Here is a 113,726-nt window from a genome sequence, read left to right on the forward strand (position 1 = left end):
ACTGGGACCGCCTCGCAGGCGTGGAACCCGATGCAAAGTTCTACGACACAGCCGTCGCCATGCACGGTTTCGTGATGACATTGCGCCAGACCCTCTCTGCCATCGCATCGTCGACAACGTGGGCGGATGCATCGACTGCAATCGAGGCCCTGATCAATGACCATTTCGCCGCGCCGACCACTGAGCAGGCGAGCGTCGACCATTCGCTGATCGGGAGGATCGTCCGTGACATGGCCCATCTCGACGGCATCGCGCCGAAGCCGTCGAGCAACCGCATCGCCGACGCGCTTGCCAGCCGCATCGACGCCATCAACCGCACCGTTGGCGACGCCGCCGCTGCGGTCACCGTCGGCCCGCTGTCGGCAGCAGCCGGCCGCGATTTGGAGGTGTCGATCATCGTCGGCGCCGCCGAAGGCATCATTCCTGCCCGTCGGCGCGCCGATCCGCTACTGCCGCCCGGACTCACAGGTCTTACCACCGCCGACGACATCGCGCACGACCGTCGGCTATGGAACCTGGCACTGGCCGCGGGCCGCTCCCATCGCATCGCCACGTTCCCGCGCGGCAGTCTCCGCGGCGGCGCCGAGAAGGTTCCGTCCCGCTGGCTCCTACCGACGATGGAGTATCTCGCTGGGAAACCAGTGGGTGTCGTTGATTGGCAGAAGGACACGGCTAGCGCACCCGGCATTGTCACCATCGAGTCGTTCGACTCGGCAATCCAGAAGGTGGACAGCCGCATCGGAGTAAGCTCCGTGTCGGCTACCGAATGGCGCCAACGAGCCCTAGCGGCTGTGGATGCTCGTGGCCGACAAAGCGTATTGATCGACCCCGTCATCACCAACGGCATGGCCCTACGCAGCGACCGACTCGAGGGCCGTTTCACGCGGTTCAACGGAAACGTCTCGAATGTGCGAGAGCTGCTGCGCTACTTCGATGGTTCAGTGGCGCCCACCGGCCTGGAAGCGTGGGTCGCGAGCCCGTACAAGTTCTTTCTTTCCCATGTGCTGAAAGTTCGGGCGCTGGTAGATCCGGATGCGTCCGCGCAGATCGATGCCCTCGCAAAGGGAACGCTGATCCACGCAATTCTCGAGCATTACGTCCGGAGGGTGATCGACGGTGAGGAGCCGTCTCTCGACCGTCTCCTCACCATAGCCGACCGGGAGCTGGTCACAGCGCAGGAAAGCGCCCCGGGATGGTTGCCACAGCTGTGGGACAAGGACCGCGCTCTGATCCGCGACGATCTCACGGTGTGGTTCGCGCACGATGCTGCCGATCACGCCAATGGATGGTCGCCCTTGATGGTCGAGAAGACGTTCGCGGACAGCGACGCGGTCATCGCTGTTGACGGGGGAGTGGTAAGGTTCAACGGATCGATCGACCGCGTAGATATCCACAGTGACGGCCGTATTCGCGTCACCGATTACAAGTCGGGACAGGCCAAGTACTTCAGCAAACTCACCAGTAGTTCGCCGACCGATAGCGGCGTCAAGTTCCAGCTGCCCGTCTACGGACTGTTCGCGCGGACTCTCGGCACCGACGTCGTTACCCGCTACTGGTTCATCACCAGCAAAGGTGAGTTCGATGACGTCGGATACCCGCTGACCGACGAGGTGCTCGACGTCCTCATCGACGATGTCTCCCTGATTTACACCGCGATAACCTCCGGCTACTTTCCGCCCCGCACAACCGAGTCGTATTTCACCGACGATCTGATTGCTCTTGTCGGCAAACGCGGTCTCGAACGCGCTTGGGCGAGCCTCGAAGACGTGCCCGAAATCGACAGCTACCGGCGGAAATACGAGCGTTCATGACATCCCGAGAACTGGTCGACTCGACGGAACGCGACCGTATCGAAAGCGATACTGCAGCAACGCTGTTCGTTGAAGCGGGCGCTGGTAGCGGCAAGACGCACTCACTGGTCCGACGCATCTGTCACCTCGTGCTCAAGGACGGCATCGAACTCGATCGGATTGCCGCCATCACCTTCACCGAGAAAGCCGCTGCCGAATTGAGGGAGCGGGTTCGCGTCGAGCTGGCGAAGCACGCAGGTGGTCTGGCCGAACGCGCGTTGCTGCAGGTCGACACCGCCGCTATAGGTACGTTGCACGCCTTCGCGGCCCGCATCGTCAGTGAACATCCCCTTGAAGCGGGGGTACCGCCGCGACTACAAGTGGTCGACGCAATGGGCTCGCAACTGTCGTTCGAGCGTCGCTGGCGCCGGATTCAGTCGCACCTGTTCGGTGACTCCTCGACCACGCCCGCGGAACTGGCCGATGCGATGAAGGTGATCGTCGCGTCCGGTGCTTCGCTCGACCAGGTTCGCACGTTCGCCGATGCTCTGGACCGAAGCTGGGATCGGCTGGTCGTCGCAGAGGTCGCTCCTGTCATGGCCATTCCCGATATCGATGATCTGCTGCGTCAGGCTGATCTGGTGGTCGACAACAAGTCGGCGTGCTCCGATCCCGACGACAAACTCTTTCTCCACCTCGACAAGGTCGCGGCGTGGCGTAAAGACCTGGCCGACAGCAGGGGGAGTGCCGCGTGGCTCGCCGTCGCGTTGTTGTGTCCCAGCTCAGGACGTGGAGGCAGAGCCGGCAGTTGGGGCGGAGGGATGCAGGAGGTCAAAGATCTGATCAACGACCTGAAGGCGTCCGCTTCGGAGGTGAGGACTCGCTACGTGTCCAGCGCCATCGAGGTGTTGCTGCACCACCTCGCGGTCGTCATCGTCGATGAGGCTGCTCACCGCCGCCGCGAAGGCCGTCTCGAGTTCCACGACCTTCTGGTGTACGCCCGTGACGTGCTCGAGAACTCGGATGTGCAAGCAGCCGTCCATGCCGCGTATCAACGTGTCATGCTCGACGAGTTCCAGGACACCGACCCGTTGCAGCTCGAGCTGGCCCGCCTGATCGTCGACGGCCAACCCGGCCGACTGTTCACCGTCGGTGACCCCAAGCAGTCGATCTACCGTTTCCGTCGCGCCGATATCGCGGCCTACATGGCCGCACGCGACCTCGCCGGCGACGGCATCGCCACGTTGTCGACCAACTTTCGCTCGACGAAAGCTGTGCTCGACTGGATCAACGGGGTGTTCGGTCGCGCCATCGTCGCCGACGGCCATGTGCAGCCGAATTACACTGCGCTCGACCCCGCGCCCGGGCGCCCGGCATGGAATTCCGATACCGGCCCGAAGCCGTTCGTGTTCATGGACCCGACCACGCCGGTCGACGGCGAAGAATTGATGACGAAGTCCAACGCACTGCGGGCACGGGAAGCGCGCGACGTAGCCAAGATCATCTACACCGCGACGACGGAAGGTTGGCAGAAGGAAGTTGGCGGCTACGGCGCGTACACCCACGAGCCGATCATGTTGCGCGACATCTGCATTCTGATCCCGTCCCGTGGGGTGCTGCCGTACCTAGAAAAGTCCTTGGACAACGCGGGTATCGAATTTCGCTCCGAAGCATCGTCACTGGTGTACTCGACGCAGGAAGTGCACGATTTGCTGCTGGCGTGTCGAGCTCTTGCGAACACCGCGGACGAAGCAGCACTGGTTGCGGCCTTGCGGACTCCGCTGTTCGGTTGCGGTGACGACGATCTGCTGCGGTGGAAAAGCGCCGACGGCAGGTGGAACTGGTTCAGTGGTGCGCCCGCGGGTCTGGAGGAATCGCCGGTTGCCCACGCTCTCGCGTATTTCAAAGCAGTGTGGTTCGACCTCGGCACCATGAACCCCGGTGCGCTGCTGAGCCGTTTGGCGACTGACCGCCGGGTGTTCGAAGTGTCGATGGATTCACCTCGGCACCGCGACGTGTGGCGTCGCCTGCGGTTCGTGATCGACCAGGCGCACGCGTGGTACGACGACGACCGCGGCGATCTGCGGGACTATCTCGATTGGGCGGCGACGCAGAGTGAAGAGGACGCACGTGTCGCCGAGGCGGTGCTGCCGGAGATCGGTGTCAACGCGGTGCGGATCATGACCATCCACGCAGCCAAGGGGCTGCAGTTTCCGTTCGTGATCGTCGCCGGAATGAGCGGTGGCTTCCGCCAAGGGGCAGAGGCGGCGATCTGGGACGACGATGGCGAGCTGCACGCCAATATCGGCGCGGCCACCCAGACAGTGGGCTTCTCGGCAGCCAACGTCGTCGAGAAGAAGCACACCGAGGCTGAGCGAATCCGTCTGCTGTATGTGGCGTGCACTCGCGCCGAGAGCCTCCTCGCGTTCTCGGGTTACGCACCGACAGGTCGGGCCTGGGGCAAGGTGCTCGACATCGCCGATTCCGGAGCACCTGCGCTGCTCGATGTGGTTCGAGTCGAAGATCGAGGTAGTTCTGAGACGGGTGAGTCGGAGGCGTGGGATCAGTGGCAGGCCATCAGCGCTCGTGTCAAAGAGACGTCGTCGATAGTGGCGTCGATGTCGCCGACCACAATCGCGCACGCCGCCACCGACGTCGCGCGCGAAGTGCTAGCCGGTTATCGCGATCACAGTTTCACCGTTCGTACTTCTGCAGAGATGGTGCCGCCGTCGGTGGGGGCTGTCGATCACGGCCCGGAACTCGGCGTTGCTTTGCACGCACTGATGGAAGCCGTCGAGTTGACAGACCCCGATTACGAAGTGAAGGCGCGGGCGGCGGCGTCGCTGGCCGGTCTCGAGGACCCGGATCGCTTTGTGCTGCTGGCGCAGTCGGCCCTGGAGTCGGCACCGGTACGCCGGGCCGCGGAGTCGGAGCACTGGCGGGAGGTGCCGCTGATCGGTCTGGCACCGGATGGCCGCACAGTGGTCGACGGTGTCGCGGACCTGGTCTATCGCGATACTTCGGGGGGTCTGGTGATCGCGGACTACAAGACGGATGTGGGTGTCACTGACCTGACGATTGCGGAGTATTGGGTGCAGCTCGCAATCTATGCGTCGTTGTTGGGCTCAGCTGTTGGTGACGTGGTGTGCCGGCTCGAGTTGATCTTCTGCCGGCCAGGCGGAGCGACGGTGATCAGAAGGGAGCGTGCGACGGCTCGATAGCAGAGTGTTCTCACTTTTCGGGTCTGCGTGCGCGTTCCACCATGTATCCGGTCCTGAGGAATTATTCGTCCAGCCACACCTTCAGCCGGTCTGAGAAATGCGGGTCGATCTCTGTCGCCATGACAGGGTTCGGCTGAGCTCGGGTTCTGTGGAATGCCTCCGCTGGTGCGCGCACCGCGACAGCAACACCGAAGCGCCACCTGCCGGCGGTACTCCCGACCGGGTGCTGATACGCGGCTGGCCGGGACCCGAGGATGTCACAGATACGCGCCGGAATGCTCCGGAGGTGGTGCCTGGGTGCTGATGGTGGTGTAACCACCTGAGAGTTCGAACAGTTCGGCGAGAGTCACCGGTCCCGACGGCGCGGCGGTACCTCGTGGCAGCCAATGTGACGCTTCGTCGATTCCGAATGCGGTGAACTCGACGTTCGCCATACACCGGCCCGGTCGGGTGAGAGCGGGGTGGAGGCGGTCGATCCGCTCGTTGGTCGTGAGCAACAGCAGCGTCTTCGACCCGTGGCCGAGGATGCCGTCGGTTACGTTCAGGAGTCGACCCAGCGCAGCCCCCGCGACGCGACGCGCCGAGGACCGAAGGTACTCGTCCGTGTCCTCGGCGATGATGATCTGCCATCGATCATCGTGGAAAGGACCGTTCACTCGAGGTGACTTGGTAATGACATCCGCCAGGTATGCGGAGTCGGCGAAGAGCCTTTCGGGGTCTGCAATGTAGACCGAGCGGCACCAATTCGACCACTTTCGAGCAAGCGTCCTGATGGCGGTGGTCTTACCCGTGCCGGGCGCGCCGTGCCAGAGAATCAGGCGACCACCCGCTGTCGGTCCCGTCAGATCGGCTAAGCGGGTCAATGCGTTCCGTACCGACGACGGATAGTTGCGCGAGATCTCAGCCCACGGTGCCGCGTCGATCCGGACATTGCGATTCACGGGGCTCGTGCCGTCCATGTGCCACATCGCAAACTCTGTCCGGTCGTCGGGAGCCGGTTTCGGAACCCTTGCCATCGCGACATTCGCGACGTCACGGGCGTAGTCCAACGAGGAAGCTGCTACCGCAACAGACACCTTGCTCCAGCCACCCTCCTTGATCAGCATCGAACACCTCTCGTCGCCCGCGAGAATGGTGGAACGCACACCGACCGTCTCCACATGCCGCGATATCTGGAGGCCCCCAGGTATCAGCTGCAGTACGTCGCCGGCGAAATCGGCGCTCCGCTCGACGACGAAAGGAAACAAGCCGTTCATCTGATTGGACGTGAACTCGGCCTGGACGACGGCCGCTGCTCCGCTCTCGTACCTGCCGTTGACGTCGAAGGTTGCTGTCAGGTCGGATCCGACTGCCGGACCGTTTTCCTCGTTCATCATGCCCTGTTCTCCGACCGCCATGAATCTCTTGGCCCCGTCACTACGTCGTCTGCTCGAGAATCGATCGCAGGTGCTTGTCCAGTTCCGCTGTGCCCGCCGGCGTCAGACGTAGCGCATCACCGTGGGAAGCCGCGGCCTGTTGGAAGATCGGCACCAGCGGTGCGTATTTCCCGAGGAGCTTGGTCCGCCTGGTCTCGTCGGCGAGGTACTTGAGGCTGCCGGCATTGTCGACGAAGTCGGACACCTTGACCAGGAACACCCGCGGATCCTGGATGATCTCGGTGACGTGCTCCGCGTACTGCTCGGCCTTATCGCGGGTCAGATCCTTGGGCGGATTGGTGACGGCTTGCACGAGGGATTGCACGTCGTCACCGAAATGACTGCGGATCGCGTCGCTCGCGTCGGTGCCGCCGAGGATCCGGACGATTCGCTCGGGTTGATCCTCGACGGTGTCGTGCAGGACCGTGGCCACCAGCACGGCGTCGTCGACTACGCCGTATCTGATCAACCGCAACGTATTCCGCGACGGGTGGGTGATGTACGGGTCGGCGGTCTGGTCACCGCGGGCGGTGCGGCGTTGCTCGAGATGTGCGAACGAGGCGACAGCGAGGGCCTCATCGATCTTCGCTGTCTCGATGCCGCTTCCGCGTGCCTCGTAGTGGATCGCGTGCGCGAGCAACGACGGGTCCATGTCCTTCAGAGCGGTGCTGCGAAGTGCTGATGTGATGGCGTCTGTGGTGGTCATGTGTCCTTCCGGTCAGCGAGTATGGGGCAAGGTGTCGGGCATCGAGTAGGAGCAGCCCAGGTGATCGAGGCTGTCCACTCCACCGTGGTCGCGGAACCACGCCGTACAGGCCTGCGCGGCCAATCGCAGATGCGCGGTGAACAGGTACCCGTCGGTGCAGTCGTCGAACAGGTCGTCGTGGTGCCAGGTGTCGAGTGTGAGGCCGTCGACCGAATGGTCGAGCAGGCGCCGCTGCTCCAGCACCGTGCGGGAGCGGCGCACCATCACAACCCCGTCGTCGAGTTTGTGGAGTTGGGCGTTGATCACCTCGTCGTCAACATCCGGGTCGTAGTTGCTGGGGCCCAGATCGACGATCAGACCCACCGGGTTGCCGATCAGCGATTCGACGAGCCAGTTCGCAGTGGCATCCCACGCGTCCACCGGGAAAGTGGTTCCGCGAGTCGTGATGACGCAGTCGAGATGGTGGCCGTGTTCGATCGTCGCGGTCCAGGCCGGGCAGCGCCGACCCACGCCCCGCAGATTCACGATGCCGTCGTCGTCCTGCCACACCCGGCCGAGGACGAACGGTGCAGGATGCGCATGCCCGTCCTGCGACAACGCCTCGATCGACCACCCGGTGAGATCCGTCTGCAGATCCGGCACCGCGACGACACGATTACCGTCGTCCGTGGCGGCGTACTGCCACTCCGGCAACGTCTCGGACACTCGGGTCAGACGATCGCTGCATTCGAGGCGATAGACATCGTCAGCGACCACACGCAGGCGAGTGATGGACCAGCTGCCACTCAAGCACCACAACGCTTTCAGGCATCGTTGGGCGGCGCCGTCGAGGTGGGCTGAGCGCGGGTCCACCACGAGATGCTGTCTGCCCGCCGGTGAGGGAGTTCTGCGGACCGAGAGGTATTCGTCGAAGCACGAGAAGATGGTCTCGCCCAGCCCCCGGTCGGTGTTCGGCGCGGTCGTCTCGATCTCGACGGTCACCGTGAAGGCGGGCGTCTCGGGCTCCTCGTACCGGAACTCGGCGTTGTCGGGCTGCGTCGGAAACCACGGTTCGCGGGCCCACAGATCGGTTCGACAGGTTTCCGCTCCCACGACGACGAACTCCCGAGCGACGCGTTCCGCGGTGTCGAGTGCCTCCTGTGCGGAGACGATCCAGCCGGTGTGAGGGAGTTCGAACACCACGCGCGCCTGCAGCAGCGCGGACTCGTCGATGCGGGCTCGGGGGACGCCGGCGCTCGCCAGCAGTCGTGCGCAGTCGTCCTCGGTGAGATCGTCCAGCATGGTGTCGATCTCGACCGACACAGTGAAGCCGGGATCACCGTCGGGGATGCCGTACGGACCGAAAGGGGATGTGCTCATGTGATTCTCCTACGGCCCGCGTGCTGGGGCCACGACGAGCGAGACCACGTCATCGCTCACTCTCTGTCTACCCGAGGGGTACGACAGGTATCCCGCTCGACCGGAAGGCTCTGCATACTCATCCACCGGCCGGTGACGACGGTTCCGCCCCCACGGATCACATCCTCAGTAGAAGCAGCCTGGTCACTCGAAACGTGATCCGCCCCGGTCGCCCGCGATGCCTTACCGCTATCCGGACCGGGTGAGGCTGTCGTTGTCGTCGAGGTCGGTTGCACCGTCGGCATCGACCGATCGGGCGGTCGAATGTCGGATCCAGGTGACCGAACGTCAATGCAGTCGTCGATACGCGGGTGGCTGGTGTCGGCTGTCGAGAACAAGTCTGTACGCGGAATGCTGTGCAGCGGGGGCACGGTCTTCCCGCGCGGGAACCCCGTCAGGTCGCCAGTCGCAATGCCCGAGCCCTTGCAGCAAGGAAGAAGGGGATCGCGGTGCCGATCCCCACGGTAAAGGTCATGAATTACGTTGCCCACCAACATCGGCGGATCCCGAGTCGACCCGACTCCGGCAGCGCCCACGCGTGGAACGCGACGACGACGAGAATCAGATCGACCATCGCGAACTTGCCGGGCACTGTCGACCAGATCTTGCCGACGAAGAAGTCTGCCACCGAGCGCGTGCCGTGCTCTCGGACGTAGGGGATCGCGATGGCGTTTTGAGCGACGCCGGCCACTGCGGCAATAGCTATCAGGCGGCGTATATCGGTCGCGGTCATGGGGCTCTGACGATCGGGTGATCATCGTTCTACCCGCGGCTCCGCCAATCTCCTGACCGCCTCGCCGACGACGAGACGATGCCGCGCGATCTCGTCGTCTTCCCACCGCCGATGGGCTCGCTGGTCGAGGTCCGGTGTGGTGAACCAGCTGAACAGCACACCGAAAATCAACGTCATCAGATCGGCTGCACTCCAATGGGAGTCGACGTATCCGTCGCGCTGAGCCTGCTCGACCTCGCGAACACGTTCACTCATCACCTCGGAGTGTTCGCTCGCGGGGAGATGTCCCTGCAACTGCGCCCAGAGCAGCATCCGGTGCTCGTCCTTCTCACTCGCGAGGCGGGTGAAGGCATCCATGGAGTACCCGGGTAGATCGCGTGGGGTGAAGTGCACGGACTCGACGAACCGCCGGAAACCGTGGTCCAGTACCGCGCCGAACAGCCGCTCCTTGTCGCCGTAGTACGCGTACAGGCGCTCTTTGCTGGAGCGAGACGCCAGTGCAATCCGGTCGACGCGAGCGCCGGCGAGGCCGTACTCGGCGAACTCGCGGCGTGCGGCATCGAGGATTCGTTCACGCGTGTCAGAGGCGGCGGGGGAGATGGGGGTGTCCGACTTCACAGGCCGAATCCTACGCCAACCAACTAGTTCGTTTGACCGTGTCGGACCGCAACGGTACATTTTCGAATCGTCGAACAGACATTCCACCGCATACCTTTCCCAGGACCGAGGCACGCCCGTGACCAGCACGCCCGACATCGTGTCGTCAGAGAACGACGCCAATCCGAACTACGAGCGTCGTTGGCTCGTGCTGTGCATCGTCGCCATCACTCAGCTGACGATCGTGCTGGACGCGACCATCGTCAACATCGCTCTGCCGCAGGCGCAGGAAGACCTGGGCATCAGCGACAGCAGCCGCGCGTGGGTCATCACCGCCTACGCGCTCGCGTTCGGTGCGTTGCTGCTGCTCGGTGGCCGCATCGCCGACTACTGGGGCCGCAAGCGGTCCTTCCTCGTCGGCATGGCGGGATTCGCGATCGCCTCGGCCATCGGCGGACTGGCACAGGAGGGCTACCAGCTCTTCATCGCCCGCGCCGGACAGGGCGTCTTCGCCGCCCTGCTCGCCCCCGCTGCGCTGGCCATCCTGACCACCACGTTCACCGACGAGAAGGAACGAGCCAAGGCGTTCGGTGTCTTCGGTGCCATCGCCGGTGGCGGCGCTGCCGTAGGCCTGCTGCTCGGCGGCGTGCTCACCGAGTACGCCAACTGGCGCTGGTGCCTGCTGGTCAATGTTCCCGTCGCGATCTTCGCGGCCGCCGCCGCCATCCCGTTGGTCAAGGAGAGCAAGGCTGAGGGCGACACGCGGTACGACGTTCCCGGCGCGATCCTGGTCGCCCTCGGGCTCGGCTCACTCGTCTACGGGTTCACCGAGGCTGAAGACGGCTGGTCCAACGTCTCAACCCTCAGTTTCATCGCGCTGGGCATCGTTCTACTGGCCGCGTTCGTCGTCGTCGAGTCCCGCTCGGCCAATCCGCTTCTGCCGCTGGGCGTCCTGCTGGATCGAGACCGTGGGTCCGCCTACCTCGGTTCGGCCATCATCGGCGCCGCCCTTCTCGGCGGCACCTTGTACCTGACCTTCTACTTCCAGATCGTGCTCGGATTCAGCCCCGTCGTGGCCGGAGTCGCCTCCCTCCCCATGACCGGCGGCATCATGATCACCGCTGCCGCAGCGTCCGCATTGATGCCTCGCGTGGGACCGAAGCCGTTGATGGCTGCCGGCCCCGTCATCTCGGCCATCGGTCTGGTCCTGCTCACGCAGATCGGCGTCGACACCTCGTACTGGACGCACGTGCTGCCCGGAGTGATGCTTCTCGGGCTCGGGTTGGGTCTGCTCATGGTGCCGATGCAGAACGTGGCACTCATCGGGGTCGCCGATCACGACGCGGGCGCCGCCAGCGCACTCGTCAACGCGGCCCTGCAGATCGGTGGCGCCTTGGGAACCGCCGTCTTCACCACGATCTACACGTCCGCCAAATCGTCGTACCTGTCGTCGAACATCGCGCCCGTGCCTCCCGCCGGAATGCCCCCGGAGGCCCTGGCGTCGCAGACCCTGCCGTCCGATTCCGAGCTCGCTGCCCTGCCGGAACCGATCCGCAATTTCATCAACTCCACGATCGACTACATGTTCTCCGCGGAGGTCTCCGGATACGCGCACGCGTTCGCGGCAGCGGCGATCATGGTCATCCTGATCACGCCGATCGTGCTGGTGCTGGTTCGTGCCCGCAAGACCGACCTGCCGGCCGGCGACACCCCGGTTCACATGGGCTGACTCGAGCCGTTCCTACTGTCGAGGTACGACCGCTGCGGCGTAGAAAAACCGCGCACGGCGTGACGCCGGTTAAGGTGCTGCGTGCGCATTCTCGTTCTGTGGGGCGCCCTTGCGGGCGTCGTGATCAGCTTGGTTTTCCTGGGTGTCGAGGGTTTCGCACTTTATCGTGATCAGAGCGAGGTGATCTACGACGGCGCCTACGCGCCGTTGCGTGGCGTCGAGATGACGAAGAGCTACTCGACCACCCTGACGCTCGATCACGCCGGCTCTGGATGGTGGAACGCGCTTCCGGTTCCCTGGTGGAGTTATCCGGTGATCGGGGGAACAGCCGGGGCCGTGGCGTCCGCTGCGGCTGGGTGGCGGGGACTGCGCATCACAGGACGTGGATGACGGTCGCCGTAGCGACAGGATCTCGCGACAACCACGTTTCCCCCTCTGAGAACTCCTCTTGCGGAGCCCGGCTCCGCGCACCTGTTCGAACCACATGACCCCGAGCGCGATGTGATTGCAGGACGTCATGCCTGCCCGGGTAGCTCGTCCGCGAAGTCGAACGAACACCCGAGCCGATCGGCGGCCTCGACACCACCCGCATCTCGCACCCAGGCGACACATGCCCCGGTCGCGAGCGCGAGATCGCGGCTGAACAGATAGCCATCGGTGCAGTCGTCGAAATGCGCGTCATGGTGCCATCTGTCGAGAACCAGTCCCTGCACGGAATGGTCCGCGAAGCGGAGCGTGTGCAGGATGCGGCGCGACCGGCGAACCATGACCACCCCGTCATCGAGGCGGTGCAGCTGCGCGGTGATGAGCTCGATGTCGTCGATCTCGTCGTCCGGGATGTCTGTGTTGGGTCCGAGATCGATGACGAGCCCGGCGGGTTCGTCCTGCATCGACTCGACGAGCCACGCGGTCATCGCGTCCCACTGGTCGACCTCGAGCAGGACGCCCGTCGGCGTTTCGAGACTGATCAGCAAAGCTGCGGCATCGATGACGGCGGCCCACACCTGCGTCGGCCCGTCGTCGTGGAAGAACACCCGACCAGTGTCGTCGACAAGCCCCGGCTGCTCGTTGAACAGAGACGTGTCAGTGGTGCCGTCGACATGGTGGGTGTGGATGGACCAGCCGCGCATGTCCTCATCGGTGACCACGACGTAGCGCGTGAGGAGATCATCCGATGCGAACTGCCAGCGTGGGAGCGTCATATCCGGCCCTCAGGCGTCGCTCAGTGCATCCGCAAGCATGTGCATCGCGACGGTGACCGAGAGTGCGCGGACACTCGCACGATCACCGGGTAGCCGCAGCGTCCGCGTGACGGTCGGTCGCCCCGTGACAGCGATGCCGAAACACACGGTGCCGACGGGCTTGCTTTCCGTACCGCCACCCGGTCCCGCTACACCACTGGTCGAGACGGCGACATCGGCACAGACGCGGTGCAGCGCTCCTTCGGCCATGCGAGCCGCCACGGGCTCACTGACGGCGCCGTGCTCCTCGATCATGGCGGCGGGAACGTCGAGTGAGCCAATCTTCACCTCGTTGGCGTACGACACCACACCGCCGACCACGTAGGCCGACGAGCCTGCCCGATCGGTGAGCCGTGCGGCGATCATGCCGCCGGTGCACGATTCCGCCGTCGCGATGCGGCGGCCACCGGATCGAGTCGCCACGATGTCGTCGATGGTGGATCCGTCGGTCGAGAAGATCTGCGCGCCATGGTGTTGCTCGATGAGTGCCAGTACGCCGGAGTAGGCGCCGGCCGCGGATTCCTCGTAGCGAGTGACCATCTCGAGTTCACCGCGCGACAGGCAGGTGGTGATCGCTAGATCGCCGAACCCGGCAATCGAGCTCTCTGCGGTGCGCAAGGTCGCGGCCAGGTCGGCCTCGGACAATTCGTAGGCCCGGATGGTGTCCTCGGTGACGGCTGTTCTCCGTGCGAGCATTGCGGCGACGGGTGCGCTCTCTATCGCTTCCGGCCACATCGACTGCAGTTCGGAGGGCGGGCCCGGAAGGATGAGGACCGTGGGGAGGGTGCCCGAGTCGTCGGCCATCGCCACGCCCGGTGCCGTGCCTGTCGGCGAGATCGACTGCGCTCCGGCGGGAACCATTGCCTGCTTGCGTACGCCGGCTCGCAGTGGTTCGGAGTCGGCGACGCTGCCGAGCCGACTGCGCCAGCGCTCGACGATCGCCGTGATGCGGCTTTCGAGGTCGACGTCGAGGTGCATCTCGCGGCCGTACAGCGCGGCGACGGTCTCGACGGTGAGGTCGTCCGCGGTCGGGCCGAGGCCGCCGGTCGTGATGATGAGGTCGACGTGCTGGTCGGCGAGGAATTGAACCTGGGCCTTCAGATCGGCCGGCCGGTCACCGCAGACAGTCAGGTGGGCGACGTCGACTCCCATCTGCAGGAGTTGCCGCGCCACCCAGGGGCCGTTGCGGTCGCTGACCCGCCCGGCCAGAACTTCGCTACCCGTGACCACCACACCCGCGCGCACTGCCATGGTTCGACACTACGGCGGCGGTGGTCACGGCCGATCGGGGGCCATGGCGCCCGACTCGCTCAATTGCACGGGTCCGATGCCCTTCTTCAGCGCCCAGAGCAGGAGCGCGCACCCCAGCCCGGACAGGACGAGGCCAGTCCCGAACATGGCGGCATAACCGAAGGCTTGGCCCACCACGCCTGCAGCGAGTCCGGCGATGCCTTGGGAGAAGACGACGGCGCAGGCGAGAAGGGTGTAATCGGTTCCGGCGTAGACGCGTTCGGAGGCGTCCATCATGAGGGCGAAGAGTACGACGGTCGCAGCGCCGCCGAAGACGTGCTCGCTGACGCTGGCGGTCACCACGAGGGCGAGCCCGCCGATGTCGAGTGCCGCGGCGACGTAGAAGCCGAGCGCGAGGGTTTGGGTGATACCGGCGACGAGCAGGGCACGTCGTCGGCCGAAGCGTGTTGCGTACCACGCGCCGAGGGCGGCACCGGCGAGCGCGGAGCCCGAGGCGACACCGCCTTCGAGGAGCGCGATCTGCCCCAGGGAGAGTCCGAGGTCGGAGAGGAACGGACCGACGAGGGCCGACCCCATCGAGTTGCCGAACTTGTAGGCGGCGATCAGGCCGATGAACGCCAGGACACCCGGTCGGCGCAGGCGAACCCACCATGTCCCGGCGAGGCGGACGGCGGTCGTCGACTCCGCGGGTCGCACATCCGCCCTGTCGAGTTGAGTCCGGAGCAGGAGGACCGGGATCGTGGACGCCACGATCAACGCGGCCATCGCGACGAACAGCGCGCGCCATCCCGCAAACGAGAACAGCCACAGCAGAACGCCGCCGCCGACGATCATGCCGATGCGGTACGCCCCGAGTTGGATCCCGTTGCCCACACCTCGGTCGCGTGCGTCGAGTAGCCGGACGGCGAGCCCGTCGGTGACGACGTCCTGCGTCGCGGACAGAACGTTCACGACGGCGATGCCGACGAACAGCCACTGCAGGCCGGACGTGAGGTCGAGGCAGGCCAGCACCAGCGCGACTGCCGCTGCGCCGAGTTGGAGCGAGAGCAGCCACCGTCGTCGACTCCCGTACCTGTCGACATAGGGTGCCCAGAGGAACTTCAATGCCCACGGCGCGAACAGCACTCCGCTCGCGCTGATCGCGACCAGGGAGTAGCCGGACCGCCGCAACACCACGGGCAGTGCCTGGGTGAAGAAGCCGAAGGGCAACCCCTGCGCGAAGTAGAGGGCGCCGAGCAACGCGAACGTGCCGCCGACGATGCCGGAACGGGGGACGCGTGCTCTGTCGGTAGTCGACACGGTGGAAGTCTGGCGCATTCACCGGCGTCCTGCTTCCTCACCCCACTGCGCCGGGGACACCGAGACCCGGAAATCAGACCTGTTTCCGCCGCCCGCCCTCGAAGTCGAGCGGGGCGGCCTGCAGATGCCGACCCCTCGGCGTCCCCTCTACCAGCTCCCCGTCCTGGACGACGACGGTTCCTCCGACGAGCACGGTGACGGGCTTCCCTCGAAGCGTCATGCCCTGATACGGCGTGTAGTCGGTGGCCATGTGGAGAGCATGGACGTCGACGGTCCACTCGACGTCCGGATCCCACAGTGCGATGTCCGCGTCGGCGCCGGGCATCAGCGTTCCCTTGCGAGGGAAGAGCCCGTTGGTCTTGGCGGGATTCGTCGACGTGAGCTCGACGAACCTGCTGGCGGTCAGGTTCGAGTCACGCACGTAGCGCGAGAAGATGACCGGCAGCCTGGTCTCCACTCCCGGTAGCCCGTTGGGCATGTGGCGGACATCGTGGCTGTGGACCTTCTTCTGCGCTGTGTCGTAGCAGCAGTGGTCGGATCCGATGGTCGTGATGTGACCGGTGAACAGGTGCTGCCCCAGTTCCTCGACTGCGACGGCCGACCTGAGCGGTGGACAGCACACGAACCGTTCGGGGTTCTCGCCGCTGTAGGCGCTGTCGTCCAGGATCAGGTGGTGCGCCACCGACTCCGTGAAGGCGACGAGTCCTCGGGTGCGCGCATCCGCCACCAGCTCGACTGCCGCCGCCGTGGACTGGTGCACGAAGTAGACGGGCGCGTCCTGAGACTCCGCGATCGCCAGAATGGCAGCAACGGCTGCCGTCTCGGCGATCTCGGGTCGCGTCATCGACATGTGGGCCGCGTCGATGCCCTCGGTGGCGGCCGCCGTCGTCTGCGAATCCGTGACGATGGCGTCCGACTCGCAGTGGATGATGACCATCCCACCCAGATCGCGAGTGGTCTGCATGGTCTTGAGAATGGTGTGCTCGTTCGCCATGGTCTCGCCGGCGTAGGTCGTGAACATCTTCACGGTGCGGATGCCGTCCTGCGCCATCGTGGCCAGCTGGTCCGCGGTCGTGTCGTCCCAGTCGACGACGCACGCGTGCAGGGCTGAGTCGCACAGGCCGTCGGTCGCCTTCTGCCGCTGTTGCTCCGCAGCATCGAGCGGGGACTGACCGGGCCGCGGGATCGCGAAATCGACGATCGTCGTGGTGCCGCCGAACACGGCAGCCGTCGTGCACTCGCGGTACGAGTCCAGCGACGTGAACTCGCCCGACGTGAAGCCGACGTGGCAATGCGGGTCGACGCCTCCGGGCATCACCAGCATCCCGCTGGCGTCGATGACCTCCGCTGCTGGGTCCACGTCGGCACCGGGAGCGAGAACGGCGACGACAGTGCCGTCGTCGATCAGGAGATCGGCCTGCCCGTGCCAGTTCGACTCGACGAGGGTTCCTCCTCTGATCACCTTCATCGCAGCGTCGCCCGGTATGCGAGCCACCCGCCGAGCTCACTGATGTCGGTGACATCCGAGCGGTCGAGCGCCTCACGGCGCATGCGCATCGAGAGGGAGCCACCCCCGTCGGCGAGTTCGATGACGCCGAGCTCGAGCTCCTCGGGTTCGCGGGGAAGAAGCTCTTCTCGGAGGACGTCGTACTCCACCTCGTACAGCTCACCGGGTACGGGATGCCCACCGGAGGACACGGGGTGCAATCCGGGGAATTCGTCTCGTACGGAGAAGAACTGGTACTTCGGTGCGGTGACCGCCGGGCCGAGCAAACGCGCCCGGTGAAGGGCGTCGTTGAGCGTTCCTCCGGACATCGCCTGTCCGTTGACGAACATCGTGACCAGTGCCATGGGTGCCTACCTTCCGTGTTCTGCGATCGAGGTGAGTCGAGCCGGTGAGAATTGGCTGACGTCAATGTCCGGCACTCGTCCGTGCACCATCGAGGTGAGCAGTTGCGCCCAGAGCGGCGCGAAGGTGAACGAGTAGGTGCCGCCGGCGACGTAGAACCCCGGTGCGCCGTCGACGGCGCCGATGACCGGCATCTCGTCGGGCGTCGTCAGTACCGGGCCGGTCCACGTGTCGACGAGGGGGAGCGCCGCGAGGGAGGGGAGCAGTCGCTCGACCTGTGCGAGATTTCCGGTGGTGCTCTCGGGCAGGGACGACGCAGCGTCGCTGTCGTGGAACGTGCCTGCCGGCCATCCACCGCCGAGCACGAGGCGACCCCGCCGATCCTGCTTGATCGACATGCCTTCCCCGACGTGCTGCACGAGGACGTCAAGGGTGTGCGGGGGTGCGGCGAGTGCGTGCATCTGCAAGGACGTCGGCCGAAGGTCCAACGAGATGCCGGCCATAGACGCGATGCCGGCCATCCACGGACCGGCGACGTCGATCACGGTAGGTGCGACCCACGTGGAGTCGGGAGTGGTCACCGTCCACAGGTCGCCGACTCGTTCCACACCCGTGACGGGAGAGTACGACCGCAGGACGGCACCCTCGGCCTCGGCCTGACGCAGTGTTGCGGGCCCCGCGAGGTCAGGTTCCGCGAATCCGTCGAGGGGACACCAGGTTGCGGCCTGGATGCTGGGTCCCAGTGCCGGCAACAGCCGGCGTGCCTCGGTCCCGGTCAGCACCTCGGTGGGGATTCCCGCAGTGCGTTCCCAGTCGTGTTTGGTCTCGAGTGCCTGTACCTGGTCGTCCGTCTCGGCGACCATGTATCCACCGCAGCGGTTGAGGCCGAGACCGGGAACGCTGTCGGCAAGGTCGTTCCACAGCGAGCTGGTGCGGTGCTGCAGCGGGAGGAGACGTCGGACGTCCACGGCTGCACCCTGGCCGGGACGTCGAGTGTGAATCGTCTGGATGTGAAGGTTGCCTGCGGTTGTCCCGGAGCCACCGGTGTTCGGTGCGGATCGGTCGAGCACGACGACGCGAGCGCCGGACCTCGTCAGTGCCAGGGCGGTCGCAGCGCCGACGATGCCGGCTCCGACGACGACCACGTCGAAGTCAGACTGCACTGCCCACTCCTGCTGTCCGGGATGCATCGGCGATTCCCGAGTCCTCGACGATCCGCGCCAGGTGGTCCAGCGTCGTCGGGTCTGTCACGGGCAACAGCGGTTCGCGGACGCTGCCGCCGGGTTGTCCGAGAAGGTTCATGACGGCTTTGAGCTGGGGAATGGGAGAGGCGTACACGCCGCTGTAGTCGGGATTGATCAGGCGTCCGGACAGCGCGCGGTACTTGTCGGCCCAGGACCGCGCGGCGGCCGCGTCGCGCGCAGCGACGGCACGGTAGAACGGCACGGCGAAGGGCGCGCCCACTCCGCCGCCGTCGATGTTGCCATCGCCACCCAGATCCAGCAGTGCGGCGAGTCCGCGGTGGTGAAGGAAACTGCCGAAGACTCGGACCGTGCCGGCCACCGCCTCGACGGTGTCGAGCATGGAGAGCCAGTTGCCGGTGCTGTCCTTGACGGCCACCACGTTGTCGAGCGCTGCGAGCTCGGTGAACAGCCCGGGCAGAGTGCCCATGTCGACAGCGACGCCACGTGGCCAGTTGTAGACCATGAACGGCAATGCCGTTGCGGCGCTCACGGATCGGTAGAAGGCGAGCAGTTCGTCCTTCGACGGATGAACGTAGGGCGGAGGTGTGGCCAGCACGCCGTCGGCGCCTGACGACTCGGCATGCCGCGCGAGTGCTGCGGAGTCGCGTGCGGTGTATGCGCTGACGCCGATGACGACGGGGAAGCGTCCGCGGACCGCGTCGATGGCGACCTCGGCGACGGTGCGCCGCTCGGCGTCACTCTGGCTGAACCACTCGCCGGTGCTGCCGTTGACGAGAACGCCGTCGACCTCGTGGTCGGCGTACAGGTTCATGAGAGAGGCCAGGGCATCCGTGTCGACTGCGCCGGCGGCGGTGAACGGGGTGGGTGCAGCAGGCCAGTAGCCGGACCAGGCGACGTCATCGCGGTTCATGAATACCTTTCGTGCGGCGTGGAAGCCGGACCGGGTCGATTCGATGGGATCGATTGCATAGACTGCCGTCGGTGAAGACACATCGTCAAGCCGGAAACGCACTTGTAACGAGCGAGGCTCGGCGTGGGAGAGTCTGTGCACGATCGGCGACGAGGGGAGAGGAGGGTCGATGACGGTCACTCTGGCTGACGTGGCTGCTGCCGCGGGTGTCTCGCGCAGCACGGCTTCTCGGGCGTTGAGCGGGTCGACGCTGATCTCGGCCGATACCCGACGGACCGTCGAGGAAGCGGCCCGAACACTGGGGTACCGACCCAACAGGGCCGCGAGTGCGCTGCGCTCCAACAAGTCGCATCTGGTCGGTCTCGTGATGAACAACCTCCTCAACGCGACGTTCCACACCGTCGCCGAGGTCGTGCACAAGAGATGCTTTGACAACGGCTTTCAAGTTCTTCTGTGCATCACCGATGCGGACCCGTCCCGCGAGCGAGACGTGCTCGCGATGCTGGGCGACCACGGAGTCGACGGGACCATCGTCATCGGGAGTGGGCGCAGCGCAGTCGAATCCAACGCGTTGCTGTCCCAGGGCCGGGCTGTTGTCAACGTGATCAGGTCTGTCCGGGGGAGCGCCGCACCCACCGTCCTCGCCGACGACCTGGACGGCGCGCGCGATGCGACCGCGCATCTCCTCGACCTCGGTCACCGACGCATCGGCTACATCGGCGGTCTCGAGGACGCCACCTCCGGCAGGGAGCGGTTCGAGGGCTACCGCTCGGCACTGGCGGACCACGGCATCGAGGTCGACCCGTCGCTGATCCGGAAAGGGCCGTTCACCACGGAATTCGGGGTCGCAGCAGTTGATTCGCTGCTCGACGAACCGTCCGGCATGACCGCGCTCTACGCGGCGAACCACGAGGCAGTGTTCGGGATTCTGCCCACACTCGTCGGACGAGGGGTGTCGGTGCCGAGCGACCTGTCGCTGATCTGCCACGAGGACATGCCGTGGCTCTCGTTGTGGCACCCGGCCGTGACCGTCGTCGACAACGGTGCCTCACAGCTTGCCAACGTCGCGATGGATCTCCTGTTCCAGCAGATGAGCGAGCCGTCGAAACCGGACGGCCGCACGTACCGGATCGGCGCCCGATTGGTCGAGCGCGCGTCGTGTGCGCCCGTCGTGAACTCGTGATTCACGAGGGCCGACGTTAACTTTCGTTGAAACACGTGTCGTCCGTGTTAACCACGTTGACGTGTTCGCGGAAACTCTGCGATGGTTCATGCAATCGATCCCATCGAGGTCGACCATCCCCGATCCAGACAGTCGCTGCGAACAGCAGTCGACACCGAAAGGTCTCCTATTCGCACGCTCATCGGAATTGCCGCCGCCGGCGTCCTGACCCTCGGCCTCGTCGGGTGCGGCTCCTCGTCGGAGCAGGATGCCGCGCCGACGGACTGCACGCCGACTCTCGGCGCAGCCGATCTCGCCGAGGAGGGCTCGCTGACCATGGCTACGAATGCCACCCTCCCGCCCATGCAGTACGTCGACGCCGACGGAGACGTGATCGGCATGCGGGTCGACCTGGGCAAAGAGATCGCCAAGCGGCTCTGCCTGACACCGAAGTTCGTCAACATCGAGTTCGAGGCCCAGATCCCCGGTGTACAGAGTGGTCGGTGGGACATGATCGACACCGGCATGTTCTACACACCCGAGCGCGCTGAGACCATCGATCTGGTGCCGTATGAGGTTCAGGCAGTGTCCATCTCGGTTCCGTCGGGCAATCCCGAGGGCATCAGCACGGTAGAAGACCTCGCCGGCAAGACGGTCGGTGTGGAAGCGCCCGGATACGAATTCGACACTCTCACCGCGCTGTCCGAACAGTTCGCGACGGAGGGCAAGGCGCCGCTGACCGTGCAGACGTTCAAGACGAATGCAGATGCCTATCAGGCGCTCTCGGCAGGACAGCTCGACGGAACATCGATCGTCGAGTCGGTCACCTCGTTCTACCAGGAGGACGGCCGCTTCGAGACCGCCATCGGCGGCATCAACGAGGCGCCCCTCGCCATGGGCTTCGCGAAGGGCAGCAAGTCCGCCGGTGAGGTCGCTCGCGTCCTGTCCGAGATGCGCGACGACGGTTACCTGCCGGACCTGTTCGAGCAGTACGACGTCAGCGGGTACGAGGGTGACATCGCCGTCAGCACCGGCCCGCTCGAGAGCTGAGAGGCTCCGACATGTGGTCGTGGGACGCGTTCTTCTCCATCCTTACCAGTACACAGTTGCTGGAGGGCGCCTGGGTGACCATCTGGCTCACCGTGGTCAGCATGATCCTGGGTCTCGTGCTGGCGGTAGTCGTCGCAGTCGCCCGGTCGTCGAAGTTCCTACCGTTCCGTGCGGTGTCGGGGTTCTATGTCTGGCTGATGCGAGGGACCCCGCTGCTCGTGCAGCTCGTCATCATCTACACCGGGTTGCCCCAGGTCGGCATCAAGCTCGGCGTCATCGAGGCGGCGCTGCTCGGACTGGTGCTGAACGAAGCTGCCTACCTGTCCGAGATCGTGCGATCCGGACTGCTGTCCGTCCCGACGGGGCAGACGGAAGCGGCACGTGCGCTGGGGATGTCGCCGACCAAGGTGTTCCGCGTCGTCGTGTTGCCCCAGGCGCTGCGCGTCATGATTCCTCCGCTCGGCAACAGCTTCAACGGCTTGTTGAAGACGACGACGCTGGTCTCGGTGATCTCAGTCCAGGAGTTGTTGCGCCGCACGCAGTTCCTGGTCCAGGTGAACTTCAGGGTGCTCGAGGGGCTGTGCGCAGCAGCGCTCTACTTCCTCCTGCTCACCACGCTCTGGGGTCTGATCCAGAAGCGCCTGGAAGTACGAGCCGGACGTGGATATGACAGGAATTACCGTCGCAAAGGGAGAACCGACATGGCAGCGCTCGACGACAGTGTCATCGACGCGGAGGCGGTGAACCGATGACCGATCAGGCGATCGCGAACCTGACGATGATCGACGTTCAGGACATGACCAAGGCGTTCAACGATCTCGTGGTGCTCGACGGCATCGACTTCCGAGTCGCGAAGGGCGAGGTGGTGCTTCTCCTCGGGCCGTCGGGAAGCGGGAAGAGCACGTTGCTCCGCACGCTCAACTGCCTCGAGACCATCGAGTCGGGGACGGTCCGGGTGTGCGGGGAACTGATGGGGTTCTCCGACGACGGCAAGCGGACACCACTGTCCGAGTCGAGCATCGCCCGGCAGCGCCACTACACGGGGATGGTGTTCCAGAACTTCAACCTGTTCCCGATGATGACGGCGCTCGACAACGTGGCCGCCGGCCCACGGCACGTGCTCGGAACCCCCAAGGACAAGGCGCGAGCGCAGGCTCAGGAGCTGCTCACACTCGTCGGACTTGGTGACAAGAGTGAGAACTACCCGTCTCAGCTCTCCGGCGGTCAACAGCAGCGGGTGGCCATCGCGCGAGCGCTCGCGATGAAGCCCGAGGTCATGCTGTTCGACGAGCCGACCTCAGCGCTGGATCCCGAGATGGTCAAGGAGGTCCTCGACGTCATGCTGCGACTGCGCGACGAGGGGATGACCATGGTCGTGGTGAGTCACGAGATGGGGTTCGCGCGAGCAGCTGCCGATCGCGTGGTGTTCATGAGCGACGGGCGCATCGTGGAGGATGCGGCGCCGAATGAATTCTTCGACAATCCGCGCAACGAACGCACGAAGCAGTTCCTCAGTCGAATGCTGTGAGTCACCGGCGCCCGACCTCCGCCGCCGGTCACGGCAGGTTACTCACCGGTAGCCTCCCGGACCGCCGGTGGAAGATCGTCGGCGCAGGTCAGGTTATGTCTCGAGACACATCGAGCCCGCTGGACCGGGGTCGCCACAACACAGCCCTGCACGACTAAAGTTGTCTCCGAGCCCACAAGGACAGACGACGTCGAGCAGACGGAAAACGAGGCAAGACCTGCAATGACTGAGAAAAAGCCGACCATCATCTACACCCTGACCGACGAGGCGCCCATGCTGGCGACTCACGCGTTCCTGCCGGTCATCCGCACTTTCGCCAGCGCAGCCGGGATCGAGGTGGAGTCGAGCGACATCTCCGTTGCCAGTCGCATCCTCGCCGAGTTCCCCGACTACCTGGACGAGGACCAGCGGGTGCCGGACAACTTGGCCGAGCTGGGCAAGCTGACGCAGCTGCCCGACACGAACATCATCAAGCTCCCCAACATCAGTGCCTCGGTACCGCAGCTGCACGCCGCGATCAAGGAACTGCAGGACAAGGGCTACAAGATCCCCGACTTCCCGGGCAACCCGAAGACGGACGAGGAGCGGGAGATCCGCGACCGCTACACCAAGTGTCTCGGTAGCGCCGTCAACCCCGTCCTCCGTGAGGGCAACTCCGACCGCCGCGCGCCGAAGGCCGTCAAGGAGTACGCGCGCAAGCACCCGCACAGCATGACCGAGTGGTCGCCGGCGTCGCGCACGCATGTCGCGCACATGCGCGAGGGCGATTTCTACCACGGTGAGAAGTCGATGACCGTCCAGGGCGACCGCGAGGTCAAGATGGAGCTCGAGACGAAGAGCGGCAAGACGGTCGTCCTCAAGCCGAAGGTCTCGCTGACCGACGGCGACGTCATCGACAGCATGTTCATGAGCGCCAAGGCGCTGGACAAGTTCTACGAAGAGCAGATGCAGGACGCCTACGAGACGGGCGTCATGTTCTCTCTGCACGTCAAGGCCACGATGATGCGGGTGTCGCACCCCATCGTCTTCGGTCACGCGGTGCGCGTCTTCTACAAAGACGCCTTCGCCAAGCACAACGAGCTGTTCGAAGAGCTCGGCGTCAACGTCAACAACGGCCTCTCCGATCTCTACAGCAAGATCGACACCCTCCCGGCGTCGAAGCGCGACGAGATCGTCGAGGATCTGCACAAGTGCCACGAGCATCGTCCCGAGTTGGCCATGGTCGACTCGGCACGCGGTATCTCGAACTTCCACTCGCCCAGCGACGTCATCGTCGACGCCTCCATGCCCGCGATGATTCGCGCCGGCGGCAAGATGTGGGGAGCCGACGGTCGTCCCAAGGACACCAAGGCGGTCAACCCGGAGTCGACCTTCTCCCGCATCTACCAGGAGATGGTGAACTTCTGTAAGACGAACGGCCAGTTCGACCCGACGACCATGGGCACCGTTCCCAACGTCGGCCTCATGGCGCAGAAGGCCGAGGAGTACGGCTCGCACGACAAGACCTTCGAGATCGAAGAGGACGCCGTCGCGAACATCGTCGACGTGGCGACCGGCGAGGTCATGCTCACGCAGAACGTGGAGAAGGGCGACATCTGGCGCCTCTGCATCGTCAAGGACGCGCCGATCCAGGACTGGGTCAAGCTCGCCGTGAACCGTGCGCGCGACTCGGGGATGCCGGTGCTCTTCTGGCTCGACCCGTACCGCCCCCACGAGAACGAGCTGATCAAAAAGGTGCGCACGTACCTGAAGGATCACGACACCGAGGGCCTCGACATCCAGATCATGTCGCAGGTCCGCGCGATGCGGTACACGCTCGAGCGCGTCGTCCGCGGTCTGGACACCATCTCCGCGACCGGCAACATCCTCCGCGACTACCTCACGGACCTGTTCCCGATTCTCGAACTCGGCACCAGCGCCAAGATGTTGTCCATCGTTCCTCTGATGGCCGGCGGCGGACTGTACGAGACGGGTGCTGGCGGTTCCGCGCCGAAGCACGTCAAGCAGCTCATCGAGGAGAACCACCTCCGCTGGGACTCGCTCGGAGAGTTCCTCGCGCTGGCCGTGAGCCTCGAGGACCTGGGCAAGAAGACCGGCGGCAAGGCGAACGTCTTGGGTAAGGCCCTCGACGCCGCGACCGGCAAGCTGCTCGAGGAGAACAAGGGCCCGTCGCGCACCACCGGCGAGCTCGACAACCGCGGCAGCCAGTTCTACCTCGCCAAGTTCTGGGCGCAGGAGCTGGCGAACCAGACCGAGGACGAAGAGCTGGCGAAGCACTTCGCGCCGCTCGCCAAGACGCTGGCCGATCAGGAAGAGGCCATCGTCAAGGAGCTCGGCGACGCGCAGGGTGAGCCCGTCGACATCGGCGGGTACTACTACCCGGATCCCGAGAAGGCAATCTCGATCATGCGTCCGAGCAAGACATTCAATCAGGCCCTGGAGTCTGCGACCAAGTAGTTCTCGACCATCTGGCCCATGCACGCGCGTCGTGCATGGGCCAGAGTCGTTTGTGGACTTTGGGCCCCGGAATCCGGGGTCTGAAGTCCACGATCAGGATCGACGCTCGAGATCCGCCGGCGTCGACGTGTCGAGACGACGACGATCGAGCGCCTCGATAAGTGCCGGCGCGTGAGAGTCCGGAACACAGAACTGTCCGTTCACCGGGACGATCAGTCCGAGGTCGACCATGGTTGCCAGTCGCACGAACACCCACGCGCTGACTTTCTCGATGTCGGTGTCGATGCCCGCGTCGAAAGCTTCGCCGTCATGGGCTGGGTCGTCGACCAGTGAGCGGACGAGGATGAACCACAGCGCCGCGCAGGCTGCGGCTATCTCCCGCTGCGGCGAGGCGTTCAGTGCGACAACGGGTTCCAAGCACGCGATGTAGGCCTCGACGAGACTTCTGCGTCGCCACTCCTCGCTCGGTGCCGAGAGCCAGTGATCGAATGCGTCTCCTGCTCGAAGTGTTCGATCCTCGTTGCGCAGGACGCCCACTCCCAACGCGGTCGCGATAACCACCTGGTACGTCACCGTCGACAGCAGTTCGCTGATGGTATCGCCTTCACCGGTCGGGCCGAGGGCGTCTCGAAGCTGCCTGCTCGAGCGCGGGTGTGCGAAGCAGGGGTCGGGAACGCTGCCGTTGTCTTCGCACCAGGCAGCAACCCGCCGGACGTGAGACGTCAGGGTGGTCGGACCGAGGGGTGCCGAGCGACGTCGCGGGACCGGTGCCATGCGTGGCGGGGAAACCCCGACCATCTCCGCGAGGTCGTTTGTCTGTGTCGGCGAAACACGTTCTTCGACAATGAATCGCGCGAAGAGATCGAGCGCATCGACAGTGTCGTCGGGTGACCACGGTGTGTGTCCGCAGTCGTCGGCGTACACGTCTGTGTCGAACAACTCCAGTGGTATGTCGGATCCCGCGACCAGGATGTCGTGTTCGCGCCTGGATCGGTCGACTGCAATCGCCGTCGAATATGCCGCCAAAGGGTCTGTGGTGCAGCCCGAGTTCACCAACCACTCGGCGAAACGTTTCAGCACGTCGTGCCAGCACAATGCCGGCCGTCTTTGCGCGGTGCGCTTTTCGGCCTTGGCCCTACGTTGGCTCTTACTCATCAGGTCCCCCCCATGATCGTGTGCTCGGAGAGTACGGCCGGCGTACGACAGGACCTGATAGTGGAAATCTGCCCCCGGAAACCGGGGTTCACAGTCCACGATCATGAGGTGGAAGACATGACGATGGAGCACGTGATCGGTCTGGAGAAGGCACTACTCGATCCGTCGACGCGCTCATCGCAGACTGAACTCGACCGACTGCTCGACCCGTCGTTCGAGGAGATCGGCGCGTCGGGTCGGCTGTGGACGCGGCGGGAGATAGTTGCAGCGCTAATCGACGCGCCCGAGTCCGAGCCCATCGAGAGCGCGAACTTCAACGGCCGGAGGATCGCCGACGACATGGTTCACGTGACCTACGAGACAAGGCACGAGGGTCGGCATGCGCGCCGGAGTTCGTTGTGGCGCCAGGTGGACGGTCGATGGACGCTGCTGTTTCACCAAGGAACTCCGATCCCGGATCCCGGCGGTCACCCACGAGCGGGCTACCGATATCAAGACTCGGTAACAGTCACAGAACGGTCGGTCTTTTTGTGCTTGGCGATGTCAGAGTGATGACCATGCGACAGACAACGCGTCGAGCGGCAATGGCCATAGCACTCGCGATCCCGGTGTTACTGGGGGTGGGCGCGGGAACGGCATCCGCTGCACCCCAGACGTCGATCTTGCAGGTGCCCGTCGTGACGGGTCTGGAGATCGGCCCGGTCAGCGTGCCCGGCGGGCTCATCCAGACCACGCCGATCAAGGCGACGGTGGGGGAGAGACCGGGCTCGGTCCGGTTCTCCGCCGCCGACATCAAGCCGTACTACTACCAGTACAACTACCGGTGGATGACGGTGCAGTGGCGCAATCTCTCGACGGGAGCGGCCGTCGCCGTCGACTTCCGCCACTGGGCCTCCGAGGATCTCTCGGCTGTCGATCCGAAGGCCGGCGCCCGAGGGCTCCCGCTCGACGTCGTTGCAGATACCGGACCCGGTCAGGTCGCCGTTGTGGTGACGCAGAGCCGCCAGTTCCCGGCGCCGTTCTCCGAGACGTTGTTTCCGGGACTGGGCCTTCTGACAGTCCCGTGAGGTTGACCGTCACTCGTTGTGAACCATCCCAAGCGCAGTGACCTGCTGGGTACTACTGTCACGCTGAGTCCGGTTCGTGGCAGAGCCGGCCCTGTCGAGGAGCGTGGTGGCGTGGCGTCGGTGTTCGCTCAGCGCGCCAGCTACCAACGGCAGGGAACCCGTTTCATTGGCGGACCGTTGCCGTTGTCGTCGGAACAGAAAGTGTCCGACGCGTTCGGCAAGAAACTCTCGCGCGACTACCTGTTCGTCGACGATCGAGAGTCCGACTTCATCGGTACCTGGCGTGGCAGTCGAGTGCAGCTGTACGCGGTGTCGCGCCGGGCCATCGAAGCGATCGTCAACCCGAAGATCGCCGGTGTGCATATCGATCGTGACACCGCCGCGCAGTATTCGTTCGGACAGCTGAGCCCCGAAGCGCTGACCTTCTCCTCTGCGCAACAGCCCCGTTTCCGCGACCGCAAACGCAACATGATCGTGGCGACGAGCGCCGGGTCCGCCCGTGCAGCGATGACGCGCGCACTGCCGACGCATGTTCGTGCGGACGACGACAGCATCGACCTGCGGCCGATCGTCACCGAGTGCGTCCGGACCGCTGTGGCGGAAGCAGTGTGGGGTGACGCGGCGACGACGGTGATCGACTACGTCGACGAGAGCGGCGCCCATGGGGCGCTGCCGTTTGCGGATGCGATGTACGACAACTTCTTACGGCTCCGACGCTGTGCGAACACCTAAGCCATGAGAGTCGAGCCACGGCTGCAACGGTGGACGTTCTCGCAGGAGCAACGGTGGATGCGGACCAACACTCGGACGCTTCTGCAGCACGCCTCGGCTCTGGCGGATACGCCGCTCGACGACACCATCGCCGGCCAGATCAGGCGGTTTCACGGCATCTCGGGGTTCCCGTCGACCATGGTCCGTGACGACACCACGACGTCCTTCATCGCCGGCGTCGACACGACGCGCACGGCCATTCTCGCCACGCTGAAGCATCTGCTCGATCCCGCCAACACGCAGTGGAATGACGCCTTCTCGGCTGTCCCCGTCGAGTCGTTGGGCGATTCTGCAGTGGTCCGCGCGTGCGTGATAGAAGCGTTGCGCATCGACACCCCGGGGTCCGTGTTCAACGGGCGGGTGATCGACGACTGCCGCATCGCGCTCGGTGACGGCAGTATCGATCTGCACCGTAATACGCTGGTGATGCCGAACATTCACGCCCTGCACGCGGTGTACGGCCCGACATTCGATCCGAACCGGATACTGAACGCCCACGCGACGGATCACGTCGCCCCGCTGGTGATCCCCTTCGGCAAGGGTCCGAGATCGTGCCCTGGCAAGTCGTTCGCGTCGTCGATGATCGCGGTGTTCGTGCACGACTTCCTTCAGGCGCACCCGGACGCCGCGGTGGACACGACGCACCCGGACAACGCCTATCCGATCCACACGGCATCCGCGCATGGTCTGCACGTGTCGTTGCGTGGCTGAGGTGTCAGGTCATCAGTGCGGCGGGAGCCCACGACGGCCATGACGGGTCCCCAACCAGTCGACCATGGTCGTAACGAGCGATAACGCGAAAGGGGTTGCTTGCGTTGGTATTGTCGTAGGCGCGGGCATTTTCGACGACATCGATCGCGGATCGGACCAAGGGCCACAGGCGCACGTATCGCTCACGCACCTTTGCCTCGGGCACGGAATGACCGCCGATCTCGACGCGGTTGACGACGCGGGCTACGGCCAGGTCGACCGGAATGGCGACGATATGAAGTGTGACGAGGTACCCGGCCTCGTTCGCCGTCTCGATCAGATCGAGCTTCGACGGATGCGAGAAGACTGTCTCGGTGACGAACGACGCGGCCTGTGCGAGTAAGGCCACCCGCTGTTCGGCGGCCAACCTCGATGCGTCGTACGCGTGCGCTTGTTCGTCACCGGGCCAGTTCTCGGTAGCGATCTCGTCGGCGTTAACGAAGGGAAGATGAGTGACGGGCGCCAGCACCCGAGCAAAGAAGGTGCTCTTGCCGGCGCCGTTCGGGCCGGCAAGCAGGTGCAGGACCGGGTCGCGGGTCATTCCGTTAGGGACGATGCTCGATCACAGCGCCGTCTTCGTCGCATTCGACGAAGGCCCGTCCTTCTGCCTCGAATTCGCTGCGCAGATCCAGGCCTTCTGACATCGCGTCGATTCGCTCGGACCATTCCGCGCGTACGACTGCCTGCTCTCGCGGGGTGAGCGCGTCGTAGTTCTGCCGACCTGCCAATACCCCGGCGATGTCGCGTGAGGCTATGTGATGTGAGGCCTCGATCTCACGCCCGACCAGTGCCCAGTGTGCAATTTGTTGGGCTGCGCTCCGGCTCGACGCACTGCCGACCAGCTTCGCCGATGCATACAGTTCATCGTCGACCCGTAGCGATGACGTCGTACCCATGAGCTGCTCCGTTCGTTGTCGTGCACCTAGTGTAGCAATCTGCCACAGCTATGTACTGCCGGATGATGACTAGCTGTCAGCAGTAACCCGAGCCGCCAGGAACGCTTCCGGATCGATCAGATCGGCCTGACCGACGATCGATCCCAGGTCGGCGATTCGCTCCACTCCGGTCAGCACCATCTCCTCCTCGACGGTCCCCTCGGCGTAGCCGTAGTAGCAGGTGGACGTCGTGTGGTTGTGGTCCTTGTCGATGCGGTTGGCGCGGCCCTCGATCTGGCGGATATCGATGGGTGTCCACCGAGGGTCGTGGATCAGCGTCACCCGCGGCGCGAGCGTGGACGTCGTGCCTTCGGGCAGCAGCATCTCGTTGGTGTGCAGGTTGATGGCGCTCGTTGTGGTCGACACGATGACGGTCGCGTCCCCGGTTTGGAAGCGCCGGATCTCGGCCTCCTGCTCCGGACTGCTCATGCTTCCGTCGACCACCGCAACGGCAAGCCCGCTCTCGCGCAAGTCGTCGGCGAGAGCGGCGACGGACTCGCGGTAGAACATCGACACGAACACCTGGTTGCCGGCCTTCACCCACGTGCGCACTTGGTCGGCGGACGCGGGAATGCGGAGGTACGAACACTTCTGGCGGAACCGCAGCGTTGCAGCGCGAACACTCGGATTCTTCTGCAGCACCCGTTTGCCGCCGGACACCTTCCACATCGGCAGACCGACCTCCTTGCGATAGTCGACCCATGCAGAGTTGTACAGCCGCTTCTGCGCGGCGGTCAGTTCTTGCCCGAGCGGTTCACGTGGTGTGGGCGGGGACGGTCGCGAGATCGACCACGGCACAGCACCTCCCGACAACCACCCGTGCACGGCGGCGATATCGCGCTCGCGACGGGCAGCATCCTCCGGCTCCCAGCGCCACGTGGCCAGCCCTGTCGACGCCTTGCCGGCCTTGATCGCGAAGCCGGACTCTTCGAGGAAGTTGGCCCACTTCACGGTGAGGGCGTAACCGAGCTGGTCGTCGTCGCCCACGATTTCGACGCCGCGTGACTGCTCGATCGCGCGCGCCATGTACGCGAAGTGCAGCGGCTGGTAACCGGGGGTCGCGGACATCCACACCACCGACCGCGCGGCTTCCTGATAGCGCCACACGATCTGCGACTGCTGCGATTCGATGTTCATCAACGCATGGCACTCGTCGGCGATAACCACGTCGATCTCGAATCGCAGTTCGCCGAGCGTGATGGTTCGCTTGTTCTGTGTCCGTTTGCGTTTGCCCAGATCGGTGTCGGGTGGGACGGACAGCAGCTTCTTCGTCGACTGGTAGGTGACCAGGAGCCAGCGCTTACGGTCGGAGGGCTCGATGTCGGCTTCACTGTCCGCGATCGTGCGACGCCATCCGGGCAGCGCACCCTTCGGTGCGACGACCAGGACGGTGCCGATCTCGGCGGCAGACATCTGCCGCACGGCCTCGCACACCGACAGGGTCTTGCCCAAGCCGGTGGAGTCCATCTGCGCGAAGTACGGGAAGCCCTCGTCGAGGGCAGTGAGGTGCCGACGGACCGATTCGAGCTGGGTGTCGCGAGGGAGCAGGGAACGGGCATGCACGGTCTCCGGGCGCCAGGTCTCGTTGGCATCATCCTCGAGCCACCGCTGCAGGCTGTACGGCATCGACTCGTACGGCTGCAGGTACTCGGGCAACTCGGTGCCGTAGTACGCGAACACTCGTGGGCCGGGGTACCAGCGCGCCCCCGCAGCGCTGGCTGCGGAGCGGTCCTCGAAGGGAACATCCAGCACCCACACACGCTCGCCGGCGTCGGGCACGCGCAGGTCGGGAGCTGCGGTCTTCTTCGCCGGTGCGCGGCGCTTGGTCGGCTTCTTCGCAGTTCCGGCGAACTTCCGGGCTGCGCTGCTCTGACCGGCCTTCACGGTGCGAGTCGTGGTGGAGCGTCTACGTGGTGGCATCGGGAACATCCTCTCCGATCGCAACTGATGGTCACGACAAGGGTCGTCGGCGGGAGTGGGGTCCTGTGCCGTGGGAACCAGGCACTGCCGAGAGTGGCATCGACGTCCGACACCGTCGACAAGGTTGGATACGACCGCGCCATATCCAACCTTGTGGCCATAAGGTTAGGTATGGCCCGATGCAGGGGCCGGTAACTCAGTCCCTGCGTTGCTCACCACGCCAGGGACGTGGTGGGCTCAGCGACTGGTTTCCCTGGTGTGACACAGCCAGTGCACAGAGTAATTAGTGAAATGTGTGAGTGAACAATCGAGGCCGCATCCGTGTCAGTGCGCACTGCTAGGTTGATGTTGCCTCCACTCGGACGGCAACCCCCTCATTGTTTCAACCGGGAGACGCATGCCTGAAAAGAAGATTCTGTACGTCGATCTAGACAACACGCTGGTCGACTTTCAATCCGGTATCAAGCGACTACACCCGTCCGAAATCGTCGGGCTCGAGGATGACCTGGACGAGGTTCCGCGCATCTTCTCGCTCATGGATCCGATCGACGGCGCTTTGGACGCCTACAGGCTGCTCGCGGAACATTTCGATACGTACATCTTGTCCACTGCCCCGTGGAAGAACGCCCAGGCGTGGCACGACAAGGTCAAGTGGGTGCAGTGGCACCTGGGCTACGAGTCGGGGTCGGTGGCCTACAAGCGCCTCATCCTCTCTCACCACAAGAATCTCAACCGGGGTGACTTTCTGGTGGACGATCGAGGTGCCAACGGTGCGAAGGAATTCGAGGGTGAGTTGATCCCCTTCGGTACCGAGAAATTTGCGACCTGGGACGATGTGACCAACTATCTTCTCCCGCTGGCGTGACCGGCGATAGAGGCCTGTTCGCCGAATTGTCCGCCACTGCGGAACTTCTCAGCAGGACGGGCGACCTCGACGAGCCGAGCGCACCGGCCCCCTGGCTGGTGAGGCAGGTCCTTGCATCGCAGCGCGATGACGAGCAGTTGGCCCACTGGACGTCGTCGACGGTGATCGACGACAACGTGCAGGCACCGGTGTTCGACGAGGCGACCTTCGCCTGGCTCCACAGAGGGCTGACCGATGTCTACGACTTCCCCATCGGCCATGCGGGACTGATGCACACGTACGGCTATCTGCTGTCGACAGTGGTCACTCCGTACGGACTGAAACGTCAGAGGTGGCTCACGAGCGACCTGGCCGTCGCCTTCGGCAAGGAGCCCACTCACCTTCAGCCGACGGCATCCGAGACCCCTCTGATGGAGCGCGTCGCATCCACGGTCCTGCCGGCGCTCAGCGATCCGGTCGGAACCACACGCGTCGTCCTCGCCTTCGACGAGGTGGTCGACACCGCCAACGCGATGCGCACCGTCTACGTCGCCGATGCTGGAAGCGGTTCCACCGCAGTCGTGTACGGACTGGTGACGAGCTCGAAGACCCAGATCGTCTCGACCTTCCCGGTCCAGCCCTTGACGCAGGAGTGGGCGCGGACTCGACTGAGTGAGCCGACCCGGTACCGCTTCAACTACGCCCCACCCACAGCTCCACCGGGAAGCGCCTTCGACGGGTCGACGGAAGTGCTCGTGTCCCGCGTCTGACGTTGTTGCGTCAGCCGACCTCGACGACCTCCAACGCACCGTCTGCATGCGACCCGCGCAGCCGCTTCTTGTCGAACTTGCCGACACTCGTCTTCGGCACCTCGTCGATGAAGGTCCAGCGTTCCGGCAACTGCCAGTGCGCAACTCGGCCGTCGAGGAAGTCGCGGAGCTCCTCCGCGGTCACGGTCTGACCCTCGCGCACGACGACGGCGACGAGTGGTCGCTCGTCCCACTTCTCATCGGGCACACCGATGACCGCGGCCTCGCGCACAGCGGAATGCTCCATGACGTGGTTCTCGAGCTCGACGGACGAGATCCATTCCCCACCGGACTTGATGATGTCCTTCGACCGGTCCGTCAGCGTCAGGTATCCGCCCTCGGAGATGGTGCCGACATCGCCGGTCCGCAGCCACCCGTCGTCGAACTTGTCGGACGCGTCGCTGCGGTAGTAGCTGCCCGTGATCCACGGCCCGCGCACCTCGAGTTCGCCGACGTGTGTGCCGTCCCAAGGCAAGACGGTGCCCGAATCGTCGACCAGGCGAGCACGGACAGCGGACACGAAACGTCCCTGAGTGCAACGCACGTCGAACTCGTCTTCCGGAGACAGTCCGACGTCGGGGCGCCCGGACGTGCCGAGCGGCGACGTCTCCGTCATGCCCCACGCCTGGGAGATGGGAACGCCGTACTTCTCGTGGAACGCCCGCATCAGGCTCGGCGGGCACGCGCTGCCGCCCACGGTGACGTCGCGCAGGCTCGACAGGTCCGCCGGGTGGTCCTCGAGGTGGGCGAGCAGTGCCTGCCAGATGGTGGGGACGGCGGCGGCCGCCGTGGGTCGCAGCGTCGTCATCATCTCTGCGAGCGGCGCCGGCTGCAGGAAGCGGTCCGGCATGATGAGCGACGCCCCCACCATCAGCGCGGCGTACGGCAGTCCCCAGGACATGGCGTGGAACATCGGCACGATGGCGAGCACGGTGTCCGACTGCGCGAGCGCCATGGCATCGGTCATGCAGACCTGCATCGAGTGCAGCCAAATCGATCGGTGCGAGTAGACGACGCCTTTCGGGTCACCGGTGGTGCCCGAGGTGTAACACATTGCTGCAGCGGATCGTTCGTCGAGCTCGGGCCAGTCGTACTCGTCGGGGTGGCCTGCGAGCACGTCCTCGTAGCCCAGCACCTCGATGTGGTCCGGTGCCTGCACCTGTGCGGGGTCGGCGCCCACGACGACGAGGTGCCGCACGGTCGTCATGGTCGGCAGGAGCGGCGTCAGCAGGGGGAGCAGGCTGGCGTCGGCGATGATGACGCTGTCCTCGGCGTGCTCGACGATGTACGTGAGCTGCTCGGGGAACAGACGGATGTTCAGCGTGTGCAGCACGGCACCCATGGCAGGCACGGCCATGTAGGCCTCCATGTGCTGCGAGTTGTTCCACATGAAGGTGGCGACGCGCTGGTCCCCGTCGATCCCGAGCGCTCGAAGACCGTGGGCGAGTCTGGCGGCGCGTCGACCGAGCTCGGCGAAGGTGATGTTCGACGGCCCCGCCTCGCTCCACGTGGTGATCGTCGCCGATGCGTGCATCGACGTGCCGTATCGAACGAGCTGGCCGATGGACAACGGGGTGTCCTGCATGGTGCTCTTCATGACTCTCCTGCCGGTCGATCCGCAAGGCGCACGACCTACGTGCCCTGTGTCACATTGTGCACACTGCGGCTCGGCAGGGACCCGATATCAGTCCTTGTAGTAGACGACCTGGTGTCCGGTGGCGAGGAGAGTGCCGCTGGTGCTCCACAGCTCGGCGGTCTGGTCGAAATAGCCCTGATGGAATCGTCGTGCGTGCGCGGTCCCGAGGACGTACCCGTCGGACTGCGCCGCCAGATCCTCCGCCGTCGCGAAGTAGTGCACGGTGAGCGAGATGGTTCCGGCGGCGACGTACTTCCCGCGCCGCTGGAAGACCCGCGGGTAGAAGATATCGCTCATCGACGTCAGGGACGCGAAGTCCATCGGGCGCGGGGGAGAGTCCCGGACCCACAGCCTCGCAACGGAATCGGCGGACTCCGTCTCGGTCAATGCGCCGGCGGTGAACCGCATCTCGTAGTTGTTCGCCCAGGCGATGAACTCGGGGAAGTCGATCGTGTCGACGTCCGCGGGGTCGGGCATCGCGGGCGGCGACGACTCGAGGGCGTCCCAGGTGGTGCGGCGCGTACCGAAGACCGCGGTCGCGGTGGTGGCGACCGTGCCGTCCTGGCTCAGCTCCAGGTACCAGTGCTGGTTGCTGCGATTCGTCCGCACGGCGCGAGTGGAGATCTCGAACTCGCCCTCGGCGATGGGCCCCGCGAAGTTCACGGTCAGCGTCACCGGGTCGCCCAGTCGATCGGGATGAAGCTCGACGGCCCGGACCAGCGTCGCGGCGGTGAGCCCGCCGAAGGGGCCGACCATGTTGTTGTACGGCGCGGAGGTCCGGCCGCGGTAGCGACCGTCGCCCAAAGGCTCGAGGGTGAGGCCGTCGTCGAAGGCGTGCGATCCGGGGTGAGTCATGAGTCGTCCTGATTCGGTAGTTGTATGCACCGAAGCATAACGGTGGTCTGAGCGGGGTGGCGACACCGCGGATCGACCGGCGCATTCTGTTAGCGCTAACACGTCGCAAAGTCCAGTTCGGAGGACCCGTTGACATCGTCGATGTTATCGCTCACACTCGCTGGGCGGTGTGATTCACACCACTCGACAGCAGCATGATCCGCAGCACGGCGAATCGAATGCCGTCCCTGCCGACCAGCCACCACCCGAGGAGACACGATGAAGTTCCGACACCTACCGGTGGCTGCGGCCGCGGTGGCGATAGCGATCACGGTGACCGCGTGCGGGTCCAGCACGAAGACTGCCGACGTCGCCCCCTCGGCGGGAGGCGACACGGCCGGCGCTCTGATCGGCGTCACGATGCCGACGAAGTCGTCCGCCCGGTGGATCGCCGACGGCGACAACCTGAAGAGCGCGCTGGAGTCGAAGGGCTACAAGGTCGATCTGCAGTACGCGGAGAACGACATCCCCACCCAGGTCAACCAGATCGAGAACCAGATCACCCAGGGCGCAAAGCTGCTGATCGTGGCGTCCGTCGACGGCACCGCCATCACCACGCAGCTGCAGGAAGCCAAGGACAACGGCATCGGCGTCATCGCGTACGACCGCCTGATCCGCAACTCGCCGAACGTCGACTACTACGCCACCTTCGACAACTACAAGGTCGGCGTCGACCAGGCCACCTCGCTGCTGGTCGGCCTGGGCCTGAAGAACGAGGACGGCACCGACAAGGCCGATGCCCCCGCCGGCCCGTTCAACATCGAGGTCTTCGCTGGGTCGCCCGACGACAACAACGCCACGTTCTTCTTCGACGGTGCCATGGAGACCCTGAAGCCGTACCTGGACAAGGGAACCCTGAAGATCGGCAGCGGTGAGTCCGACTTCGAGACGGCCGCAACCCTTCGGTGGGACCCGGCGACCGCCCAGAAGCGCATGGAAGACCTGCTGACCAAGACGTACTCGTCGGGCCAGAAGGTTCAGGGTGTGCTCTCGCCCTACGACGGCCTGTCCATCGGAATCCTGTCCGCGCTCAAGAGCAACGGATACGGAACCGCCGGTCAGCCTTACCCGATCGTCACCGGTCAGGACGCCGAGGTCCCGTCGGTCAAGTCGATCATCGCCGGTGAGCAGTACTCCACCATCTACAAGGACACGCGCGAGTTGGCAGCGGTCACGATCCAGATGGCGCAGGCGGTGCTCGACGGCCAGACGCCCGAGACTAATAACACCACCGACTACGACAACGGCGAGAAGGTCGTTCCCGCCTACCTGCTGCAGCCCGAGATCGTCTACAAGGACAACTACGAGAAGCTTCTCGTCGAGGGCGGCTACTACACCCAGGATCAATTGAAGTGAGTTCGGTGATGACGAGCCAGATCTTGGAGATGCGCGGGATCACCAAGACGTTCCCGGGTGTGAAAGCGCTGCAGGATGTCACGCTGACGGTGGAGCGTGGCGAGATCCACGCGATCTGCGGCGAGAACGGCGCAGGAAAGTCCACGCTCATGAAGGTCCTGTCGGGCGTGTATCCCCATGACACGTTCGACGGCGACATCGTGTTCGACGGCGAGTCCTGCGAGTTCTCCGACATCCGGAGCAGCGAGTCCAAGGGCATCGTCATCATCCACCAGGAACTCGCGCTCAGTCCGTATCTGTCCATCGCCGAGAACATCTTCCTCGGCAACGAGCGGTCCAAGCGTGGGTTCATCGACTGGAACCGCACCAACTCCGAGGCCGCAGCCCTACTGAACCGTGTAGGGCTGCGGGAGAACCCGGTCACCGTCGTCAACGACCTCGGTGTCGGAAAGCAGCAACTCGTGGAGATCGCCAAGGCGCTGTCCAAGGACGTGACGCTCCTGATTCTCGACGAACCGACTGCAGCACTGAACGACTCGGATTCCACCCATCTCCTCGACCTGCTGCGCGGTCTGCGGGACGAGGGCATCACGTGCGTGATCATCTCGCACAAGCTCAACGAGATCGCGGCCATCGCCGACCGGACCACGATCATCCGGGACGGTCGGACCATCGAGACGCTGGACATGCGCAACCCGGATGCCACCGAGGATCGCATCATCTCGCTCATGGTCGGCCGCGATCTCGAGCACCGCTTCCCGCCGCACGAATCCACGGTGGGAGAGGAGGTGCTGCGGATCGAGGACTGGACCGTGCACAGCCCCACCCAGCACGGTCGGACCGTCGTGGACAAGGCGAATCTGACGCTCCGTCGCGGGGAGATCGTCGGTCTCGCCGGTCTGATGGGTGCCGGCCGCACGGAACTGGCCATGAGCGTCTTCGGGCGCAGCTACGGCACGGACATTTCCGGACGGTTGTATAAGTACGGCAGAGAGATTCACGTCAAGTCCGTCAACGACGCGATCGAGCACGGTCTCGCGTACGCGACCGAGGATCGCAAGCGTTACGGCCTCAATCTGATCGACGACATCAAGCGCAACATCTCCACCGCGGCCCTGGACAAGTTGGTCGCACACGGATTCGTCGACGACAACCACGAGTACGAGGTTGCCGAGGGCTTCCGCAAGAGCATGAACATCAAGGCTCCCAACGTGGAGGCCGTCGTCGGCAAGCTGTCCGGCGGCAACCAGCAGAAGGTCGTGTTGAGCAAGTGGATCTTCAGTGATCCGGACGTGCTCATTCTCGACGAGCCGACGCGAGGAATCGACGTCGGCGCCAAGTTCGAAATCTATTCGATCATCAACAGCCTCGCCGATGCAGGCAAGGCCGTTCTCGTGATCTCGTCCGAGCTGCCCGAACTGTTGGGGCTGTGCGATCGGATCTACGCGCTGTCCGCAGGCCGCATCACCGGTGAGGTGACTCGGGAGGACGCGACGCAGGAATCTCTCATGCATCTCATGACCCGTGGAACAGGAGTACTTCGATGAATCAGCTGTCGACCGTCCGGGGGCTGCTCACGCGAAACCTCCGCCAGAGCGGAATTTTCATCGCCTTCGCGTTGATCATCCTGCTCTTCACCGCGCTCACCGGTGGACAACTTCTGGTGCCGCAGAACATCAGCAACATGGTGGTGCAGAACTCCTACATCCTGATCCTGGCCATCGGCATGGTCGTGATCATCATCGCCGGCCACATCGACCTGTCGGTGGGATCGGTGGTCGCGGCCACCGGCGCCATCGCGGGTGTCCTCATGGTTCAACAGAACGCGCCATGGCCGCTGGCAGTGCTGATCACGCTGGTCGTGGGCGGACTGATCGGAGCGTGGCAGGGCTACTGGGTCGCGTACTTCGGCATCCCCGCGTTCATCGTCACGCTGGCCGGCATGCTCGTCTTCCGCGCCGTCACCCTCATCGTGCTGGGCAACCAGGGCATCGGGCCGTTCCCCGGACCGGTGCGGACACTGTCCAACGGCTTCCTCCCCGGATTCCTCGGCAACGTCGGCCTCGGCCCCCTGGGCGGAGCCGACATCTTCACGCTGCTGGTCGCCATCGCTGCCATCGTCGGAATCGTGTTCAGCCAGTGGCGGACCCGCATGGGCCGGCAGAAGTACGGCCAGGTCGTCGATGCGTTGCCGCTGTTCGTCGCCAAGCTCACCTTCGCCGGACTTCTCGTGCTGGCGATCGCCGTGCAGCTGGCGCGCTTCAAGAACCTGCCGTACGTGTTGATCCTCCTCGCGGTACTGGTGATGGGGTACTCGACACTGGCGGGCAAGACCGTGTTCGGCCGGCACGTCTACGCCATCGGCGGCAACATCCACGCCGCATCGCTCTCCGGCATCAAGGTCAAGCCGGTCACGTTCTGGCTGTTCGTGAACATGGGTGTCCTGTCGGCCCTGGCGGGAATCATCTTCGCCGGCCGACTGAACCAGGCAGGCCCCACCGCAGGCAACGGATTCGAGCTCGACGCCATCGCGGCCGCGTTCATCGGTGGCGCAGCCGTGCAGGGTGGCGTCGGGCGTATCGTCGGTGCACTCACCGGCGGACTGATCATCGCCGTCATCAACAGCGGGATGTCCCTCATCGGATCGCCCAGTGAGCGAGTCCAGTTGGTCAAGGGCCTCGTCCTTCTCGCGGCCGTCGCCTTCGACATCTGGACGAAGCGTCGAGCCGCCAGCGGACGCGGGGGTGGACCGGACAAGGCCGAGAAACCGGCACCGTCCACTTACATGGGTCTCCCGGTTCCGGCCGAGATGTTGGGCGGTTCCACCGACACGAAAGCTGCCCCCACAGCCACCGCGTCGCCGCCCGTGTCGAGGTAGATCGGCGCGGCGGGGCCGAACCTGCGATCCTGGACGACGGACGAGTGAACTGGGGGGACTGTGACGCCGATTCGAGGGCCCGCCATGACGGACGTGGCCAAGCTTGCCGGGGTGTCCCACCAGACCGTCTCGCGGGTGATCAACGGTCACCCCCATGTCACCGACGCGACCAGGGCGCGGGTCACGCAGGCCATCACCCAGCTGGGCTATCGGCCCAACATCGCGGCTCGGGCTCTGGTCACGGGAAGCAACCGCACCATCGGCATCGTCGCGACGGGAGTTGCTCTGCACGGACCGGTCTCGACGCTGTACAGCGTCGAGCGGGCCGCCCGGCACGCCGGCTACTCGGTGCTGGTGGGGGTTCCGACCTCGCTGGAGGAGGACGCCATCAACGCGTGCGTTCGGAGTCTGCACAAGCAGGGTGTCGACGGGGTGGTCGTGGTCGCGCCACTGCGTACCGACAACGGCGACATCGCGGGGCTGGCCGGCGAACTGCCGCTCGTCGCGGTCGAGGGATCGCCCGCCGGAGATCTCGCGGTGGTGTCCGTCGACCAGGTCCTCGGAGCGAGGGACGCCACGTCGCATCTCCTGGAACTCGGGCACCGAGAGGTGTGGCACGTGGCCGGGCCTCTGGGGTGGTACGAGGCCGCGGACCGGGTGAGCGGGTGGCGGTCGGTGCACGAGGAGCGGGGGATCGATCCGCCGCCGATGATGAACGGGGACTGGACCGCCCGGTCGGGCTACGCGGCCGGCACCGTCCTCGCGCAGATCAAAGGTGTCACCGCCGTGTTCGCAGGAAACGACTCCATGGCGCTCGGAGTGCTGCGCGCGCTCGACGCCCACGGGCGGCGGGTTCCCGAGGACATCAGCCTGGTCGGTTTCGACGATGTCCCCGACGCCGAGTTCTACTCACCGCCGCTCACCACGATCCGCCAGGAATTCAGCGAGGTGGGCGTCCGGAGCGTCGAGATCCTGCTCGAGCAGATCGAGTCCGGGAAGTCGAGCACCCGACGCTTCAGCATCGCCCCCAGCCTGGTCACCCGAGCGAGCACGGCTGCGCCGGCCGACTGAGGAGCGGCCTCGGCACGTCCCGGCCCGTCCGATCGGAAACGACTCGCGCTGTCGGAACCGGCAGGTACGTTCTGATTCGTCGCGCTCGACCGGCGGCGTCGAACGTACGAGGGAGTGCCACAGATCGTGACCGTGACGGACACAGAACTGATCAACACAGTGACTCAGGCCCTGACGGACGACGCGTCTGTCACCGACGAGGTCGCGTATGTCGTTCTCGCGGCGCTGGAGGGCGACGCCGAGCTCGCCAGCGAACTTCACGGAATCGTGGAACACGAGGCGCTGCAGCCGGACTCACCCGCGTCCCAGGACGGTCCCGTCGGGGCATTCGTGTCCTCCATCGAGGTGACCGGGTTCAGGGGCATCGGTCCGACGTCGAGATTGTCCCTGGTACCCGGGCCTGGCATCACGGTGGTGTCGGGACGGAACGGATCCGGCAAGTCGAGTTTCGCGGAAGCACTGGAGTTCGCTCTCACCAGCAAGTCGTACCGCTGGAGTGCGAACAAGAAGAGCGTCGTGTGGGCGTCGTCCTGGCGCAACATGCACTACGACGGCGAGGCGTCGATCCGTGTGGGGCTGACCATCGACGGGCGACCCGAGACCACGGTCGGTGTCGACTGGTCCGCTGGGGCGGAGCTCGACGATGCCGCATTCTGGGTTCAGGAGAAGAAGGCGGCGAGGTCGACCGGAACGGACACCCTGGGGTGGCGCGACGCACTCGATTCCCATCGACCGATTCTGTCGTACGACGAGGTCGGCCGGATGTTCGAACAAGAACCGTCGGCCCTCTACGACGCCATTGCGAAACTACTGGGTCTCGACGCGGTGGCGGCTGCAGAGAAGCGCTTGGCCGAGAGGCACGGCGAGCTGAAGAAGCCGCGCACCGCAGCGACCCAGTCGAAGAAGTCGGTCAAGGCGGCAGTCGAAGCGTCGAGCGATCAACGTGCCGCTGCGGCATTCCAACAGCTCCGCAAGCACAAGCCCGACCTCGACGTCGTCGCGGGCATCGCGACAGGTTCCGAGGCGGCGTCGTCGACGGTCGTGGCGGCCCTGCGGCGTCTGGCCACACTGCGGACGGCTGAGATCAGCGACATTGACCGGACGGTGTCGCGGTTCGAGCGCGCCCGAGACGCTCTGTCAGCTGTGACCGGCGTGGTGGCAGACGAACAGGAACGGTTGCTCGACCTGTTGGCCAGCGCTCTGGAACTGCATTCCGGCGGTGACGGTCGACCGTGCCCCGTGTGTGGTGAGGGGATCTTGGACGACGTCTGGGCCGAACGTTCGCGACTCGCGCTCGAGGCGGGTCGAACGGACACCCAGCGCTACCGCGACGCGAAGTCGGAGTTCGATGCGGCAGCGCGCTCCCTGCGAGACCTCGCTCTCTCAGCACCGCTTGCCGTCGATGACACCGGTGGACTGGACCTCGAGGTCTACCGGGCCGCTCGTGACACAGCGCGGGCCGTGCCCTCGGACACGATGTCTCTGGGCGACCACGTCACAGCATCGCTGCCGGTGCTCATCGACGCCGCAGCCGGAGTGCGAGAGCAGGCAGCGCAGGCACTCGCCCAGTTGGAGACCGAGTGGACGCCACTCGCGGAACAGCTCGCCCGATGGGTCGACCTCGAACGCGAGGCGCGAGCGGTCGAGGAACAGCTCACCCGCGTCGACGCCGCGCGGACGTGGCTTTCCGGGCACATCGATGTCCTGCGCGACGAGCGGTTGGCGCCCATCGGTGACCAGGCCCGTCGCATCTGGTCGATGCTGAGGCAGGAGTCCAACGTCGACATCGGTCGAATCACTCTGGAGGGCCGCGCGACTCGCCGTAAAGCCAGCATCGAGGCGTCGGTCGACGGTCAGCCGACGGGGGCCCTGTCCGTGATGAGTCAGGGCGAGCTGCACGCACTGACATTGGCGCTGTTCATTCCGCGTGCGACCACCGAGGGAAGCCCGTTCCGATTCCTCGTTCTCGACGATCCCATCCAGGCGATGGACCCGGCCAAGATCGACGGATTCGTCGACGTTCTCGTCGATCTCGCAGCCACCCGACAGGTCGTGGTCTTCTCGCACGACGATCGACTGCCGGCCGCACTGCGCCGACGGTCCATCGGAGCCCGACTCGTCGAGGTGACGCGCGAGGCTGGATCCTCGGTTCGGCTGGCCGAGGCCGACACGCCTGCTCAGCGTTACGTCACCGACGTTCATGCCACGGTGCGAGACGAGCTCCTACCCGACGAGGTCAAGCGTCGGGCAGTGCAAGCGATCTTCCGCTTGGCGATCGAAGCAGCAGCCTGGGATCGCTACGTCCGGACCCAGACTGCAGACGGCACGGCATGGGTCGACCTGGAGCGCACGTGGTCCGAGACTCAGAAGACAAGGGGCCGGATCGCGCTGGCGATGGGGAAGTCCGACCAGGAAATTGGTGCGTGGTTGTCCTATCGAGAGTGGAGAGGCGGCTCGCTGAACTACGCCAACAAGGGTGTGCACGGCGCCGGCTCGATCCCGACCAAGTCTCACGCGAGCGATCTGAACAAACTCGTCGACGAACTCTTGGCGGTGCCGTGACGACGCCCGCGGAGTTGCTCGGATACGCCCGGCGACTTCTCGAGGAGGAACCGGTGACCGGCCAGAATGCCCGTCTCGCAGCCGTACTCGCCCGGCAGGCACTCGAGTCGGTGGTCGAGGCGCGCTGCGCAGCGGTCGGCGAGGGTGTCGTGCACGCCAGCATGAAAGTAAGGCTGATCGTGTTGTATGCGCTCGCGCCGAACGACGAGTCGGTACGCACACTCGACTATGCCTGGGGCCGTCTGTCTCAGGCGTGCCACCACCACGCCTACGAGTTGTCGCCCACCGTTACAGAGGTGCGTACTCTGTGCGAATCTGTCGCCGGGTTTCTCGTCGACGCGTGATCATCAGCCCCTGGTCTGCCCCCTGATCGACGCCAGGTGACCGCGCAGATTCGCCATCCCGTCCGCCGTCAGTCCGAGCGCCTCGCCGTGCTCTGTGGCCGCCGCCTCGAAGATCTCGACGAGCGGCGCGTACTTGCGCAGCAGCTTCGTGCGCTTGGCGTCGTCGACCAGATACTTCAGGCTGCCGGCGTTGTCGACGAAGTCGGACACCTTGACCAGAAAGACCTTCGGGTCGCGGATCACGGTCGTCACGTGTTCGACGTACTGCGCGGCACGGTCCTCGCCGGTGCGCGGCGGGGTGGTGACGGCCTCGACGAGGCGTGCGACCTCCGCACCGAAGTGTGCCTCCAGTGCGCCGAGAGCCTGGGTCCCGCCGAGTAGATCGACGATGCGGTCGGACTGATCCTCGACGGTGTCGTGCAGGGCGGTGGCCACGAGTACGTCGAGATCAGCACAGCCGTACCTCATGAGACGCAGCACGTTTCGAGACGGGTGCGTGATGTACGGATCGTTGATCTGATCGCCGCGAGTGGTGCGGCGCTGCATCAGATGGGCGTAGGACGCCACGGCGAGAGCATCCTCGAGCGGTGAGGTCTCCAGTCCTCGACCGCGCGCCTCGTACCGGATGGCGTGGGCGAGCAGTGACGGGTCCATCTCCTTCAACGGCACGTCATTCAGTGCGCGAGTGAGGGCGTCGGACGTCGATGTCATGGGGTCCTCTCGTGGGACTGTCAGGAGGTGCGGGGGAGTTCGTCGACGAACTCGTACGAGCAGCCCAGCGCACTGCGCTCGTCGGTCACGCCGTTCTGCCGGAACCACGCGACGCACGCGTTGGCGATGAGCTGGGTGTCGCGGCTGAACAGATAACCGTCCGTGCAGTCGTCGAAGTGATCGTCGTGATGCCAGTGATCCAGCTCCAACCCCTCGACACCATGGTCGGCCAGTCGGAGTCGCTGGAGAACGGCTCGCGATCGGCGCACCATGTACACGCCGTCGTCGAGGACGTGGATCTGCGCGTTGAACACGTCCCTCTCGTCGTCGGGGTCGTAGTCGCTGGGACCGAGTTCGATGATCAGGCCGGCGGGCTTGTCGAACATCGATTCCATCAACCATGCTGCGGTGCCCTCGGAGTCGTCGACGGGCAGAACTCGGCCGTATCCGTCGGTGATGTTGTCGAGGAGTCCACCGCGGGGCAGGGGAGCGATCCATGCGTCGATGGCGTCGCCGTTCCTCCGAAGGTTCGCAACGCCGTCGTCGGTCAACCAGGCGGGGCCGTGGAAGAACTGCTCGACGCCCGACATGCCGTCCGAGTTGGTGTACTTCGCGTACCAGTTGTCCAGGTCGACATCCTTGTCGGTGACGACGACGCATCTGGTGCCGTCGATGCGGAGTGCGTACTGCCACTCCGGGATTGCCGTCGGCCGATTGTCGGCGCGCGGACGAGAGTGCTCTCGTTTCCATACCGCGGTCTCGACCGTCCTGATGCGTGTGATGGACCACGCGTTGCTGATGACATGGAGGGATTTGGCGGTGAGTTGGCAGGCCCAGGAGACGTCCCAGTCGCGCCTCGACACGATGATGTGCCGACGCCCGTTGTCGGCGACGACGACGTCCGCGCGTTCCCTGGACCGGAAGTAGTCGGACAGCTCCACGTCATCGACGAGCTCGTCGTACGGCTCGATTTCGATGATGACGGTGTACCGCGTGCCCTCACTCGCCGGCAGTCGGCGAGTGCGGGGGAGGCGACTGTCGGCCATGTGAGGGCTGGTGGACCAGAGGTCCGACCGGCTCGTCTCGACACCGAGGACGCTCCACTCCTCTGCGAGCCTGTCGACAGCATGGAGAGCAGCCTGTCCGGAGACCCACCATCCGCTGCCGGGTACGTCGAGGACGACGCGTGCATGACCGAGTAGGGATCGGTCGATCCTGGCCGCGTCGTCACCGACCTGGTGCAGCAGCCGGAGGTACTCGTCCGGTTCGATCTGGTCGAAGGGCCGGTCGATCTCGACGGCGACGGTGAATCCGGGGTTGCCGGCGGGGATACCGCCCAAGCCGCGACTGTCGTGGTCCATGGGGTTCTCGATTCTGTGCGAACAGCTAGCTCGACGTCGGAGAACCGAGCGTCGCCGGCAGGAATCGTCCGTCTGCCTACTCACTGTTTACAGCAGGGCACCGACATGTTTCGGGCACCTGCGCGCACCGAGATGCCCACGACTCGGCGTTGGTGCCAGGCATGCTCGATCGCGGCCGAGCTACTTCGTGCGCGACTCAGCCTTCGTGTTCCGATTCCGCTCGATCGCCGCACGGACCAGTCCGGCTAATGCCTCCGTGTCGACGACGTCACCTTCGAAGAGTTCGTACGAGCGCCGCTGCTTCCCGCCGAGCTCACCGTTGAAGATGCCCTTCGGGTCGTCCAGCGATGCCCCGTACTGGAAGCCGAGTTTCACTTTCGCTTTGAAGATGTCGCCGACGATGAGCGGCCCGTCGAGATCCCAGGCGGGGGAGCCCATGTACTTCCAGCCCTCGACGATGCCGTCGTCCACCGACAGAATCACCCGTCGTGCTTCCGCCAGGGCGTCACCGCGCCAGTCGGGGTGTCGGGCGATCAGGCCGTCGATCTCGGCACTCGGTTCCATGGCTGCTCCTCCGTCCACTGCGCGATCACAGCAGAACGGCGGCTCCGATCCGAAGTGACTCGCTGCGTTCAGGTCAGCTCAACGTCATGTACGGCGTCCACACCGTGAACGAGTGACCCATCGAGGAACAGTTCAGCGATCCCTTGAAGCCGATGTAGCAGGTGGCCCCGCCGTAGCTGAGCGAGCCACCGAGGGGAGTGCTCCCAGCACGCCCACGCGGGCCGCCGATCCCGAAGGTCGGGTGAGCCGGGAACCACGGCACGTCGATCGCCACGTCGTAGACCACGGGGGCGAAGGGGATCTGGGTGAGGTACTCGCCGCCCGGAAGATCGCAACCCACGACCCCCGCCGGGGTGATGGAACAGTTGGCGGCGCCGGTGGAGAAGTAAGCGACATCGCCCTGCAGGAAGGCCGCCGGATCGACGGGCACCGGTGCGGGATAGTCGACCGCGGACGCGGTGCCGGCACCGACGATGGACATCGTCGCGGCGGTGATGCCGACGAACGCGGCTCCGGCGAGCTTCGTGAGCGAGCGCATGAGGATCCTCTCGGGTGGTCTGGTGTCCTCAGTGTGTCTGCATCTCCGGGCGACTCGTTACTCGGCCGAATGGTTTGTGACCATTTCGTTGTTCTTCCGCGCTGGGCGTGGTGTCCCTTTCCTCCGATGTCGGACGCGGGAACCCGCTCGACAGGGCGGACAGAGGAACACCACGCCCGGGTCAGGCCCGAACCGTCACACCCACCCCACGCCCATCAGTGGCTGGTGGTGGGCACAGATGGAGTACTCGGGCTCCCACGGGAAGTGGCCGTCGACGTCCGGCCACACCAGTTGCAGCGCAGTGAAGTCCGAGTACAGCGCACCGGTGACCACCATGTCCGCGGTATTGACGGCCTGAATGACCACGATGTCCGGTTCGTCGCCGGTCGCACTGCGGATCGTGATCCCGGACGACAGTGCGAGACCGGCGACCATCTGCGACGCCATGTCGTGGAGCAGGCTCCCCGACAGATGGAACGGCAGTCCGTAGACGATCAGTTCGGGCAACGACCTGCTGGTGAGGCCCGTCGTGTACGCGACGTCGGGTACCTCGTGATCCGACCCGGCCACGGCGGTCACCGCCCACCCGTGGCGCGCGATCTTCCTCTTGATGTCCGGCACTGAGACGCACCCTCTGCACATAGTTTCCCCCCGGAAGTCGATGCGGAGGAGGAAGGTAACGCGGCGGTCCGACAGGCGGTGCAGCTCTGGTCGTGGTGTTCCACGTGCGTGTCCTGCGCGCGGGATCCCGCCCGCACGGCTCACGAGTGGAACACCAGGCCCACTCGCGCTCCTCTCGGCGCGGATCGCTCGACCGGAACCCCTACCCCCGCGCAGCCTTCAGGTGCCCCTCGGACACAGCTTTGAGGTGGGTGAGGTCCGAGGCCACGGTCGCGAAGGTGTAGCCCTGCGCCAGACGCCGCGCCGCGACCTCGCCGGAGGGGGTGTGGATGCCGGCCGCGATACCTGCAGCGGCGGCAGCTTCCTGCACTCGCACCACAGCAGCGTCGAACACGTCGTCCACGGAGTTGTCCGAGGGGGAGGCGCCACCGACGGCGATGCGCAGATCCGACGGTCCGACGTACACGCCGTCGAGTCCGGGCACGGCGCAGATGGCCTCGACGTTCTCGAGACCGTCGGGGGTCTCGATCATCGCGAGCACGACGACACCGTCGTTCGCGTCGGCGGGAAGCGGTCCGACGCGCAGCTGTGAGCGCATCGGACCGTACGAGCGCACGCCGGCAGGGGGATAGCGCACGTAGGAGACGGCGCGGGCGGCGTCCTCGGCGGTGTCGATCAGCGGCACGATGACGCCGCGCGCACCGGCGTCGAGTGCTTTGCCGATGTAGGTCTGGTCGTTGGACTCGACCCGCACGAGTCCGGCCGGGCCCTGAGCCGCGTCGATGGCGGTGAGGCCGCGCAGCATCCCGTCGTAACCGATGAGGCCGTGCTGCAGATCGAGGCAGATGTAGTCCCACCCGACGTGGGCGAGCCACTCGGTGGAGACGGGGGAGTCGATGACGGACCAGTAGCCCAGTGCCCGTTCACGGGAACGGATGCGACGGGCGAAATCGGCGGCAGACATGAAAGGTTTCCTATCGGTTGTAGGCAGGCATCGGACCGCGCAGTGCCGCACCGACCTCGTCGCACGCGGCGACGACGTCGTCGGAGAGCGGACCGCGGCCCAGTGCGTCGATGTTGGCCTGCAGGTGACTGGTCTTGGAGCCGCCCAACAGAACCGGTCCGGTGAGGGGCTTCGACCGGAGCCAGCGCAGGGCGAGCTCGGTGAGCGGCATGCCGGCGTCCGACGCCACCGCGGACAAGCGCGTGATCGCGTCGAAGATCTGCGTGTTCCAGTACCGCTCGCGGTACATCTCGGCCAGGCGTGAATCGCCGAATCGTCCTTCGCCGGGCGCTTCGTCGAACGAGTGCTTGCCGGTGAGGAGTCCGCCGCCCAACGGGTTGTAGACCATCGTGGTGATACCGCTGACGGCGGCGAACTCGGCGTACTCCTCCTCGACGCGGCGGGCCAGCAGGTTGTAGAGCTGCTGCGCGACGACGGGCCGCGGCGCACCCACCTCGTCGCACACGCGGTTCACCTCGGCGATCTGCCAGGCGGCGAAATTCGAGACGCCGAGCGCTCCCACCTTGCCTTCGGCCACCAACTTGGCAACGGTCCCGAGGGTGTCCTCGAGCGACGACGCGCGGTCGGGCTGGTGCAGGTAGAAGAGGTCGACGTGGTCGGTGCCGAGCCGGTGCAGGCTTGCCTCGAGTCCGAGCCGCAGCCCCTCGGGTGACAGGGGCGAGTGGCCGTCTGCGTCGCCGAGGAACATGCCGCCCTTGGTGGCGAGGGTGACTTCGTCGCGTCGACCGGCGAGCAACTGCGCGAGGATGCGTTCGGACTCTCCGCCTGCGTACCCGTTGGCGGTGTCGATGTGGGTGATGCCGGCGTCGAGTGCGGTGTCGAGCAGAGCGCGCGACCCCTCGAGGTCGACGGTGTCGCCGAAAGTCATGGTGCCCAGCACCATCGGGCCGAAGGACATCGTGCGGGTCGCGCCCGAATCGAGGTCGGTCACGAGACCTCGATTCCGAACACCTGAAGCACCGAGTAGATGCCGAGAACCATGATCGAGACGCTACTGATCACGAGCGCGCCTGTCACTGCCGGGTGCGGACGGTGGCGTTTCGTCGTTTCTGCGGCCCGCAGCTTCCACACGGCGATCACGATGGCCACCAGGAAGATGCCGCTGCCGATACCGCCGATCTGAACCATGAGGACGGGCGACTGGACGAAGAGGTAGAACACTGCCCACATGGGCGGGAACACGAAGGTGAGAATGCGAATCCACCGTCGGCGCGCTGCGGGGTCGCTCCAGTCGACGAGCCCGAGAATGCCGAGTGTGTGCGTCCACAAGCGCGGCACGCTCGCGACGGAACCGATCAGGGTGGACCACAGGACGGCGATGGCACCGAGAAGGAACACGACCTCTGCCCAGGGACCCAGCGTGTCGGTGTACATGCGGGAGAGCGTCGTGATCACCTCGTTTCCGGCGGGTACCAGTCCCTGGGGGTGGAGCACCGATGCACCGATCACGTAGAAGGCGAGAGTGCAGAGCGTGCACACCAGCCAGGACACTGCGACGTCCATGCGCATGACGCGCAACCATCCTGACGCTCGGTGCGCCCTCTGCTCGGAACCGTCGTCTGGTCCGGTCCATCGCGCGTAGCCCTTCTCGATGCACCAGTACGTGTAAGTGGTCATCTCGTCGGCTCCCACTCCGGTGAGGCCGAACATCGCTACCGAGATCCCGATGAATGCAGCCGGGATCGTAAACGACATTCCGGTCGCGAGATCTGCACCGGTCCAACCGAAATCGGTGAACGGCAGACTCAGTGCCAATGCGACCGTGATGAGCGTGAAGCAAGCGACCGACGCCACGGCCAACCGCTCGATCATCGAGTACTTACCGGTCTGGAGCAGCGCCACAGTGCTGACCACGATCAGGACGGTCCACGCGGTCAGTGATGCCCGTGAGAGCGGTTCACCGACAAGTGGCAGCAGAATGGAACAGGCGGCAGCGGCGCCACCGATGATGCCGCCTCGCTGCAGCATCTTCGTGAAATCCATGCCGATCCAGAGGTAATTGATCCATCCCCCTCTGCGGGTGGTGGGCGCGACAGCGGAGAACAGTTCCAATGCCGGCTTCCCGGAGAGGATGCTGAGACGGGCAAGCTCCATCTGCACCCAGACCTTCACCGTCGTGGCGATGATGATGAGCCACAACAGGATGAACCCGGCTCGCGCCCCGAGGGAGGTCGTGAGGATCAACTCACCCGATCCCACCACCGCGGCGGACAAGATCATGCCGGGTCCCAGTCGTCGCACGCGTCCGGTGAACGTCGTGGGTGGTTCCTGAACGTCTTCCGGGTCGAGGGCGTAGGGGTCGTCGATTTCCAGTGATTTCGACTTCACGGTATTGGTCATCTCGAGCTTTCTGTGCAAAGTGGCCAGACAGGTCAGAGTGCGGAGTTCATTGCCGGCAGACCGCGCAAGACGCGCGAGACGTCTTCTGCCACTGTCACTCCCATGGTGCGATTCGCTTCGCGCGTGCACGCTCCGATATGCGAGGTGAGAACGACGCCCGGCGCATCGCGAAGGGGAGACTCACCCAGCGGCTCGGTGGAGAAGGCATCGAGGCCTGCTCCGGCGAGATGACCGTCGTGAAGCAGTTGCGCCAGCGCGTCCTCGTCGACAAGTCCACCGCGCGAGGCATTGACAACGATCGACCCGGGTCGCATCGACTGCAGTCGGGCACGGTCCAGCAATGGTGGGTCGCCGGCGATGGCGGGAACGTGCAGAGTCAGGACGTCCGCCGACGTGATGCAGTTCTCCAGCGACGACGGCACGTGACCGGCTCGCGCGACATCTGCGTCACTCACCCACGGATCGTGGGCCAGTACGCGCATCCCGAACGCCGCCGCGTACCCCGCGACCAACCGGCCGATCCGCCCGTACCCGATGACTCCCAGCGTGCGCCCGGCGAGCTCGGTTCCGAAATTCTTGACCCACCGGTGCTCGCGTACAGCACGGTCTGTCGTCGAGATGCCCCGAGTCACGTCGAGAATCAGTCCGAAGGTCAATTCGGCCACCGCATTCGAGTTCGATCCCGGTGCGAACACCACCTCGATCCCGCGCTTCCGTGCTGCGTCGACCGCGATGTTGTCGAAACCCACGCCGTGTTTTGCGACGACTCGTAGGTCGGGGGCCGCGTCGAACATGTCGGCGTCGACGGTGTCGAGACCGACGATCATGGCCACCGCGTCGCGAGCCTGTTCGGCGATGGCATCGCGAGACGGCGGTTGCGCGTGGCCCCAGGGTTGGTCGACCGACAGTCCGTCGGCGATCAGTACTTCTCGGGGCTCATGGGCGTAGCGACCGAAAGTGGGTGTCGTCACCAGCACCTTCCCGCTCACTCTGTGTCGCGTGAGCGACGATCCCGCGTCGTTGTGGTCCATGTCACGAAGCAAAGCAGAAACGCGCGTTTCGCGCAACCAGCACGTGAATATTGCGTGATTCACGCAATAGTGACAGGCTGAGGATGTTCGGGCACATGGGAAGATCAGGACGAGGAGTTGGTGGATGGCAGTGAGAAGCGCGACGTGTGTCGTCGTACTGGCCGACGACCTCTCGGGCGCCGCGGAGGTCGCCGGGGTGTTCCTCGACCGCACGTCCGATGTGTCTCTGACCCTTGATGCCGTGATCGGTTCCGCCACAGTGTCTGTCGTGGACCTCGATACCCGAGCGCTGGCGGCCGAGCATGCGGAATCGTTGGTGTCCTCTGCACTGCGTTCCGTACCCGCAGGCGCACGCGTGCTCGCGAAGATCGACTCGCTTCTGCGCGGGAACGTCGCCGCCACGGTGCGCGCGTTGTCGGCCCGCGGGCCGGTGGTCGTCGCGGGCGGTCTGCCACTGCTGGACCGCGTCGTCCGTGGCGGCGTGCTCCACGTCGACGGATCGCCCCTGGTCGACACCGACCTGTGGCACGCCGAGTCCGACGAGCCCCCGGAGTCGTTGCCGCACATGCTCGATGCTCCGCTCGTCACCATCGACGCGCTCTCCGCCGCGACCGGGGTCGTCGTGTGCGACATCGAGTCCGACGCCGATCTCGACGCGGTGGTGGCGGCAGTGGCGGAGAGGCCCGACATGATCCTGGTGGGTACCTCGGCCCTCGCTGCCGCCGTCGCCCGCGGTCTCGACGGGTCGGCCGAGCCTCGGACCGTTGCTTGCACAGGCGATCCCGTCCTCGTCGTCGTGGGCACCGCCTCCTCGGTCGCCGTCGAGCAGGTTCGTCGTCTCGCCGAGGACGGGGTGCGGCTGCTCACCGTGGACGCGGGTGACGTGCTTGCCGGTCTCGCCGACACGCGGGTGCTCTCCTCCGCCCTACGCGACGGTTCGGTCGCGCTCACCGTGACCGGGTCCGTGGACGTCGCGCGTACCCGTGACCTGTCCGTCACCCTGGCCGAGTACGTCCGCGCGGGGGCCGACGGACTGTCGGTCGACCTCGCCCTCACCGGCGGTGAGACGGCACGGGCCGTCATCACCGCGCTCGGCATCGACACCCTGCGCCCGCTCGGGCACGTGCACTACGGCGCTGTCGTGTCCGTCGACCCGCGGGGCCGACGCGTCGTCACGCGGCCGGGCAGTTTCGGTGACCGAGACAGCCTGTCTGCCATCCACTCCTACCTCACCGGCGGCTCGCCGGACACCACGCTTCGACCGAAGGACACAGCCATGACATCGACCGATCTCCAGACCCTCGACCTGCCCGTCGTGGCCCTGACGATGGGCGACGGCGCGGGCATCGGCCCCGAGGTCATCGTCCCCGCCGTGCTCGATGCCAAGGTGGCGGGGTGGTGCAAGCCCGTCGTCATCGGTGACGCCGCGCGTCTGCGACTCGCGGCCGACGTGCTGGGTGTGCAGTGCGAGATCGTCTCGATCGAGCGCATCGCCGATGCCGAGTTCACCAGCGGGCGCATCAACGTCATCGACCTCGGGTTGCTGCCCGCGGATCTGGCCTGGGGCGAGCTGTCCGCAGTGGCGGGACATGCTGCCTACGAATACATCCGTGTCGCAGCCGAACTGGCCGTCGCCGGTGACGTCCAGGCGATCTGCACCGCGCCGCTCAACAAGGAGGCGCTGCACGCCGCCGGACACATCTTCCCCGGTCACACCGAGCTGCTCGCGCACCTCACCGGTACCGAGGAGGTGTCGATGATGCTCTCGACGCCCAAGCTCAAGGTCATCCACGTGACCACCCACATCGGACTGCTCGACGCCGTCGCGAAGATCGAGCCGGGTCTCGTCGAGCGGACCGTCCGCCGCGGGTACGAGGCGCTGGTGCGATCGGGCAACAGCAACCCGAAGATCGGCCTGTGCGGTATCAACCCGCATGCCGGCGAGAACGGCCTGTTCGGGTACGGCGAGGAGGATCAGAAGATCGTGCCGGCCGTCGAGAAGCTGCAGGCCGACGGAATCGACGCCGTCGGACCGCTGCCCGCCGACACCGCCTTCTTCCTCGCGGGTCGCGGTGACTACGACCTCATCGTCGCTATGTACCACGACCAGGGCCACGGACCGGTCAAGGTTCTCGGCATCGAGGCCGGCGTGAACATCACCGTGGGACTCCCCGTCATCCGTACCTCCGTGGATCACGGCACCGCGTTCGACATCGCGGGCAAGGGCATCGCCGAGGCCGGCAGCATGGTGGAAGCCCTGCGACAGGCCGCCGAACTGGCGACCAGCACCGCCGACGTCGGCTAGGTTTCGGGTATGGCGCTCAGGGAGTCACAGGCGCGGCGCGCGGAGATCGTCCGCCTGGCCAAGACGAGTGGTCTGGCGAGTGTGGAAGACCTGTCCGTGCAGTTCGGCGTGACGGCCTCGACCATTCGTCGGGATCTATCGCAGCTGACCGCCGAGGGGCTTCTCGCGCGCACCTACGGTGGCGCGATCGCGCTCGACCCACACCCCGAGTCGTCGCTGCGACAGCGTGCGGTCGAGGGCTTCGACGCCAAGCGTTCGATCGCGAAGTGGGCTGCGGGAGAGGTGCGCCCGGGCGAGACGGTGCTTCTCGACGCCGGCACCACCGTCGGTGCCATGGGGGAGTACCTCCGTGACTCGACGGGCCTCACGGTCATCGCCGCGGGTCTCACTGCGCTCGAGGCGCTGGCGGATGCCGACGACGTCCGCGTCGAGTGCCTGGGCGGTACGTTGCGTCACCTGTCGCAGGGTTTCGTCGGGCCGCTCGCCGAGGCGTCGTTGGCACGGGTGTCCTTTGACCGCGCCTTCCTCGGTGCGGACGCGGTCACCGCCGACCGCGGCATCTGCGAGGCCGAGCTGGAGCAGACGCGGCTCAAGGAGTTGATGATCGAACGCGCCGGCACGGTCTACGTGCTCGCGCACGCGGCGAAGCTGGGGCAGCGCCCGTTCCACGCCTGGGCACCCCTCCCCGAGGGCGTCACCCTGGTGACGGATGCCGGCGCGACCGAGGAACAGGTGCAGCCCTTCCGCGACGCCGGGGTCACGATCGTCGTGGTCTGAGCGGTGGAGTTTCTGCTCCTCTCGGCGCCCTGTCGCGCGGCATCCCGCCGGTAGGTGGCGTGAGCGGAGCGAAAACGCCAGGCGACCTACAGCTCGTCCAACCCCACGTGACCGTCCTGCAGTGCTCGGGCGACCAGCGAGGCCTTGGACCCGGCGGAGCGGCCTACCGCCTCGTACTTCTCGCGAATGCGCGCGATGTGGGTGTTGACCGTGGCGGGGGAGATGAAGAGCGACCGTGCGACGGTGCCCTTCGAGTCGCTGATGATCCACGCCCGCAGGACCTCCACCTCCCGCACGCTGAGGGCCGGTCTCACGATGTCGTCGTCGGTCATCATTGCCTGCATCTGTATCGGTCCCCCTGCTCGGCGCAGCAGCGCTGCGCTGCTGTTCTGGGAGGACCGTACGTTTTGTTCCGGGCAGCTCGGTAGCCACGACTTCGGGGGACCCCGACGTCGGGGGCATGCTTCGCAGAGCTCACCATCTGCGGACTGTGACCGGTCCATGCAATCAGACGACGGGCATCTCCACTGTCCGTCGCGCAGACGACAGTCAGTACCCGATGCCGCGCAGGAAGGTCAGCACGGCCTCGTTCACCTCACGTGGACGGTCCATGTTCGCGGCGTGGCCGCTGTCGATCAGCGCGACCTGACCCTGCGCGGTGTCGCGCGCGGTGACCACTGCGTGATCCGAGGGCCAGAACTGACTGTTCCGTCCCGCGATCATGAGGATCGGTACGTCCGCGGCCCGGATGTCCGCGCGCCAGTCCTGGCGGGCGTGGTCGTCGAGAAGTGCTCTCATGGGCGGTGTCTCGGACGACACCATTCTGGGCATCGACCGCAGGCGCAGAATCAGTTTCGCGACGGGGAGGAGCGAGGCGAATGTCGAGGGTCCGTGTCCCGTGGCGGGAATGCCCTTCGCGAAGAACCCGTCGACGGTGGCGTCGGTCAGACCGTAGAAGCCGTGCGGCCACGAGGCGTCGTTGATCATCTTCGGCGTCTGATCGACCGAGACGACACCGCGGACCCTCGACGTCCCGGTCGTACGGATGTAGGACCAGACGGTGCTCGCGCCCATGGAGCCACCCATCAGCACGGCAGTCTCGACGCCCACCGCGGTGAGGAAGTTGTCGAGGTCCCGGCCGTGCCGCGCCATGGTGGCGCCGTGATCGGGTGCCTCGGAGTCGCCGTGGCCGCGCCGGTCGAGCGCGAGCACGCGATACCCGGCCCGCACGAGCGCATCCTGTTGGAACACCCACGTGGTCGCCGGAGCGCCGAACCCGGCGACCAGGACGACGACGGGACCGCTGCCTTCGTCGAGGTAGCTCAGGGTCACGTCGTCGTCCGTCACGAAGGTGGGCATGATCGTCAGCTTACGATCGCGGCCGGCGGGATCACCCCAGACGCAGACCCGAGGCGGCGTCGAACACGTGCACCTGGTCCGGATCCGTCGCCAGGTGAAGGGTGGTTCCCGGTTTCGGCGCGGCGCGACCGTCGACCCGAACGACGAGAGGGGTGGACTGGTCTTCGAGTGGAGGAGCCACACCGTCGCGTAACGCCCGGCCGTAGACGTACGCGTCGGCGCCGATCTCCTCGACGACGTCGACCTCGATGGTCAGCCCGCTCGCTGCACTCGTGACCCGAAGGGCCTCCGGTCTGACGCCGAGCAGGATGTCACCGGTCACCTTGCGAGTCACCTGGCGCGCGAGGGGCACCCGGAGATCACCGACCACGGCGTGATCGTCGACCGCACGGGCGGACAGTAGATTCATCGCCGGCGAGCCGATGAAGCCGGCCACGAACGAGTTGGCGGGGCGGTCGTACAGCTCGCGCGCGGTTCCGACCTGTTGCAACACACCGGACTTCATCACTGCGACCCGATCTCCCATCGTCATGGCCTCGACCTGGTCGTGGGTGACGTAGAGGGTGGTGACTCCGAGGCGGCGTTGCAGTGCCGCGATCTGCGTCCGCGTCTGGACGCGGAGTTTGGCGTCCAGATTGGACAGCGGCTCGTCCATCAGGAAGACGCGGGGTCGGCGAACGATGGCGCGGCCCATGGCCACTCGCTGTCTCTGTCCTCCCGAGAGAGCCTTGGGTTTGCGGTCCAGATACTCGGTGAGGTCGAGGACGCGTGCGGCGGCCTCCACGCGACTGCGGGTCTCGCTCTTCGACATTCCGGAGATCTTCAGGGCGAAGCCCATGTTGTCCGCGACCGACATGTGTGGGTACAGCGCGTAGTTCTGGAACACCATCGCGATGTCGCGGTCCTTCGGTGGTAGATCGGTGACGTCGCGGTCGCCGATCGAGATGGTGCCTTCGGTCACGTCCTCCAAACCGGCGAGCATGCGTAACGACGTGGACTTACCACAACCGGACGGTCCCACGAGCACGAGGAATTCCCCGTCGGCGATCTCGAGATCGAGTCGGTTGACGGCGGGGCGGTCGGACCCCGGGTAGTGCTGCGTCGTCTGGTCGAATGTCACGGTAGCCACGTCAGGACTCCTCGGTCGGTGTGGAGACGGGCAGGAACACCCGCATGGTGGAGGGGCCGCGCTCGGCCCAGTCGGAATAGGGCCGGAGAACGACGGACACCGAGTCGCCCTGCGGCGCAGCGCTCCCGGGGGAGTGGTACGGCCACGGGTCGCTGTCACGGTCGTGTACCCAGCCGTGCACGCGGATCCTGTCGCCCCCGTCGTCGACAGGACCCCGCGCCGGATCGACGACGAAGTCGTCGACGTGTCGCCGGTCGGGCATGTCCACCGACTCCAGGCAGAGCACCTGTGGCCCGCGTTCCACGGCGACGGTGCCCCGCACGGCGTCGATCCGGGAGTCGGCGACCGTGAGACGTGGCGCTATCGGGAGCTCGAGCACGAGGAGATCGCCGGATACCAGCACCCGGGTGGTCGTGACCGTCCCTGGTGCGGCCGAACGGGTCACACCGCGGTCGGTCAGCGTGGCGCCGACCGCCCAACCCGGCACCCGGAAGGTGATGCTGACCGGCGTGGACGGCGCGGAGTCGACATAGACTTCCACGCGTCCGGCTCTCGGGTACTCGGTGCGCATGGACAGAGTCAGCCTGCGTCCACCCGGAAGTGTCGTCGTGATGGTCGCCGGCGCGTACTGGTGCAGCTGGATGCCGTCGTCGTCCGCGGTGGCGAGCAGTGTCTGCAGGCTGGCGAAGGTGCGAGCGACATTGGTGGGGCAGCACGAGACGGCGAACCACGGCGCTCGCAACGAGGACGCCGCGCGCGGAACGGCTCTGGTGGGATCGGGCACCGTTCCCAGCACCCGCTGGTGAAGCGTGTTGGTGTAGAAGAACGCGGTGCCGGAGTCGGACGGCCCCGCGGCGACGACGTTGTAGAGCGTGCGTTCGATGAGATCGGCGTAGCGCGGCGAGCCCTCGGCCAGCAGCAGTCTCCATGCCAGCTGCACGGATCCGATTCCTGCGCATGTCTCGGAATACGCACGATCGGGCGGCAGCACGAAGTCCTCTCCGTACGCCTCGTCCTGGTGGCGAGACCCCATGCCGCCGGTCAGGTATGTGCGCCGCGCGACAGTGTTCTCCCACTGCCGGACGATGGCCCCGAGCAGCTCCGTGTTGCCGGTCTCGACCGCCACGTCGACTGCGCCGGACGAAAGGTAGGTCGCACGGACGGCGTGCCCGCGCAATACGTCTGCCTCGAGAACAGGGATATCGTCCTGGAAGTACGAGCTGCCGAACTCGATTTCTCCGAGTAGATGCCGCCCGCGCCTGTGCACGAACAATTCCGCCTGGTCGAGATAGCGACGGGTGCCGGTGACGCGATAGAGCTCCACGAGTGCCGGTTCGATCTCGGGGTGGCCGCACACGGCGTCGCGCCCGTCCGGACCGAAGACCTCGCACACCAGATCCGCAGCGCGGGTGCACACTGCGAGCAACTCGTCGAAACCGGATGTCCGCGCGCGGGCGACGCCGGCCTGGAACAGGTGGCCGAGGCAGTACAACTCGTGGCCCCATTCGAGATCGCTCCACCGCGCAGGACCGCCCGGGCGGCCGAACACCGTGTTGAGATACCCGTCGCTGTCCTGGGCTGCGGCGATCCGCGCGGTGATCGCTCGGATGCGCCGGTCCACCGCGGGATCGCCACTACGGCCGTGTTCCCATGCGAGCGCCTCGAGCAGCTTGTAGACCTCGCTGTCGGAAAACTCGCGCCCCGTCCTACCGGCGGGAGACTCGCCGGCGGCTGTGGCGTCGAAGTTGCCCAGCCACCCCTCGTGCTCGAGCCAGTGCTCGATATGAGCGAGAGTCGCCGAGGCGTTGACGTCCTGGCGACGGCCCCATGGGCCACCGGTGATGGTGACCTCGCCGACGCCGAGCGGTCGCAGTCGTGAGCGGGTGGGGGCCACCGGTGCAGCCGGCACGCTCACGTCGGCGCCGGTGGAGTTCACCGGGTCCTCGTCGGTGGTTGCCCGGAGTGTCATGGGAATGGAGAAGGAGTGGGTCACGGTCATCCTTTGAGTGCGCCGGACATGAAGCCACGCACGTAGTGACGTTGCAGGAGAAGGAAGATGAGGATGCAGGGAGCGGCGAGAACGACCACGCCCGCTTCGGTGGCGCCGTAGTCCACGATGCCCATCGTCTGTCCGCGCAGGTTCGCGATCGCGAGGGGCAGCGGAATCTTGTCGGAGTCCGAGACGAGGATCAGCGGGGTGATGAAGTCGTTCCACGCCGCCAGGAAAGCGAAGAGTCCCACGGTGATCAGGCCTGCGCGAACTGCCGGCAGCAGCACTCGGACGAGAGCGGTGAAGGTGCCGCAGCCGTCGACGAGAGCGGCTTCCTCGAGTTCCTTCGGCACGGCCTCGAACGAGATGCGCATCATGAAGGTCGCGAACGGGAGCTGGAACATGGTGAGCACCAGTGCCAGTCCGACGAGGGAGTTCTGAAGTCCGATGCCGTTGAGCAGGACGTACAGAGGGATGAGAAGGGTTGCGTAGGGCACCATCAGGATGGCCAGTGTGCCGAGGAAGAGCAGATTCTTGCCGGGAAACTCGAACCGAGCGAAGGCGTACCCGCCCAGGAGCGAGACGACGACGGTGAGCAGCACGGTCAATCCCGACACGAACATCGAGTTGAGCAAGTATTGCCCCACGCCGGCCTGGTAGTCGATCAGGGTCCGGTAGTTGCCCAGACCGATCCCGTCGGTCTGGGCGGTACCGCCCTGCGGTGACACCGAGGAGACCGCGGCCCAGACCATGGGAAACAAGAAGAGAAGGGCGAGCGCACCCGTGAAAGTGTTGCGGCCCATGGTCGCCAGGGAGCGCGCGCGACGAGGGCGGCGCCGTGCAGGTGTGGGCCGGGTGGCGGCGGCGTCGATCGCTGTTCTGGTGGTGGGAGTCGTGGTCATGTCAGTCCTTGTCTCTACGAAGACCGAGGAACTGGACGGCGTTGAGCAGAATCAGCCCGGCCAGCACGATGATCGACAGGGCAGCAGCTCTGCCCAGGTCGCTGGAGCCCTGGAAAGCCATGGAGTAGACCAACTGCACGATGGTGATGGTGCTGTTGTCGGGCCCGCCTTTGGTGAGGATGTAGAACTGGTCGAAGGCGAGCAACGACCCGGTGACGCAGAGGATCGTCGACAGCGCCAGCGACGGTCTGAGCAACGGCAGCGTGATGTGGCGGAACGTCTGCCAGGCGCTCGCACCGTCGATTCGCGCGGCTTCGAACACGTCGCCGGGAATGGACTGCAGTCCCACGAGCAGTAGCAGCATGTAGAAGCCGGCGAAGCGCCACACGACCAGTGCGACGGTCGACCACAGCGCCCTGTCCGGGCTACCGAGGAAGGACACCGGGTCCTCGCTCAGACCTGTCCAGCGGAGAAGGGCCGTGAACGGCCCCGCCTGAGGGGAGTACAGGGCGTAGAACAGCAGGGAGGCAGAGGCCAGGCCGAGCGCACTCGGGATGAGGAACGACGTGCGCACGAAGGACGACCAGCGGCCGGATTCCTGCACCAGCAGTGCCATGCCCAGCGCGAGGCCGAGCAGGATGACGGTGGTCACCACGGTGTACTTGACGGTGAACCACACTGCGGGCCAGAACAATCGGTCGGTCGCCGCATCGGAGAAGTTACTCGGGAAGTTCAGGCCGCGATCACCGGTGAAGAGCCCCCAGTCCGACACCGACATTCGGAAGACGAGAACGACGGGGACCACGAAGAACACGACGAGGAACACCGCGGTCGGAGCCGCGTAGAGAATACCTTGCCGTTTCCGGGCCCGTGAGCTTCCCCGCTTCCGCACCGTAGGCGGTCGGGTGGCGCGGGCCGGCGGGGCCGCGGTGGGGGTGCTGGTCATACTCGTACTCCTCGTCGAGTCCGCTGGATGTCTCTACTTCTGGAGAAGATCGGTGATCGCGTCGTTGTCCTGCTGGAGCGTCGACGGATCACCGAAGACCTGGTTCCGGAACAGCGTCGACCACGGGCTGCCGACCGCGTTGAAGGCCTGCTGGAAATTGAGAGCCTTCGGGGTGCGGCTGTCCGGGGCGGTGGACACCGAGTTGATCAACTGGACGCGGGGATCGGTGGTGAACTCGTTGTCGAGGAGGTCGGCTCGAGCGGGCGTGACGTTGTTCGCTGCCAGCACGTCCACCTGCGCCTTCTCGCTCATGAGCCACTGCATGAAATTCCAGGCCTGGTCCGGGGTGTCCGAGTCCTTGCTGATGCCCAGACCGTCGCCGCCCACGAACGTCGAGGTGCCGCCGTCGACACCCGGGATGGCGCTGACGCCCACGTCGACCGTCTCGCTCGCCTTTTGGAGGAGGGTTGCGGGATAGGGCATCACGCCGATCTGCCCTTCCTGGAATGCCGCGGTCCACGTGGTACCGGTCTCGTCGGCCGCTCCGGGCGCGATGGCGCCGGCGTCCTCGAGGTCGCGCCACACGCCGTAGATCTCCTGTGCTGTGTCCCCGGCCAGATTCGCCGTGGTTCCGTCGTCCTGGAGAACGTCCTCACCGCTCGCCCACATCATCGGGAACCACGTGAAGACACCGCAGCCGCCACAGTTGCCGCCGAAGTAGGTGCCGTGTGTGTCGGGCTTGTTCAAGGACTCGACGGCGAGTGCCTGATCGCGGAACTCGGTCATCGTGGTGGGGCCCTTCTCCGGGTCGAGCCCGGCCTCTCGATAAAGGGCCTTGTTGTAGAACATGACCGACAGGTCGAGGACGAACGGCAGCACGTACTCCTGGTCCTCGAAGGTTCCCGCCTCGACGATCGACGGATTGATCTCGTCGCGATAGTCGAGGTTGCCGATACGTTCGGTCAGATCCCCGAAGAGGCCCGCCGATGTCCAGTTCGGCAGATACACGGCGTCCGCTGCGAAGAGGTCGGGCAGGTCACCGGAACCGGCCGCCGCGCCCACCTTGGCGACGTAGTCGTCGTTGGGCACCACGGTGAGCTCGACCTGGTTCTGGTGCGACGAGTTGTAGGCGTCGACCAGCAGATTGGCCTGGGCTTCGAGAGGTGCGCGCGTCCAGAGCGTCAGCGTGGTTCCGTCGTCGACGCCCTCCACATTGGACGGATCGCCCTGCACGACGGTCGAGGACGAGCCGCAGGCGGAGAGTGCCACCGTCATCGTGACGACTGCGAGCGCGGCGGCGGCGCGGGTGGTGCGGCGGCGTGGAGTCCACGTCATCGTGTTGCCTTTCTGGTGCGCGGCATCGCTGCCGCATCGTGAGCGAAAAGTTTCGGACTGATAAGGATTGCGGAGTCTGTCGCATTCCTTCGTTACCTGCTCCCAGCGTTTCCGAGTCGCCGCTGAGTGTGATCCACGTCGCTAAAACGTTTTCGGACCATAGCGCCGTTTCGGCCCGCGGGTCAACCCCCGGCGTCTAAAGTCGTGTCCGAGGACAGCCCGTGTCGGGGGCTGCGAAGGAGGGGTGATGAGCGTCGAAGAGGTGCCACCGAAGCGTCGGGGACGGTCGGCCACGCTGCGTGACGTGGCGTCGTTGGCGGGAGTCTCGATTGCCACGGCGTCGAAAGCTCTCAACAACCGCCGGCACGTCGGAGCCGAGACGCGGGTCCGGGTGCAGTCGGCCGCCGATCAATTGGATTTCTCGCCGAACGCGCTGGCTCAGGGCATGGTGGCGCAGCGCAGCGGCACCGTCGGCCTCATCACGTCGGACCTCGTCGGCCGCTTCAGCATTCCCGTCCTCCGAGGAGCGGAGGACGCTTTCGGGTCCGAGCGCATGTCGGTGTTGCTGTGCGATGCGCGCGAGGACCGTATCCGCGAGCAACATCACCTGCGTGCACTCATGTCGCGGCGCGTCGACGGTCTCATCGTGGTGGGTGCGCGCCCGGACCCGAGGCCGTCACTGGGCAAGGAACTGGACGTTCCCGTCGTCTATGCGTACGCGCCGTCCGACGACCCGACCGACATGTCCGTGGTCGCGGACGATTTCGCCGGTGGGCGGCTCGCGATGGATCATCTGTTGGTCTGCGGTCGACGCAGAATTGCGCACATCACCGGCGATCCCGGCTACGGAGCGACGCAGGAGCGAGCCCGCGGCGCGAGCGAGCGTCTTCAGGAGGAGGGGCTGCAGCTTGCCGGCGGGGCTGTGATGTTCGGTGAGTGGTCGGAGGCCTGGGGTAGGGGGGCGACCAGGCTGCTGTTGGAGCGTCAGCCGGATCTGGACGCCGTCTTCGCGGGGTCCGACCAGATCGCGCGCGGGGTGCTCGATGCGCTGATCGAAGCGGGACGCCGGGTCCCCGAGGAGGTCGCCGTGATCGGTTTCGACAACTGGGAGGTGCTCGCGACCGGGTCGCGCCCACCCCTGACGACGGTCGATCCGTCGCTGGAGAACATCGGACGCGCGGCCGCGATGCGACTCGCGGCCGCGATCGAGGGGCATGTCGGGAGTGGGATCGAGGTGGAGCCGTGCCGCCTCGTCACCCGCTCCTCGACTGCCCCTCTGCACTGAGCCGTCCTGCACCGAGGATCGATCAGCTTACGATCGCGAACAACACCCCTGCCACGGCGAAGCTGACGACCGACAGCACGGTCTCCAACACGGTCCACGTCTGCAGCGTCTGCTTGACGGTGAGGTTGAAGAACTTGGCGATGATCCAGAACCCGCCGTCGTTGACGTGGCTCAGGATGATGGAGCCGGCAGCGATGGCCATGGCGATGAGCGCGACCGACATCTGCGAGTAGTCCTGCGCCGCGACGAGCGGTCCGACGATGCCACCGGTCGTGACGATGGCGACGGTGGCCGACCCCTGCGCGATGCGCAAAGCGCAACTGATGATGTAGGCGAGCACGATGATCGGCAGTCCCGCCGCGGACATGGTGTCCGCGAGTGCGGTGCCGATGCCGGTGGCCGAGATGACCTTGCCGAAGAACGCGCCGGCCCCGACGACGAGGAGCAGCATGCCGACCGGGCGGAGCGATTCGCCGGTGAGAGTGGACAACTCCTGCACCGTCGAACCGCGGCGGATGCCCAGGACGTAGAACGCGATGAGCACCGCGATGAGCAGAGCGACCGCGGGGGTGCCGAAGAACGTGAGGACCTGGAGCAGGTTGCCCTCGTCGAGCAGAATGGTGCCGAACGTGGCGCCGAGGATGAGCACCAGGGGCACCGCGATGATGGCGCCGATGGTCGCGACGGACGGGGGAGTGGTGACCACGGGACGCTTCGTCTCGACGGCGGTGCCACCCGACGTGTGCGGTCCGTCGTCGTCGGCATCGTTGACGAAGTCCTCGGGCACCTCGACGATGATGCGCTTGCCGATGTAGCTGCCCCACACGAGACCTGCCGCGATGAAACCGGGGATGCCGCAGATGAAGCCCATGAGAATCAGCCAGCCCAGGTTGACCTCGAGCAGGCCGCCCAGAGCGACGGGGCCGGGGTGCGGAGGCAGGAACGCGTGCGTCATCGACAGGCCCGCGAGCATCGGAAGTGCATACAACACCAACGACTTTCCGCCTTGTCGCGCCGCGACGTAGACGAGCGGGGCGAGAACGAAGATGCCGATGTCGAAGAAGACGGGGATGCCAAAGATGAGGCCGAGCAGACCCATCGCGATGGGTGCGCCGCGATCACCGAAGACGCCGAGGAGCTTGGCGGTGAGTGCCTGCGCACCACCGGACCTCTCGAGGATGGCGCCGAGAACGGTGCCCAGTCCGATGATCACGGCGATGTGGCCGAGGATGCCACCGAAGCCCGTCTCGAGAATCGAGTCGCCGCTTTTGATGGCGGTACCCACGATCTGTGACACCGGGAGACCTGCTGCGACAGCGAGTCCCAGGCCGACGATGAGGAGGGCGATGAACGGTTCGAGCTTGACCTTGATGATGACGACGAGCAGGACCGCGATCGCGATACCGCACAGAACGAGGAGTCCGGGAGTGGACGTCCTCAACCAGTCGACGACGGAACCCATGAGGTTGCCTTTCGAAGTGTGTGGAGAGTCAGCGGGAGAGTGAGTGGACGAACGAGGTGGCGCGAGCGGTGATGTCGTCCCAGAGCCCGGCCGCGACCGCGGCCGGTGGAACGACGTCGGTGCCCGCGGTGACGGCGACGGCGCCGCGGGCGAGGTAGTCGGCGGCATTGTCGGCGTTGACGCCGCCGGACGGAACGAGGGGGACGTCGGGGAACGGTCCGCGAAGATCACCGAAGTAGCTGGGGCCGAACAGCTTCGCGGGGAACACCTTCACCGCGGCGGCGCCCAGATCGAGCGCCGCCATGATCTCGGTGGGCGTGAGCGCGCCCATCATGACGGGCACGTCCCGTTCGTGCGCCACCGCGGCGACGTCGGGACGCAGGCCGGGAGTGACGAGGAAGCGTGCACCTGCGTCGATTGCGGCGCGCGCCTGGTCACCCGTCATCACGGTGCCCGCGCCCATCACGGCGCCGGACGACGCCGCGGCGCGCAGGCAGTCCAGCACGTTGGGTGTGGTGAAGGTCAGCTCGACGGCGCGTAGTCCGCCGGCCACGAGGGCATCCGCCAACGCCGCGGGATCGGGGATGGACGGGGCGCGGACCACGACGAGCGCGCGATCCTCCATCATCGTGGCGAGTGCGTCGTCGAATCGGGTCGTCATGAGGTTCTTCCGTGAGAGGTGCGGCGGAGGGAGCGGCCGGCGAGTGTTCCGGTGGGGACGCCGTCGCGCACGGCGAAGGAGCCGTTGACGAGAACGTGCGCGATGCCGACGGCCTGCTGCTTGGGGTGGTCGAAAGTGGCGGTGTCCCGGACGGTGGCCGGATCGAAGACCACGAGATCTGCTGCGTGGCCCTCGCGGACGAGACCACGATCGGTGAGACCGAGTCGTGCGCCGGGCCGTCCCGTGAGGTGATGGACGCAGTCCTCGAGCGACATCAGGCCCTCGTCGCGGACGTAGTGACCGAGGTAGCGCGGGAACGTGCCCCAGGCCCGCGGATGCGGACGCTCGCCCACCAGGATGGCGTCGCTGCCGCCCATGTGGTGGGGATGCACCATGATGGCGCGCACGTTCTCCTCGTGCCCGACGTGCTGCAGGATGGTGGTGCTCAACGCATCTCGCTGGAGCACTTCGAAGAACACGTCGACGGGTGCGCGGCCCTCCTCGGTCGCGATGTCGAGGACGGTCTTCCCGACGTAGCGGTCGAGATCCGCGTTCGCGACGCCGCTGAGCTGGATCGTCTCCCATTCCACCGTGACGCCGTGGCAGCCGTCCGAGCCGTAGCGATTCACGTCGTCGGTGATGCGGCGCCGCACGTCGGGATCGTCGAGACGGCCCAGCGCCGCATCGGGTCCGCCGGACATCGCCCAGCTGGGCAGCAGCGCGGACAGGGTGGTGGCGCCGGGCAGGTAGGGATAGGTGTCGAGCGTGATGTCGCACCCGTCGGCGATCGCGGCGTCGACCATGTCGAGGAATTCGCCGGCGCGGCCCTTGTTCTCGCCGAAGTTCATGGTGGCGTGGGTCAGGTGCAGGGCGCAGCCGGTCTCACGGGAGAGCTCGATCATCTCCCGGTATGCGCCGAGAGCGTTCTTGCCGTAGGAGCGGGTGTGCGGAGCGTAGAAGCCACCGAACTCGGCGACGACCTCGCACAGCGCGCGCAGTTCGCCCGTGTCGGCGTACATCCCGGGCGTGTAGGTCAGTCCGCTGGACATGCCGACTGCGCCCTCGGACATGCCTTGTGCCACCAGCTCTCGCATGTGCTCGACCTCGGCGGCGGTCGCAGGACGCTGATCCGCTCCGACGGCCAGATAGCGCAACGTTCCCTGCGGCACCAGGTACGCGGCGTTGGGGGTGATGCCCCGGTCGAGCCGGTCCAGATACTCGGCGACCGAGCGCCACGTGATGTCGAGATCGGTGGGATTGCCGTTCCATCCCGAGATCTGACGGCGGATGACCGCGAGCGTCTCGTCGGAGACGGGTGCGTAGGAGAGGCCGTCCTGACCGAGCACCTCGGTGGTGACGCCCTGGGTGATCTTCGGAACGTGTCCGGGTGCGGTCAGCAGGCCGAGGTCGGAGTGGGCGTGCATGTCGATGAAACCCGGTGCAACGACGTGGCCCCGTGGCACGTCGACGACGGTCTGCGCGTCGGCGACAGTGCCCGGTGCCGCGACCCGCGTGATGCGTCCGTCGTCGACGAGAACGTCGGCGCGGACTCGGTCGGACCCGGTGCCGTCGACGACGTCACCGCCGCGAAAGAGGATGTCCGCCATGATCAGAAGAAGGTGTGGACGAGGTCGACGATGCGCGGGTTCGCCGCGTCGGCGTCGTCGACGACCGGAAGCAGACGCCACTTGTCGAACGCCGTGCAGGGATGCGACAGGCCGAGCCGTGCGACCGTCCCGACGGGAACGTCGTCGCGGGCCGTGCCCGGCGTCCGGAGGAAGGCGTGCTGATCGTTGAGCGCCGAGATATGGTGCCCCGCTTCCGCGTCCCGGCCGCCGATGCGCTGCGGTGTCGGCAACCCCTCGTCGAACGGGAAGTCGCGCTTGCCCGCATCGAGCAGTGCGAGTTCGGGTTCCGGACGCGACACCACCCGCGCCCAGCCGTGCATCGCGGAGGACAGGTGCTGCTCGCCGACGCGGGAGGCGATGAGCGGGGAGATGTCGGCGTAGAAGCCGTCGTCGTGCACCACGTAGGCGCCCGAGCGCAGCACGACGGCCGTGTCGTCGTCGACGACCGACGAGAGCCGCTCGACCACCAGGTCCTGGTACGCGCTCCCACCCGCGGTGACGATCGCCCGTCCCTCGTACAGGCCGTCGGCGGCGAGACCGGCGTGCAGGGCGGCGACCTCGTCGAGGTAGGCGCGCACGGCGTCCAGTCCTGCGGGTGTGCGGTCGTGGGCCAGCGCGCCTTCGTATCCGCCCACGCCGGCGAGGGTCACCGACGGCGACGAGGAGATCGCGGCCGCGACGCGTCGTGCCTCGTCCACGCTGCGTGCCCCGGTGCGGCCGTGCGGCCCACCGAGTTCGACGATCACCGGGATCGGTCGTGTCACGGCGCCCAGGATCTCCGTCATGCGTGCCACGGTGTCGACACTGTCTGCCCAGCAGACGAACTCGACGTCGTCGTGGGCGTCGAGGTCCGCCGAGATCCAGCGGAGTGTCACCGGGTCGATCAGTGCATTGGCGAGAAGGATGCGCTGCACGCCGAACGCGCGAGCGAGCTGCACCTGCCACCCGGTGGCGAGGGTGATTCCCCAACTGCCCGCCTCGAGCTGCTCGGCCCAGAGCTGCGGCGCCATCGTGGTCTTGCCGTGCGGTGCCAGACGCATGCCGGCCGCATCGGCCCACCGCGCCATCACATCGATGTTCGACGTGAGGTGTCGGCGATCCAGTGTGACGACCGGGGTCGCGAACTCGGCGAGAGTGGGCGCCGTCGCCAGATAGTCGCGCACGGTGAGGCCCCACGCGGCGGGTGGGACGGACTTGTACTCGGGGCCGAGAGTGCGGTCGTGCAGCGCCTCGACGGCGGCCTTGTCGATCATCGAATCCTCCTGCGCCGGATGCGGCGCTGTAGCGTTGCGTATTTTGCAACGCTGATTGCAAACTGTGTTCGGTGTCGTTAGTCTGCAACGAACAGGGACAACTCGCAAGACATCGAAGGGAATTGATGTGAGATCACCCGGCGCGGCGACTCCACGGGTGGTGTGTGTCGGCGAGGGGCTCGTGGTCATGGTCGCTCAGCCCGGCCCGCTCGAACACTCGGACACGTTCGAGCGGTCGGCCGGAGGAGCCGAGGCCAACGTCGCGCGTGTCCTCGCCCAGTTGGACGTCGAGGCGTCCTGGCTCTCGCGCGTCGGTGACGACGGCTTCGGCCGCTACCTGACGGAAACGCTGCGCGCGAGTGGGGTGGACACGTCGGCGGTGATCGTCGACCAGACCCGCACCACCGGGATGTACGTCAAGGAGCGTGGTTCGGGCAGCGGTCACGCGTCCGACCTACCCGCCGGGGAGAGCCGAATGACATATTTCCGCAGCGGTTCCGCCGCCAGTGCGCTGTGTGTCGACGACATCGTCACGGCGACCCAGATGCTCGCGGCGGCCGACCTCGTGCACGTCAGCGGCATCACGCTCGCCCTGTCGGACACCGCGCGCGACGCTGCGGCCGCGCTGGCGTCGTCGCCCGGTCTGCTGAGTTTCGACCTCAACCACCGTCCCCGACTCTGGACCGCCGGGAGCGCCGATGTGGTTCTTGCAGAGCAGGTCCGACGCAGTGACATCGTGCTGATGGGCGCCGACGAAGCACACGCGGTGTTCGGCACCGGAGACCCCGACGCGCTGCGTGGCCTGTTCCCCGAGCCGCGCCGCCTGGTGATCAAGAACGACGCCCACGTGGTCGTGGGATTCGACGGCGCCGAGCGTGTCGACGTCCCGGCCCTGCGGTTGTCGGTGGTCGAGAAGATCGGTGCGGGAGACGCGTTCGCCGGTGGCTACCTGGCCGGTGTCCTCCGCGGCGACGATCAGCAGCGTGCGATCAGGCTGGGGCACCTGTGCGCGGCCGGCGCTCTCACCGCGCACGGCGACGCGGCCCATCTGCTTCCGCTGCACCGTCTCGACGCACTGGTGACATCCTCGGACGAGGAGTGGTCGAGCATCGACTACGACGCCGAGAGGGGAATCGCCGTATGAGTCAGAGTGTGTCCCGCGCGCTCACCCTGCTCCGGGTGCTGGCCGACGGTCCGCGATCGCTGGACGAGTTGGCTGCCCACCTCGACGTGCACAAGACCACGGTCCTGCGTCTGCTGCGGGCGATGGAGGCGGAGCGGTTCGTCCAGCACGACCACGAACACCGGTATCGCCTGGGGTCGACGCTCTTCGAACTGTCCAATCGGTCGTTGGAGCAGCGGGACATCCGGACGTTGGCGCGGCCGCATCTGGCTGCGCTGAACGCCGACACCAGGCAGACGATCCACCTCGCCACCTACGAGTCGGGGGAGGCCGTCTACATCGACAAGTTCGACGCCACCCAGAGTGTGCGGATGTACTCGCGTGTCGGACGCCCGGCGCCGTTGCACTGCACCGCCGTCGGGAAGATCCTGATCTCCGGGCTGCCCGTCGACGAGCAGATCCGCGTCGCCCACCGCATCGAGTACACCCGCTTCACCGACCGCACCATCGACACGCCCGAGCGGTACCTCGAGGAACTGGCCCTCGTGGCCCGTCAGGGATACGCCGAGGACCACGAGGAACACGAGTCGTTCGTCAACTGCATCGGCGTGCCGGTGCGCGACGGAACCGGCTCGATCGTCGCCGCGGTGTCGATGTCCGTGCCCGACATGCTGCTCGACCACGCCCGCGTCCTCGGCACCCTGCCGCAGGTGCGCGCGGTGGCCGAGACCATCTCCGCCGAACTCGGCTGGAGTCCGACCCCGACGAAGGAACCCGCATGACCGACAAGATCGCCGTCCTCACGACCGATGCGCCTGCACCCGCCCACACCTTCTCGCAGGGCGTGCGCAAGGGCCCGTTCGTCCAGGTGTCCGGGCAGGGACCCGTCGACCCGGCGACCAACGAGTACCTGTACCCCGGCGACGTCGCGGCGCAGACCACGCGGACGCTGACCAACGTCAAGGCCATCGTCGAGGCGAGCGGTGCGACCTTCGACGACGTCGTGATGCTGCGGGTGTACCTGACGAAGCGCGAGGACTTCGCCGTCATGAACGAGGCGTACGGCGCCTTCGTGCTCGAGCACACGAAGGGTGACGTCCTGCCCAGTCGCACAACGGTCTTCACGGGACTCCCGCGCGAGGAGATGCTCGTCGAGATCGACGCGATCGCGGTGGTCTGACACGTCGACCCACCGTCAGGGCACCATGAACCCATGAGACGACGGTGGGTACGGCTGCAGGGCACGTTCTGGTTCGTTCCCGCGGTCCTGGGCGTCGTCGCCGTCGTCCTGGCTCAACTCCTGGTCGCCCTGGACCGGTGGCTCCTCGATCGGGGCATCGGGATCGGTGGGTCGCTGCTGTACCACGTGGGTGCGAGTGGCAGCCGGGACATCCTCGGCGCCATCGGCGGGTCGATGCTCGGAGTCGCGGCGACGTCCTTCTCCATCACCATCTCGGTCCTCGCGACGGCCAGTTCGACCTACGGCCCGCGACTGGTGCGCAACTTCATGGCGGACCGCGGGAACCAGGTGGTGCTCGGCATCTTCGGGGCGACCTTCCTCTACGCACTGATGGTGCTGCGCTCGATCCGGTCGCTCGACTCGGACGGCGACGTCTTCGTACCCGACATCGCGGTGAACGTCGCCGTGCTCCTCGCGGTGCTCGACGTGGGCGTCCTGGTGTACTTCATCCACCACATCGCCCAGTCGATCCAGGTGGCGACGCTGTCCTCGCGAGTGCGCGACGAACTCTCCGCAGCCGTCGACGAGCTCTACCCGACGGAGCCGCCGCCCGACGCGGCGTCGGATTCCGAGGTGACGCTGCCCGAGCACGTCGACACGGTGCGTGCTCCGCGTTCCGGAGTCGTCGTCGACGTGGACGAGGACGCGGCGTTGTCCTCGGCCGTCGACGCCGATGCCGTCGTGGTGCTGCTCTGCAGACCGGGTGAGCACGTGATCGAGGGAGACGCCATCGCGGAGTCACGACGGTGGAGCGGATCCTCCTCCGCGTCGCACCTGCGCGAGATCGAGTCCGCGGTCGAGATCGGCGACGAGCGGACTCCGCAGCACGACATCGAGTTCGCCGTCGAGCAGCTGGCCGAGATGGCCGTGCGGGCTCTGTCCTCGGGTACGAACGATCCGTACACCGCTCGCAATGCCTTGGACGATCTGTCCGTCGGGATGGCCACTCTCGTCGGTCGTCCGCCGCCGTGCGGTGCCCGGACCGACGATGCCGGAACGGTACGGATCGTTCTGCGTCGGGTGCCCGTGGTCGACCTGATCGACCACGCGCTGGGAGCTGTTCGGATCTACGCGATGGCGAGCCCCATGGTGGTCGCTGCCGGTATCCGGATGGCGGAGCGTCTCGGTGCGGCAGCGACCGCGACCGCGTCGATCGACCGCGTCCGGTACCACCTCGACCTCCTCGACGAGGCGTGCCGACGGGAGATGACGGATCCGGCAGGGCGGGCCTCGTGCCTCGACCAGATCGACCGCGCGCGTGGGCGTCTCCTGACGGTCGCCGTGTCCGGCTCACCGTCAGGCACAGTGGAGTCGTAGATCCGCTGCCGAAAGGACCCTGTGCAGACCCGCCTCGCCTCTCTCGGGCTTCTCTCCATCCTGCTCGGCGCCGCGACGGTCGTCGTCCTCGACGTCGTCACCGCACTCGGGTCGCCCGCCCATCTGCGCCGCACCATCAGCGAGTACGGGCTGGGCGCGCAGCAATGGGTGTTCACGGCCGGGGTGCTGCTCCTCGCCGTGGGATCCGGAGCCGTTCTCGTCGCTGCCGTCCGGCAGTCGTTGCTGCGCGCGTCGTCGGTCGCCGCGGTGGCGATGACACTGTGGACGGTGGGACTCGTCGCCGTGGTCGCGGTTCCCAAGCAGGACTGGAGCAACGACGCGACGCTCGGACTCGGCGGCGCGGTGCACCGCGCGGGCGCCGCGGTCGCGTTCGTCAGCATCCCGGTGGCGGTGATCGCCCTCGCCGCGCCGTGGATCCGGTCGAGCGAGTGGGCCCGTCACGCCCGACGGACGTTCGTGCTGGGTGTGCTGTCCGTCGTGGCCATCGCGCCCATCGGGTACGCGTTGCTCGTCGGCATGACCACCTCGACACCGTGGTACCGCGTCGTCACCCTCGGCCACGTCGAACGGATCCTCGTCGTCGTGGAGGTGATCGCGCTGATCTCGCTCGCGTGGTGGGTCCGCGCGAGCGCGCTCAGGGAGTCACCGCATCGCGTCGGTGACGCGGTCCACCAGCTCTGAGTCGTCGACGTCCAGAATGGGCGCCCACATGGAGGCCGCATCGGCGCCGTAGGCGTGACCGTGGCCTTCCGGCACCTCGGCGGCGAGCGCCATGTCGAGCGTCACCTGCCAGAAGGTGACGAGAGGGATCCACGTCATCCCCTTGTCGACGTCGACGCCGCGCGGCTCCCGGAGCCAGTCCGGCTTGCCGAACAGCAGGTCGAACGACCACCATACGATCGGATCGCTCGGGTGCTGCCAGTACACGATGCGCGGGCTCTCCCAGTCCACCAGACCGGGTGCGTCGAGATCGGACGGCTCCGCGGCGAAGCGGACGTTCTGCCCGCCGTAGATCACGGGCAGGATCTCGGGGCTGCCCGGGTCCCGTGAGTCGGTGACACGCGACCACTGCTCGGAGAAGTTGGGCGTCCCCACCCACAGCGCGCCGTCCGTGCGCGCCAGCATGTCCTGCACTCCGGAGAAGGCGTCCTGGCCGCCGTACGACCCGAGCGATTCACCGAACGTGAGGAGCTTCGGGCGGTCGTTCTCGGGACGGTCCTGCACGCGCTGGTAGACGGCCTCGAAGACGGCGCGGCCCGCGATGAGCGGGGTGTCGCGATCGGCGAGGAACGCCAACGGACTGGGCAGGTACGAGTACTGGACCGCCGCGATCGCCGTGTCGCCGCCGGCGAGGTACTCGAGTGAGGACGCGACGGACGCGTTGACCCACCCTCGACCGGTGGTCGTCGCGATCGCCAGGTACTCGCGATCGAAGGCGCCGGTTCGGTCCAGTTCGGCGACGAGTCGGTCGGCGAGCGAGTCGACGGTGTCCCGGCCGAGACCGAGCCCGTCGGCGTCGACGGACTTGCGTCCCGCATAGACCCGGATCGGGGTGAGGGCGGGCCGTCCCGTCACGGATGCGATCTCGTCCGACGTCGGGCCGCCCGCGACGAAGGTGCGCCCCTCGCGGCCCAGGGTGTCCCACTCCTCGTTCGACTCGGGCGAGCCCGACCGTTCGGGCGCCGACGGCGGTTCCACGCCCTCGGCGCTCCCGGTGTCGGCCGCAGCGGCGGACCCGTTGGAGATGCGTGAGATCCCGGTGGCAAGGAGCCCCTCGACGGCGAACACCAGCACCACACCGACGGCGACGACGGCGAGACCGCGCGAGACGGGCGGCGGGAGAACACGACCGATCAGTGCGATGAGAAGGTCTGTGACGCGGCGGATTCCGCGTGCCAGCGTGATCACCAGGACGACGACGATCGCGGCGACGACGAAGACTCCGGCGTAGTCCCACGACTGGCTCGGTTCGATGCCCACGAGTTCGCGAGAGATGTTCTGCCACCACGCCCCGAGGACGAGGAACAGCGGGAGCACGACGACTGCGGCGGCGCCGATCGCGTACCAGCCCCACCGCCTCAGTCGTTCGGGCCACTCGCGAGTGAGCTCCATCCGCCGGACGCCCCACACGACGAGAACGCCGACGCCGTAACCGCATGCGACCGAGAGGCCCGTGGCGACGGCCTGCAGGTACCACGGTCGGGGGAGAAGCGACGGGGACATCGACCAGCAGTAGAAGACCAGTCCGACGACGAGGCCGATCGGCTCGAAGCGGGAACACCACCGCCACAGTGCGGTGGCGATGCGTCCTCGCTGGTCCTTCGTGGTCACCGGGTGAGTCTAGGTGCTGCGCGGCGACTCCAACCGGGAGCGCAGGGTCCGATCGGTGACGGAGATCCCCTGGTTGATGAAGGGTTCGACCACCTTCGCGAGTGCCTTGCCCGTGAACCCGCCGGGGAACTCGTAGCGGAACTCGACGTCGGCGACGCAGTGTCCGTCGTCCACGGGGGTGACCACCCAGCGAGAACTGGTCTCGAAACCCTTCACCGACGACAACGCGATGACGGAACCGTCGACCCACTCGACGATGTCCACCGTGGAGTGCAGAGCTTTGGGTCCCAGCTTCATCTCGGCGTCGAAGCGGTCACCGGTGCCGCGCGACACCGGTCCGACGGGGACGAACGAGGTGACGCCGAACATCCAGTCCGGCACGTTCTCGTACGAGGACAGGTAGTCGAAGGTCGCCGACGCCGGTGCGGCGATCTCGACGTGCTTGGTGATGACGGGCATGAGGTCTCCTGGTGCGGCTGTGGTGTCAGGGATTCGGTCGGTCAGTCGATGCGGATGGTGAGAGCGTCGGACACGGGCACCGACTGGCAGGCCAGGCGCACTCCCCGGTCGAGCTCGTACTGATCCAGCGTGTCGTTGACGCGCATGTGCACGTCACCGCTGACGAGAGTGAACGCGCAGGCGCCGCAGTTGCCCTCGCGGCACACGAACGGGGCGTCGATTCCCTCGGCGAGCATGGCGTCGAGCAGCACGGTGTCGGGTGCGCAGTGGAACGAGTGATCGTCGCCCTCGACCTCCGCGGACACGGAAACGCCCGTGGCCGAGGACGTCTCGACGAGGGTGGTGTGGAACGGGTCGGTGGTGATCGACGTGAACACCTCACGGTGGATGTTCTCGGGCGACATCCCCGCCGCAAGGAGCCCCTGCTGCGCCACCTCCATGAACGGCCCCGGCCCGCAGAGGTACGCGTCGGCGTCGGCGATGCCGGAGACGGCGTCGGTGAGACCGGTGGCAGTGGGCAGGCCCGACGCCGACTCGTGCCAGTGCCGCACCGTGAGGCGGTCCGGATGCTGCTGCTGCAGATCGTCGAGGGTGGCGGCGAACATGACCGAGTCCGGGTCTCTGTTCGCGTAGAACAACACGACCCGTCCGTCGTGCGACGCCAACGCGGTCTTCAGGATGGACATCACGGGCGTGATGCCGCTGCCGGCGGCGACCAGGACGAGCGGGCGATCCCATCGCGCGGGAACGAAGGTGCCCGCGGGAGCCAGTGTCGTCAGTGCGGATCCTGCTGTCGCGGTGTCGCACAACCAGGTGGACCCGAGGCCGCCCGCGGTGCGCTTGACGGAGATCGCGGGGCGCTCGCCGGTGTCGGGACTGCTCGACAACGAGTAGCACCGTGCGGCGGAACCGCCGTCGCTCAGAGGAATCTCGACCGTGAGGAACTGGCCCGGGCGGTAGCGCAGGGCCTCGCCGTCGGCGGTGGACAGGACCAACGTCACCGCGTCCGCCGTCTCGCGGATCACCTCGTCGACCTGCAGTCGGAGTGTGCGGACGGCGGTGTCCGCGGAGTCGATCGCCACGATGTCTTCCCCTCGTCGGCCGGGTGTGTCCGGCACTCCGGACTACACCGAAGATTGTTTCATTGAACTATAGGCCATTGACAAATGGCACAGTCATCCGTGACGCTTCCGGCATGACATCGACGCGTCCGATTCCCGAGCGGGGGTCCCTGCGGTCCCGCGCCGCGGCCCGAGCCACGCAGTCGACGTTGCGACCCATCGCGTCCCGACTGCCGTTCGGACGCGGCGGCGAACGCGTCGCCCGCGTCCTCGTCGAGGTGGCCATGCGTGCCTGCGGCGGAATCGCACCCGGCACGGTCGTCCGCACCGTGCGCGAGGACGGTGTGGTCGGGGAGTGGGTCGACGCGCGGGCAGGCCGGAGGCCGGTCGAAGATGGGGCAGGCCGGAGGCCGGTCGAAGATGGGGCAGGCCGGAGGCCGGTCGAAGATGGGGCAGGCCGGAGGCCGGTCGAGGGTGGGGACGGTTCCGTGGACACCGCCGACCCGATCCTCTATCTGCACGGCAGCGCGTACGCGATCTGTTCCGCACGGACGCACCGCGGCTTGGCGTCGCGTCTCTCCCGCGCGACGCAGCGTCCGGTCTTCGTGGTCGACTACCGACTCGCCCCCGAGTTCCCTTTCCCCGCCGCAGCCGACGACGTCGAGCGGGCGTACGGCTGGCTGATGTCGAGCGGCCACGCACCCGAGTCGGTCGTCGTGGCCGGTGACTCGGCGGGCGGTCACCTCGCGCTGGACCTGGTGCTGGACAACGCCCGACGATCGGTTCCGCAGCCTGGTGCGGTCCTCCTGTTCTCGCCGTTGATCGATCTGACCTTCACCCTCGCGCAGAACCGGGAGCGCATCCGTCGCGACCCGATGATCTCCGCAGCGGCGGCGCGGGCACTCACCGCGCTCTACACACGCGGCGAGGATCCCGAAGGGCGGCGCCTACGACTGGCGGTCGAGGCGGGAACGGCACTGCCGCACTTCGTGGTTCAGGCCGGCGGTGCGGAGATGCTCGTCGCCGACGCCGAGCACCTGCGCGATCTGGTGGTCGATGCCGGTGGCACCTGCACGCTCGAGATCTGGCCCGACCAGATGCACGTGTTCCAGGCTCTGCCGCGCATCAGCCCGGAAGCGGACCGGGCACTCGCCCGCGCCGCGCACGCCCTGACAGCTCTCCATCGAACAGAGACGAGACACTGATGTTCTCTCGACCCAGACCACGCCTCACCCACGGGGCGGACGCCGTGGTCACCGGCGCCGGCAGTGGCATCGGCCGCGCCTTCGCACTCGAGATCGCCCGCCGCGGTGGCCGCGTCGTCTGCGCGGACATCTCACTCGAACGCGCCGAGGAGACGGTGCGGATGCTCGACGGCCCCGGCTTCGCCGTCCAGTGCGACGTCGCCGTGCAGTCGCAGGTCGAGGATCTCGCGCTGTTCGCCGAGCTCGAGTTCGGTGGCGCGCCGACGCTCGTGATCAACAACGCCGGCGTCGGCATCGGTGGCAAGCCGGTGGGCGACATCGGGTTCGAGGACTGGAACTGGGCGCTCGGCATCAACCTGTGGGGAGTGGTCCACGGCTGCGAGACGTTCGTTCCGCTGCTCCGTACCGCGGGTCGCGGCGGCATCATCAACGTGGCTTCCGCCGCGGGATTCGCGGCGGCACCGACGATGGGGCCCTACAACGTCGGCAAGGCGGGCGTCATGTCACTGTCCGAGACTCTCGCGGCCGAACTCTCCGGGTCGGGTGTCCACGTGACCGTGCTGTGCCCGACCTTCGTCAAGACCAACGTCGCGGTCGACGGTCGCATCACCGAGCGCTCCACGGAACTCGCGCAGAAGTTGATGCGGTGGACCGGCTTCTCACCCGAGCGGATCGCCGTCACCACGCTCGACGCGCACGACAGGAACCGCCTCTACGTCGTGCCCCAGCTCGACGCGAAAGCCATCTGGCTGACGAAACGGCTCCTCCCCACCCTCTACACCCGCGGAGCAGGGCTGCTCGACCGCCTGCTCCCCGGCGAGCCCGCCCCACAGTCCCTTCCCGCTGTTTCCGCCTCGACAGGAGTATGACGATGGCCTTCGACTTCGACGCCATGCTGGACAAGATCAAGGACCGCCAGTGGTCCCTCGCGGACATCGACTGGGACGCCCCCGGCGCCGAGATGATCCCGCCCGAGCAGCATGCCAAGCTCAAGCCGTTCCTGTCCGACCTCATGTGGATCGAGAACGTCGGTGCGCGCGGATTCGCCGCGATGGCACGCAAGGCGCCCACCGAGACGCTGCGCGAGATCTACCGTTACTTCCACGCGGAGGAGCAGAAGCACGCGAATGCCGAACTGGCACTGATGCGTCGGTGGGGCATGCTCGAGAACGACGAGATCCCGCAGCCGAACGTCAACGTCAAGCTGATCATCGACTGGCTCGACAAGTACTCGGATCAGACGCCGCTCGCCGTGCTCGGCACCGTCATCCCGATGCTCGAGGTCGCGCTCGACGGTGCGCTGGTCAAGTTCATCGTCGACGAGATCGACGACCCGGTCTGCCAGGAAGTGTTCAAGCGCATCAACGCCGACGAGTCGCGGCACCTCGCCGTCGACTTCGAGGTCATCGATCTGCTGGGCCACGCGAAGATGCGCCGCATTCTCGTCGAGACGATCGGCGCCTGGATGCATCCGTCGCTCATCATCGGCACCCTGCGGTACATCCCACTGCTGAACAAGATGCGGGACAACATCGTCGAGATGGGTGTCGACGAGGAGCGCCTCTACACCGCGATGAAGCGCTTCAAGAAGGTGGGCGAACGCAGCGAGTTCCCGAAGCGTCTGCCGATGTACCGCTTCATCAGCTGGCACGGGAGCGTCGTCATCAACCGCGACCACCCATACCACAAGTTCGCCGACTCGATGGTGACGCTGACGGCCAAGTACCCGAAGCGGCTGCTGCGCCCGCAGCCCACGTGGTCCAAGGAACTCACGTACGAGCCCGTCGCATGACCGAAATTCTCTCCACCGCCATCATCGGAGGCGGATTCGCCGGCATCGGTGCCGCGATCCGGCTGCAGCAACGGGGGATTCGCGACATCGCCATCCTCGAACGCGGCACACGTGCCGGTGGGACCTGGCGTGACAACACGTATCCCGGTGCAGCCTGCGACATTCCGTCCCGCCTGTACTCGTACAGCTTCGCCCCCAATCCGGACTGGTCGCACACCTACTCCGGGAGTGCGGAGATCCTGGGCTACATCGACTCGATGGTCGAGAAGTTCGAGCTGAGCCGCTACCTCCGGTTCGGTCACACCGTCGTGGACGTCACCTGGCACGAGTCCCGGTCGCTCTGGGAGATCTCGGTCCAGGATCGGGAACCCGTCCTCGCCCGCACCGTCGTGATGGCGTCGGGACCGCTGGCGAACGTCAGCCTGCCCAAGATCCGCGGCGTCGAGACCTTCGCGGGAGCGAAGATCCACAGCGCGCGGTGGGACCACGACTACGACTTCGCCGGCAAGAAGGTCGCCGTCGTCGGCACCGGAGCCAGCGGCGTGCAGATCGTTCCCGAGCTGGTGAAGGTCGCCGAGTCGGTCAAGGTCTTTCAGCGCACGCCGGGATGGGTGCTGCCCCGCACCAACTTCCGCACCCGCGGACTGACTCGCGAGATCTACCGCCGCGTGCCCTTCAGCCAGAGCGTCGCGCGCAAGGCCTGGTTCTGGGGCCACGAGTCGGTCGCACTCGGGGTCGTCTGGAACTCGCCGCTCACCCGCGTGGTGGAGGGAGTGTCGAAGCTGCACCTACGCAGTCAGGTTCCGGATCCGTGGCTGCGGCGCCAGCTCACGCCGGAGTTCCGCGCCGGGTGCAAGCGCCTGCTGATGACCAGCAAGTACTACCCGGCGCTGCAGAAGGACAACTGCACGCTCGTCACCTGGCCCATCGCACAGATCTCCGAGAAGGGAATCCGCACGGTCGAGGGAGTCGAGCATCAGTTCGACGCGATCGTCTTCGCCACCGGGTTCGACGTCTCCAAGACCGGGTCGCCGATCCCCATCACCGGGCGTGACGGGCGCGTCCTCGCCGACGAGTGGAGCCGGGGAGCTCACGCCTACAAGTCGATCGCGGTGTCCGGGTACCCGAACATGTACTTCACGTTCGGGCCCAACTCCGGACCCGGCCACAGCTCCGCCCTGGTCTACATGGAGGCGCAGATCGACTACCTGGTCGATGCCATCGCCACCGCCGTGAACCAGAACTTCGTGCTCGACGTCCGCGCCTCGGTGCAGGCCGAGTACAACGCGGACCTGCAGCAGCGGCTGACCAAGACGACGTGGAACTCGGGGTGCTCGAGCTGGTACCTCACCGAGGACGGTTTCAACGCCACGATGTTCCCGGGCTTCGCCACGCAGTACGTCAAGCAGCTCGAGACGGTGCTGTTGCCGGACTACGCGGTGACGGCGGCAGCGACGGCACCGGTCGACGAGGTCGTCGCCGCGGTGTGACCGAGCGTTAGTCTGGAGGTCCGGCCGAGTGGAGGAGTGAGTCGATGACCGAGTACCGCATCGACGAACTGGCTCATGCCGCGGGCACGACCTCGCGCAACGTCCGGGCCTACCGTGAACGTGGACTGCTCCCGCCCCCGCGCAAGCGGGGGCGGGTCGGCATCTACGACGACTCGCACCTCGCCCGGCTGCGACTGATCGACATCCTGCTCCAGCGCGGCTACACGACCACACACATCAGCGACTTCATCGACGGCTGGGAGAGTGGCAAGGACCTCACCGAGGTTCTCGGTCTGCAGCGCGCCCTCACCGAGCCGTGGTCGACGACCGGCGAGGTGCAGTCGGTCTCCGTCGACGAGGCGCGGCAGATGCTCGGCGACCCCGACGGCGTCCAGCTGTCCAGGCTCGTGGAGTACGGACTCGCCCGCATCGACGGCGACCGATGCACGTTCACCGATCCGAAGCTGTTGCAGGGCTTCACGTCCCTCGCGACCTACGGCTTCGGAATCCGCGAGGTCATGGACATCCACGAACGGCTCCATGCGGCCGTCGACGGAATGTCCAAGGACATGATCTCGACTGTGAAGAGTCACATCGTCGACCGCTACGGCGAGGGTTGGATTCCCGAGGGTGACGACGTCCTCCGAGCCACCGAGATGTTGCAGATCATGCGCACTCTCGCAGTCGATTCCGTGCATTCGTTGCTCGGCCGCACACTCGACCGCAACCTGCAGGAGCAGCTCGGCGAGTACCTCGAGGTCGCCATCGACAACACCTCTCGTTCGGACCGTCACACAGCCTGACCTCGCTTTTCGGACCAATGGGGCATGGTGGAGTCATGAACCGCACCAGACTGTCCGCCGCTGTCGCCCTCGCCGGCGCCACCGCCCTCGTTCTGACCAGTTGCTCGTCGTCGAGCGAGGAGGGGCAGGCGACGCCGGCGTCCTCCACCGCTGCTCCGTCGTCGTCCAGCACTGCTCCGTCGTCGTCGGCGGCGAGTACGTCCTCGAACGCCACCGTCTACACGTTGCCGGGAACCGGCGTGTTCCCCGAGGGCATCACCGCCGACGACGACACCTTCTACGTCTCGTCGACCTCCGACGGCGCCATCTTCCGCGGCACAGTCGGCAACACCACCGTCGAACCGTTCCTCCCCGGTGGACAGGACGGTCGCACCGGCGCGGCGGGACTGGACGTCGACGGGGACGACGACGAGAACACCCTCGTCGTGGCGGGCGGTGCGACCGGCACCGTCTGGATCTACGACGCCGAGTCCGGCGCACTGCGCGGGAAGTTCACCAACGGGCTCGGCCAGGACGCCACCTTCCTCAACGACGTCGTCATCGCCGACAACGGCGACGCCTTCATCACCGACTCGCGCAACCCCACGCTGTGGCGCATCCCGGCGAACGCCACCGGTGAGGGCCAGTTGGAGCCGTTCGTCGACTTCACCGGATCCCCGTTCGCGTACGGCGAGGGCTTCAACGCCAACGGCATCGTCGAGGCGGACGACGACAACGCATTGGTGATCGTGCAGTCCAGCACCGGCAACCTGTACCGCGTGGCCCGCGACTCCAAGGCCATCACGCAGGTGGACCTCGGCGGCGCGACACTTCAGAACGGCGACGGCATGGAGATGGAGGACGACACGCTCTACGTGGTTCGCAACCGCGACAGCCTCATCGCCACAGTCGATCTCGACGACGATGGCAACCGTGGCCGGGTGACCGGTGAGATCACCGACCCCAGCTTCGCCTACCCCACCACCGTCGCCGACGTCGACGATCAGCTGCTGGTGGTCAACAGCCAGTTCGACAAGCGTGGGGGCACTCCGGTGGAGCCCTTCACCGTGGTCGGTGTGCCTGAGCGGTAGGGGTTGGGCTTGGGGTGTGCGCTGGTTGCGTGAGGTGCGGTCGGTCGGTGCGTGCGCGCCGGTGGTTGGCGGCTCGTAGCGGGTGTGTGCACGGGTTGCGTGGTGCGCACACCCTTTCCTGCCTGCGGAGCGGGGTGTGGGCTGCTGGAAGTAGTGCGGGTCGGTCGGCTGGGTGGTGCTTTGCCGGTGGTTGGCGGCTCGTGGCGCTGGTGTGCGCGGGTTGCGTGGTGCGCACACCCCTTTCCGCCGGCGGAGCGGGGTGTGGGCGGCTGGAAGCAGTGCGGGTCGGTCAGCGAGGGCCGGTGTTGGCGATGCGGGACGTCGAGTCGTCCTCCGTTTCCTGGTACCCGCGACCCGCTTCGAGGAGGGCCTCGCGGAGGTTGGTGACGGCGGTGATGTGGGCCGCGAGCACGGAGCTCAGTGAACCCTCCGGGCCGTGGGTGAGGTCGGAGTACTTGCGTGCTAGCGCGATTCCGGAGGGAAGGGTGCCGAAACCCGCGCTGAATTCGAGCGCATTGATCGACGGCAGCAGTTCGGCGAGGTCACTGACGAATTGTTCGCACGCTGACGCGCACCTGCGCGAAGAATCGGCGGAGATGATGAGGTCATCGGTCATGGAAAGTTCTTCCTTCGCGGGTCAACGGGGGATGCTGGAAGCGAATGCTTGCGCCCCGGTCCTCGCCACAGCGCACACATCCGCGGTGACGGAGGAAGCGAGATTCCGTTCAGCACGAAACACCACAGAACCCTCTCGCCAATCGAACGCGATACTGCAGGCAGCGAGTTGCTGGTCGCCGCGATCGCGGAACGAGAACGCGCCGACACCCAAGTCGTCGACAGCGCTGAACCTGTCCGAGGTCGGACTGGTCCTGAGCGCGTCGAGCGTCCGGGTAGTGGAGAAGACGGTCAGGAACTGATCGCTCCCCTTCCATGTGCACCACTTCCAGGTGTCGTCGAGTGGAACCGTGAGCTGGTCGACAACGACAGCCGGATCTGCCCCCGCCGCCCGGATGGCCTCGTCGGGTACCACGGTGCAGGGGTCGAAGAGTTCCATCGCGACCGGCTCGGCGGTGCCGCTCACCCCACCGCACCCGGTGAGTGACGCGACGACTGCCGCGACAGCGAGTACCCCACAGTTCCTGCGCACACGTCGTTGGACGCACGCTCCGCTCCTGCGGTTCCGTGCTCCCACTGCACACAACGGTGTCCCCACGGGCACATCCGACCATCCGGAACCGTTCTGTGTGCAGAAATGCGCGCCGGGAACCGAGCGGGTGGTTGCGGCGTCGAAGGCTGTACCGCGCCACGGCGGACGATCGGAAGGCCTTCACCATGCACTCGACCACTCTGCCTGTTGCTTCCAGCGGTCTCGGAAGTCTGACCAACGCAACATCATTGGCGGTGCTCGTCGCGTTCGCGACCCAGTGTGCGGTGGCGTGTGTCGCCGCGATCGCGGGATTCGGTGCCGTCGTCGTCAGTGCCCTCGCTGCCTTCGCGAGTGCGGACGAGTCGCCCGGCGCGATGTTCGTGGGCTCACTCGCCGATGCGTGGGCGTTCGTTCTCGTCATCGCTGCGGTGGGGCACGGGGTGCTCGCGACGATGATCGTGCAACGCCGACGTTCGGCACGCGTCGTCGTGACGGCAGTGGCCCTCGTGTGGGCGGTGGCGCTGGTGCACTCTCCGATGGTGTGGCCGTTGGTGGTGGTGCAGGCGGGTTCTGCGCTGGCGTGGTGGATCCCGGCGTCACGGCGCCCGACCCCCAACTGACTCACACGAGCAGCGCGGCGATGGACCCGGGAAACGTCTCGTCGGGCCTGCGTTCGTAGAGCTCGGCGGGGCGTCCGCCCGCAGCCGACGTGGTGGCGCCCGTACCGACCAGCGCCCCGATCACATGACGGCGGAAGGTGTCCTTGCGCAGCGGGCGGTCGAACACGGTCTCGTACAGGGTGCGCAGATCGAGCAGCGTGAAGGTGGTCCCCAGCAGGTGCGACGGATCAGGACGGGTGAGGTAGCGAGACCGCAGGTCGCCCACGGCGGCCGACACCATGTCGGCATGGTCGAAGGCCATCGGTTCCACAGGCCGATCCGCCTCGACGGCCAGGAGATCGGTGCCGGAAGGCAGGGACTCGGTGGGCGCCTCCGCGCAGTGCGCCATCGACAGGACCCATCCTCGATCGTCGCGGTCGGGAGCGTCGAACATCCGGATCTGATGGAACTCGACGCCGTCGATGCCGGCTTTGGTGCTCAACGCGCGCCTCGCCGCATCGGCGAGCGTCTCGCCCGGATGCAGGAATGTGCCGGGAAGTGCAGCTCCCCAGGGTGATTCCACCGTCACCACGTTCAGCGTTCCGCCGTGGACGGTGAGAACGGCGACGTCGACAGCGACGGACGGTCGTGGGTAAGTCGTCAGATCGGAGGGCATGGGTTGCAGCTTAGCGCAGTGGTGCGTTATGGTTAGCGCACAAACGAGCAAAGGGGAAGACATGAAGCTGACCGACGAACAGAAGAACCGCGCCGAGGGCGTCGTGCTCGGCACCGCAGCCGGTGACGCACTGGGCGCCGGATACGAATTCGGCTACCCGACGCCCGAGACGGTGATCGACATGATCGGCGGCGGCACCTTCGACTGGGCGCCCGGCGAGTGGACGGACGACACGTCGATGGCCCTCTGCATCGCCGAGGCGCTGGTGGAGGGCCGGGGACTCGACGGCGTCGCGGCGAACTTCGTGGCCTGGATCGACACGAACCCGGCGGACGTCGGTATCCAGACGCGCACGGTGTTGTCCCGGCGCAGCAGGTCGGCTACCGAGATGACCGCCGTCGCCGCAGGACTGTCCGGCAGGACAGGTGGCAACGGTTCGCTGATGAGAACTGCCCCGGTGGCGCTGGCGTATCTCGACGACCCGGATCAGCTCTCGGTGGCCGCTGCGCAGATCAGCGCCCTGACGCACAGTGATCCGCAGGCGGGGGAGGCATGCCAGATCTGGAGTGCCGGCATCCGGCACGCCGTCCTGCACGGCACCTACGACGGCATCTCGCTGTACCTCGACGCGGCGGAGCCGTCGGTGCGCGACACCTGGGCGCCGTTGCTCGACGCCGCGGAGAAGGGGCGCCCGTCGGACTTCGACAGGAACGGGTGGGTGGTGCACGCGCTCCAGACGGCCTGGTCGGCCATCACGACCACCGAGGAGAACGGGGACCAGCTGACAGCGGCGCTGGAGGCGTGTGTCCGCGCGGGCGGCGACACCGACACCACCGCAGCCATAGCCGGTGGGCTCCTCGGCGCACGCTGGGGCGCCTCGGTGATCCCCGAGGCGTGGACCACGATCCTGCACGGGTACCCCGGACGACGAGCCGCGGACCTCGCGGATCTGGGACGTCGCCTCGCAGAAGGAGCAGCAGCATGAGTGTCATCGATGTGGTCACCGGAGACATCACCACCGTGCGCGCGGACGTGATCGTCAATGCCGCCAACTCGACCCTCCTCGGTGGAGGCGGGGTGGACGGCGCCATCCACCGCGCAGGCGGACGAGAGATCCTCGACGCCTGCAAGATTCTGCGGGCGACGACCCTCCCGAACGGACTCGACACGGGTGCCGCCGTCGCGACGCCCGCAGGCCGTCTGCCGGCGAGGTGGGTCGTCCACACAGTGGGGCCGCGGTACTCGGCCCGCGAGGACCGCTCGCCGATCCTGCGCGCAGCGTACGAGCGCTCCCTTCTCCTGGCTCACTCGCTCGGAGCATCCTCGATCGCGTTCCCGCTCATCTCGGGCGGTGCGTACGGATGGCCGGTGGAGCTGGCGGTCGCCGAACAGGTGCGCGCGGTGACGTCGGCGCCCGTGTCCGTGGATCTCGTGACCCTGGTGGCCTACTCGGCCGAGGTGCACCGCATGACGACGCGGGCCGTCGGCTGACCGGTCATCGCCGACGTGCTCGCCACGCAGACCAGCCGCCGGTGGCCCACAGAGCCCAGATCACCAGCAATGGCTGGAACAGCAGCCGGATACCTCGTGCCCGATCGGTGTCCAGACCGAAAGCGTCTGTGTGCGTGACGAACTGAGAGATGTTGCCCGGGAACACGGCGACGAAGAACAGCGCCGTGACCCACCCCACCGCCACCCGGTACCGCGTCACGGCGATGAGAGCCAGGCCCAGCACCACCTCGACGACACCCGATGCGACCACCACGAGATCGGTGTCGAGCGGCATCCACGTCGGTACCTGCGCGGCGAACTCCTGCCGGGCCCAGAACAGGTGGCTCAGTCCGGCGAACACCAGGAACGCGCCGAGGACGAGCCGCCCGACGATACGAGGCACGGTCGCAGGGGCAGGGCGCGTGGTCATGCCTGCCACCCTACGAGGCGCCGCGCTGCCGGTCCGGTCGGCCGAGAACGCGGCCCAGCTCCTCGTGCGCGTAGACCCTGTTCTCGCAGTAGACGGCGCCGCCGACGCACTCCTCGTCGTCGCAGTCGCAGAACCTGTACGGCTCCGCGTTCCAGCGGCTGCCGTACTGCGACCCCGGCTCCGCGACGAGTGCGGCGACCTCGCGCACCGTCCTCTGCTCGCTGCGTCTGCGCTGCCCCCGGCGATGTCCGCCCATGTCCGTCCCCCCGTTGTCGGTGGCGTCACGCTAGGGGAGGGGTACGACAGGCGCCGGCTGATGTTGAGTGATGCAGTGGATGCCGCCGCCCCGGGCGAACAGCGGCCGGGCGTCGACGCTCACGACGCGTCGGCCGGGATAGGCCTCGGACAGGATGCGCACCGCCTCGTCGTCGTTCGGATCGTCGAAGCTGCAGGCGATGACCCCGCCGTTGACCACGTAGTGGTTGATGTAGCTGTAGTCGACGACGCCCTCGTCGTCCCGCAGCACGGTCGGTGCGGGAACCGGAACGACACGGAGTCCCTCCCGGGTGAGGAGATCCATGACGTCGCGGCTGATCTCGTGGTCCGGATGCGTGGAGTCGCGCTGATCGTGCACGAGGGCGACGCCCGGCGTCGGCATCGCGGCGACGATGTCCACGTGGCCGCGGGTGCCGTAGGTCTCGGAGTCCCGAGTCAGGCCGCGCGGCAACCAGATCGTGCGATCGACACCGAGAGTGCGAGACAGCTCCGCCTCGACGTCCTGCTTCGACCAGGTGGGGTTGCGTCCGCTGTCGAGCTGCACCGTGTCGGTGAGGAGGACGGTTCCGGCGCCGTCGACCTGGATGCCGCCGCCCTCGTTGACCATGTCGGACGCGACGACGGGAACGCCGGCCGCCCGCGCCACCAGTGCACCGATCCGGGCGTCGTTCTCCCACGTCGCCCACTCCTGCGCGCCCCACCCGTTGAAGACCCAGTTCACCGCGCCGACGGTTCCGTCGTCCGAGACCACGAAGGTCGGCCCGATGTCGCGCATCCACGCGTCGTCGAGAGGTGCCTCGAGGATCGTGATGCCCGATCCCAGGTACTCCGCGGCGACGCGGGCCTCACGGGGATCCACCACGACGGTCACCGGCTCGAACGCGGCCACGGCGCGGGCGACGGCGGCCCACGTCGTGCGAGCCTCGTGGCGCTCCTCCTCGGTGTCGCCGAGCGAGTAACCGGGGCTGGGGAACGCCATCCAGGTGCGCTCGTGCGGTTCGCCCTCGGCGGGCATGCGCCACGTCACCGGGTACCCGCCACGGGCTGGGTGAGGGTGCCGTACGTATCCGGACGTCGGGTGTCGAGGAACGGGAACAGCGTCAGCCAGTCGCCACGCTGGTCGAGGTCGAGATCGGCGACCAGGACGGCCGAGCGGTCGCGGGGAGCCGACACGAGAACGCGGCCGTACGGGTCGGAGATGAACGAGGAACCGTAGAACGTGATGGCGCCCTCGTCACCGTGGCGGTTGGGTACCACCATGAACGTGCCGTTCGCGATGCCGTTGCCGACGATGACCTGCTGCCAGAGAGGTTGGGTGTCGAAGTCGGGATGATCCGGCTCCGAGCCGATGGCCGTCGGATAGACCAGGACCTCCGCGCCGGCCACCGAGTAGGCCCGCGCGACCTCGGGGAACCATTCGTCCCAGCACGTCGGCATTCCCAGTGCGAGGTCCGCCGCACGGTGCACGGGGTACGGGTCGTCGGCAGGTCCGGGGCGGAAGTACGTGTCCTCGTGGTAGCCGGCGGTGACGGGAATGTGCAGTTTCCGAGTCCGGGCCGTCACCTCGCCGTCGGGCGAGACCAGGACGGCGGTGTTGTACCCGAGGCCGTCGCCGACGGTGTCGTCGCGTTCGTACAGCGACGCGTGCACGACGATGCCGTGACGCGCGGCGACCTCGGCGGCGAAGGTGACCGTCGGCCCGGTGGCCAGGTCCTCCGCGCTGCGGGCGGGGTTCTCGCCGCCCGGCACGAACGCCGGATAGCGGCTGAGGGTCAGCTCCGGGAGGAAGACGATGCGAGCGCCTTCCCCTGCCGCAGTGGCGATCCCGTCCTCCAGTTCGGCGCGCACCACGCTCGGATCCTCGTGCCACCGATGCTGCACCAGCGCCACTCGTACCGGTGGGCGGCCGGGCTCGCGCGTGCGGGCGGGCGACGGCGGCGGGGTGGTGGCGGTGATGGTCAGCATCGGGTGTCCTCGTCCGTAAAACGAATGTGATTCGTTAAGTATGGTGTGACGACGGCCCGAACGCAAGAGGAAGGAGCCGGCGATGCCGCGTCCGTCGACACGGTTGCTGTCCACCGACCTGATCACCGATGCCGCGCTCGCGCTGGTCGATCGGCACGGCGACTTCACGATGCCGGGACTCGCCGAGCGGCTGGCGGTGCGGCCGTCGTCGTTGTACAACCACGTGGCGGGGCGGGCCGAGATCGTGGAATTGATGCGTACGCGCATGATGGCGGGCATCGAGATCCCGGCCGACTCCCGCGACTGGAGTGAGGCGGTCTCCCGCATCGCGCAGGAGTACCGCCGCCACTACGCCCGACATCCGCGCGCCATCCCGCTGTTCACGGCGCACACGGTGCGCTCCGCCGTGGCGTTCGACATGTACAACGCGTTGGCGACGGCCCTGTCCGACGGCGGCTTCGCGCCCGCCGAGGTGCTGCACGCGATCACCGCCGTCGACAGTTTCGTCCTGGGGTCAGCGCTCGATCTCGCAGCGCCCGAACAGGTCTGGGCCTCGGCTGACGAAGCGAACGACGCCATGCGCGCGGCGCTGGAGACCTCGGGCGCCGGCCGCGCGGACGCGGCGTTCGAGTTCGGGCTCGCAGTGCTCATCGCGGGGCTGCAGGCACGCTCGCCCCGCAGCTGACGAGCCCCGCAGCTGACGAGCCTCTCAGCCCACCAGGTCGGCTTCGTCCTTCAGAGCCTCGGTGTCGACGGTCAGCGTCTCGCCGCGGAAGAACGCCGGCGTCACGAAGCGCATGACCATCATGAGAACTGCACCCACGATGAGGATGCCGAAGCCCAGGAAGAACACCAGTCCGATGCCGCCGATCTCGGCGCCGCTGCCGTTCTCCGGGTCCATGCTCTCCTCGACCGAGACGACGAACACCGCCAACAGGACCAGGCCACCGAGCAACGGGAAGATCAACCGGAACACCGTGTTCCGAACGCTGGCGAAAAGAGTTCGGCGGAAGTGCCACACGCAGGCGAATGCGGTGATGCCGTAGTACCAGCAGATCATGATGCCCAGTGCCGCGATGGTGTCGATCAGGGTGTTCTCCGACAGGAAGGTCACCGCCGTGTAGAAGACCGCGGTGATCACACCGGCCGCGACGGTGGCGGCGGAGGGGACGAGGAACCGCGGGCTCACCTCGGCGAGCTTCTTGGGGAAGGCGCCATAGGCCGCCATCGCGAGCGACGTCCGCGCCGCCGGCAGGAACGTGGTCTGCAGGCTGGCGATCGAGGAGACGAAGACCGCGAGGTAGAGCAGCATGCCGCCCCAGCTGCCGAGTACCGGATCGGCCAGGGCACCGAAGACGTTCTCCGCGTTGTCGGGATTGCCGAGCCCCAGACCCTCCTCGCCGACACCGGCGTACATCATCGCCGCGACCGCGACGAGCAGGTAGGTCAGCAGGATGGTCGCGACGCACAGCAGCCCCGCGCGCCCCGGTGTCTTCGTGGGGTTCTTGGACTCCTCGCCCAGCGTCAGGCACGTGTCCCATCCCCAGAACGCGAAGATCGAGCCGGTGACGCCGATGACGAAGGCGCCCATGGTGAGTCCGCTGAACGGATCGAACCAGCCGATGTCGAACGACAACCCGGCCGGTGCGTCCCCCGCGCCGACGTGGACCAGCGCGACGACGGCGAACGCGATCAACAGCACCATCTGGAAGCCGACGAGCGCGAACTGGAGCTTCTCGCTCGTCGTGATTCCGCGGCTGGCCACCCACGTGGCGAGAGCGATGAACACGACCGTCGTACCGACGTTGACCAGTTTGTTGCCCGGCAGGTCGGCGATGGAGGGAGTGTCGAACAGCTTCGCAATGAACAGATAGAAGAACTGCACGGCGATGGCCGCGAGGTTGGAGAGCACGATGATGGTCGCGATGACCATGCCCCAGCCGCACATCCAGCCCACGTAGGGCCCGAAGGCCTTGGTGGACCAGGTGAACGAGGCGCCGCAGTCGGGGGAGTCGGAGTTCAACTCCCGGTACGCGTAGGCGGTGAGGAACATGGGGATGAACCCGGCGATGAAGATGGCCGGCATCTTCAGGCCCACCGCGGCGACGATCAACCCGATGCTGGCGGTGAGCGTGTATCCGGGTGCGACGGAGGAGATGCCGAGAACGGCGCCGGACAACGTGCCGATCCGTCCGACGGCCAGTCCCTTGGACGACGTGAGTTCACTGCTCATCGGGAAGCCTCCGTCGGATCGGTGCTGCTGGGCATGTCGGAACGGAACTCGGTGCTGGGCACCACCACCATGGGAACGGGCAGTGCCCGCAACATCTTCGACGCGGTCGAGCCGAGGAACAGGCGGCGCGGTTGTGCCAGTCGGCTGGACCCGACGACGACCACGTCGCCGTCCTCCCACGTCAGACCGGACACCGCGGCCTCGACCGTCGAGCCGTCGGCAACCGAGGACGTCACCGTCAGACTCTCGGGCAGACCGGACCGGGCGGCGTCGAGCATCTGCTGTGCGTGGTCGATGGCGCGCGCCTCTCGGTCCGGGTCGCGCAGGGACTCGACGTCGGAGGTGTCGTCGAGCGGAACGAGCGAGAGCAGTCGCAGCGACGTGTGCATCCGCTCGCACGACCGGACCGCGGTGCGCAGCACGAGGTCGGCGCCCGTGCGGGTGCCCATGGCACACGTCACCTCGCGGATCCGGTCGGCTGTCGACGTGCGATACCCGAACGGCGCCAGGGCCAACGGGATCGGGGCGGAGTGCAGCAGCTCGGTCGACACGGTGCCCAGAGTGTGGCGTCCGAGCAGGCCGTCCTTGGCGCCACCGACGACGATGGCGTCCGACCCGAGCCGCGCCGCCTCGTCCATGAGGCCGGACGAGAACGACTCCGAGAAGCTCAGATGCACCGCGGTCTCGATGTCGTCGGGCACCGACGCGGCTGCCTGGTCGAGCCACGCCCGGCCGCGCTGGGCGAGCAGTTCGGCGAACCTGGCCTCGGCCGGGACGGCGCGGTCGGGCGGCACCACCATGCAGATGTCCAACGCCGCACCCAGACTGCGGGCCAGCTGCACACCCAGGACGAGCCCGTCCTCTCCTGTGGGAGTGGCGAGATAACCGACGATCAACCGCATGGTGCGTCCCTTCGGGAAGCTTCGGTGGAACCGGACCTACTGGAAAGCCACGTACTTCGTGTCGAGGTACTCGTCGATGCCCTCGGTGCCACCCTCACTGCCGAGACCGGACTGCTTGACTCCGCCGAACGGGGCTGCGACATCGGACACGACGCCCCGGTTCACACCGACCATGCCGCTCGCGATCCTGTCCGAGACACGCAGTGCCCGATCGAGATCGCGGGTGTAGATGTATGCGGCGAGTCCGAACTCTGTGTCGTTGGCGGCATCGACGGCGTCCTGCTCGTCCACGAAACTCGTGATGGCCGCGACGGGTCCGAAGATCTCCTCGCGCACGATGCGTGCGGACGGCGGAACCTCGTCGAGCACGGTGGGTTCGAAGAACCAGCCCGGGCCGTCGATGACGTGACCACCCGTGCGCACGCGGGCGCCGGCGGCGACCGCATCGTCGACGAGGGATCGGACGTTGGTGCGCTGCTTCTCGTTCACCAGCGGCCCCACGTTCGTCCCGTCGCTCGAGCCGGGCCCGACGGTGAGCGCCGCGATCCGTGCGGTGAGCTTCTCCGTGAACTCCTCGCGGACGCTCTCGGCGACGATGAGGCGGTTGGCAGCCGTGCAGGCCTCTCCGCCGTTGCGCATCTTCGCCGCCATGGCGCCGTCGACGGCGGCATCGATGTCGGCATCGTCGAAGACTACGAACGGTGCGTTACCACCGAGTTCCATCGACGTACGCAGAACGTTGCGCGCCGACTGCTCGATGAGGATCTTGCCCACCCGCGTGGAACCGGTGAAGGTGACCTTGCGGAGTCGCTCGTCGGCGAGCAGGGGCTCGGTGACCGCGGGAGCGTTCGACGCGGGAAGTACCGACAGGACCCCGGCCGGCAACCCGGCGCCCGCCATGATCTCGGCGAGCAGCAGCATCGTCAGCGGCGTGTCCTCGGCCGGCTTCACCAGTACCGTGCACCCGGCCGCCAGGGCGGGGCCGATCTTGCGGGTTCCCATGGCCAGCGGGAAGTTCCACGGAGTCACCGCGAGAACGGGACCCACCGGAACCTTCGTGACGAGGATGCGGCCCGCGCCGGACGGAGATTGTGTGTAGCGGCCCTGGATGCGCACCGCCTCCTCGCTGAACCAGCGGAGGAACTCGGCGCCGTACGTCACCTCGCCGCGGCTCTCGGGGAGGGCCTTGCCCATCTCGAGAGTCATGAGGAGCGCGAGATCCTCCGTGCGCTCGATCACCGCTTCCCACGTTGCGCGCAGGATCGTCGACCGTGTCCGAAGTGCGGTCGCCGCCCACTCGTCCTGCACGGCGACGGCGCTGTCGAGCGCCCGCAGTGCGTCCTTCTCACCGGCATCGGCGACGCGGGCCAGCACGTCACCGGTGGCGGGATCGTGCACCGCGAACGTGCCGCCGTCCGCGGCGTCGACGAACGCGCCGTCGATCCACAGACCGGTGGGGACGGAGGCGAGCAGGGCAGCAGAGTCGGTCACTGTGCCGCCAGCGTTCGAACCGTGTTCTCCAGCACCGTCATCGCGTCGTCGAGAAGCTCGTCGCTGATCACGAGGGGAGGCAGCAACCGGATGACGTTGCCGTATGTCCCGCAGGTGAGCAGTACGACGCCCTCCGCGAGAGCATGCGCCGCGATGGCCTTGGTGATGACGGGATCCGGGATGTCGGTGCCCGGCTGGACGAGCTCGATGGCGAGCATCGCACCGCGTCCGCGGACGTCGCCGATCACCGAGGTCTCCTCGGCGAGGGCGCGTAGGCGCGGCATGGCGAGGGACTCGATGTGGCGGGCGCGTCCGGACAGGTCGAGAGCGGTCATGGTCTCGATGGCAGCGAGGGCAGCCGCGCAGGCCACCGGGTTGCCTCCGTACGTTCCGCCGAGCCCGCCCGCGTGGACGAGGTCGAGGAGATCCGCGCGACCGGTGATGGCCGACAACGGCATTCCGCCTGCCATTCCCTTCGCCATCGTGATGATGTCGGGGACGATTCCCTCGTCGTCGCTCGCGAACCACGACCCGGTTCGACAGAACCCGGTCTGTACCTCGTCGGCGATGAACACGACGCCGTTCTCCCGCGCCCAGGCTTGCAGAGTCGGCAGGAATCCGGGTGCGGGAACGATGAACCCGCCCTCGCCCTGAATGGGCTCGATGATGACGGCGGCCACCGCGTCGGCGCCGATCTGCTTCTCCATGCGGTCGATCGACGCCAGCGCGGCCTGCTCACCGGTCAGCCCCGGCTGGTCGCGGTAGGGGTACGACATCGGCATCCGGTAGATCTCCGGTGCGAAGGGCCCGAAGTTCGTCTTGTACGGCATGGTCTTCGCCGTCAGTGCCATCGTGAGGTTCGTCCGGCCGTGGTACGCGTGGTCGAAGGCCACGACGGCGTCGCGGCCGGTCGCCAGTCGCGCGACCTTGATCGCGTTCTCGACAGCTTCTGCGCCCGAGTTGAACAGGACGCTGCGCTTCTCGTGGTCACCCGGGGTCAGCTCGGCGAGCTTCTCCGCGACGGCGATGTAGCCCTCGTACGGCGTCACCATGAAACAGGTGTGCGTGAAGTGGCCGACCTGCTCCCGGACGGCCTCCGCGACAGCGGGATCGGAGGCGCCGACACTCGTGACGGCGATGCCGGCGCCGAGGTCGATCATCGAGTTGCCGTCGACGTCGACGATCACGCCGCCATCGGCATCGGCCGCGTAGACGGGAACGCTGGAACCGACGCCGGCGGCGACGGTGGCGCGTCGCCGGGCCGTCAGTTCCTGTGAACGCGGTCCGGGAAGTTCGGTGAGGAGAGCGCGCTTCTGAGGAAGGCGGTAGCTGATGTCCATGGTGAAGTCCTTCGCAGAGCAGGGAATGTCAGTCGTGGGAGCTCATGACGTGCTTGAGGCGGGTGTAGTCCTCGACGCCGTAGGCCGAGAGGTCCTTGCCGTAGCCGGAGTACTTGAAGCCGCCGTGCGGCATCTCGGCGACGAGTGGGATGTGGCAGTTGATCCAGACGGCGCCGAAGTCCAGCGCCGCACTGACGCGTTGGGTGACGCCGTGGTCCTTGGTCCAGATGCTCGAGGCCAGCCCGAACCGTACGTCGTTGGCCTTCTCGATCGCCTCGGCCTCGTCGGCGAACGGTTGCACCGTCAGCACCGGTCCGAACGTCTCCTCCTGGACGATGTCGTCCCGCTGGTCGACTCCGGTGATCACGGTGGGCTCGAGGTAGAAGCCAATGTCTCCCACTCGGTTGCCACCGGTGACGATCGTCGCGGAGGCCGGGAGGTTCGCGAGCTTGTCGGTGACGGTCGCGTAGTGACGACTGTTGTTCAGCGGTCCGTAGAACGCGTCCGCGTCGTCCGGGCTGCCCGGTGTCAGCTCGCGGGCCTTGGCCGCGAGCGCGTCGACGAGTTGATCGTGAATCGACTCGTGCACCAGCACGCGGGTCGCCGCGGTGCAGTCCTGACCGGCGTTGAAGAAGGCCGCCTCGGCGATACCGCTCGCGGCCGAGGCGATGTCGACGTCGCCGAAGACGATGGCCGGAGCCTTGCCGCCGAGCTCGAGATGGGCGCGCTTGAGCTGGCGGGCGGCGGCGACGGCGACCTCGATGCCCGCACGAACGGACCCGGTGATGGACACCAGGCCCAGCGACCGATGCCCGACGAGTGTCGCGCCGGTCCCGCCGTCACCGAGCACCACGTTGAGCACTCCGTCGGGAAGGATTCCCTTGGACAGCTTCGCGAGCACCAGAGTGCTCTCGGGCGTGGTGTCGCTCGGCTTGAGAACGATCGTGTTGCCGGCCGCGAGCGCCGGCCCGATCTTCCAGATGGCCATCATGAGTGGGTAGTTCCAGGGCGTCACCTGGCCGACGACACCGATGGGCTCGCGGCGGACGTAGGAGGTGAAACCCTCCATGTACTCGCCGGCGGACTTCCCCTCGAGCATGCGGGCTGCACCCGCGAAGAACCGCAGCTGGTCGGCTCCGACGGTCACCTCCTCGTCGGCGATGACCTGCTTCAGCTGGCCGGTGTTGCGGCTCTGCGCCTCGACGAGCTCGTCCGAGTGGGCCTCGAGGGCGTCGGCGAGCTTCAGCAGGGCGGTCTGCCGGGTCTTCGGAGTCGTCTTGCCCCACGTGGCGAAGGCGCGCTCCGCGGCGGCCACGGCGTCGTTCACGTCGGCCTCGGTGGAGATGGGGGAGACGCCCACGATCTCCTCGGTGACCGGACTGATCAGGTCGAGAGTCAGGGTGGACGAACTGGCGACGAACTCGCCGTCGATGTAGTTGCGGAGCACGTCGTGCGACACGAGGTACCTCTCCGTCGGGGCGGCTGGGTGGTTCGATCAGTGTGCGCCTGACGCTGCGAAACGGCAGCGGACAAAACGATGATCGTCCGGGGGTGGGTCACTCCGACTTGTCCAGTGCGGTAGCGGGGGTGTTCCCTTGCGTCGGGAGCTTCCCGACCGGAGAGGGGTACGTCGTGACGGTGTCGGTGCGCTGGGTTCTGGCGCAGAAGGCGCTCGCCCTCGAACTGCGAGCCGGCGCGGGCGGGCTGGACCGCGAGGTGTCGTTCGTGCACACCACGGAACTGTCGGAACCGTTCCGGTGGCTCTCCGGCGGAGAACTGCTGCTCACCACGGGGTTGAGGCTGCCGGTGACGACACCGGAGCGGGTGGCGTACCTCGAGGGACTGCACGACGCCGGTGTGGCGGCGGTGGGGTTCGGCACGGGCCTGTCGTTCGCCGAGGTGCCGTCCGACCTCGTCGAGGCCGCTGATCGGCTGGGTCTGCCCGTCCTCGAGGTCCCCCTGCCCACGCCGTTCGCGGCGGTGGTGACTCTCGTGATGAACCGATTGGCGGAGCAGCAGTACGACGCCGTCGTGCGTGCGTCCCGTGCGCAGCCGCGGATGACCCGCGCCGTGGTCGCCGGGGGCGCCGCCGCGATCGTCCGGGAGCTGGCGACGGCCACGTCGTCCGCGGTGGTGCTCCTCGACGACACCGGACGGGTGCTCGAACAGCATCCGCGCGGTGGCGGTTCCGGTGTGCTGGACGAGATCCGCACCCTCGCAGCCGAACGCGGAACCGTGTCCAGCCGGGTCTCGGTGACCCCGGCGGGCATCTCGATCAGTGTGCAGCGCATCGCCATCGGCTCGGCGACGCACGGCCACGTGGCGGTGGTGGGGCCGGTGCTGGGGAACGTCGACCACATTCTCGTGGGCCACGCGGCGTCACTCCTGGCGCTCGACTTCGAGAAGCCGGCGCGGGTGCAGTCGGCGCAGGACAAGCTCAACTCCGTGGCACTGAGCCTCGTGCTGTCCGATCTCGACGGCCTGGCACCCGTGTGGGCGCAGATCGATCTGGCCGCGGGGGCCGACGGCACCGTGCGCGCCGTGACCGTCGATGCCGACACGCCCTCGCGAGCCCAGCGTGTCGAGGCCGCGATGGCGACCCACAGCGCTGCGGCGGGCCGTCAGCTGTTCGCTCGGCGCTGGTCGTCGCGGGTGACCCTGGTGACGCGCGGAACCGACGATTCGACGTTCGCGGCATCGACGATGGCCGGTCTGGAGAACTCGGAACGTCGGCGGCTCCGGGTGGGAATCAGTGCGCCGCATCCTGTTCCGCAGCTCGCGCAGGCGGTGGAGGAGAGTCGGCTGGCGGCGTCGTCCGCCGCGGCCGGCGCCGATCCCGTGGAGTTCGGCTCGTTGGTGGGCGGCGTCCTGCTGGCGCACGCCTCGACGCGTCAGGCCCTCGCGACCGTCGGTGACGCGACCATCGCGCCCCTCGAGAAGTACGACGCCGCCAACGGGACCGACCTGGTGGCGTCCCTGCGTGCGTTCCTCGAGGCGAACGGCCACTGGGAGTCGGCGGCCTCGGCCCTCGGGGTGCATCGACACACGTTGCGCAGCAGGGTCTCGCGCATCGAGGCGACGGTGCCGTGCTCCCTCGACGATGCCCGCGTGCGCGCCGAGCTGCTGCTCGCCCTCATCGCACGCGGGACCTGACTGTCAGCCTCGAAGCACGCTCGCGATCACCTCGGCGGTGCGGTGGCCCATGCGCACGGCTCCGTCGACGTGCTGATACCCCTCGGCCGCGATGTCGGAGCAGGAGAAGTGGATCGGGCCGACCGGGGTGCGGACGTCGCGTCCGTAGCGGTGCAGACCGCCGAGATCGAAGCTGGCCGCGTACGCGCCGCGCGTCCATTCCTCGGTGCCCCAGTCGGACTCGTAGTAGACGACCGGATCGAGCGCCTTCGGTCCGAGATACGTGGCGATCGACTCGAGGATCGTGCGCTTGCGCTCCGCGGCGCCGAGTTCGAACATCGCGTCCGCCTTCTCGTCCGACACGAAGGCGACGAGGGTGCCACGGGAGTCCTCGTGGTTGGTGTTGTCGTACACCTCCTGGGCGATCTGGGTGGCGCCGAAACCGGTGCCCGACAACCCTTCCTCCCGCCAGAACGGACTGTCGTACACCGCATGCACCTTGATGACGAGACCGAGGGACTGGTGCTGATGCATCTGGTGCTGACGGCGAGGGAGGGGCGGGTCATACGAGATCCGCGTGTACAGATTCGGCGGCACGGCGACGATCACCCGGCGCGCCGTCACCTCGAGCTCCCCGTCCGCGAGAACGGTGACGCCGTCGTCGGTCCAGCGGATCGTCCGCACCGGCGCGTTCAGGTGCACGTCGTCACCGAGGCGCTCGGCCATGGCGACCGACACCTGCTGCATGCCCTGCACGACGCGCTTGTCGAGAATGAAGCTGTCGTCGACGAGGTTCGAGAACGAGCCTGCCGACGCGGCCATGAGCACGGCCTGCAGCGCAGAGAATGCATGGGCGGGCTTGGTGAGCATCCCGCCCGCGATGAACATGCCGATGTTCGCGGTGGCTTCGGCGTCGTCGGACTGCTGCGCGAGCCATCCCTCGAAGGACACCGTGTCGAGCTCGCGTGCCTGCGGATGGGCCCATGGTTCCTCGGGCCCGATCTCCGCGGCCAGAGTGTCGAGCATCGCGATGAGACGGTCGATCTCCTTCACGGTCGACTCCGCGACGGGGAAGTCCTCGCCGGTGTAGCGCGTGGCGACACCCGCGGTGTCGACGTAGACGGACTCGCCCTCGCGGTACCGGTCGAACGTCTCGAGCCCCAACTCGCCGAGCAGGTCGATCAAGGCCGTCTGGTCGGGCGAGACCCACTGGCCGCCCAGCTCGAGCACGGCGCCGCCGATCTCCTTGGTCCAGGTTCGGCCACCCACCCGGTCGCGTGCCTCCAGGACGGCCACGGTGAGGCCGGCCTTCCGCAGCGCGGTGGCGGCGGCGAGACCCGAGGGCCCGGCTCCGACGATGGCGACGTCCCGGTCGACTGAGGGCACGGTGTGGCTCCTGTTCAGGTGGGGTTGTGGTCATCCCAGTCTGCCCGGTCCGGCGCAGGCACGCGCAACGCCGAAATGTCGCACACCTGTCGCGTCACCTGGACGCCTCGGCGTGGGGGTCGCTGACGGACGGCCCGAGAATCTGCGTGATCGCAACCCTGGCCCGAGGGTGGACAGTGCTCGACCGTGGGGTGCATGACTTCCACCATTCGCACCTCCGTCGTTCCCTTCGTCGTGGAGGCGTCCGGTACCGGCGTCGCCCAGCACCTCGTCGTCGAGGGCACGGCCGGGCACGAGTTCGACGCCGACGCGTACCCGGCCTTCGGCGGCAAGGACGAGGCGCCGAGTCCGTTGTTCTACGCACTCGGTGCGCTGACCTCGTGCAACCAGGTCACCGCCACCCTCGTCGCCAAGGACCTCGGCATCACGCTGGGAAAGTTCAGCTTCCGTGTGCAGGGTGATCTGGACACCAACGTCCTGGTCAAGGGCGCCGACGGCAACTCGAACTTCGACACCGTCACCGTCGAGGCGACGGTGGAGACCGACGCGACCGGTGATGCGTTCGATCACTTCGTCGCGGAGGTCGAGCGTCGCTGCCCCGTGACGCAGCTGTTCGTGCGCAGCGGTGTGGGCTTCGTGAACACCTGGACGCGCGCCGAGCCGGCCTGACGAGCCATCCCGGGCCTCCAAGGCTTCGCGGACTTTCCTGGCCTCGCGAGTACGTCCGACGTGTCGTCGCATCGCCGCTGATCACGACACTGTGGACGTACTCGCGGAGAGCCTGCTGCGTGGCTACGCTCCTACGATGATCAGTCGACATGTGAGTGTGGTGATCGCGGCACCGCCCGAGGCGGTGTACGGCTACCTGGCCGACGTCGACAACCTCACTGCCTGGGCCGCAGGACTCGCATCGGGCTTCACCCGCGACGGTGACGACTTGCTGGCCGAGTCACCGATGGGCACGGTCCGGGTGCGGTTCGTCCCGCGCAACGCTTTCGGGGTGCTGGATCACGACGTGACGCTGCCCGACGGCACCGTCGTGAACAACCCGCTGCGGGTGCTCGCCCATCCGGACGGCGCCGAGGTGGTGTTCACGGTTCGGCAACTGGACATGACCGACGACGAGTTCGAGCGGGACTGCGCCGCCGTCGCTGCTGATCTGGAGTCCGTGCGGGCGGTCTTCGGCCGACCTCGCTCCGGCACATCTATCACCTGAGCACCTGGATGACGGCAGCGGGATCGTCCGCCATCATCACGTGCCCGGCGTTCGGTATCTCGACGACCTCGACACCGGCCTGACGAAGCCGGCCGGTGTGCGTTGGTTCTCCCGTCCTCGATCCGTACAGCAGTGTTCTCGGCACGTGGGACGCGAGCAGGATGTCGAGAACGGTGGTGTCCGGCGGGCCCACACAGAGGCCGACAGCACTGCGGTGGAGCGCGACCGGATCGGCCAGCCGAAGCGTCTCCGCCCACGCGGCGTCGGCCCAAGCGATGAGTGACGTCACTCCCTGTGTTGCGAAGTCCTCTTCCGACTGTCCCGCGATCTCGACACTCGCCTCGCCGTCGAAAGGGAGAAGGTTCGGCTCGAGGACGGTCAGTCGTCGTACGAGGTCGGGTCGTGCCCGCGACAGGACGATGGCGATGGATCCACCCATACTGTGTCCGACGACGTCGAGTCCGACGAGTTCGTGCTGATCCAGCATCCGGGCGACGGCGAGCGCGTGATCGTCCAGGGTGTAGCCGTCGGTCGCCACGTCGGCGCTGTCGCCGAATCCGAGCAGATCCGGGAGCAACCGCAGGCGGTCGTCCAGTCCCGCGGCCACGGTCCCGAAGGCAGCGACACCCGCCGACCCGAGACCATGAAGGAACACGGTGGCTCGACGACGTTCGCCCGGCAACACCGCGGTGTGGAGGGTCATGGCGCCGACGCTACCGGGTCTCCTTGACGTGGCAGTACGTCCGGTTCGTCGTAAATGATGGTGCAGCCGGTGTTTTCAGCGCACTCTCAGGTCACGAGTAGTCCCGAGTCGTAGTGTCGACCGGGGTGCGCAGCGGGCGCATCGGTCGTCAGGAGGAAATCATGGCAGGCATCGCCGACAAGTTCGACAAGGCATACGCGGACAAGACGATCGAGGAACTGGCCGACGCGCCGGTCGCGGCCCTCAAGGGCGTCAGCGACGGCGATGCGGAGAAGTTGAAGGCTGCCTTCAACATCACCACGGTGCGCGATCTCGGCACCAACAAGTACTTCCTGTGGGCTCAGGCTGCGGCCACGCTCGCGCAGTAGGACCGTGCAGGGTGCGGTCAGGCGTCCGACCGTCGGCGCCGCCGGACGCGCTTGGTCACCAGCACCACCACCGCCACCGCGATGAGCCCGATGACGACGTACTGGAACACCGAGGCGTAATCCTCGACGTAGTGCCAGTTCTCCCCGAGGAAGTAGCCCGCGAGCACGAAGATCGTGTTCCACAGGAGGCTGCCGAGCGTCGTGTAGAGCAGGAACTGCAGGACCGGCATCCCGGACACGCCTGCGGGCACCGAGATGCCGGATCGCACGAGCGGAATCATCCGACCGAAGAACACGGCGGAGCGGCCGTGGCGCACGAACCATTCGTCGGCCTTGGTCAGATCGTCCGTGCTGACGAACGGCATCCTGTCCACGGCGGCGTACATCCGGTCGCGGCCCAGCTTCTTGCCCAGCCAGTAGAGGCCGAGAGCGCCGAGCACCGATCCGAGCGTGGTCCAGAACAGTGCGCTCGCGAGGGAGAAGCCACCCTGTGACGCGGTGAACCCGGCCAGCGGGAGGATGATCTCGCTGGGCAGCGGTGGGAAGAAGTTCTCGGCGGCCACGGCGATGCCGGCGCCCGGCCCGCCGATGCTCTCCATCAGGCTGACGGCCCAGCCTGCGATTCCACCCAGTTCCGTACTGGCGGCAGCGGTGACGGTGTCGCTCATACCCGCACTTTACCGGGGGTTTACTCCGCGAGAGCCTGCGCGAGGTGGGTGCCGGTGTGCGTCCGGGCCAGAACGAGCTCGTCGACGGTGCCCGTGAACACCACCTCGCCGCCGTCGTGACCACCGTCCGGACCGAGGTCCACGACCCAGTCGGCGGCCGCGACGACGTCCATGTTGTGCTCGATCACGATGACCGATCGACCCTCGTCGACCATGCCGGACAGCAGTCCGACCAGGTTGTCCACGTCGGACGAGTGCAGTCCGGTGGTGGGCTCGTCGAGCACCAGGACCGGGGAGTTGCCCACCAGTTCCGTCGCCAGCTTGAGGCGCTGACGCTCGCCGCCGGACAGGGACGTCAGGTTCTGGCCCAGGGACAGATAACCGAGACCGACATCACTGCACCGCCGGAGTACGTCGCGCACCTTCTTCACGGTGAAGAACTCGCGGGCCTCGTCGACGGACATGTCGAAGACGTCGGCGATCGAGACGCCGTCGACGGTGTGCTTGATCGCGCCGGAGCGGAAGCGTCGACCCTGGCAGGTCTCGCACGTACTCGACACCGGGTCGGTGAAGCCGAGGTCGGTGAAGATCATGCCGGTGCCCTGACAGTCGGGGCAGGCTCCGTCCGAGTTCGGCGAGAACAGCGCTGCGGGTTGTCCCGTTCGCTTGGCGAAGTGTGCACGGATCGGATCGAGCAGTCCGGTGTAGGTGGCGGGTGAGGAGCGGCGCGAACCGCGGATGGGTGCCTGGTCGATGACCACCGCGTCGGGCCGGACGTCGCGGAGGTGGCCGTGGATCAGACTCGACTTGCCCGAGCCCGCGACACCGGTGACCGCCACGAGAACGCCGAGCGGGATGTCCACCGACACGTTCTTCAGATTGTGGCTGTCGGCGTTCTCGATGCGCATCCACCCGTTCGGAGTGCGCGGGGTGCGCCGCGATCGACCGTCTCGACGCAGCGCCGTCCCGGTGAGCGTCTCGGACTGCCGCAGTTCGGGCCAGGTGCCCTCGAAGACCACCGTGCCGCCGTGCTTTCCGGCGCCAGGGCCGATCTCGACGATGCGGTCGGCGATGGCCATCACCTCCGCGTCGTGTTCGACGACGAGCACGGTGTTCCCCTTGTCGCGCAACGCGATCAGCATGTCGTTCAGTCGGTGCACGTCGCGCGGGTGCAGCCCGGTGGTGGGCTCGTCGAAGACGTACAGCATGTCGTTGAGCGTGGCGCCGAGGTGGCGCACCATCTTGATGCGCTGGGACTCGCCGCCCGACAGCGAGGACGTCGCACGATCGAGGCTCAGGTACCCGAGTCCGAGATCGACCAGTCGACGGAGCTGTGTCACCACCTCGCGGCGTGGGCCGTCCAGGTCGCCGAGCGCCCACGTGTCCATGACGTCGGCGAGGTCGGAGACCTGCATCGCGAACGCGTCGGGGATCGAGAGTCCCTCGAGCGTCGCGGCGTGCACCGTCTCGTTGAGGCGAGTTCCCCTGCAGGACGGGCACACTCCCCGCGTGACGATACGGTCGTACGCCTCCTTCGACTTGCCCTTCAACGCGTCGGCATCCTTGGAGAGATAGCTTCGACGGAACCGGGAGAGCAGCCCCTCGTACGTCTTGAACACGGCGTCCGGGTTGACCATCTCGACCTCGCCGGGCGACGCGTCGAAGAACAGGTGCCGCTCGCGCGGGGAGTACTGCTCGAGGGGAACGTCGAGATCGAACAGTCCCGAATCCGCGTACAGCCGGTAGGGCCACTTGCCGGGCAGGAAGTCCGGGTGCTTGACGGGGCCCTCACGCAACGACTTCGACTGATCCACCAACTCGTCGATGTCGATGACCTTCGCCTCGCCCAACCCCTCACACTCGGGACACATGCCGGCGGGATCGTTGAACGAGAACGCGTTGGCATAGCCGATGGACGGGGTGACTCCGCGCGACCACAGCATGCGGAGCCAGTCGCCGATGTCGGTGATGGTGCCGACGGTGGAGCGAGGGCTGCCGAAGAGGCGCTTCTGGTCGACGATGACGACGGCCGACAGGTTGGCGATGAGGTCGGCGTCCGGCCGACCGTAGGACGGCAGGAAGGTCTGGGCGAACGCGCTGAACGTGGAGTTGATCTGCCGCTGCGCCTCCGCGGCGATCGTGTCGAACACCAGCGAGCTCTTGCCGGACCCCGAGACCCCGGCGAACACGATCAGCGACCGTTTGGGGAGATCGATGTCGATGTCACGCAGATTGTTCTCCCGCGCGCCGCGCACGGTGATGGTGGACAGAGCGTCGTTCGGTGGCGTCGTCACGCCGTAGGGATACCAGACCGAGCGGACACCCGTCAGCCGGACTGGCCCTGCAACTTGCTCAGTCGGTAGCGCAGCTTGCCCGGACGGTCACGCTCGGTGGTGAGCGAGGAGGTGCGCGCGATGTGGGCCTCGCCGAAGCGGTCCAGCAGGAGGTCGTCCACCATCCGCACCTGACCGGGGCGGTACTGGTAGTCCATGGCCGCCGTCACGTACTCGACTCGTGCGGGGTCGAGGGCCTCCTCGAGTTCCGCGCCCGTCGTGATCCCGTTCGCGTTGACGAGAGTCAGCAGCCACTCGTAGTGACCGCTCCGACTGGGGGTGTAGTCGGGAAGGAGGTCGGTGACGATGGTGCGCAGCTGATCGGCGGTGAGCTGGAGATCCATCCCGCGTGCGGCATCTGCCGCGCGCAGTTCCGTGATCTTCTCCTTGTGGTGCCGATCGGCGAGTTCGAACTGGGCGTCCGCAAGTTCGATCAGCCCCGCCGCGAGCGTGAACGCCCGGTCGATGGTGGGCGAACCCTGCGTGCGGGAGTTCTTGAACCGGATGTCGTGTTCGATCTCCGCCCAGGCGTGCTGCAGCACGGTACGGATCTGCACCTCGAAGCCGAGGCCGGTGAACTGCTCGCATCCCGCCGGGACGCGGTCGCCGTCCGCACTGAGGATGAGGTGCCGTCCGGCATAGCCGAACACGCCGGACTCCTGGGCGAGGGACGACTTGTCGATGGTCTTGAGCAGCACGAAGTGCTTCGAGATGGCGTCCGCGACGCGGTCGATGTCCGACGTCAGATACGTGATGACACGGATCCCGACGAGATCGGTGACCTCGGCGAGCGGATCGGTGAACTCGAGCGACCCGTCCTCACGGAGGCGGGCGAACTTGCCGGCAGCGGACTCCACGGACTTGGTACGTGCCTCGACGGCGTCGATGTCGATGTCCGCCTCGGAGACGAACGTCTCGACGGCGGCCGACAGCGCTGCCGTGGCCGCGGCGAAGTGATCCCACCGCGCGCGGTACTCCTCGACGGAGCTGTGCAGCCCTGACGGTGAGGGTGGGGACGACGTGGGGCGCATGGTGGAGATTCTGCCCCACCATGGTCCAATGCTCGCGTGACGCTCCGTACGTACCGCGTTGTCGACTGGGACGCGACGCTCCTGATCCTGGCGTCCGCACTGATCCTGTTGGCCGCGTTGATCCTCGGCGTCTGGAAATTCCGCCAGATGGCGACGTCCGAGAACGGGCAGGCGCATCCGTACGTGGACATCGCTCACCGGGCGGCGCTGATGTACTCGTTCGCGACTCTGGTCCTGATGCCTCTGGTGCACTTCGGCGCCTGGCCGACGTGGGTGAATCTGGTCGCGTCGGGGGCTGTCGTCTTCTTCTTCGTCGCTGCGATCGTCAGCTACGTGGTGCACGGATTCCTGCGCGACACCGACAACCAGTTCGTCCGCCCGGTGCCGGGAACGCATGCGTTCATGTATGCGCTCGCGGCCACCGAGATCGGCGGACTACTGGTGTTGATCGTGGGTTTCGTGCGCGGGCCGCTGTTCGTGAGTTAGCGCGCGAGCTCCACGTCGTCGACGAACGGGTCGCCGTTGCGCGGGGCGTCGAACCGCTCCTGGTCCAGGATGCCTTCGCGCTTGGCGACGATGGCCGGGATCAGCGCCTGGCCGGTGACGTTGACGGCGGTGCGACCCATGTCGACGATCGGCTCGACCGCGAGCAGCAGACCGACACCGGCGAGCGGCAGGCCGAGCGTGGACAGCGTCAGGGTCAGCATGACCGTGGCACCGGTGGTGCCCGCCGTCGCCGCGGAACCGATCACGGAGACGACCACGATGAGCAGATAGTCGGTAATCGTGAGATCGACGCCGTAGAACTGGGCGACGAAGATCGCGGCGATGGCCGGGTAGATGGCCGCGCACCCGTCCATCTTGGTGGTGGCGCCGAGCGGAACCGCGAACGACGCGTACTCGCGGGGCACACCGAGATTGCGCTCGGTGACGCGCTGGGTCAGCGGCAGGGTGCCGATGGACGAGCGGGAGACGAAGCCGAGCTGCGTCGCGGGCCACACGCCCGAGTAGAAGTTGCGGATCGAGAGACCGTGCGCCCGAACGATGATCGGGTAGACGACGAAGAACACGATGGCGAGTCCGACGTACACCGAGACCGTGAAGACGCCCAGTGAGCCGATCGCGTCCCATCCGTACGTGGCGACGGCGTTGGCGATGAGCGCCGCCGTACCGATGGGGGCCAACCGGATGATCCACCACAGCACCTTCTGCACGATCGCGAGCAGAGAGGCGTTGAACGACAGGAACGGCTCGGCCGCCTTGCCCACCTTCAGCGCGGCGATACCGATCGCCGCGGCGACGACGAGCAGCTGCAGGATGTTGAAGTTCAGTGTGGTGCTCAGTGCACCCTCGGTCTCGCTGGTGCGGGCGCCGAGCGCGAGGAAGTTGTTGGGAACCAGGCCGGTGAGGAAGGACCACCACGACCCTGTGCTCGACGGTTCCTTCCCGAGATCTGGCGAGACGCCGGTGCGCGAACCCGGTTGCGCGACCAGCCCGATGATGATGCCGACGATCACGGCGATGAACGCGGTGATGGCGAACCACAGCAGGGTCTGGCCCGCCAGGCGTGCCGCGTTGGTGACGGCGCGCAGGTTGGCGATGGAACTGACGATGGCCGTGAACACGAGGGGCACCACGGCGACGGTGAGCAGTTTGACGTAGCTCGATCCGATGGTCGACACCGTCTCGACGAGCCAGTTGGGGTTGCCGTCGGCGGCGTCGGGCATGGATCGGGCGATCAGTCCGACGATGACGCCGAGGATCAACCCGGCGACGATCTGGGGCCCGAACGACGTGAGCCAGTGCGGCAGTCGACGGGTGGGGGCAGCGCTGGGCGCGGACATGGTGGTGCCTTCCGAGAATGCTGGGGCGGCCGAGAACAACGGCCGAGAAAAAGGGTGCGCTATGGACGAGTGGACCGGGGAGGAACACGGTCTATCGACAGATGGCGCTGGCCTGCAGGCGAAGGTCGACGTAGCGACGCGAGGTCAGGAGCAAGGGCACTCGGACGATGCTACGCCCGCGCCCGGGTCAGCTGACGCCGAGCCAGCGCAGGCCCGCGGTGACTGCCGCTGCGGCGACGACCACGAGCACGAAAGGCGCTCTGCGCCAGGCGAGAACAGCGGCGACGAGGACCCCGGCGGGGAGTGCGAGGCCCGCGTCACGGGGAAACGTCGAGGTCGCGACGAGGGCGACGAACACGGCGGCGACCGCTGTGGTCATCGACTTCTCGGCCGACGCGGACAGTTCCCGGCGCCCGCGCAGCGCGATCCCGATCAGGCGGAACGCGAACGTGCCGACGGCGAGTGCGGCGACACCCGCGAGAATGGCCCCGGTGCTCACGAGGCGTCGTTCCTGCGCCCGTGTCGGAGCACGAACGGCATGACGGCGATCAGGGCGAGCACCACGGAGACGCCGGCGGGCACCACGACCCCAGCGGCGACGGCGACCACGGCGCCGACACCCGCGGCGATGCGTGTCACGCGATCGTGCAGGGAGGGCATCACGAGGGCGAGGAGGACGGCAGGAAAGGCGGCGTCGAGTCCGAGCGACTCCGCGCTCTCCACGCCGGCGCCGAGGCCCACACCGGCCAGCACGCCCAGATTCCACGCGAGGAAGAGGAACGCGCCGCAGAACCAGAACGAGAGGGTCCTGCCCCGCCTGGTGGTCGAGGCCATCGAGAAGGCGACCGACTCGTCGGTGACCAGATGGGCCCCGAGCAGGCGTGCGGCGGGTCGGTCACCGAGCAGCGGTGCCACCGAGAAGCTGAGCGGAAGCAGTCTGCCGTTGATGAGGAGCGCGCTGGACACCGCGGCCAGAACGCTGCCGCCGCCGGTGAGTACTCCGACGAAGACGAACTGCGAGGCGCCCGCGAAGACCGCGATCGACAGGAGGCAGGGGAGCCACCACGGCAGATCGGAGGCGACGGCGATCGCACCGAGCGAGGCACCGACCAGGGCGTCGGCCAGGCACACCACGGCAATGTCCCGCACCGCCACGTCGGGGTCGTCCCGGAGCGTGAGCCACAGGGGTGTTCGCCATATCGAACGCATGGTGCTCATGGTGAACGGTCGCGGTGCCGTTCGTCAAGGCGAACGAAGGGAGTGTGAGACGAACACTGTGGCATCATGCAGTCATGTCCGACAGCGCACCCATCGCGGCGATCGCCGCGTCGCTCGTCCGGGAGCGTCGACGTACGGGCCTGTCTCTCGCCGAGGTGGCCCGGCGCGCGGGTATCGCGAAGTCGACCCTCTCCCAGCTCGAGTCGGGAACGGGCAATCCCAGCGTCGAGACGCTGTGGGCTCTGAGCGTGACGCTGAACGTGCCCTTCGCGCGCCTGGTGGAACCGCCGCGGCAGGAGGTCCGCCTGGTACGACGCGGTGAGGGTCCGTCGATCGCCGCGGAGTCGTCGGACTACACCGCGACGCTGCTGTCGTCCTGCCCACCGACCGCGCGCCGCGACCTGTACCTGCTCGCCGCCGAGGTGGGGACGCCCCGGCTGTCCGATCCGCACATGCACGGGGTGATCGAACACGTGGTGGTGTCGTCCGGCCGCGCGGTGTGCGGGCCGGTGGACGCGACCGAGGAGCTGGGGCCGGGGGACTACCTGTCCTACCCCGGCGACGTGCCCCACGTGTTCGAGGCACTCGAGAACGGGACGACTGCGGTGATGGTCACCGAGCAGTACTGATCGAGGCCAGATCCGCTGTGATCGGCAGGCGATTGCTCAGCAACGCGCACAGCAGGATTCGCGCCTGGGCGGGACTGAGGTCGCCCGCGGACACCGCACCGGCACGTACCAGGTCGGCGCCCCCTCCGCCGCCGCCGTAAGTGGTGACGACACCGCCGGACGGCACCCGCGTCGACAACATCACCGGGACACCGGCATCGGTACACCGGCGCACAGCGTCGACGACGGCGGCGTTCGCATTGCCCGCGCCCATCGCCTGCAGCACGATCCCGTCGGTGCGGGCGGACCGCAGGGCGTCGATGACGAGTCCGTCGACACCCGGGTAGAGCGCGACCACGTCGACCCGGATCCCGTCGATCGAACTGTCCGGCAGCGTCTCCCGCGGAACCGGGTCCACCGCCGGCGTTCCGGAGTAGGCATCGAGCGCGGTCGTGTGCGATTTCCGTACCCCGCGGGCCCGGAGAACGCGCGGGCCGAAGGCGACGAGTACACCGTGGCCCCGTCGCTCGGGATCGGCGGCCACGCGGAGCGCCGACTCGACGTTGTGCGGGCCGTCGCTCTCGACGTGGTCCGCGGTGCGTTGGGCGCCGGTGATCACGACGGGGCGAACGTCGGTGTGGGAGAGATCGATCAGCATCGCCGTCTCCTCGAGGGAGTCGGTGCCGTGCAGGACGACGACACCGCTCACCGCGTCGTCACGCAGCGCCGCGGTGACGGCGCCGCGGACGGTGTTCATGTCGAGGAGCGACATCGCGGCACTGTCGACGCACAGGACGTCGGTGACTCGGACCCGGACTCCCACGCGGAGTCCGGCATCCACCAGGACGTCGTGGGCGTGACGGCCCGTGGTGCTGACACCGTCGGGGCCGACGCGGCTGGCGATGGTTCCGCCGGTGGTCAGGATGACGACCGTCGGCAGTGCGGGTGAACTCATCGGGCGACCGTTCCCCCTCCCGCACGGGCGCGCTCGCGGGCGAGCCGCTCGATGCCCGGGCGCGCTGCGCGCCAGCCGATGAACAGCGCGGGAACGATGACCAGGAGGGAGGCGAGCGTCCAGGTGCCGATCGGGTAGTCGAAGCCCATCAGGACCAGGACGACCACCAGGAAGACGAGGGTGGCGATGCCGGTGTACGGGGCGCCGAACAACCGGAAGGACGGCCGCGTCACCACGCCCTCCTTCGACAGGTGCCAGAGCTTGAGCTGGCACAACACGATCATGGCCCAGGCGCTGACGATGCCGAGCGCGGCGAGATTGAGCACGATCTCGAACGCCTGCTCGGGCACCACCGCGTTCAGCACCACTCCGAGCAGGGTAACCGCTGCCGTGAGCAGGATCCCGCCGTAGGGCACGCCGGCCTTGCTCATCTTCATCGCGAAGCGCGGCGCGCTGCCCGCCGCGGCCATCGATCGGAGGATGCGACCGGTCGAGTAGAGCCCGGCATTGAGCGAGGACAGCGCCGCCGTCAGGACGATGAGGTTCATGGCGGTGTCCGCGCCCTCGACTCCGATCGAGCCGAAGAACGTGACGAACGGGCTCTCACCCGCGCGGTAGGCGGAGTAGGGCAGCAGGAGCGACAGCAGCAGCACGGACCCGACGTAGAAGACCGCGATGCGGATGATGACGGTGTTGATCGCCTTCGGAATGACCTTCTCGGGGTTCGGCGTCTCGCCCGCGGCGGTACCGACCAGCTCGATGGAGGCGTAGGCGAACACGACGCCCTGGATGATGACGACGGCGGGCAGCAGACCGTTGGGGATCAGCCCGCCGTTGTCGGCGATCATCGACAGGCCCTGCTCCTGGTTCGGTGTCCCCTTGACGAGGAGGTAGAGGCCGATGCACAGAAACGCCACCAGGGCGAGCACCTTGATCAGGGCGAACCAGAACTCCAGCTCGCCGAAGACTTTGACCGACACCAGGTTCAGGGACAGAACCAGCAGCAGTGCAGCGAGGGCGAAGACCCACTGCGGTACCGATGCGATCGGGTCCCAGTAGCGGCCGAAGAAGTTCATGTAGAGCGCCACGGCGGTCACGTCGACGACGGCGGTCATCGACCAGTTGAGCCAGTACAGCCACCCGGAGACGAAGGCGGCCTTCTCCCCGAAGAACTCGCGAGCGTAGGACACGAAGGACCCGGACGTGGGCCGGTGCAGCACCAGTTCGCCGAGCGCCCGAAGGATGAGGAAAGCGAAGAACCCGCATACCGCGTACGCGATGACGAGTGCCGGGCCGGCCTGCGCCAGACGTCCGCCTGCACCCATGAAGAGGCCGGTTCCGATGGCGCCGCCGATGGCGATCATCTGGACCTGCCGCGTTTTCAGGCCTTTGTGATAGCCGTCGTTCTCGGCGGCGTGGAGGGCGTCGTCGGCGCCGTGCTGATCGGTGGTCGTGGTCATCGGGTCCTCAGTTCTGGAGGTTCGCGAGATGTTCGGGGCGGAGCAGTTCTTCGAGACGTGTCGCTGTCAGGAGGCCGCGTTCGAGCACCAGCTCCGCGACTCCTCGTCCGCTCTCGAGTGCCTCCTTGGCGATCTCGGTGGCGGCCTGGTATCCGATGTGCGGGTTGAGTGCCGTGACCAGTCCGATGGAGTGTTCGACGCTGTCTCGCAGGTGGGCCTCGTGCGCGGTGATCCCCACGACGCACTTGTCCGCGAGCGTCCGGCAGGCCGCACCCAGGTGCGTCATGCCGGAGGTGAGCGACTCCATGATGATGGGCTCGAAGGCGTTGAGCTGCAGCTGACCTGCCTCGGCCGCCATCGTGATGGTGACGTCCTGGCCGATGACCTGGAAGGCCACCTGGTTGAGCACCTCGGGGATGACGGGGTTGACCTTGCCGGGCATGATCGACGAGCCCGCCTGTACTGCGGGCAGGTCGATCTCGCCGAACCCTGCACGCGGTCCCGAGGAGAGGAGGCGGAGGTCGTTGCACACCTTCGACAGCTTCACGGCGCACCGCTTGAGTACTCCCGAGAGATGCACGAACTGA

At 66.8% G+C, this 113,726-nt stretch carries 109 protein-coding genes (2 of these 109 only partly in view); 45 read left to right on the top strand and 64 right to left on the bottom strand.

Annotation, left to right across the window (positions count from 1 at the left end):
* Both HQ308_RS22890 and HQ308_RS05425 read left to right on the top strand, forming a co-directional pair.
* On the top strand, positions 1-1,811 hold the 3' portion of the coding sequence (locus HQ308_RS22890) for a PD-(D/E)XK nuclease family protein (RefSeq protein WP_308115678.1). Its footprint begins 988 nt before the window's first position; the window shows 1,811 of its 2,799 coding nt (coding positions 989-2,799); its start codon lies beyond the left edge, outside the window; it ends in the stop codon at positions 1,809-1,811.
* Positions 1,808-5,011: an exodeoxyribonuclease V subunit beta gene (locus tag HQ308_RS05425; RefSeq protein WP_222645786.1), complete on the top strand. Its 3,204-nt coding sequence runs from the start codon at positions 1,808-1,810 to the stop codon at positions 5,009-5,011. Before HQ308_RS22890 ends, HQ308_RS05425 begins: the two co-directional genes overlap by 4 nt.
* Positions 5,012-5,268: 257 nt before the next feature.
* On the opposite strand, the gene HQ308_RS05430 is transcribed toward HQ308_RS05425, so the two are convergent.
* The 5 genes from HQ308_RS05430 to HQ308_RS05450 all read right to left on the bottom strand — a co-directional run bounded on the left by HQ308_RS05430 (position 5,269) and on the right by HQ308_RS05450 (position 9,881).
* Positions 5,269-6,408: a DUF5925 domain-containing protein gene (locus tag HQ308_RS05430; RefSeq protein WP_222645788.1), complete on the bottom strand. Its 1,140-nt coding sequence runs from the start codon at positions 6,406-6,408 to the stop codon at positions 5,269-5,271.
* 19 nt (positions 6,409-6,427) lie between these two features.
* Entirely contained in the window at positions 6,428-7,132 is a 705-nt protein-coding gene (locus tag HQ308_RS05435) for an HD domain-containing protein (RefSeq protein ID WP_222645790.1), read from the bottom strand.
* Between the two features lie 12 nt (positions 7,133-7,144).
* Positions 7,145-8,491, bottom strand: coding sequence for a hypothetical protein (locus HQ308_RS22470; protein WP_261775748.1), 1,347 nt, complete (start codon positions 8,489-8,491; stop codon positions 7,145-7,147).
* 517 nt (positions 8,492-9,008) lie between these two features.
* Entirely contained in the window at positions 9,009-9,263 is a 255-nt protein-coding gene (locus tag HQ308_RS05445) for a DUF2834 domain-containing protein (protein WP_308115679.1), read from the bottom strand.
* 21 nt (positions 9,264-9,284) lie between these two features.
* Entirely contained in the window at positions 9,285-9,881 is a 597-nt protein-coding gene (locus HQ308_RS05450; RefSeq protein ID WP_222645792.1) for a TetR family transcriptional regulator, read from the bottom strand.
* A 118-nt stretch (positions 9,882-9,999) separates the two neighbouring features.
* Between HQ308_RS05450 and HQ308_RS05455 the strand changes: the two genes are divergently transcribed.
* Positions 10,000-11,589, top strand: coding sequence for an MFS transporter (locus HQ308_RS05455; protein ID WP_308115680.1), 1,590 nt, complete (start codon positions 10,000-10,002; stop codon positions 11,587-11,589).
* Positions 11,590-11,670: 81 nt separating this feature from the next.
* Complete coding sequence (locus HQ308_RS05460) at positions 11,671-11,979, top strand: hypothetical protein (protein ID WP_222645983.1); 309 nt, start codon at positions 11,671-11,673, stop codon at positions 11,977-11,979.
* Positions 11,980-12,104: 125 nt separating this feature from the next.
* Here HQ308_RS05460 and HQ308_RS22895 read toward each other — a convergent pair whose 3' ends face one another.
* From HQ308_RS22895 to HQ308_RS05495, 7 genes are read right to left on the bottom strand one after another with little or no spacing between them, the layout of a single operon-like run.
* Positions 12,105-12,791 carry a hypothetical protein gene (locus tag HQ308_RS22895; protein WP_308115681.1) on the bottom strand — a complete coding sequence of 229 codons (687 nt, stop codon included), beginning with the start codon at positions 12,789-12,791 and terminating at the stop codon, positions 12,105-12,107.
* A 9-nt stretch (positions 12,792-12,800) separates the two neighbouring features.
* Positions 12,801-14,081, bottom strand: coding sequence for a competence/damage-inducible protein A (locus tag HQ308_RS05470; RefSeq protein WP_222645794.1), 1,281 nt, complete (start codon positions 14,079-14,081; stop codon positions 12,801-12,803).
* A gap of 24 nt (positions 14,082-14,105) precedes the next feature.
* Positions 14,106-15,398 carry an MFS transporter gene (locus HQ308_RS05475; RefSeq protein ID WP_222645795.1) on the bottom strand — a complete coding sequence of 431 codons (1,293 nt, stop codon included), beginning with the start codon at positions 15,396-15,398 and terminating at the stop codon, positions 14,106-14,108.
* 55 nt (positions 15,399-15,453) lie between these two features.
* A complete protein-coding gene (hydA, locus tag HQ308_RS05480) occupies positions 15,454-16,848 on the bottom strand; it encodes a dihydropyrimidinase (protein ID WP_222645797.1) in 1,395 nt (464 codons plus the stop codon).
* Positions 16,845-17,231 carry a gamma-glutamylcyclotransferase gene (locus HQ308_RS05485; protein ID WP_222645800.1) on the bottom strand — a complete coding sequence of 129 codons (387 nt, stop codon included), beginning with the start codon at positions 17,229-17,231 and terminating at the stop codon, positions 16,845-16,847. Before HQ308_RS05485 ends, hydA begins: the two co-directional genes overlap by 4 nt.
* Positions 17,232-17,237: 6 nt before the next feature.
* Entirely contained in the window at positions 17,238-18,392 is a 1,155-nt protein-coding gene (locus tag HQ308_RS05490; protein ID WP_308115683.1) for an FAD-dependent oxidoreductase, read from the bottom strand.
* Positions 18,382-19,344, bottom strand: a complete 963-nt coding sequence (locus HQ308_RS05495; protein WP_222645802.1) for a dihydrodipicolinate synthase family protein — start codon at positions 19,342-19,344, stop codon at positions 18,382-18,384. Before HQ308_RS05495 ends, HQ308_RS05490 begins: the two co-directional genes overlap by 11 nt.
* Positions 19,345-19,513: 169 nt before the next feature.
* On the opposite strand from HQ308_RS05495, the gene HQ308_RS05500 reads away from it, so the two are divergent.
* The 5 genes from HQ308_RS05500 (at position 19,514) to HQ308_RS05520 (ending at position 25,541) form a co-directional block, all read left to right on the top strand.
* Positions 19,514-20,527, top strand: coding sequence for a LacI family DNA-binding transcriptional regulator (locus HQ308_RS05500; protein ID WP_222645804.1), 1,014 nt, complete (start codon positions 19,514-19,516; stop codon positions 20,525-20,527).
* Between the two features lie 81 nt (positions 20,528-20,608).
* Positions 20,609-21,556, top strand: coding sequence for an ABC transporter substrate-binding protein (locus tag HQ308_RS05505; RefSeq protein ID WP_222645806.1), 948 nt, complete (start codon positions 20,609-20,611; stop codon positions 21,554-21,556).
* A gap of 11 nt (positions 21,557-21,567) precedes the next feature.
* On the top strand, positions 21,568-22,308 hold the full coding sequence (locus HQ308_RS05510) for an amino acid ABC transporter permease (RefSeq protein WP_027504852.1): 741 nt from the start codon (positions 21,568-21,570) through the stop codon (positions 22,306-22,308).
* A gap of 26 nt (positions 22,309-22,334) precedes the next feature.
* Positions 22,335-23,084, top strand: a complete 750-nt coding sequence (locus HQ308_RS05515; RefSeq protein WP_222645962.1) for an amino acid ABC transporter ATP-binding protein — start codon at positions 22,335-22,337, stop codon at positions 23,082-23,084.
* A 222-nt stretch (positions 23,085-23,306) separates the two neighbouring features.
* Entirely contained in the window at positions 23,307-25,541 is a 2,235-nt protein-coding gene (locus tag HQ308_RS05520; protein WP_222645808.1) for an NADP-dependent isocitrate dehydrogenase, read from the top strand.
* Between the two features lie 93 nt (positions 25,542-25,634).
* On the opposite strand, the gene HQ308_RS05525 is transcribed toward HQ308_RS05520, so the two are convergent.
* The gene (locus HQ308_RS05525; protein ID WP_222645810.1) at positions 25,635-26,696 is read right to left on the bottom strand and encodes a hypothetical protein; all 1,062 of its coding nucleotides are present in this window, start codon (positions 26,694-26,696) and stop codon (positions 25,635-25,637) included.
* A gap of 117 nt (positions 26,697-26,813) precedes the next feature.
* Here HQ308_RS05525 and HQ308_RS05530 point away from each other — a divergent pair, with 117 nt between their 5' ends.
* The 4 genes from HQ308_RS05530 to HQ308_RS05545 all read left to right on the top strand — a co-directional run bounded on the left by HQ308_RS05530 (position 26,814) and on the right by HQ308_RS05545 (position 29,245).
* On the top strand, positions 26,814-27,248 hold the full coding sequence (locus HQ308_RS05530) for a DUF4440 domain-containing protein (protein ID WP_222645812.1): 435 nt from the start codon (positions 26,814-26,816) through the stop codon (positions 27,246-27,248).
* A gap of 5 nt (positions 27,249-27,253) precedes the next feature.
* Positions 27,254-27,763, top strand: a complete 510-nt coding sequence (locus HQ308_RS05535; RefSeq protein ID WP_261775750.1) for a hypothetical protein — start codon at positions 27,254-27,256, stop codon at positions 27,761-27,763.
* A 111-nt stretch (positions 27,764-27,874) separates the two neighbouring features.
* Positions 27,875-28,495, top strand: a complete 621-nt coding sequence (locus tag HQ308_RS05540) for a hypothetical protein (protein ID WP_222645814.1) — start codon at positions 27,875-27,877, stop codon at positions 28,493-28,495.
* Positions 28,496-28,498: 3 nt separating this feature from the next.
* On the top strand, positions 28,499-29,245 hold the full coding sequence (locus HQ308_RS05545) for a cytochrome P450 (RefSeq protein ID WP_222645815.1): 747 nt from the start codon (positions 28,499-28,501) through the stop codon (positions 29,243-29,245).
* Between the two features lie 4 nt (positions 29,246-29,249).
* Here the strand turns inward: HQ308_RS05545 and HQ308_RS05550 are convergent, their stop codons facing one another.
* The 3 genes from HQ308_RS05550 to HQ308_RS05560 all read right to left on the bottom strand — a co-directional run bounded on the left by HQ308_RS05550 (position 29,250) and on the right by HQ308_RS05560 (position 32,139).
* A complete protein-coding gene (locus tag HQ308_RS05550) occupies positions 29,250-29,825 on the bottom strand; it encodes a zeta toxin family protein (protein ID WP_222645817.1) in 576 nt (191 codons plus the stop codon).
* 4 nt (positions 29,826-29,829) lie between these two features.
* Positions 29,830-30,180 (bottom strand): hypothetical protein, encoded by a 351-nt coding sequence (locus HQ308_RS05555; RefSeq protein WP_052493090.1) that lies wholly within the window; start codon positions 30,178-30,180, stop codon positions 29,830-29,832.
* 69 nt (positions 30,181-30,249) lie between these two features.
* The gene (locus tag HQ308_RS05560; RefSeq protein ID WP_261775751.1) at positions 30,250-32,139 is read right to left on the bottom strand and encodes a DEAD/DEAH box helicase; all 1,890 of its coding nucleotides are present in this window, start codon (positions 32,137-32,139) and stop codon (positions 30,250-30,252) included.
* A 397-nt stretch (positions 32,140-32,536) separates the two neighbouring features.
* Here HQ308_RS05560 and HQ308_RS05565 point away from each other — a divergent pair, with 397 nt between their 5' ends.
* Together HQ308_RS05565 and HQ308_RS05570 are read left to right on the top strand one after the other, a co-directional pair.
* Positions 32,537-33,004 carry a hypothetical protein gene (locus tag HQ308_RS05565; RefSeq protein WP_222645821.1) on the top strand — a complete coding sequence of 156 codons (468 nt, stop codon included), beginning with the start codon at positions 32,537-32,539 and terminating at the stop codon, positions 33,002-33,004.
* Positions 33,001-33,753: a hypothetical protein gene (locus HQ308_RS05570; protein WP_222645822.1), complete on the top strand. Its 753-nt coding sequence runs from the start codon at positions 33,001-33,003 to the stop codon at positions 33,751-33,753. The genes HQ308_RS05565 and HQ308_RS05570 overlap by 4 nt, the downstream gene beginning before the upstream one ends.
* A 10-nt stretch (positions 33,754-33,763) precedes the next feature.
* On the opposite strand, the gene HQ308_RS05575 is transcribed toward HQ308_RS05570, so the two are convergent.
* Entirely contained in the window at positions 33,764-35,389 is a 1,626-nt protein-coding gene (locus tag HQ308_RS05575; protein ID WP_222645823.1) for a long-chain fatty acid--CoA ligase, read from the bottom strand.
* A gap of 87 nt (positions 35,390-35,476) precedes the next feature.
* Positions 35,477-36,283 (bottom strand): acyl-CoA thioesterase II, encoded by an 807-nt coding sequence (locus tag HQ308_RS05580; protein ID WP_222645824.1) that lies wholly within the window; start codon positions 36,281-36,283, stop codon positions 35,477-35,479.
* A 258-nt stretch (positions 36,284-36,541) separates the two neighbouring features.
* Here HQ308_RS05580 and chvE point away from each other — a divergent pair, with 258 nt between their 5' ends.
* The 6 genes from chvE to HQ308_RS05610 all read left to right on the top strand — a co-directional run bounded on the left by chvE (position 36,542) and on the right by HQ308_RS05610 (position 44,533).
* Complete coding sequence (chvE, locus tag HQ308_RS05585; protein WP_027504865.1) at positions 36,542-37,678, top strand: multiple monosaccharide ABC transporter substrate-binding protein; 1,137 nt, start codon at positions 36,542-36,544, stop codon at positions 37,676-37,678.
* 8 nt (positions 37,679-37,686) lie between these two features.
* On the top strand, positions 37,687-39,225 hold the full coding sequence (mmsA, locus tag HQ308_RS05590) for a multiple monosaccharide ABC transporter ATP-binding protein (RefSeq protein WP_222645825.1): 1,539 nt from the start codon (positions 37,687-37,689) through the stop codon (positions 39,223-39,225).
* Complete coding sequence (mmsB, locus tag HQ308_RS05595; RefSeq protein WP_222645826.1) at positions 39,222-40,556, top strand: multiple monosaccharide ABC transporter permease; 1,335 nt, start codon at positions 39,222-39,224, stop codon at positions 40,554-40,556. The genes mmsA and mmsB overlap by 4 nt, the downstream gene beginning before the upstream one ends.
* A gap of 84 nt (positions 40,557-40,640) precedes the next feature.
* Complete coding sequence (locus tag HQ308_RS05600) at positions 40,641-41,627, top strand: LacI family DNA-binding transcriptional regulator (RefSeq protein WP_261775752.1); 987 nt, start codon at positions 40,641-40,643, stop codon at positions 41,625-41,627.
* A 132-nt stretch (positions 41,628-41,759) separates the two neighbouring features.
* Positions 41,760-44,189 carry an AAA family ATPase gene (locus tag HQ308_RS05605; protein ID WP_222645827.1) on the top strand — a complete coding sequence of 810 codons (2,430 nt, stop codon included), beginning with the start codon at positions 41,760-41,762 and terminating at the stop codon, positions 44,187-44,189.
* Positions 44,186-44,533 carry a hypothetical protein gene (locus tag HQ308_RS05610; protein ID WP_285184597.1) on the top strand — a complete coding sequence of 116 codons (348 nt, stop codon included), beginning with the start codon at positions 44,186-44,188 and terminating at the stop codon, positions 44,531-44,533. Before HQ308_RS05605 ends, HQ308_RS05610 begins: the two co-directional genes overlap by 4 nt.
* A 3-nt stretch (positions 44,534-44,536) precedes the next feature.
* Here the strand turns inward: HQ308_RS05610 and HQ308_RS05615 are convergent, their stop codons facing one another.
* The 9 genes from HQ308_RS05615 to HQ308_RS05655 form a co-directional block, all read right to left on the bottom strand.
* Positions 44,537-45,244, bottom strand: a complete 708-nt coding sequence (locus tag HQ308_RS05615) for an HD domain-containing protein (protein ID WP_222645828.1) — start codon at positions 45,242-45,244, stop codon at positions 44,537-44,539.
* Positions 45,245-45,264: 20 nt separating this feature from the next.
* Entirely contained in the window at positions 45,265-46,605 is a 1,341-nt protein-coding gene (locus HQ308_RS22900) for a hypothetical protein (protein WP_308115684.1), read from the bottom strand.
* Positions 46,606-46,785: 180 nt separating this feature from the next.
* The gene (locus HQ308_RS05625; protein WP_222645829.1) at positions 46,786-47,169 is read right to left on the bottom strand and encodes a DUF1801 domain-containing protein; all 384 of its coding nucleotides are present in this window, start codon (positions 47,167-47,169) and stop codon (positions 46,786-46,788) included.
* Positions 47,170-47,242: 73 nt separating this feature from the next.
* Positions 47,243-47,707, bottom strand: coding sequence for a hypothetical protein (locus tag HQ308_RS05630; RefSeq protein ID WP_056448204.1), 465 nt, complete (start codon positions 47,705-47,707; stop codon positions 47,243-47,245).
* 195 nt (positions 47,708-47,902) lie between these two features.
* Complete coding sequence (locus tag HQ308_RS05635) at positions 47,903-48,328, bottom strand: DUF4262 domain-containing protein (protein WP_056695792.1); 426 nt, start codon at positions 48,326-48,328, stop codon at positions 47,903-47,905.
* A 202-nt stretch (positions 48,329-48,530) separates the two neighbouring features.
* Entirely contained in the window at positions 48,531-49,292 is a 762-nt protein-coding gene (locus HQ308_RS05640) for an HpcH/HpaI aldolase/citrate lyase family protein (RefSeq protein ID WP_222645830.1), read from the bottom strand.
* Positions 49,293-49,302: 10 nt separating this feature from the next.
* Positions 49,303-50,283, bottom strand: coding sequence for an aldo/keto reductase (locus HQ308_RS05645; protein ID WP_308115685.1), 981 nt, complete (start codon positions 50,281-50,283; stop codon positions 49,303-49,305).
* Positions 50,280-51,692: an Nramp family divalent metal transporter gene (locus HQ308_RS05650; protein WP_222645831.1), complete on the bottom strand. Its 1,413-nt coding sequence runs from the start codon at positions 51,690-51,692 to the stop codon at positions 50,280-50,282. Before HQ308_RS05650 ends, HQ308_RS05645 begins: the two co-directional genes overlap by 4 nt.
* 32 nt (positions 51,693-51,724) lie before the next feature.
* Complete coding sequence (locus tag HQ308_RS05655) at positions 51,725-52,663, bottom strand: phosphoglycerate dehydrogenase (protein WP_222632805.1); 939 nt, start codon at positions 52,661-52,663, stop codon at positions 51,725-51,727.
* 184 nt (positions 52,664-52,847) lie between these two features.
* On the opposite strand from HQ308_RS05655, the gene pdxA reads away from it, so the two are divergent.
* Both pdxA and HQ308_RS05665 read left to right on the top strand, forming a co-directional pair.
* Entirely contained in the window at positions 52,848-55,028 is a 2,181-nt protein-coding gene (gene pdxA, locus HQ308_RS05660; protein WP_222645832.1) for a 4-hydroxythreonine-4-phosphate dehydrogenase PdxA, read from the top strand.
* A gap of 9 nt (positions 55,029-55,037) precedes the next feature.
* Entirely contained in the window at positions 55,038-55,805 is a 768-nt protein-coding gene (locus HQ308_RS05665; RefSeq protein WP_027504893.1) for a DeoR/GlpR family DNA-binding transcription regulator, read from the top strand.
* An 86-nt stretch (positions 55,806-55,891) separates the two neighbouring features.
* Here HQ308_RS05665 and HQ308_RS22475 read toward each other — a convergent pair whose 3' ends face one another.
* The 7 genes from HQ308_RS22475 to HQ308_RS05700 all read right to left on the bottom strand — a co-directional run bounded on the left by HQ308_RS22475 (position 55,892) and on the right by HQ308_RS05700 (position 63,466).
* On the bottom strand, positions 55,892-56,140 hold the full coding sequence (locus HQ308_RS22475; protein ID WP_027504894.1) for a LuxR C-terminal-related transcriptional regulator: 249 nt from the start codon (positions 56,138-56,140) through the stop codon (positions 55,892-55,894).
* Between the two features lie 214 nt (positions 56,141-56,354).
* Positions 56,355-57,164 carry an alpha/beta fold hydrolase gene (locus HQ308_RS05675; protein ID WP_027504895.1) on the bottom strand — a complete coding sequence of 270 codons (810 nt, stop codon included), beginning with the start codon at positions 57,162-57,164 and terminating at the stop codon, positions 56,355-56,357.
* Between the two features lie 31 nt (positions 57,165-57,195).
* Positions 57,196-58,293 carry an ABC transporter ATP-binding protein gene (locus HQ308_RS05680; RefSeq protein WP_222632802.1) on the bottom strand — a complete coding sequence of 366 codons (1,098 nt, stop codon included), beginning with the start codon at positions 58,291-58,293 and terminating at the stop codon, positions 57,196-57,198.
* Between the two features lies 1 nt (position 58,294).
* On the bottom strand, positions 58,295-60,286 hold the full coding sequence (locus HQ308_RS05685; protein ID WP_222645833.1) for a beta-L-arabinofuranosidase domain-containing protein: 1,992 nt from the start codon (positions 60,284-60,286) through the stop codon (positions 58,295-58,297).
* Positions 60,287-60,288: 2 nt separating this feature from the next.
* The gene (locus HQ308_RS05690; RefSeq protein WP_222639109.1) at positions 60,289-61,185 is read right to left on the bottom strand and encodes a carbohydrate ABC transporter permease; all 897 of its coding nucleotides are present in this window, start codon (positions 61,183-61,185) and stop codon (positions 60,289-60,291) included.
* 1 nt (position 61,186) lies between these two features.
* Positions 61,187-62,131: a carbohydrate ABC transporter permease gene (locus tag HQ308_RS05695; RefSeq protein ID WP_222645834.1), complete on the bottom strand. Its 945-nt coding sequence runs from the start codon at positions 62,129-62,131 to the stop codon at positions 61,187-61,189.
* Between the two features lie 33 nt (positions 62,132-62,164).
* Positions 62,165-63,466, bottom strand: a complete 1,302-nt coding sequence (locus HQ308_RS05700; protein WP_222639111.1) for an ABC transporter substrate-binding protein — start codon at positions 63,464-63,466, stop codon at positions 62,165-62,167.
* A gap of 247 nt (positions 63,467-63,713) precedes the next feature.
* On the opposite strand from HQ308_RS05700, the gene HQ308_RS05705 reads away from it, so the two are divergent.
* Positions 63,714-64,751 (top strand): LacI family DNA-binding transcriptional regulator, encoded by a 1,038-nt coding sequence (locus tag HQ308_RS05705; protein ID WP_222645835.1) that lies wholly within the window; start codon positions 63,714-63,716, stop codon positions 64,749-64,751.
* A 22-nt stretch (positions 64,752-64,773) separates the two neighbouring features.
* Here the strand turns inward: HQ308_RS05705 and HQ308_RS05710 are convergent, their stop codons facing one another.
* The 4 genes from HQ308_RS05710 to HQ308_RS05725 are packed head-to-tail and all read right to left on the bottom strand — an operon-like array spanning position 64,774 to position 69,755.
* Positions 64,774-66,213: a GntP family permease gene (locus HQ308_RS05710; RefSeq protein ID WP_027504896.1), complete on the bottom strand. Its 1,440-nt coding sequence runs from the start codon at positions 66,211-66,213 to the stop codon at positions 64,774-64,776.
* Positions 66,214-66,241: 28 nt separating this feature from the next.
* Positions 66,242-66,874, bottom strand: a complete 633-nt coding sequence (locus HQ308_RS05715) for a bifunctional 4-hydroxy-2-oxoglutarate aldolase/2-dehydro-3-deoxy-phosphogluconate aldolase (protein ID WP_222645836.1) — start codon at positions 66,872-66,874, stop codon at positions 66,242-66,244.
* A complete protein-coding gene (locus HQ308_RS05720) occupies positions 66,871-68,481 on the bottom strand; it encodes an amidohydrolase family protein (RefSeq protein WP_222645837.1) in 1,611 nt (536 codons plus the stop codon). Before HQ308_RS05720 ends, HQ308_RS05715 begins: the two co-directional genes overlap by 4 nt.
* 2 nt (positions 68,482-68,483) lie before the next feature.
* Entirely contained in the window at positions 68,484-69,755 is a 1,272-nt protein-coding gene (locus HQ308_RS05725; RefSeq protein WP_222645838.1) for an amino acid deaminase, read from the bottom strand.
* A gap of 127 nt (positions 69,756-69,882) precedes the next feature.
* Here HQ308_RS05725 and HQ308_RS05730 point away from each other — a divergent pair, with 127 nt between their 5' ends.
* Genes HQ308_RS05730 through HQ308_RS05750 form a run of 5 tightly spaced genes read left to right on the top strand, consistent with a single transcriptional unit; the run spans position 69,883 to position 74,137 of the window.
* Positions 69,883-70,899: a sugar kinase gene (locus HQ308_RS05730; RefSeq protein ID WP_308115686.1), complete on the top strand. Its 1,017-nt coding sequence runs from the start codon at positions 69,883-69,885 to the stop codon at positions 70,897-70,899.
* Positions 70,896-71,660 carry an IclR family transcriptional regulator gene (locus HQ308_RS05735; protein WP_222645839.1) on the top strand — a complete coding sequence of 255 codons (765 nt, stop codon included), beginning with the start codon at positions 70,896-70,898 and terminating at the stop codon, positions 71,658-71,660. Before HQ308_RS05730 ends, HQ308_RS05735 begins: the two co-directional genes overlap by 4 nt.
* Complete coding sequence (locus tag HQ308_RS05740; RefSeq protein ID WP_027504901.1) at positions 71,657-72,058, top strand: RidA family protein; 402 nt, start codon at positions 71,657-71,659, stop codon at positions 72,056-72,058. Before HQ308_RS05735 ends, HQ308_RS05740 begins: the two co-directional genes overlap by 4 nt.
* Before the next feature lie 33 nt (positions 72,059-72,091).
* Positions 72,092-73,435, top strand: a complete 1,344-nt coding sequence (locus HQ308_RS05745; RefSeq protein ID WP_222645840.1) for a DUF2254 domain-containing protein — start codon at positions 72,092-72,094, stop codon at positions 73,433-73,435.
* A 21-nt stretch (positions 73,436-73,456) separates the two neighbouring features.
* The gene (locus HQ308_RS05750) at positions 73,457-74,137 is read left to right on the top strand and encodes a DUF998 domain-containing protein (RefSeq protein WP_222645841.1); all 681 of its coding nucleotides are present in this window, start codon (positions 73,457-73,459) and stop codon (positions 74,135-74,137) included.
* Here HQ308_RS05750 and HQ308_RS05755 read toward each other — a convergent pair.
* From HQ308_RS05755 to HQ308_RS05765, 3 genes are read right to left on the bottom strand one after another with little or no spacing between them, the layout of a single operon-like run.
* Positions 74,099-75,787 carry an alpha/beta-hydrolase family protein gene (locus HQ308_RS05755; RefSeq protein ID WP_308115687.1) on the bottom strand — a complete coding sequence of 563 codons (1,689 nt, stop codon included), beginning with the start codon at positions 75,785-75,787 and terminating at the stop codon, positions 74,099-74,101. The two genes, HQ308_RS05750 and HQ308_RS05755, sit on opposite strands and share 39 nt — an antisense overlap.
* Positions 75,788-75,796: 9 nt before the next feature.
* Positions 75,797-76,246, bottom strand: a complete 450-nt coding sequence (locus HQ308_RS05760; RefSeq protein WP_051613146.1) for an SRPBCC family protein — start codon at positions 76,244-76,246, stop codon at positions 75,797-75,799.
* Positions 76,247-76,287: 41 nt separating this feature from the next.
* Complete coding sequence (locus tag HQ308_RS05765; protein ID WP_308115688.1) at positions 76,288-77,328, bottom strand: ferredoxin--NADP reductase; 1,041 nt, start codon at positions 77,326-77,328, stop codon at positions 76,288-76,290.
* Positions 77,329-77,441: 113 nt separating this feature from the next.
* On the opposite strand from HQ308_RS05765, the gene HQ308_RS05770 reads away from it, so the two are divergent.
* Genes HQ308_RS05770 through HQ308_RS05795 form a run of 6 tightly spaced genes read left to right on the top strand, consistent with a single transcriptional unit; the run spans position 77,442 to position 83,667 of the window.
* A complete protein-coding gene (locus HQ308_RS05770) occupies positions 77,442-78,512 on the top strand; it encodes an alpha/beta hydrolase (RefSeq protein ID WP_261775754.1) in 1,071 nt (356 codons plus the stop codon).
* Positions 78,512-79,381, top strand: a complete 870-nt coding sequence (locus tag HQ308_RS05775) for an SDR family NAD(P)-dependent oxidoreductase (protein WP_222632789.1) — start codon at positions 78,512-78,514, stop codon at positions 79,379-79,381. The genes HQ308_RS05770 and HQ308_RS05775 overlap by 1 nt, the downstream gene beginning before the upstream one ends.
* Before the next feature lie 2 nt (positions 79,382-79,383).
* Positions 79,384-80,304, top strand: coding sequence for a hypothetical protein (locus tag HQ308_RS05780; protein WP_027504905.1), 921 nt, complete (start codon positions 79,384-79,386; stop codon positions 80,302-80,304).
* Positions 80,301-81,794: an NAD(P)/FAD-dependent oxidoreductase gene (locus tag HQ308_RS05785; protein WP_222645842.1), complete on the top strand. Its 1,494-nt coding sequence runs from the start codon at positions 80,301-80,303 to the stop codon at positions 81,792-81,794. The genes HQ308_RS05780 and HQ308_RS05785 overlap by 4 nt, the downstream gene beginning before the upstream one ends.
* Before the next feature lie 44 nt (positions 81,795-81,838).
* A complete protein-coding gene (locus tag HQ308_RS05790) occupies positions 81,839-82,597 on the top strand; it encodes a MerR family transcriptional regulator (RefSeq protein ID WP_222645844.1) in 759 nt (252 codons plus the stop codon).
* A gap of 35 nt (positions 82,598-82,632) precedes the next feature.
* Complete coding sequence (locus HQ308_RS05795) at positions 82,633-83,667, top strand: SMP-30/gluconolactonase/LRE family protein (protein ID WP_222645846.1); 1,035 nt, start codon at positions 82,633-82,635, stop codon at positions 83,665-83,667.
* Positions 83,668-83,956: 289 nt separating this feature from the next.
* Here the strand turns inward: HQ308_RS05795 and HQ308_RS05800 are convergent, their stop codons facing one another.
* Positions 83,957-84,283 carry a hypothetical protein gene (locus HQ308_RS05800; protein ID WP_222645847.1) on the bottom strand — a complete coding sequence of 109 codons (327 nt, stop codon included), beginning with the start codon at positions 84,281-84,283 and terminating at the stop codon, positions 83,957-83,959.
* 21 nt (positions 84,284-84,304) lie between these two features.
* Entirely contained in the window at positions 84,305-84,748 is a 444-nt protein-coding gene (locus HQ308_RS05805) for a DUF3558 family protein (protein ID WP_222645849.1), read from the bottom strand.
* Positions 84,749-84,999: 251 nt separating this feature from the next.
* Between HQ308_RS05805 and HQ308_RS05810 the strand changes: the two genes are divergently transcribed.
* Positions 85,000-85,434 carry a hypothetical protein gene (locus HQ308_RS05810; protein ID WP_222645850.1) on the top strand — a complete coding sequence of 145 codons (435 nt, stop codon included), beginning with the start codon at positions 85,000-85,002 and terminating at the stop codon, positions 85,432-85,434.
* A gap of 1 nt (position 85,435) precedes the next feature.
* On the opposite strand, the gene HQ308_RS05815 is transcribed toward HQ308_RS05810, so the two are convergent.
* Entirely contained in the window at positions 85,436-86,089 is a 654-nt protein-coding gene (locus HQ308_RS05815; protein ID WP_222645851.1) for an NUDIX domain-containing protein, read from the bottom strand.
* Between the two features lie 61 nt (positions 86,090-86,150).
* Here HQ308_RS05815 and HQ308_RS05820 point away from each other — a divergent pair, with 61 nt between their 5' ends.
* Together HQ308_RS05820 and HQ308_RS05825 are read left to right on the top strand one after the other, a co-directional pair.
* The gene (locus tag HQ308_RS05820; protein ID WP_222645852.1) at positions 86,151-87,074 is read left to right on the top strand and encodes an ADP-ribosylglycohydrolase family protein; all 924 of its coding nucleotides are present in this window, start codon (positions 86,151-86,153) and stop codon (positions 87,072-87,074) included.
* Positions 87,071-87,580 carry an O-acetyl-ADP-ribose deacetylase gene (locus HQ308_RS05825; RefSeq protein WP_056448287.1) on the top strand — a complete coding sequence of 170 codons (510 nt, stop codon included), beginning with the start codon at positions 87,071-87,073 and terminating at the stop codon, positions 87,578-87,580. Before HQ308_RS05820 ends, HQ308_RS05825 begins: the two co-directional genes overlap by 4 nt.
* A 4-nt stretch (positions 87,581-87,584) precedes the next feature.
* Here HQ308_RS05825 and HQ308_RS05830 read toward each other — a convergent pair whose 3' ends face one another.
* The 4 genes from HQ308_RS05830 to HQ308_RS05845 are packed head-to-tail and all read right to left on the bottom strand — an operon-like array spanning position 87,585 to position 90,251.
* On the bottom strand, positions 87,585-88,010 hold the full coding sequence (locus tag HQ308_RS05830) for a DoxX family membrane protein (RefSeq protein ID WP_222645853.1): 426 nt from the start codon (positions 88,008-88,010) through the stop codon (positions 87,585-87,587).
* 10 nt (positions 88,011-88,020) lie between these two features.
* Positions 88,021-88,266 carry a hypothetical protein gene (locus HQ308_RS05835; protein ID WP_027504915.1) on the bottom strand — a complete coding sequence of 82 codons (246 nt, stop codon included), beginning with the start codon at positions 88,264-88,266 and terminating at the stop codon, positions 88,021-88,023.
* Between the two features lie 30 nt (positions 88,267-88,296).
* Positions 88,297-89,313, bottom strand: a complete 1,017-nt coding sequence (locus HQ308_RS05840) for an agmatine/peptidylarginine deiminase (protein WP_222645855.1) — start codon at positions 89,311-89,313, stop codon at positions 88,297-88,299.
* Positions 89,310-90,251 (bottom strand): nitrilase-related carbon-nitrogen hydrolase, encoded by a 942-nt coding sequence (locus tag HQ308_RS05845; protein WP_222645857.1) that lies wholly within the window; start codon positions 90,249-90,251, stop codon positions 89,310-89,312. Before HQ308_RS05845 ends, HQ308_RS05840 begins: the two co-directional genes overlap by 4 nt.
* A gap of 82 nt (positions 90,252-90,333) precedes the next feature.
* Between HQ308_RS05845 and HQ308_RS05850 the strand changes: the two genes are divergently transcribed.
* On the top strand, positions 90,334-90,936 hold the full coding sequence (locus HQ308_RS05850) for a TetR/AcrR family transcriptional regulator C-terminal domain-containing protein (RefSeq protein WP_222639133.1): 603 nt from the start codon (positions 90,334-90,336) through the stop codon (positions 90,934-90,936).
* A 24-nt stretch (positions 90,937-90,960) separates the two neighbouring features.
* Here HQ308_RS05850 and HQ308_RS05855 read toward each other — a convergent pair whose 3' ends face one another.
* From HQ308_RS05855 to HQ308_RS05875, 5 genes are read right to left on the bottom strand one after another with little or no spacing between them, the layout of a single operon-like run.
* Positions 90,961-92,484, bottom strand: coding sequence for an APC family permease (locus HQ308_RS05855; protein ID WP_056448305.1), 1,524 nt, complete (start codon positions 92,482-92,484; stop codon positions 90,961-90,963).
* Complete coding sequence (locus HQ308_RS05860) at positions 92,481-93,386, bottom strand: universal stress protein (protein ID WP_222639134.1); 906 nt, start codon at positions 93,384-93,386, stop codon at positions 92,481-92,483. The genes HQ308_RS05855 and HQ308_RS05860 overlap by 4 nt, the downstream gene beginning before the upstream one ends.
* A gap of 36 nt (positions 93,387-93,422) precedes the next feature.
* Positions 93,423-94,877 carry an NAD-dependent succinate-semialdehyde dehydrogenase gene (locus HQ308_RS05865; protein WP_222645859.1) on the bottom strand — a complete coding sequence of 485 codons (1,455 nt, stop codon included), beginning with the start codon at positions 94,875-94,877 and terminating at the stop codon, positions 93,423-93,425.
* Entirely contained in the window at positions 94,874-96,217 is a 1,344-nt protein-coding gene (gene gabT, locus HQ308_RS05870; protein ID WP_222645861.1) for a 4-aminobutyrate--2-oxoglutarate transaminase, read from the bottom strand. Before gabT ends, HQ308_RS05865 begins: the two co-directional genes overlap by 4 nt.
* A gap of 28 nt (positions 96,218-96,245) precedes the next feature.
* Complete coding sequence (locus HQ308_RS05875) at positions 96,246-97,676, bottom strand: gamma-aminobutyraldehyde dehydrogenase (RefSeq protein ID WP_222645862.1); 1,431 nt, start codon at positions 97,674-97,676, stop codon at positions 96,246-96,248.
* Positions 97,677-97,849: 173 nt separating this feature from the next.
* Here HQ308_RS05875 and HQ308_RS05880 point away from each other — a divergent pair, with 173 nt between their 5' ends.
* Positions 97,850-99,370, top strand: a complete 1,521-nt coding sequence (locus HQ308_RS05880; RefSeq protein ID WP_222645863.1) for a PucR family transcriptional regulator — start codon at positions 97,850-97,852, stop codon at positions 99,368-99,370.
* Between the two features lie 3 nt (positions 99,371-99,373).
* Here HQ308_RS05880 and HQ308_RS05885 read toward each other — a convergent pair whose 3' ends face one another.
* Positions 99,374-100,735, bottom strand: a complete 1,362-nt coding sequence (locus HQ308_RS05885; protein ID WP_222645864.1) for an NAD(P)/FAD-dependent oxidoreductase — start codon at positions 100,733-100,735, stop codon at positions 99,374-99,376.
* 195 nt (positions 100,736-100,930) lie between these two features.
* Between HQ308_RS05885 and HQ308_RS05890 the strand changes: the two genes are divergently transcribed.
* Together HQ308_RS05890 and HQ308_RS05895 are read left to right on the top strand one after the other, a co-directional pair.
* Positions 100,931-101,404, top strand: coding sequence for an OsmC family protein (locus HQ308_RS05890; protein ID WP_222645865.1), 474 nt, complete (start codon positions 100,931-100,933; stop codon positions 101,402-101,404).
* 136 nt (positions 101,405-101,540) lie between these two features.
* Positions 101,541-101,951, top strand: coding sequence for an SRPBCC family protein (locus tag HQ308_RS05895; RefSeq protein WP_222645867.1), 411 nt, complete (start codon positions 101,541-101,543; stop codon positions 101,949-101,951).
* On the opposite strand, the gene HQ308_RS05900 is transcribed toward HQ308_RS05895, so the two are convergent.
* Complete coding sequence (locus HQ308_RS05900) at positions 101,944-102,654, bottom strand: alpha/beta fold hydrolase (protein ID WP_222645869.1); 711 nt, start codon at positions 102,652-102,654, stop codon at positions 101,944-101,946. The genes HQ308_RS05895 and HQ308_RS05900 overlap by 8 nt on opposite strands.
* Before the next feature lie 161 nt (positions 102,655-102,815).
* Between HQ308_RS05900 and HQ308_RS05905 the strand changes: the two genes are divergently transcribed.
* Complete coding sequence (locus tag HQ308_RS05905; RefSeq protein WP_027504928.1) at positions 102,816-103,022, top strand: hypothetical protein; 207 nt, start codon at positions 102,816-102,818, stop codon at positions 103,020-103,022.
* 17 nt (positions 103,023-103,039) lie between these two features.
* Here the strand turns inward: HQ308_RS05905 and HQ308_RS05910 are convergent, their stop codons facing one another.
* Genes HQ308_RS05910 through HQ308_RS05920 form a run of 3 tightly spaced genes read right to left on the bottom strand, consistent with a single transcriptional unit; the run spans position 103,040 to position 107,054 of the window.
* The gene (locus HQ308_RS05910; RefSeq protein ID WP_222645872.1) at positions 103,040-103,690 is read right to left on the bottom strand and encodes a DedA family protein; all 651 of its coding nucleotides are present in this window, start codon (positions 103,688-103,690) and stop codon (positions 103,040-103,042) included.
* A 20-nt stretch (positions 103,691-103,710) separates the two neighbouring features.
* On the bottom strand, positions 103,711-105,984 hold the full coding sequence (locus HQ308_RS05915) for an excinuclease ABC subunit UvrA (RefSeq protein ID WP_222645874.1): 2,274 nt from the start codon (positions 105,982-105,984) through the stop codon (positions 103,711-103,713).
* 32 nt (positions 105,985-106,016) lie between these two features.
* On the bottom strand, positions 106,017-107,054 hold the full coding sequence (locus tag HQ308_RS05920; RefSeq protein WP_056448346.1) for a GTP pyrophosphokinase family protein: 1,038 nt from the start codon (positions 107,052-107,054) through the stop codon (positions 106,017-106,019).
* 36 nt (positions 107,055-107,090) lie between these two features.
* Between HQ308_RS05920 and HQ308_RS05925 the strand changes: the two genes are divergently transcribed.
* Positions 107,091-107,540, top strand: coding sequence for a hypothetical protein (locus HQ308_RS05925; protein ID WP_222645876.1), 450 nt, complete (start codon positions 107,091-107,093; stop codon positions 107,538-107,540).
* Here HQ308_RS05925 and HQ308_RS05930 read toward each other — a convergent pair.
* The 3 genes from HQ308_RS05930 to HQ308_RS05940 form a co-directional block, all read right to left on the bottom strand.
* Positions 107,537-108,898, bottom strand: a complete 1,362-nt coding sequence (locus tag HQ308_RS05930; protein WP_222645878.1) for a dicarboxylate/amino acid:cation symporter — start codon at positions 108,896-108,898, stop codon at positions 107,537-107,539. The two genes, HQ308_RS05925 and HQ308_RS05930, sit on opposite strands and share 4 nt — an antisense overlap.
* A 187-nt stretch (positions 108,899-109,085) precedes the next feature.
* Positions 109,086-109,397: an AzlD domain-containing protein gene (locus tag HQ308_RS05935; RefSeq protein WP_222645879.1), complete on the bottom strand. Its 312-nt coding sequence runs from the start codon at positions 109,395-109,397 to the stop codon at positions 109,086-109,088.
* Positions 109,394-110,116 (bottom strand): AzlC family ABC transporter permease, encoded by a 723-nt coding sequence (locus HQ308_RS05940; protein WP_261775755.1) that lies wholly within the window; start codon positions 110,114-110,116, stop codon positions 109,394-109,396. Before HQ308_RS05940 ends, HQ308_RS05935 begins: the two co-directional genes overlap by 4 nt.
* Positions 110,117-110,190: 74 nt before the next feature.
* Between HQ308_RS05940 and HQ308_RS05945 the strand changes: the two genes are divergently transcribed.
* Positions 110,191-110,745, top strand: coding sequence for a helix-turn-helix domain-containing protein (locus HQ308_RS05945; RefSeq protein ID WP_056448549.1), 555 nt, complete (start codon positions 110,191-110,193; stop codon positions 110,743-110,745).
* Here HQ308_RS05945 and HQ308_RS05950 read toward each other — a convergent pair.
* The 3 genes in view from HQ308_RS05950 to HQ308_RS05960 are tightly spaced (at most 7 nt apart) and all read right to left on the bottom strand, a layout consistent with a single transcriptional unit that may run on beyond the window.
* Positions 110,729-111,679, bottom strand: coding sequence for an asparaginase (locus tag HQ308_RS05950; protein ID WP_222645880.1), 951 nt, complete (start codon positions 111,677-111,679; stop codon positions 110,729-110,731). The two genes, HQ308_RS05945 and HQ308_RS05950, sit on opposite strands and share 17 nt — an antisense overlap.
* On the bottom strand, positions 111,676-113,139 hold the full coding sequence (locus HQ308_RS05955; protein WP_222645881.1) for an amino acid permease: 1,464 nt from the start codon (positions 113,137-113,139) through the stop codon (positions 111,676-111,678). Before HQ308_RS05955 ends, HQ308_RS05950 begins: the two co-directional genes overlap by 4 nt.
* A gap of 7 nt (positions 113,140-113,146) precedes the next feature.
* Positions 113,147-113,726, bottom strand: partial view of an aspartate ammonia-lyase gene (locus HQ308_RS05960; protein ID WP_222645882.1) — the end only. The gene runs 818 nt beyond the window's last position; 580 of the gene's 1,398 nt are visible here — the last part of the coding sequence; its start codon lies beyond the right edge, outside the window; its stop codon occupies positions 113,147-113,149.

Source organism: Rhodococcus sp. BP-241 (assembly GCF_019836145.1).
Lineage (GTDB): Bacteria > Actinomycetota > Actinomycetes > Mycobacteriales > Mycobacteriaceae > Rhodococcoides.

What these genes read in the sequence shown, in the direction of transcription:
- HQ308_RS05560 (WP_261775751.1), bottom strand. Translation starts at nt 32,139, where the DNA reads ATGCCACCACGTAGACGCTCCACCACGACTCGCACCGTGAAGGCCGGT.
- HQ308_RS05575 (WP_222645823.1), bottom strand. Translation starts at nt 35,389, where the DNA reads ATGAAGAGCACCATGCAGGACACCCCGTTGTCCATCGGCCAGCTCGTT.
- HQ308_RS05630 (WP_056448204.1), bottom strand. Translation starts at nt 47,707, where the DNA reads ATGCGCTCGCTCACGAAGCTCGCCGGAGCCGCGTTCGTCGGCATCACC.
- HQ308_RS05920 (WP_056448346.1), bottom strand. Translation starts at nt 107,054, where the DNA reads ATGCGCCCCACGTCGTCCCCACCCTCACCGTCAGGGCTGCACAGCTCC.
- HQ308_RS22900 (WP_308115684.1), bottom strand. Translation starts at nt 46,605, where the DNA reads ATGGACCACGACAGTCGCGGCTTGGGCGGTATCCCCGCCGGCAACCCC.
- HQ308_RS22895 (WP_308115681.1), bottom strand. Translation starts at nt 12,791, where the DNA reads ATGACGCTCCCACGCTGGCAGTTCGCATCGGATGATCTCCTCACGCGC.
- HQ308_RS05740 (WP_027504901.1), top strand. Translation starts at nt 71,657, where the DNA reads ATGACCGACAAGATCGCCGTCCTCACGACCGATGCGCCTGCACCCGCC.
- HQ308_RS05625 (WP_222645829.1), bottom strand. Translation starts at nt 47,169, where the DNA reads ATGGAACCGAGTGCCGAGATCGACGGCCTGATCGCCCGACACCCCGAC.
- pdxA (WP_222645832.1), top strand. Translation starts at nt 52,848, where the DNA reads ATGGCAGTGAGAAGCGCGACGTGTGTCGTCGTACTGGCCGACGACCTC.
- HQ308_RS05820 (WP_222645852.1), top strand. Translation starts at nt 86,151, where the DNA reads ATGAAGCTGACCGACGAACAGAAGAACCGCGCCGAGGGCGTCGTGCTC.
- HQ308_RS05895 (WP_222645867.1), top strand. Translation starts at nt 101,541, where the DNA reads ATGATCAGTCGACATGTGAGTGTGGTGATCGCGGCACCGCCCGAGGCG.
- mmsB (WP_222645826.1), top strand. Translation starts at nt 39,222, where the DNA reads ATGAATCAGCTGTCGACCGTCCGGGGGCTGCTCACGCGAAACCTCCGC.
- HQ308_RS05910 (WP_222645872.1), bottom strand. Translation starts at nt 103,690, where the DNA reads ATGAGCGACACCGTCACCGCTGCCGCCAGTACGGAACTGGGTGGAATC.
- HQ308_RS05445 (WP_308115679.1), bottom strand. Translation starts at nt 9,263, where the DNA reads ATGACCGCGACCGATATACGCCGCCTGATAGCTATTGCCGCAGTGGCC.
- HQ308_RS05705 (WP_222645835.1), top strand. Translation starts at nt 63,714, where the DNA reads ATGAGCGTCGAAGAGGTGCCACCGAAGCGTCGGGGACGGTCGGCCACG.
- HQ308_RS05835 (WP_027504915.1), bottom strand. Translation starts at nt 88,266, where the DNA reads ATGGGCGGACATCGCCGGGGGCAGCGCAGACGCAGCGAGCAGAGGACG.
- HQ308_RS05545 (WP_222645815.1), top strand. Translation starts at nt 28,499, where the DNA reads ATGAGAGTCGAGCCACGGCTGCAACGGTGGACGTTCTCGCAGGAGCAA.
- HQ308_RS05505 (WP_222645806.1), top strand. Translation starts at nt 20,609, where the DNA reads ATGGTTCATGCAATCGATCCCATCGAGGTCGACCATCCCCGATCCAGA.
- HQ308_RS05665 (WP_027504893.1), top strand. Translation starts at nt 55,038, where the DNA reads ATGGCGCTCAGGGAGTCACAGGCGCGGCGCGCGGAGATCGTCCGCCTG.
- HQ308_RS05855 (WP_056448305.1), bottom strand. Translation starts at nt 92,484, where the DNA reads ATGAGCAGTGAACTCACGTCGTCCAAGGGACTGGCCGTCGGACGGATC.
- HQ308_RS05760 (WP_051613146.1), bottom strand. Translation starts at nt 76,246, where the DNA reads ATGCCCGTCATCACCAAGCACGTCGAGATCGCCGCACCGGCGTCGGCG.
- HQ308_RS05550 (WP_222645817.1), bottom strand. Translation starts at nt 29,825, where the DNA reads ATGACCCGCGACCCGGTCCTGCACCTGCTTGCCGGCCCGAACGGCGCC.
- HQ308_RS05745 (WP_222645840.1), top strand. Translation starts at nt 72,092, where the DNA reads ATGAGACGACGGTGGGTACGGCTGCAGGGCACGTTCTGGTTCGTTCCC.
- HQ308_RS05725 (WP_222645838.1), bottom strand. Translation starts at nt 69,755, where the DNA reads ATGATCGACAAGGCCGCCGTCGAGGCGCTGCACGACCGCACTCTCGGC.
- HQ308_RS05900 (WP_222645869.1), bottom strand. Translation starts at nt 102,654, where the DNA reads ATGACCCTCCACACCGCGGTGTTGCCGGGCGAACGTCGTCGAGCCACC.
- HQ308_RS05600 (WP_261775752.1), top strand. Translation starts at nt 40,641, where the DNA reads ATGACGGACGTGGCCAAGCTTGCCGGGGTGTCCCACCAGACCGTCTCG.
- HQ308_RS05430 (WP_222645788.1), bottom strand. Translation starts at nt 6,408, where the DNA reads ATGGCGGTCGGAGAACAGGGCATGATGAACGAGGAAAACGGTCCGGCA.
- HQ308_RS05890 (WP_222645865.1), top strand. Translation starts at nt 100,931, where the DNA reads ATGACTTCCACCATTCGCACCTCCGTCGTTCCCTTCGTCGTGGAGGCG.
- HQ308_RS05710 (WP_027504896.1), bottom strand. Translation starts at nt 66,213, where the DNA reads ATGGGTTCCGTCGTCGACTGGTTGAGGACGTCCACTCCCGGACTCCTC.
- mmsA (WP_222645825.1), top strand. Translation starts at nt 37,687, where the DNA reads ATGACGAGCCAGATCTTGGAGATGCGCGGGATCACCAAGACGTTCCCG.
- HQ308_RS05830 (WP_222645853.1), bottom strand. Translation starts at nt 88,010, where the DNA reads ATGACCACGCGCCCTGCCCCTGCGACCGTGCCTCGTATCGTCGGGCGG.
- HQ308_RS05860 (WP_222639134.1), bottom strand. Translation starts at nt 93,386, where the DNA reads ATGCGGTTGATCGTCGGTTATCTCGCCACTCCCACAGGAGAGGACGGG.
- HQ308_RS05580 (WP_222645824.1), bottom strand. Translation starts at nt 36,283, where the DNA reads ATGACTCACCCCGGATCGCACGCCTTCGACGACGGCCTCACCCTCGAG.
- HQ308_RS05795 (WP_222645846.1), top strand. Translation starts at nt 82,633, where the DNA reads ATGAACCGCACCAGACTGTCCGCCGCTGTCGCCCTCGCCGGCGCCACC.
- HQ308_RS05930 (WP_222645878.1), bottom strand. Translation starts at nt 108,898, where the DNA reads ATGTCCGCGCCCAGCGCTGCCCCCACCCGTCGACTGCCGCACTGGCTC.
- HQ308_RS05650 (WP_222645831.1), bottom strand. Translation starts at nt 51,692, where the DNA reads ATGACCAATACCGTGAAGTCGAAATCACTGGAAATCGACGACCCCTAC.
- HQ308_RS05735 (WP_222645839.1), top strand. Translation starts at nt 70,896, where the DNA reads ATGAGTCAGAGTGTGTCCCGCGCGCTCACCCTGCTCCGGGTGCTGGCC.
- HQ308_RS05675 (WP_027504895.1), bottom strand. Translation starts at nt 57,164, where the DNA reads ATGCCCACCTTCGTGACGGACGACGACGTGACCCTGAGCTACCTCGAC.
- HQ308_RS05425 (WP_222645786.1), top strand. Translation starts at nt 1,808, where the DNA reads ATGACATCCCGAGAACTGGTCGACTCGACGGAACGCGACCGTATCGAA.
- HQ308_RS05905 (WP_027504928.1), top strand. Translation starts at nt 102,816, where the DNA reads ATGGCAGGCATCGCCGACAAGTTCGACAAGGCATACGCGGACAAGACG.
- HQ308_RS05950 (WP_222645880.1), bottom strand. Translation starts at nt 111,679, where the DNA reads ATGAGTTCACCCGCACTGCCGACGGTCGTCATCCTGACCACCGGCGGA.
- HQ308_RS05850 (WP_222639133.1), top strand. Translation starts at nt 90,334, where the DNA reads ATGCCGCGTCCGTCGACACGGTTGCTGTCCACCGACCTGATCACCGAT.
- HQ308_RS05945 (WP_056448549.1), top strand. Translation starts at nt 110,191, where the DNA reads ATGTCCGACAGCGCACCCATCGCGGCGATCGCCGCGTCGCTCGTCCGG.
- HQ308_RS05535 (WP_261775750.1), top strand. Translation starts at nt 27,254, where the DNA reads ATGCGACAGACAACGCGTCGAGCGGCAATGGCCATAGCACTCGCGATC.
- HQ308_RS05775 (WP_222632789.1), top strand. Translation starts at nt 78,512, where the DNA reads ATGTTCTCTCGACCCAGACCACGCCTCACCCACGGGGCGGACGCCGTG.
- HQ308_RS05500 (WP_222645804.1), top strand. Translation starts at nt 19,514, where the DNA reads ATGACGGTCACTCTGGCTGACGTGGCTGCTGCCGCGGGTGTCTCGCGC.
- HQ308_RS05785 (WP_222645842.1), top strand. Translation starts at nt 80,301, where the DNA reads ATGACCGAAATTCTCTCCACCGCCATCATCGGAGGCGGATTCGCCGGC.
- HQ308_RS05815 (WP_222645851.1), bottom strand. Translation starts at nt 86,089, where the DNA reads ATGCCCTCCGATCTGACGACTTACCCACGACCGTCCGTCGCTGTCGAC.
- HQ308_RS05510 (WP_027504852.1), top strand. Translation starts at nt 21,568, where the DNA reads ATGTGGTCGTGGGACGCGTTCTTCTCCATCCTTACCAGTACACAGTTG.
- HQ308_RS05525 (WP_222645810.1), bottom strand. Translation starts at nt 26,696, where the DNA reads ATGAGTAAGAGCCAACGTAGGGCCAAGGCCGAAAAGCGCACCGCGCAA.
- HQ308_RS05715 (WP_222645836.1), bottom strand. Translation starts at nt 66,874, where the DNA reads ATGACGACCCGATTCGACGACGCACTCGCCACGATGATGGAGGATCGC.
- HQ308_RS05435 (WP_222645790.1), bottom strand. Translation starts at nt 7,132, where the DNA reads ATGACCACCACAGACGCCATCACATCAGCACTTCGCAGCACCGCTCTG.
- HQ308_RS05845 (WP_222645857.1), bottom strand. Translation starts at nt 90,251, where the DNA reads ATGCTGACCATCACCGCCACCACCCCGCCGCCGTCGCCCGCCCGCACG.
- HQ308_RS05790 (WP_222645844.1), top strand. Translation starts at nt 81,839, where the DNA reads ATGACCGAGTACCGCATCGACGAACTGGCTCATGCCGCGGGCACGACC.
- gabT (WP_222645861.1), bottom strand. Translation starts at nt 96,217, where the DNA reads ATGGACATCAGCTACCGCCTTCCTCAGAAGCGCGCTCTCCTCACCGAA.
- HQ308_RS05940 (WP_261775755.1), bottom strand. Translation starts at nt 110,116, where the DNA reads ATGAGCACCATGCGTTCGATATGGCGAACACCCCTGTGGCTCACGCTC.
- HQ308_RS05615 (WP_222645828.1), bottom strand. Translation starts at nt 45,244, where the DNA reads ATGACATCGACGTCCGACGCCCTCACTCGCGCACTGAATGACGTGCCG.
- HQ308_RS05640 (WP_222645830.1), bottom strand. Translation starts at nt 49,292, where the DNA reads ATGTCTGCCGCCGATTTCGCCCGTCGCATCCGTTCCCGTGAACGGGCA.
- HQ308_RS05780 (WP_027504905.1), top strand. Translation starts at nt 79,384, where the DNA reads ATGGCCTTCGACTTCGACGCCATGCTGGACAAGATCAAGGACCGCCAG.
- HQ308_RS05555 (WP_052493090.1), bottom strand. Translation starts at nt 30,180, where the DNA reads ATGGGTACGACGTCATCGCTACGGGTCGACGATGAACTGTATGCATCG.
- HQ308_RS05470 (WP_222645794.1), bottom strand. Translation starts at nt 14,081, where the DNA reads ATGGCAGTGCGCGCGGGTGTGGTGGTCACGGGTAGCGAAGTTCTGGCC.
- HQ308_RS05495 (WP_222645802.1), bottom strand. Translation starts at nt 19,344, where the DNA reads ATGAACCGCGATGACGTCGCCTGGTCCGGCTACTGGCCTGCTGCACCC.
- HQ308_RS05485 (WP_222645800.1), bottom strand. Translation starts at nt 17,231, where the DNA reads ATGGCACTGGTCACGATGTTCGTCAACGGACAGGCGATGTCCGGAGGA.
- HQ308_RS05530 (WP_222645812.1), top strand. Translation starts at nt 26,814, where the DNA reads ATGACGATGGAGCACGTGATCGGTCTGGAGAAGGCACTACTCGATCCG.
- HQ308_RS05825 (WP_056448287.1), top strand. Translation starts at nt 87,071, where the DNA reads ATGAGTGTCATCGATGTGGTCACCGGAGACATCACCACCGTGCGCGCG.
- HQ308_RS05695 (WP_222645834.1), bottom strand. Translation starts at nt 62,131, where the DNA reads ATGACCAGCACCCCCACCGCGGCCCCGCCGGCCCGCGCCACCCGACCG.
- hydA (WP_222645797.1), bottom strand. Translation starts at nt 16,848, where the DNA reads ATGAAGGTGATCAGAGGAGGAACCCTCGTCGAGTCGAACTGGCACGGG.
- HQ308_RS05515 (WP_222645962.1), top strand. Translation starts at nt 22,335, where the DNA reads ATGATCGACGTTCAGGACATGACCAAGGCGTTCAACGATCTCGTGGTG.
- HQ308_RS05690 (WP_222639109.1), bottom strand. Translation starts at nt 61,185, where the DNA reads ATGACCACGACTCCCACCACCAGAACAGCGATCGACGCCGCCGCCACC.
- chvE (WP_027504865.1), top strand. Translation starts at nt 36,542, where the DNA reads ATGAAGTTCCGACACCTACCGGTGGCTGCGGCCGCGGTGGCGATAGCG.
- HQ308_RS22475 (WP_027504894.1), bottom strand. Translation starts at nt 56,140, where the DNA reads ATGATGACCGACGACGACATCGTGAGACCGGCCCTCAGCGTGCGGGAG.
- HQ308_RS05720 (WP_222645837.1), bottom strand. Translation starts at nt 68,481, where the DNA reads ATGGCGGACATCCTCTTTCGCGGCGGTGACGTCGTCGACGGCACCGGG.
- HQ308_RS05810 (WP_222645850.1), top strand. Translation starts at nt 85,000, where the DNA reads ATGCACTCGACCACTCTGCCTGTTGCTTCCAGCGGTCTCGGAAGTCTG.
- HQ308_RS05700 (WP_222639111.1), bottom strand. Translation starts at nt 63,466, where the DNA reads ATGACGTGGACTCCACGCCGCCGCACCACCCGCGCCGCCGCCGCGCTC.
- HQ308_RS05800 (WP_222645847.1), bottom strand. Translation starts at nt 84,283, where the DNA reads ATGACCGATGACCTCATCATCTCCGCCGATTCTTCGCGCAGGTGCGCG.
- HQ308_RS05770 (WP_261775754.1), top strand. Translation starts at nt 77,442, where the DNA reads ATGACATCGACGCGTCCGATTCCCGAGCGGGGGTCCCTGCGGTCCCGC.
- HQ308_RS05565 (WP_222645821.1), top strand. Translation starts at nt 32,537, where the DNA reads ATGCCTGAAAAGAAGATTCTGTACGTCGATCTAGACAACACGCTGGTC.
- HQ308_RS05475 (WP_222645795.1), bottom strand. Translation starts at nt 15,398, where the DNA reads ATGCGCCAGACTTCCACCGTGTCGACTACCGACAGAGCACGCGTCCCC.
- HQ308_RS05520 (WP_222645808.1), top strand. Translation starts at nt 23,307, where the DNA reads ATGACTGAGAAAAAGCCGACCATCATCTACACCCTGACCGACGAGGCG.
- HQ308_RS22470 (WP_261775748.1), bottom strand. Translation starts at nt 8,491, where the DNA reads ATGAGCACATCCCCTTTCGGTCCGTACGGCATCCCCGACGGTGATCCC.
- HQ308_RS05955 (WP_222645881.1), bottom strand. Translation starts at nt 113,139, where the DNA reads ATGACCACGACCACCGATCAGCACGGCGCCGACGACGCCCTCCACGCC.